This is a genomic window from Actinoplanes sp. NPDC021490 (assembly GCF_055562135.1).
In genome coordinates, this window is record NZ_JBVHFW010000012.1 from 241,616 (window position 1) to 354,622 (window position 113,007).

At 71.0% G+C, this 113,007-nt stretch carries 106 protein-coding genes and 1 riboswitch (2 of these 107 only partly in view); of the genes, 65 read left to right on the forward strand and 41 right to left on the reverse strand.

What is annotated here, in order from left to right:
* Positions 1-715, reverse strand: the 5' portion of a protein-coding gene (locus ACZ3I4_RS29470) for an SAM hydrolase/SAM-dependent halogenase family protein (RefSeq protein ID WP_465385273.1). 62 nt of this gene lie to the left of the window's left edge; the window shows 715 of its 777 coding nt (coding positions 1-715); its start codon is at positions 713-715; its stop codon lies off the left edge, out of view.
* Between the two features lie 85 nt (positions 716-800).
* Between ACZ3I4_RS29470 and ACZ3I4_RS29475 the strand changes: the two genes are divergently transcribed.
* On the forward strand, positions 801-1,721 hold the full coding sequence (locus ACZ3I4_RS29475; RefSeq protein ID WP_465385274.1) for an LLM class F420-dependent oxidoreductase: 921 nt from the start codon (positions 801-803) through the stop codon (positions 1,719-1,721).
* 36 nt (positions 1,722-1,757) lie between these two features.
* Here the strand turns inward: ACZ3I4_RS29475 and ACZ3I4_RS29480 are convergent, their stop codons facing one another.
* Positions 1,758-2,558: an NAD(P)H-binding protein gene (locus ACZ3I4_RS29480; RefSeq protein ID WP_465385275.1), complete on the reverse strand. Its 801-nt coding sequence runs from the start codon at positions 2,556-2,558 to the stop codon at positions 1,758-1,760.
* An 85-nt stretch (positions 2,559-2,643) separates the two neighbouring features.
* Between ACZ3I4_RS29480 and ACZ3I4_RS29485 the strand changes: the two genes are divergently transcribed.
* Positions 2,644-3,423: a helix-turn-helix domain-containing protein gene (locus ACZ3I4_RS29485; RefSeq protein WP_465385276.1), complete on the forward strand. Its 780-nt coding sequence runs from the start codon at positions 2,644-2,646 to the stop codon at positions 3,421-3,423.
* A gap of 328 nt (positions 3,424-3,751) precedes the next feature.
* On the opposite strand, the gene ACZ3I4_RS29490 is transcribed toward ACZ3I4_RS29485, so the two are convergent.
* Positions 3,752-8,293 carry an ATP-dependent helicase gene (locus tag ACZ3I4_RS29490; RefSeq protein ID WP_465385277.1) on the reverse strand — a complete coding sequence of 1,514 codons (4,542 nt, stop codon included), beginning with the start codon at positions 8,291-8,293 and terminating at the stop codon, positions 3,752-3,754.
* 161 nt (positions 8,294-8,454) lie between these two features.
* On the opposite strand from ACZ3I4_RS29490, the gene ACZ3I4_RS29495 reads away from it, so the two are divergent.
* From ACZ3I4_RS29495 to ACZ3I4_RS29520, 6 genes are all read left to right on the forward strand, one after another.
* Positions 8,455-9,303 (forward strand): DUF4397 domain-containing protein, encoded by an 849-nt coding sequence (locus ACZ3I4_RS29495; protein ID WP_465385278.1) that lies wholly within the window; start codon positions 8,455-8,457, stop codon positions 9,301-9,303.
* A gap of 9 nt (positions 9,304-9,312) precedes the next feature.
* The gene (locus tag ACZ3I4_RS29500; RefSeq protein ID WP_465385279.1) at positions 9,313-10,428 is read left to right on the forward strand and encodes a class F sortase; all 1,116 of its coding nucleotides are present in this window, start codon (positions 9,313-9,315) and stop codon (positions 10,426-10,428) included.
* A gap of 64 nt (positions 10,429-10,492) precedes the next feature.
* Complete coding sequence (locus ACZ3I4_RS29505) at positions 10,493-12,154, forward strand: serine/threonine-protein kinase (protein WP_465385280.1); 1,662 nt, start codon at positions 10,493-10,495, stop codon at positions 12,152-12,154.
* Between the two features lie 119 nt (positions 12,155-12,273).
* Positions 12,274-13,566 carry a hemolysin family protein gene (locus ACZ3I4_RS29510; RefSeq protein ID WP_465385281.1) on the forward strand — a complete coding sequence of 431 codons (1,293 nt, stop codon included), beginning with the start codon at positions 12,274-12,276 and terminating at the stop codon, positions 13,564-13,566.
* Positions 13,563-14,630, forward strand: coding sequence for a hemolysin family protein (locus ACZ3I4_RS29515; protein ID WP_465385282.1), 1,068 nt, complete (start codon positions 13,563-13,565; stop codon positions 14,628-14,630). Before ACZ3I4_RS29510 ends, ACZ3I4_RS29515 begins: the two co-directional genes overlap by 4 nt.
* Before the next feature lie 46 nt (positions 14,631-14,676).
* Complete coding sequence (locus tag ACZ3I4_RS29520; protein ID WP_465385283.1) at positions 14,677-15,693, forward strand: sporulation protein; 1,017 nt, start codon at positions 14,677-14,679, stop codon at positions 15,691-15,693.
* 364 nt (positions 15,694-16,057) lie between these two features.
* Here the strand turns inward: ACZ3I4_RS29520 and leuE are convergent, their stop codons facing one another.
* Together leuE and ACZ3I4_RS29530 are read right to left on the reverse strand one after the other, a co-directional pair.
* On the reverse strand, positions 16,058-16,711 hold the full coding sequence (gene leuE, locus ACZ3I4_RS29525; protein WP_465385284.1) for a leucine efflux protein LeuE: 654 nt from the start codon (positions 16,709-16,711) through the stop codon (positions 16,058-16,060).
* A gap of 9 nt (positions 16,712-16,720) precedes the next feature.
* Positions 16,721-17,983, reverse strand: coding sequence for a bifunctional pyridoxamine 5'-phosphate oxidase family protein/GNAT family N-acetyltransferase (locus ACZ3I4_RS29530; RefSeq protein WP_465385285.1), 1,263 nt, complete (start codon positions 17,981-17,983; stop codon positions 16,721-16,723).
* Positions 17,984-18,033: 50 nt separating this feature from the next.
* Between ACZ3I4_RS29530 and ACZ3I4_RS29535 the strand changes: the two genes are divergently transcribed.
* Both ACZ3I4_RS29535 and ACZ3I4_RS29540 read left to right on the forward strand, forming a co-directional pair.
* A complete protein-coding gene (locus ACZ3I4_RS29535) occupies positions 18,034-19,380 on the forward strand; it encodes an aminotransferase class I/II-fold pyridoxal phosphate-dependent enzyme (RefSeq protein ID WP_465385286.1) in 1,347 nt (448 codons plus the stop codon).
* 46 nt (positions 19,381-19,426) lie between these two features.
* Positions 19,427-20,089, forward strand: coding sequence for a UdgX family uracil-DNA binding protein (locus ACZ3I4_RS29540; RefSeq protein ID WP_465385287.1), 663 nt, complete (start codon positions 19,427-19,429; stop codon positions 20,087-20,089).
* On the opposite strand, the gene ACZ3I4_RS29545 is transcribed toward ACZ3I4_RS29540, so the two are convergent.
* Positions 20,061-20,822, reverse strand: coding sequence for a TetR/AcrR family transcriptional regulator (locus ACZ3I4_RS29545; RefSeq protein ID WP_465385288.1), 762 nt, complete (start codon positions 20,820-20,822; stop codon positions 20,061-20,063). The genes ACZ3I4_RS29540 and ACZ3I4_RS29545 overlap by 29 nt on opposite strands.
* 86 nt (positions 20,823-20,908) lie before the next feature.
* Between ACZ3I4_RS29545 and ACZ3I4_RS29550 the strand changes: the two genes are divergently transcribed.
* The 7 genes from ACZ3I4_RS29550 (at position 20,909) to rny (ending at position 28,424) form a co-directional block, all read left to right on the forward strand.
* Entirely contained in the window at positions 20,909-21,844 is a 936-nt protein-coding gene (locus ACZ3I4_RS29550; RefSeq protein ID WP_465385379.1) for an ATP-binding cassette domain-containing protein, read from the forward strand.
* Entirely contained in the window at positions 21,841-22,620 is a 780-nt protein-coding gene (locus ACZ3I4_RS29555; protein ID WP_465385289.1) for an ABC transporter permease, read from the forward strand. Before ACZ3I4_RS29550 ends, ACZ3I4_RS29555 begins: the two co-directional genes overlap by 4 nt.
* A gap of 41 nt (positions 22,621-22,661) precedes the next feature.
* On the forward strand, positions 22,662-22,862 hold the full coding sequence (locus ACZ3I4_RS29560; RefSeq protein ID WP_465385290.1) for a DUF3046 domain-containing protein: 201 nt from the start codon (positions 22,662-22,664) through the stop codon (positions 22,860-22,862).
* Positions 22,863-23,058: 196 nt separating this feature from the next.
* Positions 23,059-24,105, forward strand: a complete 1,047-nt coding sequence (recA, locus tag ACZ3I4_RS29565) for a recombinase RecA (RefSeq protein ID WP_465385291.1) — start codon at positions 23,059-23,061, stop codon at positions 24,103-24,105.
* Between the two features lie 202 nt (positions 24,106-24,307).
* Positions 24,308-25,081: a regulatory protein RecX gene (locus ACZ3I4_RS29570; protein WP_465385380.1), complete on the forward strand. Its 774-nt coding sequence runs from the start codon at positions 24,308-24,310 to the stop codon at positions 25,079-25,081.
* A gap of 141 nt (positions 25,082-25,222) precedes the next feature.
* Positions 25,223-26,251 (forward strand): hypothetical protein, encoded by a 1,029-nt coding sequence (locus tag ACZ3I4_RS29575; protein ID WP_465385292.1) that lies wholly within the window; start codon positions 25,223-25,225, stop codon positions 26,249-26,251.
* Between the two features lie 385 nt (positions 26,252-26,636).
* A complete protein-coding gene (rny, locus tag ACZ3I4_RS29580) occupies positions 26,637-28,424 on the forward strand; it encodes a ribonuclease Y (protein WP_465385293.1) in 1,788 nt (595 codons plus the stop codon).
* Here the strand turns inward: rny and ACZ3I4_RS29585 are convergent.
* The 5 genes from ACZ3I4_RS29585 to ACZ3I4_RS29605 all read right to left on the reverse strand — a co-directional run bounded on the left by ACZ3I4_RS29585 (position 28,398) and on the right by ACZ3I4_RS29605 (position 32,344).
* Positions 28,398-28,898: a DinB family protein gene (locus tag ACZ3I4_RS29585; protein WP_465385294.1), complete on the reverse strand. Its 501-nt coding sequence runs from the start codon at positions 28,896-28,898 to the stop codon at positions 28,398-28,400. The two genes, rny and ACZ3I4_RS29585, sit on opposite strands and share 27 nt — an antisense overlap.
* A 67-nt stretch (positions 28,899-28,965) precedes the next feature.
* A complete protein-coding gene (locus tag ACZ3I4_RS29590) occupies positions 28,966-29,931 on the reverse strand; it encodes an amino acid ABC transporter permease (RefSeq protein ID WP_465385295.1) in 966 nt (321 codons plus the stop codon).
* The gene (locus ACZ3I4_RS29595; protein ID WP_465385296.1) at positions 29,928-30,638 is read right to left on the reverse strand and encodes an amino acid ABC transporter permease; all 711 of its coding nucleotides are present in this window, start codon (positions 30,636-30,638) and stop codon (positions 29,928-29,930) included. The genes ACZ3I4_RS29590 and ACZ3I4_RS29595 overlap by 4 nt, the downstream gene beginning before the upstream one ends.
* Before the next feature lie 45 nt (positions 30,639-30,683).
* Positions 30,684-31,565: a glutamate ABC transporter substrate-binding protein gene (locus tag ACZ3I4_RS29600; RefSeq protein ID WP_465385297.1), complete on the reverse strand. Its 882-nt coding sequence runs from the start codon at positions 31,563-31,565 to the stop codon at positions 30,684-30,686.
* Between the two features lie 35 nt (positions 31,566-31,600).
* Positions 31,601-32,344: an amino acid ABC transporter ATP-binding protein gene (locus ACZ3I4_RS29605; RefSeq protein ID WP_465385298.1), complete on the reverse strand. Its 744-nt coding sequence runs from the start codon at positions 32,342-32,344 to the stop codon at positions 31,601-31,603.
* 141 nt (positions 32,345-32,485) lie between these two features.
* On the opposite strand from ACZ3I4_RS29605, the gene ACZ3I4_RS29610 reads away from it, so the two are divergent.
* Positions 32,486-32,920 (forward strand): hypothetical protein, encoded by a 435-nt coding sequence (locus tag ACZ3I4_RS29610; protein WP_465385299.1) that lies wholly within the window; start codon positions 32,486-32,488, stop codon positions 32,918-32,920.
* 30 nt (positions 32,921-32,950) lie between these two features.
* Complete coding sequence (gene miaB, locus ACZ3I4_RS29615) at positions 32,951-34,435, forward strand: tRNA (N6-isopentenyl adenosine(37)-C2)-methylthiotransferase MiaB (protein WP_465385300.1); 1,485 nt, start codon at positions 32,951-32,953, stop codon at positions 34,433-34,435.
* Here the strand turns inward: miaB and ACZ3I4_RS29620 are convergent.
* Positions 34,359-35,282 carry a LysR family transcriptional regulator gene (locus ACZ3I4_RS29620; protein WP_465385301.1) on the reverse strand — a complete coding sequence of 308 codons (924 nt, stop codon included), beginning with the start codon at positions 35,280-35,282 and terminating at the stop codon, positions 34,359-34,361. The two genes, miaB and ACZ3I4_RS29620, sit on opposite strands and share 77 nt — an antisense overlap.
* An 83-nt stretch (positions 35,283-35,365) precedes the next feature.
* Here ACZ3I4_RS29620 and ACZ3I4_RS29625 point away from each other — a divergent pair, with 83 nt between their 5' ends.
* A complete protein-coding gene (locus ACZ3I4_RS29625; protein WP_465385302.1) occupies positions 35,366-36,325 on the forward strand; it encodes a threonine ammonia-lyase in 960 nt (319 codons plus the stop codon).
* On the opposite strand, the gene ACZ3I4_RS29630 is transcribed toward ACZ3I4_RS29625, so the two are convergent.
* Together ACZ3I4_RS29630 and ACZ3I4_RS29635 are read right to left on the reverse strand one after the other, a co-directional pair.
* The gene (locus ACZ3I4_RS29630; RefSeq protein WP_465385303.1) at positions 36,290-36,829 is read right to left on the reverse strand and encodes a hypothetical protein; all 540 of its coding nucleotides are present in this window, start codon (positions 36,827-36,829) and stop codon (positions 36,290-36,292) included. The two genes, ACZ3I4_RS29625 and ACZ3I4_RS29630, sit on opposite strands and share 36 nt — an antisense overlap.
* A gap of 151 nt (positions 36,830-36,980) precedes the next feature.
* Positions 36,981-38,189, reverse strand: a complete 1,209-nt coding sequence (locus ACZ3I4_RS29635; RefSeq protein WP_465385304.1) for a DUF349 domain-containing protein — start codon at positions 38,187-38,189, stop codon at positions 36,981-36,983.
* Between the two features lie 160 nt (positions 38,190-38,349).
* Between ACZ3I4_RS29635 and miaA the strand changes: the two genes are divergently transcribed.
* The 3 genes from miaA to ACZ3I4_RS29650 are packed head-to-tail and all read left to right on the forward strand — an operon-like array spanning position 38,350 to position 40,834.
* Positions 38,350-39,279, forward strand: coding sequence for a tRNA (adenosine(37)-N6)-dimethylallyltransferase MiaA (miaA, locus tag ACZ3I4_RS29640; RefSeq protein WP_465385305.1), 930 nt, complete (start codon positions 38,350-38,352; stop codon positions 39,277-39,279).
* Positions 39,280-39,287: 8 nt separating this feature from the next.
* Positions 39,288-40,118, forward strand: a complete 831-nt coding sequence (dapF, locus tag ACZ3I4_RS29645) for a diaminopimelate epimerase (RefSeq protein WP_465385306.1) — start codon at positions 39,288-39,290, stop codon at positions 40,116-40,118.
* Complete coding sequence (locus tag ACZ3I4_RS29650) at positions 40,118-40,834, forward strand: glycerophosphodiester phosphodiesterase (protein ID WP_465385307.1); 717 nt, start codon at positions 40,118-40,120, stop codon at positions 40,832-40,834. Before dapF ends, ACZ3I4_RS29650 begins: the two co-directional genes overlap by 1 nt.
* A 21-nt stretch (positions 40,835-40,855) precedes the next feature.
* Here the strand turns inward: ACZ3I4_RS29650 and ACZ3I4_RS29655 are convergent, their stop codons facing one another.
* On the reverse strand, positions 40,856-42,319 hold the full coding sequence (locus ACZ3I4_RS29655; RefSeq protein WP_465385308.1) for an NAD-dependent malic enzyme: 1,464 nt from the start codon (positions 42,317-42,319) through the stop codon (positions 40,856-40,858).
* 219 nt (positions 42,320-42,538) lie between these two features.
* Between ACZ3I4_RS29655 and hflX the strand changes: the two genes are divergently transcribed.
* A complete protein-coding gene (gene hflX, locus ACZ3I4_RS29660; RefSeq protein WP_465385309.1) occupies positions 42,539-43,954 on the forward strand; it encodes a GTPase HflX in 1,416 nt (471 codons plus the stop codon).
* Positions 43,955-44,046: 92 nt separating this feature from the next.
* The gene (locus ACZ3I4_RS29665) at positions 44,047-45,936 is read left to right on the forward strand and encodes a hypothetical protein (protein ID WP_465385310.1); all 1,890 of its coding nucleotides are present in this window, start codon (positions 44,047-44,049) and stop codon (positions 45,934-45,936) included.
* Between the two features lie 25 nt (positions 45,937-45,961).
* Here ACZ3I4_RS29665 and lexA read toward each other — a convergent pair whose 3' ends face one another.
* Positions 45,962-46,747, reverse strand: coding sequence for a transcriptional repressor LexA (gene lexA / locus ACZ3I4_RS29670; RefSeq protein ID WP_465385311.1), 786 nt, complete (start codon positions 46,745-46,747; stop codon positions 45,962-45,964).
* 276 nt (positions 46,748-47,023) lie between these two features.
* Here lexA and ACZ3I4_RS29675 point away from each other — a divergent pair, with 276 nt between their 5' ends.
* The 4 genes from ACZ3I4_RS29675 (at position 47,024) to ACZ3I4_RS29690 (ending at position 52,190) form a co-directional block, all read left to right on the forward strand.
* On the forward strand, positions 47,024-47,347 hold the full coding sequence (locus ACZ3I4_RS29675) for a LysM peptidoglycan-binding domain-containing protein (RefSeq protein WP_465385312.1): 324 nt from the start codon (positions 47,024-47,026) through the stop codon (positions 47,345-47,347).
* Positions 47,348-47,619: 272 nt separating this feature from the next.
* On the forward strand, positions 47,620-48,132 hold the full coding sequence (gene nrdR, locus ACZ3I4_RS29680) for a transcriptional regulator NrdR (protein ID WP_465385313.1): 513 nt from the start codon (positions 47,620-47,622) through the stop codon (positions 48,130-48,132).
* 36 nt (positions 48,133-48,168) lie between these two features.
* Complete coding sequence (locus ACZ3I4_RS29685; protein ID WP_465385314.1) at positions 48,169-51,069, forward strand: vitamin B12-dependent ribonucleotide reductase; 2,901 nt, start codon at positions 48,169-48,171, stop codon at positions 51,067-51,069.
* 278 nt (positions 51,070-51,347) lie between these two features.
* Positions 51,348-52,190 (forward strand): barstar family protein, encoded by an 843-nt coding sequence (locus ACZ3I4_RS29690; protein ID WP_465385315.1) that lies wholly within the window; start codon positions 51,348-51,350, stop codon positions 52,188-52,190.
* 5 nt (positions 52,191-52,195) lie between these two features.
* Here the strand turns inward: ACZ3I4_RS29690 and ACZ3I4_RS29695 are convergent, their stop codons facing one another.
* Positions 52,196-52,840, reverse strand: coding sequence for a response regulator (locus ACZ3I4_RS29695; RefSeq protein WP_465385316.1), 645 nt, complete (start codon positions 52,838-52,840; stop codon positions 52,196-52,198).
* Positions 52,831-54,531 carry a sensor histidine kinase gene (locus tag ACZ3I4_RS29700; protein WP_465385317.1) on the reverse strand — a complete coding sequence of 567 codons (1,701 nt, stop codon included), beginning with the start codon at positions 54,529-54,531 and terminating at the stop codon, positions 52,831-52,833. The genes ACZ3I4_RS29695 and ACZ3I4_RS29700 overlap by 10 nt, the downstream gene beginning before the upstream one ends.
* Before the next feature lie 151 nt (positions 54,532-54,682).
* Between ACZ3I4_RS29700 and ACZ3I4_RS29705 the strand changes: the two genes are divergently transcribed.
* From ACZ3I4_RS29705 to ACZ3I4_RS29720, 4 genes are read left to right on the forward strand one after another with little or no spacing between them, the layout of a single operon-like run.
* The gene (locus ACZ3I4_RS29705; protein ID WP_465385318.1) at positions 54,683-55,798 is read left to right on the forward strand and encodes a serine hydrolase domain-containing protein; all 1,116 of its coding nucleotides are present in this window, start codon (positions 54,683-54,685) and stop codon (positions 55,796-55,798) included.
* Between the two features lie 5 nt (positions 55,799-55,803).
* The gene (locus tag ACZ3I4_RS29710; RefSeq protein ID WP_465385319.1) at positions 55,804-56,487 is read left to right on the forward strand and encodes a DUF4097 family beta strand repeat-containing protein; all 684 of its coding nucleotides are present in this window, start codon (positions 55,804-55,806) and stop codon (positions 56,485-56,487) included.
* The gene (locus tag ACZ3I4_RS29715; RefSeq protein WP_465385320.1) at positions 56,484-58,151 is read left to right on the forward strand and encodes an alpha/beta hydrolase; all 1,668 of its coding nucleotides are present in this window, start codon (positions 56,484-56,486) and stop codon (positions 58,149-58,151) included. Before ACZ3I4_RS29710 ends, ACZ3I4_RS29715 begins: the two co-directional genes overlap by 4 nt.
* Positions 58,152-58,166: 15 nt before the next feature.
* Complete coding sequence (locus tag ACZ3I4_RS29720; protein ID WP_465385321.1) at positions 58,167-59,498, forward strand: diacylglycerol/lipid kinase family protein; 1,332 nt, start codon at positions 58,167-58,169, stop codon at positions 59,496-59,498.
* Positions 59,499-59,504: 6 nt separating this feature from the next.
* On the opposite strand, the gene ACZ3I4_RS29725 is transcribed toward ACZ3I4_RS29720, so the two are convergent.
* Together ACZ3I4_RS29725 and ACZ3I4_RS29730 are read right to left on the reverse strand one after the other, a co-directional pair.
* Entirely contained in the window at positions 59,505-60,299 is a 795-nt protein-coding gene (locus ACZ3I4_RS29725; protein ID WP_465385322.1) for a metallophosphoesterase family protein, read from the reverse strand.
* 23 nt (positions 60,300-60,322) lie between these two features.
* Positions 60,323-61,018 carry a DUF4389 domain-containing protein gene (locus tag ACZ3I4_RS29730; RefSeq protein ID WP_465385323.1) on the reverse strand — a complete coding sequence of 232 codons (696 nt, stop codon included), beginning with the start codon at positions 61,016-61,018 and terminating at the stop codon, positions 60,323-60,325.
* A gap of 316 nt (positions 61,019-61,334) precedes the next feature.
* On the opposite strand from ACZ3I4_RS29730, the gene ACZ3I4_RS29735 reads away from it, so the two are divergent.
* Both ACZ3I4_RS29735 and ACZ3I4_RS29740 read left to right on the forward strand, forming a co-directional pair.
* Positions 61,335-61,883: a DUF6653 family protein gene (locus tag ACZ3I4_RS29735; RefSeq protein WP_465385324.1), complete on the forward strand. Its 549-nt coding sequence runs from the start codon at positions 61,335-61,337 to the stop codon at positions 61,881-61,883.
* The gene (locus ACZ3I4_RS29740) at positions 61,871-62,041 is read left to right on the forward strand and encodes a hypothetical protein (RefSeq protein ID WP_465385325.1); all 171 of its coding nucleotides are present in this window, start codon (positions 61,871-61,873) and stop codon (positions 62,039-62,041) included. The genes ACZ3I4_RS29735 and ACZ3I4_RS29740 overlap by 13 nt, the downstream gene beginning before the upstream one ends.
* On the opposite strand, the gene ACZ3I4_RS29745 is transcribed toward ACZ3I4_RS29740, so the two are convergent.
* The gene (locus ACZ3I4_RS29745) at positions 62,029-63,207 is read right to left on the reverse strand and encodes a phosphotransferase (protein WP_465385326.1); all 1,179 of its coding nucleotides are present in this window, start codon (positions 63,205-63,207) and stop codon (positions 62,029-62,031) included. The two genes, ACZ3I4_RS29740 and ACZ3I4_RS29745, sit on opposite strands and share 13 nt — an antisense overlap.
* A 184-nt stretch (positions 63,208-63,391) precedes the next feature.
* Here ACZ3I4_RS29745 and ACZ3I4_RS29750 point away from each other — a divergent pair, with 184 nt between their 5' ends.
* Together ACZ3I4_RS29750 and ACZ3I4_RS29755 are read left to right on the forward strand one after the other, a co-directional pair.
* Positions 63,392-64,591 carry an MFS transporter gene (locus tag ACZ3I4_RS29750; protein ID WP_465385327.1) on the forward strand — a complete coding sequence of 400 codons (1,200 nt, stop codon included), beginning with the start codon at positions 63,392-63,394 and terminating at the stop codon, positions 64,589-64,591.
* A gap of 103 nt (positions 64,592-64,694) precedes the next feature.
* The gene (locus tag ACZ3I4_RS29755) at positions 64,695-65,123 is read left to right on the forward strand and encodes an SRPBCC family protein (RefSeq protein WP_465385328.1); all 429 of its coding nucleotides are present in this window, start codon (positions 64,695-64,697) and stop codon (positions 65,121-65,123) included.
* Here the strand turns inward: ACZ3I4_RS29755 and ACZ3I4_RS29760 are convergent.
* Both ACZ3I4_RS29760 and ACZ3I4_RS29765 read right to left on the reverse strand, forming a co-directional pair.
* Entirely contained in the window at positions 65,098-65,997 is a 900-nt protein-coding gene (locus tag ACZ3I4_RS29760) for an alpha/beta fold hydrolase (RefSeq protein WP_465385329.1), read from the reverse strand. The two genes, ACZ3I4_RS29755 and ACZ3I4_RS29760, sit on opposite strands and share 26 nt — an antisense overlap.
* A complete protein-coding gene (locus ACZ3I4_RS29765; protein WP_465385330.1) occupies positions 65,987-66,517 on the reverse strand; it encodes a hypothetical protein in 531 nt (176 codons plus the stop codon). The genes ACZ3I4_RS29760 and ACZ3I4_RS29765 overlap by 11 nt, the downstream gene beginning before the upstream one ends.
* 150 nt (positions 66,518-66,667) lie before the next feature.
* Here ACZ3I4_RS29765 and ACZ3I4_RS29770 point away from each other — a divergent pair, with 150 nt between their 5' ends.
* Complete coding sequence (locus ACZ3I4_RS29770) at positions 66,668-67,216, forward strand: hypothetical protein (protein WP_465385331.1); 549 nt, start codon at positions 66,668-66,670, stop codon at positions 67,214-67,216.
* A gap of 56 nt (positions 67,217-67,272) precedes the next feature.
* On the opposite strand, the gene ACZ3I4_RS29775 is transcribed toward ACZ3I4_RS29770, so the two are convergent.
* Positions 67,273-67,974: a metal-dependent transcriptional regulator gene (locus ACZ3I4_RS29775; RefSeq protein ID WP_465385332.1), complete on the reverse strand. Its 702-nt coding sequence runs from the start codon at positions 67,972-67,974 to the stop codon at positions 67,273-67,275.
* Between the two features lie 222 nt (positions 67,975-68,196).
* Between ACZ3I4_RS29775 and ACZ3I4_RS29780 the strand changes: the two genes are divergently transcribed.
* On the forward strand, positions 68,197-69,381 hold the full coding sequence (locus tag ACZ3I4_RS29780) for an acetoin utilization protein AcuC (protein WP_465385333.1): 1,185 nt from the start codon (positions 68,197-68,199) through the stop codon (positions 69,379-69,381).
* A 146-nt stretch (positions 69,382-69,527) separates the two neighbouring features.
* Entirely contained in the window at positions 69,528-72,074 is a 2,547-nt protein-coding gene (locus tag ACZ3I4_RS29785) for a bifunctional acetate--CoA ligase family protein/GNAT family N-acetyltransferase (RefSeq protein WP_465385334.1), read from the forward strand.
* Between the two features lie 57 nt (positions 72,075-72,131).
* On the opposite strand, the gene sigB is transcribed toward ACZ3I4_RS29785, so the two are convergent.
* Positions 72,132-73,085, reverse strand: coding sequence for an RNA polymerase sigma factor SigB (sigB, locus tag ACZ3I4_RS29790; protein ID WP_465385381.1), 954 nt, complete (start codon positions 73,083-73,085; stop codon positions 72,132-72,134).
* A gap of 290 nt (positions 73,086-73,375) precedes the next feature.
* Here sigB and ACZ3I4_RS29795 point away from each other — a divergent pair, with 290 nt between their 5' ends.
* Positions 73,376-74,164, forward strand: a complete 789-nt coding sequence (locus ACZ3I4_RS29795; protein WP_465385382.1) for a sporulation protein — start codon at positions 73,376-73,378, stop codon at positions 74,162-74,164.
* Positions 74,165-74,186: 22 nt separating this feature from the next.
* Here ACZ3I4_RS29795 and dtd read toward each other — a convergent pair whose 3' ends face one another.
* The 5 genes from dtd to ACZ3I4_RS29820 all read right to left on the reverse strand — a co-directional run bounded on the left by dtd (position 74,187) and on the right by ACZ3I4_RS29820 (position 79,266).
* Positions 74,187-74,609, reverse strand: a complete 423-nt coding sequence (gene dtd / locus ACZ3I4_RS29800; protein WP_465385335.1) for a D-aminoacyl-tRNA deacylase — start codon at positions 74,607-74,609, stop codon at positions 74,187-74,189.
* A complete protein-coding gene (locus tag ACZ3I4_RS29805) occupies positions 74,610-75,278 on the reverse strand; it encodes a phosphotransferase (protein WP_465385336.1) in 669 nt (222 codons plus the stop codon).
* 358 nt (positions 75,279-75,636) lie between these two features.
* Complete coding sequence (locus tag ACZ3I4_RS29810; RefSeq protein ID WP_465385337.1) at positions 75,637-75,987, reverse strand: hypothetical protein; 351 nt, start codon at positions 75,985-75,987, stop codon at positions 75,637-75,639.
* 82 nt (positions 75,988-76,069) lie between these two features.
* Positions 76,070-78,538 (reverse strand): ABC transporter permease, encoded by a 2,469-nt coding sequence (locus ACZ3I4_RS29815; RefSeq protein WP_465385338.1) that lies wholly within the window; start codon positions 78,536-78,538, stop codon positions 76,070-76,072.
* Entirely contained in the window at positions 78,532-79,266 is a 735-nt protein-coding gene (locus tag ACZ3I4_RS29820) for an ABC transporter ATP-binding protein (protein WP_465385383.1), read from the reverse strand. Before ACZ3I4_RS29820 ends, ACZ3I4_RS29815 begins: the two co-directional genes overlap by 7 nt.
* A gap of 121 nt (positions 79,267-79,387) precedes the next feature.
* Here ACZ3I4_RS29820 and ACZ3I4_RS29825 point away from each other — a divergent pair, with 121 nt between their 5' ends.
* The 4 genes from ACZ3I4_RS29825 (at position 79,388) to ACZ3I4_RS29840 (ending at position 82,833) form a co-directional block, all read left to right on the forward strand.
* The gene (locus ACZ3I4_RS29825; RefSeq protein WP_465385339.1) at positions 79,388-80,956 is read left to right on the forward strand and encodes a histidine kinase; all 1,569 of its coding nucleotides are present in this window, start codon (positions 79,388-79,390) and stop codon (positions 80,954-80,956) included.
* Positions 80,953-81,600, forward strand: coding sequence for a response regulator (locus tag ACZ3I4_RS29830; RefSeq protein WP_465385340.1), 648 nt, complete (start codon positions 80,953-80,955; stop codon positions 81,598-81,600). Before ACZ3I4_RS29825 ends, ACZ3I4_RS29830 begins: the two co-directional genes overlap by 4 nt.
* A gap of 69 nt (positions 81,601-81,669) precedes the next feature.
* Positions 81,670-82,236, forward strand: a complete 567-nt coding sequence (locus ACZ3I4_RS29835; RefSeq protein WP_465385341.1) for an HhH-GPD-type base excision DNA repair protein — start codon at positions 81,670-81,672, stop codon at positions 82,234-82,236.
* A 192-nt stretch (positions 82,237-82,428) separates the two neighbouring features.
* The gene (locus tag ACZ3I4_RS29840; RefSeq protein WP_465385342.1) at positions 82,429-82,833 is read left to right on the forward strand and encodes a DUF3099 domain-containing protein; all 405 of its coding nucleotides are present in this window, start codon (positions 82,429-82,431) and stop codon (positions 82,831-82,833) included.
* Between the two features lie 75 nt (positions 82,834-82,908).
* Here the strand turns inward: ACZ3I4_RS29840 and ACZ3I4_RS29845 are convergent, their stop codons facing one another.
* A complete protein-coding gene (locus ACZ3I4_RS29845; RefSeq protein WP_465385384.1) occupies positions 82,909-83,793 on the reverse strand; it encodes a carbohydrate kinase family protein in 885 nt (294 codons plus the stop codon).
* Complete coding sequence (locus ACZ3I4_RS29850) at positions 83,793-84,821, reverse strand: pseudouridine-5'-phosphate glycosidase (protein ID WP_465385343.1); 1,029 nt, start codon at positions 84,819-84,821, stop codon at positions 83,793-83,795. The genes ACZ3I4_RS29845 and ACZ3I4_RS29850 overlap by 1 nt, the downstream gene beginning before the upstream one ends.
* Positions 84,822-84,933: 112 nt before the next feature.
* Here ACZ3I4_RS29850 and ACZ3I4_RS29855 point away from each other — a divergent pair, with 112 nt between their 5' ends.
* From ACZ3I4_RS29855 to ACZ3I4_RS29875, 5 genes are all read left to right on the forward strand, one after another.
* Positions 84,934-85,152, forward strand: coding sequence for a DUF3039 domain-containing protein (locus tag ACZ3I4_RS29855; protein ID WP_203377770.1), 219 nt, complete (start codon positions 84,934-84,936; stop codon positions 85,150-85,152).
* Positions 85,149-85,763, forward strand: a complete 615-nt coding sequence (locus ACZ3I4_RS29860; RefSeq protein WP_465385385.1) for a trimeric intracellular cation channel family protein — start codon at positions 85,149-85,151, stop codon at positions 85,761-85,763. The genes ACZ3I4_RS29855 and ACZ3I4_RS29860 overlap by 4 nt, the downstream gene beginning before the upstream one ends.
* A gap of 88 nt (positions 85,764-85,851) precedes the next feature.
* Positions 85,852-87,579 carry a DEAD/DEAH box helicase gene (locus ACZ3I4_RS29865; protein ID WP_465385344.1) on the forward strand — a complete coding sequence of 576 codons (1,728 nt, stop codon included), beginning with the start codon at positions 85,852-85,854 and terminating at the stop codon, positions 87,577-87,579.
* A 99-nt stretch (positions 87,580-87,678) separates the two neighbouring features.
* Positions 87,679-88,173: a hypothetical protein gene (locus ACZ3I4_RS29870; protein WP_465385345.1), complete on the forward strand. Its 495-nt coding sequence runs from the start codon at positions 87,679-87,681 to the stop codon at positions 88,171-88,173.
* A complete protein-coding gene (locus tag ACZ3I4_RS29875) occupies positions 88,173-88,433 on the forward strand; it encodes a helix-turn-helix transcriptional regulator (RefSeq protein WP_465385346.1) in 261 nt (86 codons plus the stop codon). Before ACZ3I4_RS29870 ends, ACZ3I4_RS29875 begins: the two co-directional genes overlap by 1 nt.
* Positions 88,434-89,029: 596 nt before the next feature.
* On the opposite strand, the gene ACZ3I4_RS29880 is transcribed toward ACZ3I4_RS29875, so the two are convergent.
* Complete coding sequence (locus tag ACZ3I4_RS29880) at positions 89,030-89,269, reverse strand: DUF7455 domain-containing protein (RefSeq protein WP_202990110.1); 240 nt, start codon at positions 89,267-89,269, stop codon at positions 89,030-89,032.
* A 242-nt stretch (positions 89,270-89,511) separates the two neighbouring features.
* Positions 89,512-91,107, reverse strand: coding sequence for an RNA polymerase sigma factor (locus ACZ3I4_RS29885; RefSeq protein WP_465385347.1), 1,596 nt, complete (start codon positions 91,105-91,107; stop codon positions 89,512-89,514).
* 329 nt (positions 91,108-91,436) lie between these two features.
* Here ACZ3I4_RS29885 and ACZ3I4_RS29890 point away from each other — a divergent pair, with 329 nt between their 5' ends.
* The gene (locus ACZ3I4_RS29890; protein ID WP_465385386.1) at positions 91,437-92,222 is read left to right on the forward strand and encodes an inositol monophosphatase family protein; all 786 of its coding nucleotides are present in this window, start codon (positions 91,437-91,439) and stop codon (positions 92,220-92,222) included.
* Between the two features lie 20 nt (positions 92,223-92,242).
* On the opposite strand, the gene ACZ3I4_RS29895 is transcribed toward ACZ3I4_RS29890, so the two are convergent.
* Complete coding sequence (locus ACZ3I4_RS29895; protein ID WP_465385348.1) at positions 92,243-92,788, reverse strand: LytR C-terminal domain-containing protein; 546 nt, start codon at positions 92,786-92,788, stop codon at positions 92,243-92,245.
* 369 nt (positions 92,789-93,157) lie between these two features.
* On the opposite strand from ACZ3I4_RS29895, the gene ACZ3I4_RS29900 reads away from it, so the two are divergent.
* Positions 93,158-93,454 carry a DUF4193 domain-containing protein gene (locus ACZ3I4_RS29900; RefSeq protein WP_465385349.1) on the forward strand — a complete coding sequence of 99 codons (297 nt, stop codon included), beginning with the start codon at positions 93,158-93,160 and terminating at the stop codon, positions 93,452-93,454.
* A gap of 139 nt (positions 93,455-93,593) precedes the next feature.
* A complete protein-coding gene (locus ACZ3I4_RS29905) occupies positions 93,594-94,409 on the forward strand; it encodes a hypothetical protein (RefSeq protein WP_465385350.1) in 816 nt (271 codons plus the stop codon).
* On the opposite strand, the gene ACZ3I4_RS29910 is transcribed toward ACZ3I4_RS29905, so the two are convergent.
* Positions 94,406-94,885 (reverse strand): DUF3093 domain-containing protein, encoded by a 480-nt coding sequence (locus tag ACZ3I4_RS29910; RefSeq protein WP_465385351.1) that lies wholly within the window; start codon positions 94,883-94,885, stop codon positions 94,406-94,408. The two genes, ACZ3I4_RS29905 and ACZ3I4_RS29910, sit on opposite strands and share 4 nt — an antisense overlap.
* Before the next feature lie 118 nt (positions 94,886-95,003).
* Between ACZ3I4_RS29910 and dut the strand changes: the two genes are divergently transcribed.
* From dut to ACZ3I4_RS29930, 4 genes are all read left to right on the forward strand, one after another.
* A complete protein-coding gene (gene dut / locus ACZ3I4_RS29915; RefSeq protein ID WP_465385387.1) occupies positions 95,004-95,474 on the forward strand; it encodes a dUTP diphosphatase in 471 nt (156 codons plus the stop codon).
* A 17-nt stretch (positions 95,475-95,491) separates the two neighbouring features.
* Complete coding sequence (locus ACZ3I4_RS29920; protein WP_465385352.1) at positions 95,492-96,166, forward strand: DUF3710 domain-containing protein; 675 nt, start codon at positions 95,492-95,494, stop codon at positions 96,164-96,166.
* 95 nt (positions 96,167-96,261) lie between these two features.
* The gene (locus ACZ3I4_RS29925; protein ID WP_465385353.1) at positions 96,262-96,639 is read left to right on the forward strand and encodes an OB-fold nucleic acid binding domain-containing protein; all 378 of its coding nucleotides are present in this window, start codon (positions 96,262-96,264) and stop codon (positions 96,637-96,639) included.
* On the forward strand, positions 96,636-97,430 hold the full coding sequence (locus ACZ3I4_RS29930; protein WP_465385354.1) for a DUF3159 domain-containing protein: 795 nt from the start codon (positions 96,636-96,638) through the stop codon (positions 97,428-97,430). Before ACZ3I4_RS29925 ends, ACZ3I4_RS29930 begins: the two co-directional genes overlap by 4 nt.
* Here ACZ3I4_RS29930 and ACZ3I4_RS29935 read toward each other — a convergent pair.
* Together ACZ3I4_RS29935 and ACZ3I4_RS29940 are read right to left on the reverse strand one after the other, a co-directional pair.
* Positions 97,427-98,110 (reverse strand): potassium channel family protein, encoded by a 684-nt coding sequence (locus ACZ3I4_RS29935; protein WP_465385355.1) that lies wholly within the window; start codon positions 98,108-98,110, stop codon positions 97,427-97,429. The two genes, ACZ3I4_RS29930 and ACZ3I4_RS29935, sit on opposite strands and share 4 nt — an antisense overlap.
* Positions 98,107-98,772 carry a potassium channel family protein gene (locus ACZ3I4_RS29940; RefSeq protein ID WP_465385356.1) on the reverse strand — a complete coding sequence of 222 codons (666 nt, stop codon included), beginning with the start codon at positions 98,770-98,772 and terminating at the stop codon, positions 98,107-98,109. Before ACZ3I4_RS29940 ends, ACZ3I4_RS29935 begins: the two co-directional genes overlap by 4 nt.
* A 113-nt stretch (positions 98,773-98,885) precedes the next feature.
* Between ACZ3I4_RS29940 and ACZ3I4_RS29945 the strand changes: the two genes are divergently transcribed.
* Together ACZ3I4_RS29945 and ACZ3I4_RS29950 are read left to right on the forward strand one after the other, a co-directional pair.
* Positions 98,886-100,928, forward strand: coding sequence for an APC family permease (locus tag ACZ3I4_RS29945; RefSeq protein ID WP_465385357.1), 2,043 nt, complete (start codon positions 98,886-98,888; stop codon positions 100,926-100,928).
* Positions 100,925-102,169, forward strand: a complete 1,245-nt coding sequence (locus tag ACZ3I4_RS29950; protein WP_465385358.1) for a class I SAM-dependent RNA methyltransferase — start codon at positions 100,925-100,927, stop codon at positions 102,167-102,169. Before ACZ3I4_RS29945 ends, ACZ3I4_RS29950 begins: the two co-directional genes overlap by 4 nt.
* Before the next feature lie 77 nt (positions 102,170-102,246).
* Here ACZ3I4_RS29950 and ACZ3I4_RS29955 read toward each other — a convergent pair whose 3' ends face one another.
* Positions 102,247-103,134 (reverse strand): bifunctional 5,10-methylenetetrahydrofolate dehydrogenase/5,10-methenyltetrahydrofolate cyclohydrolase, encoded by an 888-nt coding sequence (locus ACZ3I4_RS29955; protein WP_465385359.1) that lies wholly within the window; start codon positions 103,132-103,134, stop codon positions 102,247-102,249.
* Positions 103,135-103,147: 13 nt separating this feature from the next.
* Positions 103,148-103,231: riboswitch (ZMP/ZTP riboswitch) on the reverse strand.
* Between the two features lie 159 nt (positions 103,232-103,390).
* On the opposite strand from ACZ3I4_RS29955, the gene dxs reads away from it, so the two are divergent.
* The 6 genes from dxs to ACZ3I4_RS29985 all read left to right on the forward strand — a co-directional run bounded on the left by dxs (position 103,391) and on the right by ACZ3I4_RS29985 (position 111,365).
* Positions 103,391-105,307, forward strand: a complete 1,917-nt coding sequence (gene dxs, locus ACZ3I4_RS29960) for a 1-deoxy-D-xylulose-5-phosphate synthase (RefSeq protein WP_465385360.1) — start codon at positions 103,391-103,393, stop codon at positions 105,305-105,307.
* Between the two features lie 83 nt (positions 105,308-105,390).
* The gene (locus tag ACZ3I4_RS29965; RefSeq protein ID WP_465385361.1) at positions 105,391-106,698 is read left to right on the forward strand and encodes an outer membrane protein assembly factor BamB family protein; all 1,308 of its coding nucleotides are present in this window, start codon (positions 105,391-105,393) and stop codon (positions 106,696-106,698) included.
* 3 nt (positions 106,699-106,701) lie between these two features.
* Complete coding sequence (locus ACZ3I4_RS29970; RefSeq protein WP_465385362.1) at positions 106,702-108,063, forward strand: PQQ-binding-like beta-propeller repeat protein; 1,362 nt, start codon at positions 106,702-106,704, stop codon at positions 108,061-108,063.
* A 46-nt stretch (positions 108,064-108,109) separates the two neighbouring features.
* Complete coding sequence (locus ACZ3I4_RS29975; RefSeq protein WP_465385363.1) at positions 108,110-109,393, forward strand: outer membrane protein assembly factor BamB family protein; 1,284 nt, start codon at positions 108,110-108,112, stop codon at positions 109,391-109,393.
* Positions 109,394-109,461: 68 nt separating this feature from the next.
* Positions 109,462-110,136: a response regulator transcription factor gene (locus tag ACZ3I4_RS29980; protein WP_133874990.1), complete on the forward strand. Its 675-nt coding sequence runs from the start codon at positions 109,462-109,464 to the stop codon at positions 110,134-110,136.
* On the forward strand, positions 110,133-111,365 hold the full coding sequence (locus ACZ3I4_RS29985) for a sensor histidine kinase (RefSeq protein ID WP_465385364.1): 1,233 nt from the start codon (positions 110,133-110,135) through the stop codon (positions 111,363-111,365). The genes ACZ3I4_RS29980 and ACZ3I4_RS29985 overlap by 4 nt, the downstream gene beginning before the upstream one ends.
* A gap of 4 nt (positions 111,366-111,369) precedes the next feature.
* On the opposite strand, the gene ACZ3I4_RS29990 is transcribed toward ACZ3I4_RS29985, so the two are convergent.
* Positions 111,370-112,221, reverse strand: a complete 852-nt coding sequence (locus tag ACZ3I4_RS29990) for a DUF2637 domain-containing protein (RefSeq protein WP_465385365.1) — start codon at positions 112,219-112,221, stop codon at positions 111,370-111,372.
* A 144-nt stretch (positions 112,222-112,365) separates the two neighbouring features.
* Positions 112,366-113,007: the 3' portion of a flagellar basal body-associated FliL family protein gene (locus ACZ3I4_RS29995; RefSeq protein WP_465385366.1), read on the reverse strand. 324 nt of this gene lie beyond the right edge of the window; 642 of the gene's 966 nt are visible here — the last part of the coding sequence; its start codon lies off the right edge, out of view; its stop codon occupies positions 112,366-112,368.

Below are 113,007 nucleotides of genomic sequence, written 5' to 3' on the forward strand. Positions count from 1 at the left end.
CGTTGTTCACGGCGATCGCGACATGACCGGCCGAATCCTCGAAGACCAGCAGATCACCCTGGTCGACGTCGCCGAACGTGTTGCCCAGGCGGGCGCTGACGGTGCCGTTGAGCATCAGCTCGGAACCCAGGCCGCGCAGCATCTCGCCGCCCGCCGCCAGCTGGATGTTGCCGAACCGGTCGACCGTCAGCACCTCGGCCTCGAGCCAGCCGTCGCCGACCGTGACGACCGGGTCGGGAAGGCGTACGAGGGAATGCTTGTCGATCTCGGGACCGGCCTCGTCGGGCTTGCCACCGAGGGCGAGACGCGCCGCGGCCGGGGCGAAGACGTCACGCCCGTGGAACGTGCTGGAGATGGTGCCCTCGGTGCGGATGCCGTGCGCCGACTCGATGCCGCCCAGCGCCTCGGCCGCCCAGATCAGCACGCCGTTGTCGGGACCGACCAGCAGGCCGTTGGGCGTGGTGAGAACGACGCCGCGGCGGGACGTGCCCACGCCGGGGTCGACCACGGCGACGTGCACGCTCGGCGGCAGATGCGGCGCCGTCTGCGCCAGCACGGCCGCGCCGCGGGCCACATCGGCCGGAGGCACGTGATGCGTGACGTCGATGACGCGCACCTCCGGCGCGACACGGGCGATCGATCCGTGACACGCCGCGACGAAGCCGTCGAACGTGCCGTAGTCGGTGGTGAGGCTGATCCATGAATACCCGGCCATGGTGAGAAACGTTACTGCCTTGCTACGGATCGTGTGTGGCCGGTTCCACAAGGCGCGCCGCGAGCGATCTGGCAGGGTTGGGGTCATGCGTCTCGTGATCTTCACCGAGCCCCAGCAGGGGGCAAGCCACGACGACCTGCGCCGCGTTGCGCAGGCGGCCGAGGCCGGCGGCTACGACGGGTTCTTCCGGTCCGACCACTTCGCCACGATGGGCGGCGACGGCCTGCCCGGGCCCAGCGACGCGTGGCTGACCCTGGCCGCGCTGGCCGTGCAGACCTCCCGCATCCGGCTCGGCACGCTGGTCACGTCGGCCACGTTCCGGCTGCCCGGGCCGCTGGCCATCGCGGTCGCCCAGGCCGACCAGATGAGCGGCGGGCGCATCGAGTTCGGTCTCGGCGGCGGCTGGTTCGAGGCCGAGCACACCGCGTACGGCATTCCGTTCCCGTCGCTGCGGGAGCGCTTCGACCGGCTCGAGGAACAGCTCGAGATCATCACCGGTCTGTGGGCGGCCGACGGATCGTTCGACTTCCACGGCAAGTACTACCAGCTGAACGACTCGCCCGCCCTGCCCAAGCCGGCCCAGTCGCCGCGCCCGCCGGTGATCGTCGGCGGGCACGGCAAGAAGCGGACCCCGGCGCTGGCCGCCCGCTTCGCCGACGAGTTCAACGTCCCGTTCGCCAAGCTCGACGACGTGGCGCCGACGTTCGAGCGGGTGCGGGAGGCCTCGGCGGCCATCGGCCGCACGTCGCTGCCCGCCTTCTCGGCCGCGGCGGTGCTCTGCGTGGGCCGCGACGACGCCGAGGTGCGCCGGCGGGCCGCGGCCATCGGTCGCGAGGTCGGCGAGATGCGCGAGAACGGCGGCGTGGTCGGCACCCCCGACCAGGCCGTCGAGATCATCAAGGCGTACGCGGCGGCCGGCGCCACGCGGATGTTCCTGCAGGTGCTGGACTTGAGCGACCTCGACCACATCGACCTGGTCGCCTCGGCGGTCGCGCCGCAGCTCTAGATCTGGCTCCGGGGTTCCGGCCGGAACGCCGCAGCTCTAGATCTGGCTCCGGGGTTCCGGCCGGAACCTCGTGCGGTGAGCCTCGGCCCAGGCCCGGAAGGTTGCGGGTCTGCGGCCGAGGATCCGCTCGACGTCGTCGGTGACGATCGCGTTGCGTCCCTCGCGGACGAACCGGGCGCCCTCCGCGAAGACGCCGACTCCCTCCGGGGGCGTGTCCACCGCGATGGCCGCTACCCCGGCGATGTCGCCGAGCACCGCCACCTGCTCGGGCACGGTGATCAGCTCGGGGCCGGTGAGCGTATAGGTCTGTCCATGGTGGTCGTCGCCGCTCAACGCCTCGGCGGCCACCGCGGCGACATCGGCCGGATCGATCACCCCCTGCTTCCCGTCGCCCCAGAAATTCGGGACCGGCCACCCCTGACGCAGGTCGTCGGCCCAGGCCAGCGAGTTCGACGCGAACGTGGTCGGGCGCAGAATCGTCCACCGCAGACCGCTCGCCCGGACCGCCTCCTCGCCGGGCTGATGCCAACCGCCCAGATCATTTTCCCGTACGGGCGTGTCCGGCGTTCCGATCGCCGACAGCTTGACCACCCGGCCGATCCCCGCGTCGACGGCGGCCCGCAGATGACGACGGTCATGATCGGGAATCTCCGGGCCGGGCGGCGCGACCAGATAGATGGCGTCGGCGGGCACGATCTCCCGGCTGACGGTCAGGCCCGGCCGGGGCGGCACACCCGCCGGGTTCCGGGTGACCGCGGTGACCTCGAGATCGCGGCCGAGCAGCGCGTCGACCAGGGCGGAGCCGGTGGTGCCGGTGGCACCGAGTACCAGAATCATGTCCCCAACCGTGGCGTCCGCCCGCGCGCCCGTATTGGAAGTTTCGGCACTCCCCGGCGGCCCGTACTCGGACTAGCGTGAACCCGTGCTTGCCGATCCCGAGGTGATCTCGAACCTGACCGACGGCACGACTGCGGTCCAGATCCCCGACCCCGCCACGGCGCTGGCCTTCCGGACCACCGCAACCGGCCGGAGCGACCTGTACGTGGTCGGCCCCCGCACCCGCGGCCGCTACCACCCGGTCAGGGGCGTCCCCGTTTGCGTACGCCTGCGTCTGCGCCCCGGCGTGGCCCGAGCCGTCCTCGGCGTCCCGATCCAGACCCTGGTCGACCGCACTTTCCGCCTGACCGACCTCTGGGGACCGGCCGGCGCCCAACTGACGGAGGCCCTCACCGGCGCCGGCCGCGACCCGGCCCAGGTTCTCGCCCTGCTGCAGAACGCCGTGGCCGCCCGCCTGTCCGGAAGCCAGGAATCCCCGCCCGCCCGCGATGTCTCCGGCTGGTCGTCCGCCGGAAGCGATGTGCTGGCGGCGGCCGTCCGTTCACTGTCGACCGTGCCCCGCCTGGCCGAGGCGGCGGCCGAACTGGGCGTGAGCGAACGCCACCTGCGCAACCTGTTCGCCCGCGAGGTCGGCCTCTCACCCAAGCACTTCGCCCGCATCACCCGCCTGCGACGCGTCCTGGATCAGGCCGGCACCCGCCAGTGGGCGGCCGTGGCCGACGACGCCGGATTCTTCGACCAGGCCCACATGATCAGCGACTTCCGTTCCTTCATGGGCGTGACCCCGGCCGCCTACACCGCCGGCCGCCTCCCACCGCCTACCCCCTGCGCCGACCTGACCCGGCTGCCCACGTCCCTCGGCTGACGCTTACTTTCGCCGCGCGCGTCTCCTGTCCTCGGCGAAGAACGGGGAGGCAAGTCTGTGGCTTCGCGGCTTCACGTCGCGCTCCCGGGCCGGTGGACTGGTGACCGCCGGCTCGGCGTACTGCCGGCGCTGACTCCGGCTCAGGCGGCGTGAACCTGGCCGATTCGATCAGCGAGACCTGGCCACGCCTGGGCGAACTCATCGACGTCGCCTCGGCCGAGCCGATGCCGGCCGAGGCGCTGTGGGAGATCGCCGGCGGGCTGGCCCGCCGTCAGCAGCTGGCCGGCGTCCGGGCCGGCCTGAGCCGTCCCGAGGCGGGCTGCCTTGGTCATCCGCGCAGGCGCAACCCCCTCGGGGTGGTTCGGAAACCGGCCGCCGTCAAGGCGTCGCGCAGCGGGGAGGAGTGGACCGACTCGCCGTCGGCGCGTTCGACCGACATCGGGCCCAGCGCGCCGGAACGGACCGAAGCGGCCAGCGACTGGCCGGCGGCGATCAGGGCCTCGGGGTCGTCGGTGAAGGACAGCAGGGTGCGGCCGCCGCGTTCGACGTAGAGGATCAGGTCGCCGGAGACCAGCAGGACCAGGGCGCCCGCCTTGCGGCCCGCGCGATGGCCGGCCTTGGCGACCGGCTCGCCGTCGCCGCTGTCGATGATGCGTTCGGGCCACGGCAGCGCGGCGCCGTACGGGTTGGCCGGGTCGGTCGCGGCCAGCACCACCGCCGTGGCGCCCGTGCGTTTGGCCAGCTCGGCCGGCTCGGCCAGGGCGCGCAGCCGATCGACCGCGCCGGGCACGGCGAACTGCGCCGCCCCCAGACCCTCGACGAAGTAACCCCGCCGGGCCGCGCCCCTCTCCTCGAGTGCGCCCAGCACCGGATAGACCCCGGCGAACCCGCCGACCGGGCCCTCGGACATGACCGCGCCGCGGGTGACCACGCCGTGGCGTTCGAGCAGCAGGTCGGCCAGGGCGGCCGCGCGACGGGTCGGGTCGAGGTCACGGTCGGGCAGCCGGGACCAGCGACCGGCCATGTTGAGCGGCCCGCCGCGAGCCGGCATGACCGGGCGGCCGGGGCGGCGATACCGCGTACGGGCGGGGGCGGCTTTGGACTTGTGCGCGCCGCTGCCGCCGAGCAGAGCCCGCAGCGGGGCGAGCGTGTCGTTCGTGAGGTGGCCGGCCCAGACGAGATCCCACACCACGGCGGCCAGCTTGGCGTCGTCGGTGGAGGCGACCCGGTCGGCGAGCGAGCGGAAGAACAGCGCCTGCCCGTCGCCGAGCGCGTCCAGCACGGACTGATGCAGCGGCGTGGCCGCGAACTCGTCGTCGGGCGGCGGCAGCAGCAGGGGAGCGGAATCCGCATAGGCCAGGGTGATCCACCCGTCGTTGTTGCCGATCGACCCCGAGCCGGCCCAGAGCACATCGCCGCCGCTGCTCATCTCGTCGAGCATCGGCGGCGCGTAGTCGGCGACGCGGGCCGGCAGCACCAGCCGCTCCCACGCCGAGGCGGGCACGGCGATGCCTTGCAGCTGCTCGATCGTGGCGGCCAGCGCGTCGATCCCGCGGGCGTTGCCGCCGATCTGGTGCCAGCGCGGCAGGAACGCGGCCAGGATCCGCGGCGGCACCGGCTCGATCTCGCGGCGGAGCGCGGCCAGCGACCGCCGCCGCAGCATGCGCAGCACCTCGGCGTCACACCATTCGCTGCCCGCGCCGCCGGGGGTGAACTCGCCCTGCGCCACCCGGCCCGTCGCCGAGAGCCGCTTGAGCGCCTGCTCCACGACGAAGACACCGAGCCCGAACCGGGCCGCGCAGGTGGCCGCCGCGAACGGACCGTGCGTGCGGGCGTAACGCCCCACCAGGTCGCCCAGCGGGTCGGCGACCGACGACAGGTAGGCCTCGGGGAGACCCACCGGCAGCGCCACGCCGAACGCGTCGCGATAGCGGCCCGCGTCGTCGATGCCGATCCAGCGTTCCTCGCCGGCCACCCGGATGCGGATCGCCCGGCGGTTGCTCTCCAACGTGGACAGCCAGGACTCCTCGACCCCGCGCACGGCGAGCTCGGTCGGGGAGAGGTCGCCCAGCAGCCGGAGCAGCTCGGCCGCGTCCTCGGCGTCGCGCGGCTGGCGCTGGGTGGTCAGCCACTGCAGCTGGGCCTCGGTCTCGCCGACCACCTCGGGATCGAGCAGCTCGCGCAGATCGACCCGGCCCAGCAGCTCGCCGAGCAGCGTCGAATCGAGGGCCAGGGCGGCCGCGCGCCGCTCGGCCAGCGGAGCGTCGCCCTCGTAGAGGAAGGCCCCGACATAGCCGAACAGCAGCGACCGGGCGAACGGCGAGGGCCGCGGGGTCTCGACCTCGACCAGGCGCACCTTGCGGCCGGCGATCTCGCGCATCAGGCCGGTGAGGCCGGGCAGGTCGAACACGTCCTGCAGGCACTCGCGGGCGGCCTCGAGCGTGACCGGGAAGTCGGCGAACTCGCGGGCCACGTCGAGCAGCTGGGCCGAGCGCTGCCGCTGCTGCCACAGCGGCTGGCGCCGGCGGGGGTCGCGGCGGGGCAGCAGCAGCGAACGGGCCGCGCACTCGCGGAAGCGGGACGCGAACAGCGCCGACGTGCCGACCGACTCCTCGACCAGCTGGGCGATCTCTTCGGCGTCGAAGGCGACCAGGTCGGCTCCGGGCGGGTCCTCGGCGGTGTCGGGCAGGCGCACCACGATGCCGTCGTCGGACGGCATGACCTGGCCGTCCACCCCGTACCGCTCGGACAGGCGCCGGGCGATGGCCAGCGCCCAGGGCGCGTTGACCTTGGCCCCGAGCACACAGTGGACGGTCATGCGCCAGTCGCCCAGCTCGTCGCGGAAACGCTCGACCACGATCGTACGGTCGTCGGGCAGGTTGCGCGTCGCCTCGCGCTGCTCGCGCAGATAGGCCAGCAGGTTGCCCGCGGCCCACTCGTCGAGCCCGGAGTCGCGCAGCGTCCTGGTCGCCTTCTCGTCGTCGGCGCGGGTCAGCGTGCGCAGCTGGGCGCCGATCGCCCGGCCCAGCTCGATCGGCCGGCCGGGGGAGTCGCCCTTCCAGAACGGCATCTTGGCCGGGGCTCCGGGCGCGGGGGAGACCAGCACCCGGTCGGGCGTGATGTCCTCGATGCGCCACGACGTCGAGCCGAGCAGGAACACGTCGCCGACGCGGGACTCGTAGACCATCTCCTCGTCGAGCTCGCCGACCCGGGACGCGCGCTCGGACCCGGCCAGGAACACGCCGAACATGCCGCGGTCGGGGATCGTGCCGCCGCTGGTGACGGCCAGGCGCTGGGCGCCCGGACGACCGGTCAGCTCGTCGGTGCCGCGATCCCACACCAGGCGGGGGCGCAGCTCGGCGAACGCCGTCGACGGATAGCGCCCGGACAGCATGTCGAGCACCGCGTGCAGCGCCGACTCGGGCAGCTCGGCGAAGGGCGCGGCCCGGCGGACCAGGGCCGCCAGCTCGTCGACCATCCAGGCGTCGAGCGACACCATGGCGACGATCTGCTGGGCCAGCACGTCGAGCGGGTTGCGCGGATAACGCAGCTCCTCGATCGCGCCGGCGCTCATCCGGTCGGCCACCACGGCGCAGGAGACGAGGTCGCCCCGATGCTTCGGGAACACCACGCCGCGCGAGACCGCGCCCACCTGGTGACCGGCGCGGCCGATGCGCTGGAGCCCGGCCGCGACCGAGGGCGGCGCCTCGATCTGCACCACCAGGTCGACCGCGCCCATGTCGATGCCCAGCTCGAGGCTGGAGGTGGCGACCACGGCGGGCAGGACGCCGGATTTCAGGGCCTCCTCGATCTGTTTGCGCTCCTCGCGCGAGACGCTGCCGTGGTGGGCCCGGGCGACCACCGGTGGCGCGCCGCCGGCCTGACCGGCCTGGGCCATCATCTGGGCCGGCGGCCGGCTCGGCTCGACCGGCTCGACGCCCTTGCGCTCGGCCGACAACTCGTTGATGCGCGCGCAGAGCCGCTCGGCGCCGCGCCGCGAATTGGTGAAGACGATCGTCGACCGGTGCGCCTCGATGAGGTCGAGCACCCGTTCCTCGACCGCGGGCCAGATCGACGGCGAGTGGCGTCCGGCGCCCGGGTCGTCGGGGTCGACCTCGGGCACCTCGTCGAGGCGGGTCATGTCTTCGACCGGCACCTCGACGGCGACCTCGATGGTCTTGGAGCTGGGCGGCTGGACGATCTCGACGTCGTGCGCGCCGCCCAGGAACCGGGCCGTCTCGTCGATCGGGCGCACGGTGGCGGACAGGCCGATCCGCTGGGCCGGGCGGGCGAGCAGCGCGTCGAGCCGCTCGAGCGAGAGGGCCAGATGCGCCCCGCGCTTGGTGGCGGCGACCGCGTGCACCTCATCGATGATCACCGTTTCGACGCCCCGCAGCGACTCGCGGGCGGCCGACGTGAGCAGCAGGAAAAGCGACTCGGGGGTGGTGATCAGGATGTCCGGCGGGGTGCGGGCGAAGAGTCGCCTCTCGTCGGCCGGCGTGTCACCCGTACGCATGGAAACCGTGATGTCGGGCGGCGTGAGCGAGAGCCGCCCGGCCGCTTGGCGGATGCCCGTGAGCGGGGCCCGCAGGTTGCGCTCGACATCGACCGCCAGCGCCTTGAGCGGGCTCACATAGAGCACCCGGCAGCGGCGTTTCGGATCCTCCGGCATGGGCTCGCGGGCCAGCCGGTCGAGCGACCACAGGAACGCGGCCAGCGTCTTGCCGGAGCCGGTCGGCGCGACGACCAGGGCATTACGCCCCGCGCCGACCGCCCGCCAGGCACCCGCCTGCGCCGCGGTGGGCGCGGCGAAGGCCGCCGTGAACCACTCGCGGGTGGCCGGGCCGAACTGCTCCAGGACTTCTTGCATGAATCCATGCTCCCTCGCGGGTACGACAAAAACTGAACCGGCGCGAAATGGTCATCCGGGCACGGGACGGACGTCCAGGCAGCGAAATTCCCTGACCGCGCGCACCATGGTGCGATCGAGTAGCGATGCCATATATATGAAGACCACTGAAAGGAGGCTCCATGAGACTCCCGGTCCCCACCCTGCGGCGCCTCGCGGCCGGCGCCGCGGTGCTGACGATCGTGTTGCTCGGCGCGCCTCCGGCCCAGGCCGCCGCGGGCAGTGGTTATGTGCGTCTCGCGCACCTCTCGCCCGACACGCCCGCCGTCGACGTCTATCTGAAGTCGGATTCCGGCGCGGTCGAGCCCCAGACGTTCCGGGCCGTCGCCTATGGCGACATGTCCCGTTACCTGCGCCTGCCGACCGGCGCCTATCAGGTCGCCATGCGCAAGGCCGGTGCTCCCGCGAGCGAGCCGCCGGTGATCACCACCGAGGTCGGCGTGCGGGACGACGGCGCCTACACGGTCGCGGGCGTGGGCCGCTTCGCCGACCTGGGTCTGCGTGTGATCGAGGACGACCTGCGCCTGCCCGATCCCGGCAAGTCGAAGGTCCGCATCATCCAGGCCTCGGTCAAGGCGCCGCTGCTCGACGTGGCCGGCAAGAACGGCGCGAAGATCGCGGACGGCGTCCAGTTCGCCACCACGACGGCCTATCGCGAGGTCCGGCCGGGCAAGTGGAGCGTGCAGGTCCAGCCGGCCGGCGGTGGCAGCTCCAGCGAGTTGCCCTGCACGCTGGGCGCGGGCAGTGTTTATTCGCTGATCGTGCTGGACGACGACGCCGGCGGCCTCAAGCCCGAACTGCACGTCGACGCCGAGCGCCAGGGCACCGTCCCGCTGGGCAGCGTCGCCACCGGCATCGGCGGCTCGGCCCCGAGCTCCCAGCTTCCGGGCGCCCTGCTCGCGGGCGCGGCGGGCGCCCTGGTCACCGGGGCCCTGGTCGTCCTGCTCCGCCGACGGCTGCGAATGGCCTGAGGTTGTCCGGTGAAAGGCGACGACTCCGACACCCCGCTGATCGTCCGGCTGTCCAGCCGGCCGGCCGGTCCCGAGACGCCGGGCCGGCCGGAGACGCCGGAACCGGTGCCGATCGTCCGGCCACTGGGTGAGGGCGAGATCAGCTGGATAGCCCGGGGCCGGGCCAAAGTGGTCAAACCCGGACCGGTCAGAGCCCGCGCCCTCGTGCCCGGCGCGCTCTCCCTCCCGCGCCCGCAGCCGAGCCGTTCCCTGCGCCTGGGCCAGGCCGCCACACCCTTCCCGCGTCGTGTCTTTCCCCAAGCCCCGGACGAGCAGGCCCCGGCCTCGGTCGAACCTCCGCCCATCCGCACGGCGACCCCCGATCACCCTTCCCCCGTACGGGAAACCGCTCCTGAGATTGTGCCGTCGGCGCTCGCGCCCGCCCAGCTACCGAAAGACCACCTCGACCCCGTACCAAAGAAGGGGTTGTGGCGTCGTGCCGCGTTGCCGACCGCCGCCGCCACGCTGGCCGCCCTCGCCGCCGCCGGCGGATACCTCGCCGTCACCGACCGCACCCCCGCCGACCTGGGCCGATGGGCCGGCATCGTGGCAGCCACCGACACTGCGCCGCAGGCCGCCGCAACCACCGCACCCGCCGAGGCCGAACGCCCGGCCGGCGACCCCTTCGGCAGCATCGCCGCCGTCCCGGCCGGCGCCCCGACCAGGCTCCGCATCGGCGCGGTCAAGATCGACACTCCACTCGAGACGCTGAAGATCGGCCCGGACGGCGCCCTGCAGCCTCCGGAGAAGTTCGCCGACGCCGGCTGGTACGCCGGTGGCACCGCCCCCGGCGACACCGGCCCGGCCGTCATCGCCGGCCACGTCGACTCCAAATCCGGCCCCGCCGTCTTCTACCGCCTGCGCGAACTGGCCGCCGGCGATCGCGTCGACGTCGTGCGCGGCGGCCGCACAGTCAGCTTCACGGTCACGGCAATCCGCTGGTATCCGAAGACCGAATTCCCCACCGAGGAGGTGTACGGCCCGACTCCGGACCGGCAGCTGCGGCTGATCACTTGCGGCGGCGTCTTCGACCGATCACTGCGTTCCTACCGCGACAACCTCGTGGTCTACGCGGTGGCCGGGTGATCGTCATTCCGCTGCCCGGGAGGCCGTGATTATGGTGAGACCCGAGTCGACGGGTGGGGGCGGGATGGCGGTCGCACGCATGCTCGTCGCCGGTCGGTATCGTCTCGGCGAGCCGGTCGGCTCCGGCGGCATGGGCCGGGTCTGGCGGGCCCGCGACGAAATGCTCGATCGCGACGTGGCGGTCAAGGAGTTCGTCCCGCCCGAGTGGATGACCGACGAGGAACGCGCCCGGCTGCGCGATCGCACCCTGCGCGAGGCCCGCAGCGCCGCGCGGCTCACCCACCCGCACGTGGTACGCATCTATGACGTCGTGCACGCCGACGGTCTGCCGTGGATAGTCATGGAGTACGTGCCGTCGCGCTCGCTCTACCAGGTCATCCACGAGGACGGCCCGTTCTCGCCGGCCACCGCCGCGCGGATCGGCATGGCCCTGCTCGACGCGCTGCGCGCCGCCCACGACGCCGGGGTGCTGCACCGCGACGTGAAGCCGCACAACGTGCTCATCGGCCACGACGGCCGTGTCGTGCTGACCGATTTCGGCCTGGCCACCTTTGTCGACGACGGCGCCGTCACCGGTCCCGGTCTGGTCGTCGGCTCCCCGCAGTACGTGTCGCCCGAACGCGCCCGCGACGGCACATCGACGCCCGAGTCCGACCTGTGGTCGCTGGGCGCCACGCTCTACGCCGCCGTCGAGGGCCGCTCGCCCTACGCCCGCGACAACGCCATGGCCACCCTGATGGCGCTGGCCACCGAAGATCCTGATCCGCCGTCCCGGGCCGGGATGCTCGGCCCCGTGCTGACCGGACTACTGCGCCGTCAGCCGCGGGAGAGGCTCACCGCCGCCGAGGTCGAGCGCCGCCTCCGGATGATCGTCGCGTCCACCCCGGTGCCGCCCAAGGTGCCCTCGCCGCGTCGGGTCCGCGCGGTCATCGGGGCCGAGGTCGATCAGTCGGCCGAGGTGCGTGCGCACGCCTCGGCGGTGTCGGCTCCCGTCGAGGTCCCCTCGGTGGAGAAGCGCCATCTGCCCCGCCCGAGCCTGGTCGCGGCCGGCCTGGCCCTGGTCGCCGTGCTGGGCGTCGGCGGCATCCTGGCCGGCTATCTCGTGCGGGAGGCCCCGGTGGCCGCGCCGTCGCCGGCCGCGCCGTCGCCGGCCCCGCCGACCGGGAACACGACGCCGGTCGCCGCCGGCTTCTCGGCCCTGGCCTGCCATCGGCCGGTGCCGGCAACCCTCCCCAAGGTGCCGCTGCGGGACGCGGCGCGGGGAGTCAGCGGCTGGTCGCTGTTCCCCGGCTGGTCCTACTTCACCGACGGCTCCGGTATCCACATGCCCGTGCCCGACGGCTGGACCTGGCAGCGGATCGGCACCACCTACTGCTTCCGTGACCCGGTCGGCGACACCGTGCTCAGCCTCGACGTCGGGCGCAATCCGAGCGGCGACCCGGTGAAGGCGTGCCGCGCCGAAGCCACGCGTCTGGTGAAGGCGGGTGCCCTGCCCGGCTACGAGGAGTTGTCCCTCGCCCGCACGCCGCTGCTCAACAAGACCGCCGACTGGGAATATCGGTACAATCGGGACAGCGTACGCATGCACGCCCAGACCCGCTGGTTCGTCAAGGCGGGCCGCGGCTTCGCGATCAGCTGGGCCACTCGCGACTTCGACTGGACCGGTGACCTGGCAAAGATCAACATGGTTCTGACCACGTTCTATGCTCAGCGTCCGACCGCCTGACTCACAGCTTTCCCTCAGTCGGGATTGGTAAGCTTTCCCGCCATGAGTGGCAGTAGACAGCCGGGCTCGGCCCGGCTTCCCGTCAGATCAATCTTCGTCAAACAGAGCTCCAGCCGGCCGTGTTGATCCTTACCGGCCTTCTCCTGGTGCTCGTGGTGACGGCAGTCACCGGCTATTTCGTCGCGCAGGAATTCGGCTATGTCGCGGCCGATCGAGGCAAGTTGCGCCGCGACGCCGAACAGGGCGACCAGGCCGCCGTCCGCGCTCTCAAGGTCACCGAGCGCCTCTCGTTCGTGTTGTCCGGCGCTCAGCTCGGCATCACCGTCACCGCGCTGCTCGTGGGTTACGTCGCCGAGCCGTTCATCGGCGAGGGCCTGTCCGCGCTGCTCGACGGGGCCGGCGTGCCGACCGCGGTCAGCCTGCCCGTCTCGGTCGCCGCGGCCCTGCTGATCGCCACCGTCGTGCAGATGGTCTTCGGCGAGCTGGCCCCGAAGAACCTCGCGATCGCCCGCGCCGAAGCCCTGGCCAAGGCCCTCAGCCGATCCACGCTGATGTATCTGACCGTTTTCGGCCCGATCATCCGGCTCTTCGACCGTACGGCGGCCGGCCTGCTGCGGCGCATCGGCATCGAGCCGATCGAGGAGCTGCCCGAGGGCGCGACCGAGGAGGATCTCGAGCAGATCATCCGCGAGTCGCGGGCCAACGGCGGTCTCGACGCCGACCTTTCCTTGCTGCTCGACCGTGGTCTGGACTTCCGTGGTCGCACGGCGGCCGAGGCGATGATCCCGCGCGTCGACGTCCACTCCCTGCCGGCCAGCGCGACCGCGGCCGACGTGGTCGCGCTGCTGGACACCCACCGATCCCGTTTTCCCGTACGCGGTGACGAGGTCGACGAGATCGCCGGTGTCGTCAGCATCGCCGACATCCTGACCATCCCGCCCGCCGAGCGCGCCTCCACCCCGGTCTCGTCGGTGATGTCGGAGCCGGTGCTGGTGCCGTCGTCGCTGCGCCTGCCGGCCGTGCTCGAACGCCTGCGCTCGGCGCACCGCCAGCTCGCCTGCGTGGTCGACGAGTTCGGCGGTTTCGCCGGCATCATCACGCTCGAGGACATCGCCGAGGAACTGGTCGGTCAGATCCGCGACGAGGACGACGAGGCCGAGCCCGCCCCGGAACGCCAGCCCGACGGCTCGTGGCTCGTCCCGGCCCGCTGGCGGATCGACGAGATCACCGATGCCACCGGCGTCGCCCTGCCGGTCGGCGACGACTACGAGACCGTGTCCGGCCTGGTGCTGGCCCGCCTCGGGCGGGTGGCCAAGGCCGGCGACTCGGTCACCCTAGACGGCGGTTCCCTTTCCGTACGGGTGGAAAGCGTCGACCGGCACGTCCCTCACATGGTTCGGATCTCACGATGAACGCCCTCTGGGTCACGTTGCTGCTGATCGGCAACGCCTTCTTCGTCGCCGCCGAGTTTGCTTTGGTGGCGAGCAAGCGGCACCGCCTCGAACAATCGGCCGCCGCGGGCAGCCGGGCGGCCCGGGCCGCGCTCGACGGCACCCGCGAACTGTCGGTCATGCTGGCCGGCGCCCAGCTCGGCATCACGCTGTGCTCGCTGGGTCTGGGCGCGCTGGCCGAGCCGTCGCTGGAGCACCTGTTCGGCCCGGCCCTGCACGCCCTGGGCCTGCCCGACGTGGCCAGTCACGTGATCGCGTTCCTGCTGGCGCTGATCATCGTCACGTTCCTGCACCTGGTGATCGGCGAGATGATGCCGAAGTCGTGGGCGATCACCGACCCCGAGCGCTCGGCGATCCTGCTGGCCCGGCCGTTCCGCATGTACGCGCGGATCGTCGGCCCGGCCCTGCGCGTGCTGAACGCGCTGGCCAACCTGGCTCTGAAACCGTTCGGCGTGCGCCCGCAGGACCAGCTGGCCCAGGCGCACGGCCCGGCCGAGATGCGCATCCTGCTCGACCGTTCGCGGGCCGAAGGCCTGATCGAGGCCGAGCAGAGCGAGCTGCTGACCAGCGTCCTGGCCCTGGCTTCCCTTCCCGTACGCGACGTCATGCTGCCCACGGCGCAGCTGGTGTCGCTGCCCGAAGCGGCCTCGGTTGCCGACATCGAGCTGGCCTCGCTGACCAGCGGCCGCGCCCGGATCGCCGTCACCGGCGCCGAGGGCCAGGTCGTCGTCGGCATCGTGCACGTCCGTGAGGCCGTGCGGGCCAGCGCGACGGGCCGGGCCGCGACCGCCGGCGAACTGATGGAGCCGGCCTTCCTGCTCGACGCCCGGGTCAACGTGGTCGAGGCGGTCGAGGCCCTGCGCGCCGGCCGCACCCAGCTCGCGATCGTCACCGGCGACGACTCGGCCCAGGTCGGGTTCGTCGCCCTGGAGGACCTGCTCGAACAGGTCATCGGCCGCTTCGACGACGAGACCGACTCGCTGCCGGCCGCGGTTCTGCCGCCCGTCACCGCTTCCCGGTCGTAAGTGATTTCCGAGCCACCCCAGCGTTGATTCAAGGAGGAATGACCCGGTGGTTTTCAAGAAGATGATGCGCGCCTTCGGCGTCGGCGGGCCGACCGTCGACACCGTGCTGGCCAACCCGAACACGCGGCCCGGTCTGGCCCTGGAGGGTCAGGTGCGGATCGCCGGCGGCGACCACGACGTCACCATCGAGGGAATCGTGCTCGGCCTGGTGACCCGGGTCGAGTCCGAGCACGGCGAAAATCTCATCGAGTTCCACCGGCTGCCGGTCTCCGGCCCCTTCCAACTGCGGAAGGGCGAGCAGCGTGACTTGCCGTTCTCGTTCCCGATGCCGTGGGAGACGCCGATCACCGACGTCTACGGGCAGCGGCTGCACGGCATGACGATGGGGCTGCGCACCGAACTCGCGGTGGCCAAGGCCGTCGACAAGGGCGACCTCGACCACGTGGCCGTGCACCCGCTGCCGGCGCAGGAGCGGATCCTGGACGCCTTCGCCCGGCTGGGCTTCCGCTTCAAGAACGCCGACCTGGAGCACGGCGCGATCTACGGCGTACGCATGACGCTGCCCTTCTACCAGGAGATCGAGTTCTACCCCCCGCCGCAGTACGCGGGCGCCATCAACGAGGTCGAGGTCACCTTCATCGCCGACCCGCAGGGCGTCGAGGTGGTGCTCGAGTTCGACAAGCGGGGCGGCTTCCTGCAGGCCGGCCACGACGCCTACGGCCGTTTCCGCGTCTCCCACGCCGACGCCGACACCACCGACTGGACCGCGGTAGTCGAGCAGTGGATCTCCGAGGCCTCCGGCCGCTACCAGGGCCTGCGCTCCGCCGGCGGCTTCGGAGCCCCCGGCCACGGAGCCCTCGGCCACGGAGCACCCGGTTACGGCGCCCCCGGCTACGGAGCTCCGGGCTACGGCGGACACGGCCACTACCGCCACGGCCGAGGCATGGGCGCAGGCGCGATGGCCGCAGGAGTGGCCGGCGGTGTAGTCGGCGGCATGATCCTCGGCGAGGCCATGGAAGAGGCCTTCGAGGGCGACGACGAGGGCGGCTTCGAAGAGGAGTGACCCCTCGGCTGTGCGCCCTGCGGGGCGAGATGCAGCCACCCGCGGGCGGCCCGGTTCCGGCCGGACCGCCCGCGGCACCCTCCAACACCCGCATTCCCGTCCCGAAGCCGGTGCTCGGCCTCCCCGCGTCCGCGCCAGCCCTCCGCCTGCACTTCCGTCGGCTCTGTACCCGCGCCCGTGCCGGCCCTCCGCTTGCACTTCCGCCGGCTCTGTACCCGCGCCCGTGCCGGCCCTCCGCTTGCACTTCCGCCGGCTCTGTACCCGCGCCCGTGCCGGCCCTCCGCCTGCACTTCCGTCGGCTCTGTGCCCGCGCCCGTGCGGATCAGGCGGCGCGTTAGGGCGCCGGAAGGGCCGCGTCGGTGGGTCAGCCGACGCTGGCTGTGGCCAGCTTGATGCTGAAGCCGACGAACAGCGCGCCCACCCCGGCAGCCGCGCCCGCGGCCAGGCGGCGTCTGCGCTGGAACTGGCCGGCCAGGAACTTGCCGCCGAAGATCAGGGCCGACAGGTAGAGCGCGCTGAACAACTGGACCACCGCGCCGAGGATCAGGAACGACAGGGCCGGATGGGCGTAGCCCGGCTCGACGAACTGGATGAAGAACGACACGAAGAACAGGATCGCCTTCGGGTTGAGCAGGCTGATCACGGCGGCCCGGCGGAACGGGCTGCGTGCCTCGGGTGGTTCATCGATTGCCGCAACCGTCGTCGAATCGGCCCGGCTGCGCCATTTTCGCCAGCCGCCGCGCACGATGCCGAACCCGACCCACAGCAGGTAGGCCGCCCCGGCGTACTTGATGACCAGGAACAACGGCGGATAGGTGCGGAGCAGCGAGGCCGCCCCGGCTGCCGACAGGACCATCAGCACCGCGTCGCCCAGGAACACGCCCGCGGCGGCCTGATAGCCCGCCCGAACGCCCAGCTTGGCGCCGACCGACAGCACGAAGATGGAATTCGGCCCGGGCAGCAGGATGATCGCCAGCGTGCCGATCACGTACGTCCAGAAGTCGGTGATCCCCAGCATCGCGCCCTCCTAGGCGGCCGCGAAGGCGGTGGAACCACCCGCGGCCAGCAGCTCCCGCAACCGGCGGCCGGCGGCGGGCCACTCGTCGACGGTCATGCCGAACATTACGGTGTCGCGCCACGACCCGTCCGCCCGCTGTTTGTGCCGCCGCAGCACCCCCTCGCGAACCGCCCCGAGCCGGCCGATCGCCTGCTGGGAGCGCTCGTTGCGAATGTCGGTGTGCCAGAACACCCGCTCGGCCCCGAGGGTGTCGAAGGCGTGCTCGAGCAGCAGCAGCTTGGCTTCCGTGTTGACGCCCGTGCGCCACCACGGCCGGCCGACGACGGTGTGCCCGATCGCCAGCGCCCGGCGCTCGGGATCGACGTCGTGATAGCTGGTCATGCCGATGACGCGGCCGTCGGCCGGATCGATCTGGGCCCAGCAGATCTGACTGCCCGACCAGCGGTGGCGCAGAAGCTTGGCCAGATAATCGCGCATGGCCTCGACCGTCTGCGGCCGGCGGGTGGGCAGGTGCTCCCACACCTCGTCGTCGCCGAGCGCCTCGACCAGTCCGGCGGCATGGCCGAGCGTCAGGGGCTCGAGGCGCACATGCGTGCCGGACAGCGGCACCGGCGCGGCCCACGGCAGCTCGGCGCCGGGCAGATAGGCCGGGAGGCCGGCCTCGACACCGGCGTCGGTCTCGGGCGGGCCGAAGACCCGGCGGACGGGAAGGACACCGGCCCAGTGCGGCAGCGGAAGGTCGTCGGGATCGTCGATGACGCCGCCCCGCCGGGCCCGCGCCGAGACCTCGACCAGCGGAAGAGCGAGCACGCTGGTCTGCGCCGCCTCCTTGGTGTCGGCCGGCCGGCTGTCGGTGGACCGGCCGTCGCCCACCTTGTCGACCAGCGCCGCCATCGCCGCCAGCTTCTCCTCGGGATCGGTGACCAGGCGGGCCCGGCCGTGCACGATCACCGAGCGGTAGTTGGCGCTGTGGTGCAGGTGTGAGCGGGCGTAGACCAGGCCGTCGAGCAGGGTGACGCTGACCGCGACCGGCACCTCGCCGCCGCGCGCCGACAGACCCATCCGGCCGCCGGACGACCCGTGCAGATAGAGCGTCTCGCCGACACGGACGTGCAGGGTGGGCAGCACTCGTGGCTCACCGTCGTCGACGAAGCCCACCGTGCAGTCGAACGCCTCGTCGAGGATCTCGTGGGCGAGAGCGCGGTCGTAATGCATGCGCTCGCGATAACGGGTGGCGGTCGTGCGGCTCGTCCGCGTATAGGTGTCGGACATCGGGCCTCCCTGCCTTGCTTTCTATTCTGTACTAGTACAGAATCCTTCGTGTGTCAGCACAGTATCAGGTCGAGGGTGACAGTGCCGCTGCGATTTCCGCCAGCATCGAGGAGGGCGTCCGCCGGGGCGATTGGGTCTTCGGCGCGGCCCTCCCGCCGGTCCGTGTGCTCGCCGAAAACCTGCACGTCAGTCCGGCCACCGTGTCGAAGGCCTATCAGGAGCTGCGGCAGCGTGGCGTGGTCGAGACCGAGGGCCGCCGCGGCACCCGCATCCGATCGCGCCCACCCGTGGCCGGCCCGCGTTCGGCCCTGCGGCTGGCCGTGCCCGACAACGTGCTCGACCTCTCCTCCGGCGAGCCCGACGTTCGGCTGTTGCCGCCGCTCGATCGGGCTCTGCGGGCCGTCGCCGAGACCAACGGGCCCCCGCAGGGATATGCGTCGGCCGCGGCCATGCCCGAGCTGATCGAGGCGGCCCGTCCGCGGCTGGTGGCCGGCGGCATCCCGGCCGGCGACGCCGAGATCACCGTCACCTCGGGCACCCTCGATGCCATCGAGCGGCTGCTCACGGCCCATCTGCGTCCCGGTGACGCTGTCGCCGTCGAGGATCCCGGCTGGGCCAATCTGTTCGACCTGGTGGCCGCGCTCGGCCTGCGCCCGCTGCCGGTCGCCGTCGATCAGGAGGGCCCCGACCCGGCCACGATGGCCCTCGCCCTGCAGGCCGGGGCGCGCGCCGCGGTCATCACCGTGCGCGCGCAGAATCCGACCGGCGCCGCCGTCAGCGAGGCCCGCGCCGCCTCGTTGCGCCGGCTGTTCGCGGGTCGTCCCGGCGTGCTGGTGATCGAGGATGATCACGCCGCCGAGCTGGCCGAGCAGTCGCCGCACTGCGTGGGCCCGGTCACCGGTTCGTGGGCCGTCACGCGCTCGGCGTCCAAGCCGTTCGGCCCCGACCTGCGCATCGCCGTGCTGGCCGGCGACGAGGCCACGATCGCCCGGGTCGTCGGGCGCATGCGCATCGGCTCGGGCTGGGTGTCCACCGTGTTGCAGCGCATGCTCCTGCGCCTCTGGGAGGACGACGAGGTCACGGCCGTGGTGTCCGAGGCAGCCCAGGCGTACGGTCGTCGCCGTCGCGCCCTGATCGAGGCGCTCGCGTCGAGGGGAATCGCGGCCGAGGGCGCCACCGGCATCAACGTGTGGGTTCCCGTGCCCGACGAGACCCGCGTGGTGGGCATGCTGCGCGAGGGGGGTTATGCCGTGGCGCCGGGTTCCCTGTTCCGGGTGTCGGCGCCCCCGGGCGTACGAATATCGATCGGTCCTCTGCTCGTGAGCGAGATGCCCGCGCTGGCCGACGCGGTGGCCGCGGCCGTCCGCCCGCCGTCCCTCTACGCGCCGACTCGTTAGGGGGCGCGGATGCTTCTTCGCCCCCGTTTCGGGTAGAACCTTCTCCATGCCTAGGACCGAAGCGCCGGTCGGCGCACAGCAGTGGGTGCCGCCCGAGCCGCGGAGCATCGAGGAGCTGAAGTCGGCCGCCGCCGGATGCGAGGGCTGTGAGCTTTACGCGGATGCCACGCAGACGGTGTTCGGTCGGGGCGCGGCCGACGCGCGCGTGGTGCTGGTCGGCGAGCAACCCGGGGACGTCGAGGATCAGAAGGGCCTGCCGTTCGTCGGTCCGGCCGGGCGTCTGCTGCGCGAGGCGGTCGACGATGCCGGCCTCGACCCGGCCGACGTCTACATCACGAATGCGGTGAAGCACTTCCGGTTCGAGCGGCGCGGCAACCGGCGCATCCACCAGAATCCGGGTCCGGCGCACATCACTGCCTGCCGCCCGTGGCTGGTGTCCGAGTTCTCGCTGCTCAAGCCCGAGCTCGTGGTCATCCTGGGCGCGACCGCCGGCCGTGCCCTGCTGGGTCCGTCCTTCCGGGTCACCCAGCAGCGCGGCCGCCTGATGCCGTGGCCGGCCTCGGCGCAGCACCCCGAAGACTTCCCGGTCGCCGAGATCCAGGCGCTGGCCACGATCCACCCGTCGGCGGTTCTGCGCGCCGACGACCGCGAGACCGCGTACGCGGGAATGGTTGATGATCTTAAAGTGGCGGCCTCGGCCGTGAGCTGAGCAGCTGCTCGAGGCCGTCGAGAATGCGGTCCAGACCGAACCGGAAGGACCGCTCCGAATCGCGGACGGCGTTGTACTCCTGGCCGGCCGCGGTGCCGACCCGGCCCGAGACCGGGTAGGCGTCGGGCGGCATCAGGCGTTCCAGCACCGGGGCGTTGACCGCCCACCACTCGGCGTCCGAGATGCCGGACTGCTCGGTCGTGCGCCGGGCGTCGACGTCGGCCCGGGCCGACGCCGCGGTGAAGTCGCTGATCAGCGTGATGACCTGATCCATCTCGAGGTCGGTGAACCCGGCCCCCTCGATGGCGGTCAGCTGCCACTCGTAGCGGTCGGAGCCGTTCGGCCCGATCCACGGCCGGCTCTGCTCGACCTGGAGCAGCCACGGATGCCGATGGAACTCGTCCCACATCTGCCGGGCCACCACGACCAGCCGTTCCCGCCAGTCGCCTTCGTGCGGCGGCAGCGCGGGCTCGCCCATCGCCTCGTCGACCATCAGGCCGATGAGTTCGTCGCGGCTGGGAACGTACGTGTAAATCGACATCAGCTTGAGGCCGAGCCGGTCGGCCACCTTGCGCATCGAGAACGCCGATAGCCCCTCCTCGTCGGCCACCGCTATCCCGGCCCGGATCACCTCGTCGACGGTGAACCGCTGCTTCGGCCCGCGCGAACCCTGCGGTGTGCCGAGCACCCGCCGCCACAGCAGGGTCAAGGTGCGGTCGACGTCCTGATCCATGTGCACAGATTACCCCGTGGGGTGTACGGTGTTCCGCGCACCCAAATACCGTAAGGCATACGGAGTTAGGAGCAGCGGTGAATCTGATGGCGGAAGGACTGCGGAAGAGATACGGGGACGTGCAGGCGTTGGACGGCTTCGACCTGGCCGTGGCGCCCGGCGTGATCCACGGCCTGCTCGGCCCCAACGGCGCGGGCAAGACCACGGCGGTCAAGGCGCTGGCCACCCTCATCGACGTCGACGGGGGCACGGCTCGAGTTGCCGGTTTCGACGTACGCACCCAGGCCGCGCGGGTGCGCCGGCGGATCGGCCTGATCGGGCAGAACGCGGCGGTCGACGAAATCCTCGGCGGCCGGCAGAACCTGGTGATGTTCGGGCGGCTCTACGGTCTGACCACGGTGGACGCCCGGGCCGCGGCCGACCGCCTGCTCGAGATGTTCGGGCTCACCGAGGCGGCGGAGAGGGCGGTCTCGACGTACAGCGGTGGCATGCGGCGGCGTCTCGACATCGCCGCCGGCTTCCTGCTCACCCCGGCCGTGCTCTTTCTCGACGAGCCCACCACCGGGCTCGACCCGCGAGGGCGCAACGAGGTCTGGGCCGCGGTCCGCGAGGTCGCCGCGGCGGGCACCACGGTGCTGCTGACCACGCAGTATCTCGACGAGGCGGATCAGCTGGCCGCACGCATCTCGGTGATGAACCACGGCCGGATCGTCGCCGACGACACTCCCGATGCCCTCAAGCGCGAGATCGGCGGTGACCGGGTGACGCTGACGATCGAGCCCGGCACGCCTCTGGACGACCTGGCCGGGCGGCTCGGTGCGGCCGCCGGGATCCCGGCCGTTCCCGACGCCGACACGCACAGCCTCACCTTCGAGGTGGGCTCCGGGGTCACCGGCCTCTCCCGCGTCGTCCGGGCCCTCGACGAGTGCGGCGTCACACCGGAGGATCTGGTGCTGCGCCGTCCCACCCTCGACGAGGTCTTCCTCACCCTGACCGACGCTCCACGGGAGGCCGCACGATGACCGCCGTACGCGCGGGGTGGATCCTCACCCAGCGGAACCTCGCCCACTGGGTCCGCCAGCCGTGGACGCCGATCTTCGGCCTGATGTTCTCGATCATGCTGTTGCTGGTCTTCGGCTTCCTCTTCGGCGGCGCGATCAGCGTGCCCGGCGGGGGCGACTACATCACCTTTCTGTTGCCCGGCATGCTGGCGCTGAGCATGATGTTCGGCGTCGAGAGCACGGCCACCGCGATGGCCGGCGACGCTCGTAAGGGCATCACCGACCGGTTCCGATCACTGCCCATCGGCAGCGCCTCGGTGGCGCTGGGCCGGGTCGGGGCAGACCTGGCCAACTCGGCCGTCGAGCTGCTGGTGCTGCTGGCCGGCGGCCTGCTGATCGGGTGGCGGGTCACCTCGGACCCGGGCTCGGCCGTCCTGGCCGTCCTGCTGCTGTTGCTCTTCCGGTTCGCCATGCTCTGGATCGGCATCTTCATCGGACTGAGCTTCCGTGGTGAGGGGGCGACCATGGCCGTGCAGGTCCTGGTGTGGCCGATCGGGTTCCTGTCGACCGCCATCGTCTCGGCCGAGACGATGCCCGGCTGGCTGGGCGCGATCGCCGCCTGGAATCCGCTCTCCGCGACGGCGTCCGCGGTGCGCGAGCTCTTCGGCAATCCGACCGGCATCACCGCGGGCCCGCTGGCCGACGCGGCGGTGTGGCTGGCCCTGGGCTGGCCGTTGCTGATCACGGCAATCTTCCTGCCGTTGTCGGCCCGCGCGTATCGGCGGCTGCGGGGCTGAGGCCGGATCGGGGCCGGCGGGAGAATGGGTACGCTCGTGATGTGCGGTTGACGGATTTCTGGACACGGCTGGAGAAGGCCTTCGGGCCCGCTTACGCGCGCAGCATCGCAGCCGACCATTCTTTTGCCGGCCTCGGCGACCGGACGATCGACAAAGCAATTGCGGACGGTATCGATACGGCTACTATCTGGCGTGCCGTTGTGGCCGCGTACCCCGATCGGGTGCCTTCCCGCCTGCGGTGACCCGATTCGTACACCCGTTCTGGCGTGTCACTCGTTCGTCGTACAAGTGTTCGGCTATTGTCCACAGCGGCTTAGTTATCCACAGGCCACGGCAGGCCGGTCGATTTTTGTCATACCCAGCGCCTACCTTGTTGCCGTGGTGAACAGAAGCGCAACGGCGAAGACGCCCGCGAAATCGAGTACAGGGGTGGCGGACATGGTGGCAGGACCCGACCGGGACAAGGCGCTCGATCTGGCGTTGGCTCAGATCGACAAGCAGTTCGGTAAGGGCTCGGTAATGCGGCTGGGGGAGCGGCCGGTCGTCGAGACCGCCGTCATCCCGACCGGTTCCATCGCCCTCGACGTGGCGCTCGGCGTCGGCGGTCTGCCGCGCGGCCGGGTCATCGAGATCTACGGCCCGGAGTCCAGCGGTAAGACGACGGTCGCGCTGCACGCGGTGGCCAACGCTCAGCGCAACGGCGGCATCGCGGCGTTCATCGACGCCGAGCACGCGCTCGACCCGGATTACGCGAAGGCTCTGGGCGTCGACACCGATGCGCTGCTCGTCTCCCAGCCCGACACGGGTGAGCAGGCGCTCGAGATCGCCGACATGCTGATCCGCTCGGGCGCGCTCGACGTCATCGTCATCGACTCGGTGGCCGCGCTGGTGCCGCGGGCCGAGATCGAGGGCGAGATGGGCGACAGCCACGTCGGTCTCCAGGCCCGTCTCATGAGCCAGGCACTGCGGAAGATCACCGGTATTCTGAACAACTCCGGCACGACCGCGATCTTCATCAACCAGCTGCGCGAGAAGATCGGCGTCATGTTCGGCTCGCCCGAGACGACGACCGGTGGCCGCGCGCTGAAGTTCTACTCCTCGGTCCGTCTCGACGTGCGCCGCATCGAGAGCCTCAAGGACGGCACCGACGTGATCGGCAACCGCACCCGCGTCAAGGTGGTGAAGAACAAGGTGGCCGCGCCGTTCAAGCAGGCCGAGTTCGACATCATGTACGGCAAGGGCATCTCGCGGGAGGGCTCGCTCATCGACGTCGGCGTCGAGCAGAACATCATCCGCAAGTCCGGCGCCTGGTACACGTACGACGGTGACCAGCTCGGCCAGGGCAAGGAAAAGGCGCGCGAGTTCCTCAAGGAGAATCCCGACGTGGCCGCCGAGATCGAGAAGAAGATCCTCGAGAAGCTTGGCGTCGGTCAGACCACCGGCGACGCCGCGGGTGGCCCCGAGCTCCCGCCGGTCGACTTCTGATCGGTAGGCGTCCCTCATGCCGGGCCGACGAGGCGCGCGTTCCGGGCGCGGGTGGGATCCTCTCCCGCCCCGCCCAGCCCGCGCCTACGATGAGCACCCGCCCGGCGAGCCTTCTGGCAGCGATGACTCGGAACGCGGCAACGTTCCGGCCCGTCGCCGGCGGGCTTCGCCGGGCGGAATCCCCTATCGCGACGACCTGACCATCGGTGGCGGCTCCTTCGGGGGTGACGCGCCGGACGACGGCGCTTCCACCCGCCGCGGGCGCGGAGGCCGTGGACGGTCCAACCGCGACAGTGCCGAGAGCCTTGACACTGCGGAGAGCGGCGACGGTGCCGAGAGCGGTGACGGGGCCAAGGGTCGCGGCGCTCGGGGTGGGCGTTGGGGCGAACGGCCGGGCGGCAGCGGGCGTGGGGCCGGTGAGGGCCGGAACAAGCAGCCTGAGCAGAGTGAGGGTGAACGGGCGCGCGAGATCTGTCTGCGGCAGCTCGCCGTGCGGCCTCGCACCCGGGCCGAGCTGGCCAAGGTGCTGGTCCGCAAGGAGATCTCCGAAGAGGTGATCGCCGAGGTTCTCGATCGTTACGACGAGGTCGGGATCATCGACGATGCCGCGTTCGCGCGGGCCTGGGTGTCCAGCCGGCATCACGGTCGCGGGCTGGCGCGACGGGCGCTGGCCAACGAGCTGCGCCAGCGCGGGGTCGACGCCGAGGTGGCGAGCGAAGCCCTGGAGTCCGTCGACGACGAGGACGAGGCCGCCACGGCTCGTGCCCTGGTCGACCGCAAGCTGCGTACGGCCACGGGGGCGCCCGACGCCGTTTTCCGCCGCTTGGTCGGCATGCTGGCCCGCAAGGGTTACTCGGCCGGGGTGGCCATCCGCGCGGTCAAGGAGGCGCTGGCCGAACGCGACGCCGAGGCCGCCGAGTTCGCCGACCAGTTGGACGCGGACGCGCTGGCCTCCGACGCCGACCCGACCGGCTGACACCGGACCGAGAGTCGTATAAGAGCACTGCGACCGATGAAAAGACTCCAGGCGACGACGCGGGCAACATGATCGAGTTCCCAGGTCGGGGGCCTGCGGGCGGACATCGGCGTTCGCCACTGCTTGGTAATATGCGGCGTTGTGACCGAGTCTTCGCAGGGCGGCATGCGGGGCTATGGTCCCTTCCCGGAGGGTGCCGAGCCGACCGCTCCGATCGGCATGCAGCAGCCGTCCGCAGCCGTTCCGCCGCAGGTGGTTCGGGGGCCCGATGCGCTACCGCCCGGTGGTCAGACGCAGCCCGCGAGCCCGACGAGCGGCGGTCCGGCAAGCGGCGGTCCGGCGAGCGGCGGCCCGGCGAGCGGCGGCCCCACGAGCGGCGGCCCTATAAGCGGCGGCCCTACGAGCGGATCCGGTGGCGATCCGGGGTACGGCCCGTTCCGGGGCGGCGACCCCTTCGGGGAGCAGCAGCAAGGCTGGACCGAAACCCCGTACGGCTTCTCGGCCCCTCCCGGCCGCCGCATCGAGCCCTCACCCCCGCCCGAGCGCAGCCGCCTGGTCGTCGGCATCCTCGCCGGCCTGGTCACGGGCCTCCTCCTGTTCGGCACGGGCGGCTACTTCGCCGGCCGCGCCACCGCCCCCGAGACCACCCCGCCGACGCCGGCGGAGACCACCCCGGCCGGCGAGCTGGGCCTCTTCGAGCAGAGCCAGGCGACGATCAACCAGGGCCACTTCGCCGGCACCGGCTTGACCGCGATCTCCGAGGGCTTCCTTCCGTACCTCTCGGCGTGCACCCGGCCCAAGGTCAACACGGGTGAGAAGGTCCGGGTCCGCTGCACGCTCCACGGCATGAGCGCGATCTTCGTCGAATACAACTCGGTCGCCGATCGGGACAAGGCTCGGGTCAAGGCGCTGGGTCAGGCTGTCGACGCCCGCACCCTCACGCCGGGCGTAGCTCCGGCGGCCGAACAGGCCACCCCTTCGGGACGGGTCAGCGGCAACTACGTGGAGTACGCATACCGTCTCACGGAGAGTGGCACGACGAGGACGGTAAGCGGGATCTGGTGGGACGACACACAGAGCCCGGTCGCCGGCTACCTGCTGGCGTACTGGGAGGACGGTTTGGACGAGAAGTGGGAGCCGATGCGCGATCTCTGGTCCCGGTACGCCTGAATTGCCCGCCGGTATCGTGAGCTGGGCGTAAGCGAGTCTGTGCCCTAAGTCCCATCCGCTGCCGAATCATGGATCCTTGACCGAAGTGCCATCCGCGACCTAGCCTCGCGTTACACAAGGTTTGTTCGACCATCGCATGCAACACGCACAACATAGATCGCATCACATTACGGCATCACTTGTAGCCTGCAAGCAGCCAGCAGTTTTGGCCCGGCGCCCGGACCGCACGCGCCGTGAGGCCCGATATATGGGCGGTTGGCACCGTTGCGCCCGTTTCGAGGGTGACGGGCCGATGACGCCTGCGGTCGTCTTGCCTTGGTCGGGCATCCCGTCAGAAGGCCCGCGCGCCCACAAAGCGCCGGGGAACGAGGGGAGACGCGGCGAGATGACGACCGCCCTGGACTGGGTGCTGGTGGTGGCGATCGTCGTGCTTGCCGCCATCGTGGTGGTGGGCATGGTGCTCGGTGGCCGTGCGCTGCGCCAACTGCACAAGGTCCGGACGGTCGACGACGGGCAGGGTCAGGCCGCCGCCGACGCGCTGGCCAAGGTCAAAGACGCCAACGCCAAGGTCGAGGACGCCAACGCCAAGGTCGAGGATGCGAACGCCAAGGTCGACGACGCCAACGCCAAGGCCGCTTCCGTACGCGCGGAGGCCGCCGCGGCCAAGGCCGAAGCCGCCGCCGCCCGCGCCGAGGCCCGCCGGGTTCTCGAGGCCGCGCACAGCGAGGCCGACACGATCCTCGAGCACGCGCACCGCCAGGCCGAGGCCGACGCCGAGCAGGTCCGCACGGCCGCCCGCCGCCAGGGTGAGCGCGAGGTCGCGCTGCTCAACACCACCGCCAAGGAGCAGGCGGCCGAGGTCGAGCGCCGCACCGCACGCATCGACGAGCGGGAGCGCCTGCACGCCGACGAGGTCGAGCGGCTGGTCGAGCGGGAGCGCCGGCTCGCGACCATGGACGCCGACCTGGCCGCCCGCGAGGCCGCCCTGGCGACCCGCGAGGCCGAGCTGGCCGGGGCCGAGGAGTTGAAGCGGCGCGAGCTGGAGCGGGTCGCCGGCCTGACCGCCGAGGTCGCCCGCACCGAGCTGGTCGAGGGCATCGAGGCGCAGGCCAAGCGCGAGGCCGCGATCCTGGTGCGGGACATCGAGAGCGAGGCCAAGACCACCGCCGACACCCGGGCCCGGCACATCGTGGTCGACGCCATCCAGCGGATCGCCAGCGAGCAGACCTCGGAGAGCGTGGTCAGCGTGCTGCATCTGCCGAGCGACGAGATGAAGGGCCGGATCATCGGGCGCGAGGGCCGCAACATCCGCGCGTTCGAGTCGGTCACCGGCGTCAATCTGATCATCGACGACACCCCCGAGGCGGTGCTGCTCTCCTGCTTCGATCCCGTACGCCGGGAGGTCGGCCGCCTGACCCTCGAAAAGCTGGTGCTGGACGGTCGCATCCACCCGCACCGCATCGAGGAGGTGTTCGACAGCGCCAAGAACGAGGTCGACGTCCTCTGCGACCGGGCGGCCGAGGAGGCGCTGGTCGACGTGGGCATCACCGACCTGCACCCGGAGCTGGCCAAGCTGCTCGGCCGGCTGCGCTATCGCACCAGTTACGGCCAAAACGTGCTCAAGCACCTGGTCGAGACCGCGCACATCGCCGGCATCATGGCCGCCGAGCTGGGCCTGGACATCCCGACCATGAAGCGGGCCGCGTTCCTGCACGACATCGGCAAGGCGCTCACCCACGAGGTCGAGGGCAGCCACGCGCTGATCGGCGCCGACCTGGCCCGCAAGTACGGCGAGTCCGAGGATGTGGTGCACGCGATCGAGGCGCACCACAACGAGGTGCAGCCGCAGACCATCGAGGCGGTTCTGACCCAGGCCGCCGATGCCTGTTCGGGTGGCCGGCCGGGCGCCCGGCGGGAGAGCCTCGAGGCGTACGTGAAACGGCTCGAGCGCATCGAGGAGATCGCGGCCAGCAAGGTCGGTGTCGAGAAGGTGTTCGCGATGCAGGCCGGGCGCGAGATCAGGGTGATGGTGCGCCCGGACGACATCGACGACATCGGTGCGGCCGTGCTGGCCCGCGACGTGGCCAAGCAGATCGAGGAGGAGCTGACCTATCCGGGGCAGATCCGGGTCACGGTCGTACGGGAATCACGAGTCACCGAGCTCGCTCGTTAGCCCCAGCTGTTCGCGCAGAATGTCGGCGTGGCCGCAGTGCTGCGCCAGCTCGCGCAGCATGTGCAGGTAGACCCAGCGCAACGGGACGGGCCCGCGCCGGTTGCCGGGCAGTTCGTCGTCCAGGGAGAGCGCGGAGACCGCGCGCCGCGACGACTCGCAGGCGGCCAGGAAGCCGGCCCGGACCAAGGCGATCGTGTCGGAGTCGTCCAGGATGAACGATTCGTCGGGGTCGGCCGGGATGCCGATGTCGGCCCGGGACCGCCCGGTGACAGCCTCGTCGAACCACACCTTTTCGACGAAGGTCGCGTGCTTCACCAGACCCAGCAGGGTGGTGCGGGACGGCACGAGCGACCGCCGCACCTGATCCTCGGTCAGATCGTCGAGGCAGTCGTGCAGAGCCCGGCGGTGTTCGTCGAGGAAAACCTCGAACTGGGCTCGTAACGGCTGGTGGAGGACGTCGTCCGCGGAGATCATGAGCGAAGCATGTCAAGCGCGACGGCCGCGCGGCAACCCGGGCCGAGGGGCATCCGGGCGATGCCCGTCAGCCGGCGCCGCCGGCGCCCTCGGCCTGAGACGCCAGCACGGTCGGGGGCAGGTGAGGCGTCGTGCCGACGGACTTGCGGCCGCGGGCGATCCGGCGCTGGAGGTACTGCGCCAGCTTCGAGAGCGAGTAGTTGACCACGATGAAGAGCACCGCGATCACCGCGTAGACCTGGATCGGGTTGCCCAGCACGCCGATGACCTGCTTGCCGATGTTCAGCAGTTCCTCGTAGCTGATGATGAAGCCGAGCGACGTGTCCTTGAGGACCACGACGAGCTGGCTGATCAGCGCCGGGAGCATGATGCGGAACGCCTGCGGCAGCAGGATCGTCACCGTTGTCTGCAGCGGGGACAGGCCGATGGCGTACGCCGCCTCGCGCTGGCCGGGCGGCAGGCCTTCCATGCCCGAGCGCAGGATCTCGGCGATCACCACGCCGTTGTAGATCGTGAGGCCGATCACCAGGTACCACAGCGTGTCCATGGTGATGCCGAACTCGGGGAAGCCGCGCGCCACGAAGAAGATCGTGATGACGACGGGCAGGCCGCGGAACACTTCGACGCAGACCCGGGTGATCGCCGACAGGACCAGGCTGAGCCCGCGCAGCAGGATCGACAGGGGGGCCGCCAGGCCGGTGAACCGTCGGCGGTTGAGTTCCTTGAGCTGCAGCCGCAGCACGCCGAGGAGCGTGCCGATGAGCAGCGAGCTGATGATGGCGAACACCGCGGCGGTCAGCGTGTTCTTGATGCCGACGCCGATGCGATCCCACACCTGCGAGAAGTTCTCGTTGCCGGGGTCGATGAGCGGGCCCCACAGGTCCATCGACAGCTGGCCCTGCTCGTCGAGCGGCCGGTAGATCAGGAAGTAGGCCCCGGCCACCACCAGCAAGGTGGCGACGATGCTGAGGATGAGCGTCCACCGGCGCTGCTTCGGCCCGGGGATGTCGTAAAGAACGGCCTGCTCGCTCATCGGGCCGCCACCGCCTGCCGGCGCTCGATGCGGTCGAGAAGGGCGCCGAGCGGCACGGTCATAATCAGGTATCCGATCGAGACGCCCAGGGCGACGGGGATGAAGGCGTATCCCTCGGCGCCGGTGAGCTGGTCGGCGGTGGAGGAGAGATCGCCGACGACGCCGAAGAAGCCGATCAGCGCGGAGTTCTTGATCATCGCGATGATCACCGAGCCCAGCGGCACGATGGAGGCCTTCCACGACTGGGGCAGCACCACGTAGCGCAGGTTCTGGCCGAAGGTGAGCCCGAGCGATCGCGCCGCCTCGGCCTGGCCGGCGGGAACGGCGTTGACGCCGGAGCGCAGGGCCTCACAGACGAAAGCCGCGGTGTAGAGCGTGAGCGCGATGAGGGCGAAGCGGAAGTACGGCAGATCGGTGGCCAGCCGCGTGAAGATCGAGTCGAGGACCGGGATGCGCAGGAAGTCGGCGTTCGAGCCGAGGGCCGGCAGGGCGAAGGCCGAGAAGAACATGACCACCGTCAGCGGCATGTTGCGGAAGACGGTCACGTACGCGGTGCCGAGCGCTCGCAGCGGCGGCACCGGAGAGATCCGGAATACCGCCACGACGGCGCCCAGGACGAGGGCGCCGATCGCGGCGAGTATGCAGATCTGAAAGGTGAGCCAGAAGCCGCCCGCGAAGACGTCGAACTTGTCGATGAGAACATTCACGGGTTCGGCTTCTCCCCAGTTCCTCGGATCAGTTGATCAGGTGTGTCAGTAACGGTTGATGGTCGGCGCGGCACCGAGCTCGGCGCCGAACTTGCCCGCGGTGTCGTCCCAGGCCTTCTTCCAGGAGCCGTCCTTGAAGGCCTTGTCGAGCGTGTCGTTGATGAAGTTGCGGAACGCCGTGTCGTCCTTCTTCACGCCGATGCCGTACGGCTCCTTGGTGAAGTTGTCGCCGGCCAGCTTGAACGCGTTCTCGTCCTTGGCGATGTAGCCCAGGAGGATGACGTTGTCGGTGGTGACGGCGTTGACCTGGCCGCCGTTGAGGGCATCGCGGCACTTGTCGTAGGTGTCGAACAGCACCAGCTGGGTCGCGACGTCCTTGACGTGCTTCTTGATCTCTTCGGCCGGCGTCGAGCCGGTGACCGAGCAGACCTTCTTGGTGCCGTCCTTGAACGAGTCGGGCCCGGTGATGGACGTGTCGTCCTTCTTCACCATGATGTTCTGGCCGGCCTCGTAGTACGGACCCGCGAACGCGATGCGCTCCTTGCGCTTGTCGTTGATCGTGTAGGTCGCCACCACGAAGTCGACGTTGTTGTTGACGATGGCGTCCTCGCGGACCTTCGACGGCGTCTCGACGTACTCGATCTTGTCCTCGGGGATGCCGAGTTCCTTGACGATCAGCTTGGCGACATTGACGTCGAAGCCCTCGGGCTTGCCCGACAGGCCCTTGAGGCCGAAACCGGGCTGGTCGAACTTCGTGCCGACCTTGATCGACTGGGCCTTGTTGAGCCGCTCCATGGTGCTGCCGGCCTCGAAGGTCTTGCTGCCGGAGCCGGCGTCGTCACTGCCGGCGTCGTCGCCGCCGCAAGCGGTGATGCCGAAGGTCAGAACCGTCGCCGTGGCCAGCGCGGCTGCCCGTGTCAATCGCATGATTTCTCCTTGTTAATCGGGACGCCGTGTGGTGCTCAGTGCGTGAGGATTTTGGAGAGGAAGTCCTTGGCGCGATCGCTCTTCGGACTGGCGAAGAACTCGGCGGGGGGAGCGGACTCGACGAGCTGACCGTCGGCCATGAAGACCACCCGGTTGGCGGCGTGCCGGGCGAAGCCCATCTCGTGCGTGACGACGACCATCGTCATGCCCTCCTTGGCCAGCGAGGTCATGACCTCGAGGACCTCGCCGACCATCTCGGGGTCGAGGGCGCTGGTCGGCTCGTCGAAGAGCATCGCCTTGGGCTGCATGGCCAGGGCGCGGGCGATGGCCACACGCTGCTGCTGACCGCCGGAGAGCTGGGCGGGGTATTTGTCCGCCTGGTTGCCGATGCCCACCCGGTCGAGCAGGGCCATCGCGCGGTCGCGGACGGCCGCCGGCTTCTCCTTGCGGACCTTGACCGGTCCGAGCATCACGTTCTGCAGGATCGTCTTGTGCGCGAACAGGTTGAACGACTGGAAGACCATGCCGACCTCGCTGCGCAGCCGCGCGAGCGGGCGTCCCTCGGCCGGCAGGACCTTGCCGTCGAAGGTGATCGTGCCGTCGTTGATCGGTTCGAGCCGGTTGATCGCGCGACAGAGGGTGGACTTGCCCGAGCCGGACGGTCCGATCACGACAACCACCTCGCCCTTGGCGACGGAGAGACTCACGTCGTCGAGAACGTGCAGCGGACCGAACCACTTGTTCACCTTGTCGAGGACGATGAGAGCCTCGTCGGACACTGCTGGACCACCGTCCTTGTTCTAACGGATCACCCGGATGGGCACACTCTATGTGGGCCCTTGTATCGGTTCACTCCGAGTATGGTCACGGAGCGGTAACACAGGGAGTGCGAGGCGCGAGCATTGTCCACCATGTTCGGTATGGCTGACATGGATCCGACAAGCGGCCTTTGGAACTGGGCGGCCGCATCATCCCTCTCTGGGGAACGGGTCCACGGCGCGCTCGCGGGCGCGCTCGAGCGGACGGTCGTGCCGCTCGGCCCCGAAGCGGACGGTGACGCCGTGTTGTGCGACGTCTATCACGTCGGCGGCGACTTCCCGACGCTGATCGACGTCTACCTGGCCCCGGAGACCATCGCCGAGGCCACCGCGGCCAGTGCGGTCGCCGTCCGGCTCGAGGTCGAGATCATCCTTCCGGACGACACCCTCGACCCGACACGGTTCGTGCTGGCGAGGCCGGACGGCAGTCTCGGGCTGGTGCACGCCGACGAGGTCGAGACCGACGACGGTCCCGAACGGCGGAACGTGCGTCCGTGCACGGGCGGTGTGACCGGCTGCGAGCGGCCTGCCGCCTGAGTGGGACACGGCGTACCCTGGTCCATTGCCATGACTACCGAACTTCAGAGCAGCGCCCGCACGTACGACGTGCGCACGTACGGCTGCCAGATGAACGTGCACGACAGCGAGCGCATCTCCGGTCTGATGGAGGATGCGGGCTACGTGCGCGCCGGCGATCCCGACTCGGCCGACGTCGTGGTCTTCAACACCTGTGCCGTACGGGAGAACGCCGACAACCGCCTCTACGGCAACCTGGGCCACCTTCGCCCCACGAAGATGAAGAAGCCGGACATGCAGATCGCGGTCGGCGGCTGCCTGGCCCAGAAGGACCGCGGCGACATCGTCAAGAAGGCGCCCTGGGTCGACGTCGTCTTCGGCACGCACAACATCGGCTCGCTGCCGGCGCTGCTCGAACGCGCCCGGCACAACTCCGAGGCCGAGGTCGAGATCCTCGAGTCGCTCGAGGTGTTCCCGTCGACGCTGCCCACCAAGCGCGAGTCGACGTACGCGGGCTGGGTCTCGATCTCCGTGGGGTGCAACAACACCTGCACGTTCTGCATCGTGCCGTCGCTGCGCGGCAAGGAGAAGGACCGTCGTCCCGGCGAGATCCTGGCCGAGGTCGAGGCCCTGGTCGCCGAGGGGGTCCTCGAGGTCACGCTGCTCGGGCAGAACGTCAACTCCTACGGTGTCGAGTTCGGCGACCGGCTCGCGTTCGGCAAGCTGCTGCGCTCGACCGGCCAGATCGAGGGTCTGGAGCGGGTGCGCTTCACCAGCCCCCACCCCAAGGACTTCACCGACGACGTGATCGCCGCGATGGCCGAGACGCCCAACGTCTGTCACTCGCTGCACATGCCGCTGCAGTCCGGCTCCGACCGCGTGCTCAAGGCCATGCGCCGCAGCTACCGCCAGGAGAAGTACCTCGGCATCATCGACAAGGTGCGGGCCGCGATGCCCGACGCGGCGATCACCACCGACATCATCGTCGGCTTCCCCGGCGAGACCGAGGAGGATTTCGAGCAGACCCTCGAGGTGGTCCGGCGGGCCCGCTTCTCGAGCGCGTTCACGTTCCAATACTCCAAGCGCCCCGGCACCCCGGCCGCGATCATGGACGAGCAACTGCCCAAGGCCGTCGTGCAGGAGCGCTACGAGCGGCTGATCGCGCTGCTCGAAGAGACCACCTGGGACGAGAACAAGAAGCTCGTCGGCGAGAAGGTCGAGGTGCTCGTCGCGGTCGGCGAGGGGCGCAAGGACGAGCGTACGGGCCGGATGAGCGGCCGGGCCCGGGACGGCCGGCTGGTGCACTTCGCGACCGGCGGCATCACCCCGCGACCCGGCGACATCGTCGAGACCGTGGTGACGTACGCGGCGCCGCACCACCTCAACGCCGACGGCGACCCGCTCAGCCACCGTCGCACCCGGGCCGGCGACGCCTTCGAGGCCGGTCGCACACCCAAGCTCAAGGGCGTCTCGCTCGGCCTTCCGTCGCTCGGGGTTCCGGCCCCGCTGCCGGCGGCCGAGGGCTGCTCGCTCTGATCCGTTCCAGCAGGGCCGTCGTCGCGGGCGGGTCGGGCGCCGCCCCGGCCACCGCGACGAGCACCCGCCGGGAGCGCCCGGGCAGCGGCACCACCCGCACCCGCTCGTTGCGGTGCGCCGCCAGCGCCAGGGCGGGCAGCGTCGTGACCCCCAGGTTGCGCGCGACCAGTTGCTGCGCCGCCACGTAGTCGTCGGTGGTGAACCGGATGTCCGGCGTGAACCCCTCGGTCGCGCACGCGCGCAGCAGCTCGTCCCGGCAGCGCTCGCACCCGCCGATCCAGCGCCGCTCGCGGTGGTCGGCCAGCCGGTCGCCGGTCCAGTCGGGCGGCAGCACCAGATAGGTCTCGTCCTCGAACAGCTCCTCGGTGCGCAGACCGGCCACGTCGGGCCCGCCGTCGTACGTGAAGATCAGCGCCACATCGACCTCGCCCCGGCGCAGCAGGTCGACCGCCTCGGGCGGCTCGGCCTCCCGGAAGCGCAGGTCGATGCCGGGATGGTCGGCGTCGAAGGCGGCCGCCGCCGCGGGCACGAAGGTCCCGAGGGCGGAGGGGAAAGCCGCCAGCCGTACGCGTCCCGCCCGCAGCCCGGAATGCGCGGCCAGCTCCTCCTCGGCCGCGTCGAGGCGACCCAGGATCTCCTCGGCCCGATCGGCGAGCAGGCGCCCCGCCTCGGTCAGCCGGATGCCGCGGCCCACCCGCTGCACCAACCGGCTGCCGGTCTCGGCCTCGAGCCGCGCGAGATGGTGGCTCACCGACGGCTGGGCGTAGTGCAGGGCCTCGGCCGCGGCGGTGACCGACCCGCTTTGCGCGACCGCGACCAGGACGCGCAGCCGGGTGACGTCGAGCATGGCTCCAATATATCGACGTCGCCTATGGGTTTCTTCGAGATCAGGCATTAGACCTATGGGTTCGGGTCCATGACGATCAGGACATGGTTCTCTCGTACGCCGACATCCGCGCCGCCGCCACGACGGTCGCCCGTCATCTGCCCCCGACCCCGATGTGGTCCTATCCGGTGCTGAACACGGCCGTGGGCGCGACCGTGCACGTCAAGCACGAGAACATCCAGCCGGTCGGCGCGTTCAAGGCCCGCGGCGCCCTCAACCTGCTCGCCTCGTCGCCCGGCCGCGGCACGGTCACCTACTCCACCGGTAATCACGCTCAGTCGATGGCGTGGGCCAGTCACCTGTTCGACGCCCCGTGCACGGTCGTCATGCCGGCCGCGGCCAACCCGTCCAAGGTCGCCGCCGTCCGGGCCTGGGGCGCCACGGTGATCCTGACCGGCGCCGCCCTGGCCGACGCCGAGAAGCACGCCGTCGAGCTGGCCGCCGAGACCGGTCAGCGACTGGTCAGCCCGGGCGACACCCCGGAGCTGCTGGCCGGTGTGGGCATTCTCTACGACGAGATCCTGACCGCGCGCCCCTCGCTGTCGGCCGTCATCGTGCCGGTCGGAAGCGGAACCGGCGCCGCCGCCGCGTGTGTGGTGGCGGCCGAACTGGCCCCGGCCTGCGAAGTGATCGCCGTGCAGTCCTCGGCCTCACCCGCGGCCCACGACTCCTGGCGCGCGGGCACTCCGCTCACCCGCCCCAACCAGACCCGCGTGGAGGGTCTGGCCACCGGCCGCGGCTACGACCTGCCGCAGCAGATCCTGCGTAAGCACCTGACCGACTTCGTGCTGGTCCCGGACGACCGCATCACCGAGGCCCAGCGCCTGCTGGCCGAAAAGGCCCACACCCTGGCCGAGGGCGCCGGCGCCGGCGCCCTGGCCGTCCTCCTCGAGTTCCCGGACCGCTTCGCGGGTCGCGAGGTCGCCATCGTCTGCTCGGGCGGCAACGCCTCGCCCACCGAGCTGGCTCTACTTGCGCAGGGTGGCGAGCAGATCGCGAAGTGAGGTGGCGAGCAGGTCGGCTCGGCCGTCGAGCTCTTCCTGGGTGGAGACCGCCGGTTCGAGCATGACCATGGCCGTGACCTGGGCGTTGCCCGACCAGTGGGTGGCCTCCAGCGAACCGTCGGTGCCGATGACGGCCAGCGCCGCGCCGTCGAAGCCGTCCAGCTCGAGGTAGGGGGCGCCGGCGTTGCGGGTGGTCTCGAGGCGCTCGGCGGCCAGCTCGTCGGTGGCCGTGCGGGCCGAGTCCGTTTTGGTCAGGGTCACGTTGCCGAGGGCGTACGGCATCGCCGCGGTCGAGCCGTACGTGCAGGTGAGGGTGACCATGGTGGGGATGCCGGTGCGCTTGCCGTCCGGCTTCAGCGCGGCGAGCGGTGGGGCGGTGAAGGCCGGGCAGTCGGCGGCCACATCCGCCCAGTCGTTGTTGCCCGAGGGAGTGTCCTCGCCGCTGCAGCCGCCGACCAGCGCCAGCGCGGCGATCGCCGCGGCCCACCGTACGTTCGCGCCCATCGATCTCCTCCGCTTGATCAGCCGAGAGGATCGCACATCGGGGAACGCGCTCGCTGCCCCGATGCGAGCGAGGCACCACGGACAGGGAGAAGCGGGGCCCCTCGGGGAATCGAGGGGCCGCCGGAACGCGTACGGGATGGGGGTCTGGGTTTTAAGAAGCCTGCTCGGCCAGGGCCAGGAACTGCTTCTTCGAGTTGAGCGCCTGCTCGGCTTCCTTGACGCGCTTGGCGTCGCCGGCCGCCTTGGCCCGCTCGAGACGCTGCTCGGCCTCGGCCACCTGCTCACGCATCTGCTGCAGCAGCGGGTTGTCCTGCGGGGCGGTCTTGCGCCACGCCGAGTCCATCGCCACGCGGATGCGCTCCTCGGCGGCCCGCCAGCGACGATCGAGCGACGCGGCCGACTCGCGCGGCACCCGGCCGGCGTCGTGCCACGCGGCCTGCAGGTCACGCAGCTTGTTCTGCGCGCCGCGCGGGTCGGCGTCGACATCGACGGCCTCCAGCTCGGCCAGGACCGCCTGCTTCTTGTCCAGGTTGCCCTTGTATTCGGCGTCGCGGGCCGAGAAGACCTCGCTGCGGCGGGTGAAGAAGGCGTCCTGAGCGGCCCGGAAGCGTTCCCAGAGGCGCTGCTCGGCCTCCTTGGCGGCCCGCGGCGCGGCCTTCCACTCGGTCATGAGGTCCTTGAGCCGGTTCGCCGTCGACGACCACTCGGTCGAGTCGGACAGGCTCTCGGCCTCGGCCACCAGCTCTTCCTTGGCCGTCTGGGCCTGCTTGCGCTGGCCGTCGAGGGTGGCGAAGTGAGCGCCGCGGCGGCGGGTGAAGCCGTCGCGTGCCGTGGCGAACCGCTTCCACAGCTCGCCGTCGGTCTTCTTGTCGACGCCGCGGATCGTTTTCCACTCGTCGAGGATCTCCTTGAGCCGGTCGCCGGCCGACTTCCAGCCGGTGGACTCGGCGGCGATCTTCTCCGCCTCCTCGACCAGGGCCGTCTTGCGGGCGACGGCCTCGGCCCGCGCGGTCTCGCGGGCCGCACGCGCCTCGCCGGCCTTCTCGTCGGCCAGCGTGGCCAGGCGGTCGAGCCGGGCCGAGAGCCCGTCGATGTCGCCCACCACGTGCGCCTCGTCGAGCTGCTGGCGCAGGCGCTTGACGCTGGTCAGCGAGTGCGACGCGTCGGCCGCGCCGGACTTGAGGCGGGCCTCGACGAGCTCGACCTCGGTCACGAGGTCGGCGAAGCGCCGCGCGAAGTGGGCCAGCCCTTCCTCGGGGGTGCCCGCCTGCCAGGAGCCGACCACCCGGTCGCCCTCAGCGGTCTTCACGTACACGGTGCCGTCGGCATCCACGCGCCCGAAGGCCGTCCAGTCGTTCATGACCCATCCTCGTCTTCCCGGCATCACCGATCTCACCTGACCGGTGACCACCGCCACAGCGCAGTCGAACGCCTAGCTTCTCTACGGCATTCTTTCTCGCGCATTGTCACAGGTCCAACCCGGTTACGGGGAAGCGCCCGCCGATGACCGTGGCCAAACCTTGTCCTACCGTTGCTCCGTGCCGTTCGCAGGAGCTCCGCGCGTGATCACCGTCGTCGGGCCGACGGCGGCGGGCAAGTCCGCTCTGAGCATCGCTCTAGCGCGGGAACTGGACGGCGAAGTGGTCAACGCCGACTCGATGCAGCTTTACCGCGGCATGGACATCGGCACGGCGAAACTGACGCCCGGCGAGCGGGACGGCGTTCCGCACCATCTGCTCGACATCTGGGATGTGACCTTCCCGGCCGCCGTCGCCGAATATCAGCGGCTGGCCCGGGCGGCGATCGACGACATCTTCGCGCGCGGCCGGGTGCCGCTGCTGGTGGGCGGTTCCGGTCTCTATGTGCGGGCGGTTCTGGAGGAGTTCGAGTTCCCGGGCACCGACGCCGCGATCCGGGCCCGTCTCGAAGAGGAGCTGGCGGTCGTCGGCGCCGGGTCTCTGCACGAGCGGCTGCGGGCCCGGGACCCGCTGGCCGCCGAGAAGATCCTTCCCTCGAACGGGCGACGGATCGTTCGCGCCCTCGAGGTGATCGAGCTGACCGGGCAGCCGTTCACCGCGGCGCTGCCGTCACCGGTGCCTTACTACCCGTCGGTGCAGATCGGGGTCGACCGGTCCACCGAGGCGCTCGATGAGCGGATCGCGCTCCGGGTCGACCTGATGTGGGCGGCGGGCCTGCTCGACGAGGTGCGCGCCCTCATCCCGCGAGGGCTTCGCGAGGGGCGTACGGCCTCGCGAGCGCTGGGATATCAGCAGGCGCTGGCCGAGATCGACGGTTCCCTGACCGAGGAAGAGGCCAAGGCCGACACCGTACGGGGGACTCGCCGGTTCGTGCGTCGCCAGCGCTCGTGGTTCCGGCGCGACCCGTCGATCACCTGGCTCGACGGCGCCTCGCCGACGCTGTTGGCGGACGCCCGGGCACTTACGGAATGATGGTCCGCGTGGAATTCACCAAGGGCCACGGGACGGGCAACGACTTCGTGATCATCGAGGACGTCGATGGCGCGATCGATCTGACCGCGGCGCAGGTCGCCGACCTCTGCCACCGGCGGTTCGGCATCGGCGCCGACGGCGTGCTGCGGGTGGTCCGCAGCGCCAAGGAGCCGGCCGGCGCGGGCCTGGCCGCCGAGGCCGAGTGGTTCATGGACTACCGCAACAGCGACGGCTCGATCGCCGAGATGTGCGGCAACGGGGTCCGCGTCTTCACGCGCTACCTGGTGGCCAAGGGTCTGGCCGCCCCGGAGGTCTCCGGCATCTCCATCGCCACGCGGGCGGGCGTCGTGCTCGCCGTCGTCGAGGGCGATCAGATCCGGGTGCACATGAGAAGCCCCCGGGTGTACGCGGCGAGCACCGCGACCACCGGCCCGCTGACGTTCCCCGGCGTCGCCGTCGACTGCGGCAACCCGCACCTGGTCTGCGGCCTGCACGACGGCCTGGCCCTCGGGTCGCTCGACCTGCACGTGGCCCCCGGCTTCGACAAGGCGCTGTTCTCCTCCGGCGTGAACGTCGAGTTCGTCGTCCCGGCCGAGCCCCTCGACGAGGCCGACCTGCACGTCTCCATGCGCGTGTACGAGCGAGGCTCGGGCGAGACGCTCTCGTGCGGCTCGGGCGCGCTGGCCGTCGGGGCGGTGGCCCTGCGCGACGCCGGCCTGGCCATCGGCACGGTGGCGGTCGACCTGCCCGGCGGCCGGTTGACGGTCACGCACGACGAGGAGGACCGCTGGTGGCTGGCCGGCCCGGCGGTGCTGGTGGCGTCGGGCGAGCTGCTCTGATGCACAACGTGGCGCACCGGGGTTACTCGGCGGTCGCCCCCGAAAACACCCTGCCGGCCTTTGCCGCGGCCATGCTCGGCGGGGCGACGCTGATCGAGTTCGACGTGCGCACCACCGCCGACGACGTCCCGGTGGTGATCCACGACCGGACGCTCGACCGCACGACCTCGGGATCCGGGCACGTCTGGGATTTCCCGTACGCCGAGGTGGCCGCGCTCGACGCCGGCGCGTGGTTCTCTCCCGCGTACGCCGGAGTCCGGGTCCCCACGCTCGCCTCGGTGCTGGAGCTGACGGCCGGCGCGGAACTGCTCCTCGAGATCAAGCCGCCCGCCACGTTGTCCCAGGTCAAGACGATCATGGAGCTGGTCGGGGCCGTGGGCCGGCGCGACCGCACGATCGTGCAGAGCTTCGACCCCGAGATCCTCCGGCTGGTGCGTGAGGTCGACCCGGCCGTTCGCCGGGGCCTGCTGCGGTTGCGTTTCGAGGCCGACACCCTCGACCTGGCCGACGAGCTGGAGGTGGTCTGCCTCAACCCGTCGAGGGCCGATGTGCTCGGCGATCCCGACACGGTGGTCGCGCTGACCGGCCGCGGCATCGACGTGATGGCGTGGACGGCCAACGACATGACCGAGTGGGGCCCGCTGATCGACGCGGGCGCCGCCGGGCTGATCACCGACCGCGTGGCCGAGCTGACCGGCTGGTTTGCCGCACGCTGACTCTCCAGCCGGTCTGGGCTTTCAGAAGGTCTCGGACGGCGCCTCGTCGAGCTCGGCCTCCGGCAGCGCGGCGGTGTTGTGAGTCGCGGCGCTGGGCCCCCGGACGGCGGCGCGAATGGCCGCGGCGACCGCCGGAGTGACCTTGGGGTCGAAGACGCTCGGGACGATGACGGTCGGGTTGAGCTTGTCGTCGCCCACCACGTCGGCGATCGCCCGGGCCGCGGCCAGCGCCATCTCCTCGGTGAACTCCTCGGCGCTCACGTCGAGCATGCCGCGGAAGACGCCGGGGAAGGCCAGCACGTTGTTGATCTGGTTGGGCTGGTCGGACCGGCCGGTGGCGACGACCGCGGCGTGCTGGCGGGCGGCGCGCGGGTCGACCTCGGGGTCGGGATTGGCCAGCGCGAAGACGATCGACTTGTCGGCCATCCGGGCGATGTCGTCGCCGGTGAGCAGGTTGGGCGCGCTCACGCCGATGAACACGTCGGCGCCGGCGATCGCCCCGGGCAGGTCACCCGAGTAGTTGTCCTTGTTGGTGTTCTGGGCCAGCCACTGCCAGGTCTCCGACATGTCCGGCATCCCGCGGTGCAGGGCGCCCTTCCGGTCGTACGCGATGATGTCGCCCACGCCCTGGCGCAGCAGTAGCTTCATGATCGCCGTGCCGGCCGCGCCCGCGCCCGACACCACGACGCGGACGTCCTCGAGCCGCTTGCCGACGACCCGCAGCGCGTTGGTCAGCGCGGCCAGCACACAAATCGCCGTTCCGTGCTGATCGTCGTGAAAGACCGGAATGTCCAATTGTTCGCGGAGTCGTGCTTCGATCTCGAAGCAGCGCGGCGCGGCGATGTCCTCGAGGTTGATGCCGCCGTACGCCGGGGCGATCGCCTTCACGATGCGCACGATCTCGTCGGTGTCCTGCGTGTCGAGCACGACCGGCCACGCGTCCACGCCGCCGAACCGCTTGAACAGCGCGGCCTTGCCCTCCATGACCGGCATGGCCGCGGCCGGGCCGATGTTGCCCAGCCCGAGCACGGCCGAGCCGTCGCTGACCACGGCCACGGTGTTGCGCTTGATGGTCAGGCGACGGGCGTCGGCCGGGTTCTCGGCGATCGCCATGCAGACGCGGGCCACACCCGGCGTGTACGCCCGGGACAGCTCGTCACGGTTGCGCAGCGCGACCTTCGACTGGACCTCGATCTTGCCGCCCAGGTGCAGCAGGAACGTGCGGTCGGAGACCTTGCGGACGTCGACGCCGTCCTGCGCCTCGAGCTGCTTGACGACCTGGTCGGCGTGACTGGAGTCGGCCGTGTCGCAGGTGAGGTCGACGAGGACACGCGTGGGATCGGAATCGACCACGTCGAGGGCCGTGACAATCGCGCCGGCCTCGCCGACACAGGTGGTGAGACGACCGATGGACGAGGCGTCCGCGGTCACTGCTATCCGGATCGTGATCGAAAATCCTGCGCTCGGCAGGCGGGTCGTCACCACGGTGTTCCCTCCGACATTGGTGGGTGCGTCACCGTAATCTTGCTCCCGTGGAATATGGGATTCCATCCGGGTCGTTGTAATAGAGCCAGTCACATCCACCACCTCGTCCGCTACCCGAGAGCGGACTCCTGACAACACTCCTTCGAGAACGTCCGGCCACGTTATGTGGATGCGCCGACCACGGTGACGTGCCACGATCGGGGCCGAGGAGGTCACCTTTTGCGAAACACTTACCAGGCACCCGTACTAGAACTCGACGAGCCGGACGTGACGTCCGGCGACCTCGAGCTCGAGGAGCGGCATTCGCTGCGGCGGGTCGCCGGTCTCTCCACCGAGCTCACCGACATCACCGAGGTCGAATATCGCCAGCTGCGGCTCGAGCGGGTCGTTCTGGTCGGCGTCTGGACCGAGGGCAGTGTCGAGGACGCCGACAACTCGCTGACCGAGCTGGCCGCGCTGGCCGAGACCGCCGGTTCCCAGGTGCTCGAGGGCCTGATCCAGCGTCGTTCCCGTCCCGACACGGCCACCTTCATCGGCCGGGGCAAGGTCGAGGAGCTGCGTCTGGCGGTCGAGGCCACCGGCGCCGACACGGTCATCTGCGACGGCGAGCTCTCACCGAGCCAGCTGCGCAACCTTGAGCAGCAGACCAAGGTCAAGGTCGTCGACCGGACGGCGCTGATCCTCGACATCTTCGCCCAGCACGCGAAGAGCAAAGAGGGCAAGGCGCAGGTCGAGCTGGCCCAGCTGCAATACCTTCTGCCGCGTCTGCGTGGCTGGGGTGAGTCGCTGTCCCGTCAGGGTGGTGGCGCCGGCGGTTCGGGCGGTGGTGGCGTCGGGACACGTGGTCCCGGTGAGACCAAGCTCGAGACCGACCGCCGACGCATCAACCAGCGCATCTCCAAGCTCCGCCGCGAGATCAAGGGCATGCGCACCGTACGGCAGACCAAGCGCTCCCGGCGGGCGAGCAGCGGCACACCGGCCGTGGCCATCGCCGGCTACACCAACGCCGGCAAGTCGAGCGTGCTCAACCGTCTGACCCAGGCCGGTGTGCTGGTGGAGGACGCGCTGTTCGCCACCCTCGACCCGACCACCCGGCGCACCTCGGCCGAGGACGGGCGCGTCTACACGCTGTCCGACACGGTGGGTTTCGTGCGTCACCTGCCGCACCAGATCGTGGAGGCGTTCCGCTCCACGCTCGAGGAGGTCTCGTTCGCCGACCTCGTCGTGCACGTGGTCGACGGCGCCCATCCCGACCCCGAGGGTCAGGTCAGCGCCGTCCGCGAGGTGCTGGCCGAGGTCAGCGCCGACGCCATCCCCGAGCTCCTGGTGATCAACAAGGTGGATGCCGCGGACGAGGAGACTCTGCTGCGGTTGAAGCGCACCTGGCCGGACGCCGTCTTCGTGTCGGCGCGCTCCGGACAGGGCATCGCCGAACTGCAGGAGGCGATCGCGGCCAAGCTGCCGCGGCCGCCGATCGACATGCGCCTTCTGCTGCCTTATGACCGTGCTGATCTGGTCGCCCGGATTCATCGGTCCGGTCAGGTACTCCAGACGCGCCATTTGGAGGAGGGGACCGAGTTCCGGGTCCTCGTCGACGAGCGGCTGGCGAGCGATCTGGAGTCGTTCCGCAACTGAGCGTCCCTCACGACACAACGAGGTCGGCCCGGGTGAGCTGGGTTGATTAACGCGTAACACCGGCACGCGACGCCGCATGCGACACTGATCGGATGCGGCGTCTCGTGTTCCCGGTGATCGTGGCCTCCGGGCTGGTGATGATCGGCTCGTCCGCGGCGTTTGCCGAGGATCCGGCCCCCACGATCAGCGCGCCCTCGGTGGCGGGCAAGAAGATGTGCCAGATCAAGGACGAGCGGATCACCGAGGCGTCCGGGCTGGTGGCCACCAGGACGGGCTACGTCGTCATCAACGACAGCACCGACAAGGGCGCCAACAAGCGCATCTTCTTCCTCAACACCAAGTGCGAGGTCACCAAGGCCGCCAAATACAGCGGCGACGGCCCCTTGGACCCGGAAGACCTGATCCTCTCGCCCGACGGCGCCAAGCTCTGGATCGCCGACATCGGCGACAACCGGTTCGACCAGGACCAGCGCCGCCCCAACATCGGCCTCTGGTCGATGCCGGCCGACGGCTCCGACCCGCCCGTGCTTCACCGGCTCAGCTATCCCCAGGGCGACACGCACGACGCCGAGGCGCTGCTGCTGAACGGTGACGGCACCCCGCTGATCGTCACCAAGGAGATCGGCAAGCCGGCGTATGTGTATCAGCCGGCCGGCCCGCTGAAGGCGAACAACAAAGAGGGCGTCGCGATGCGGCGGGTCGCCGAGATCCAACCCTCGGCCACGCAGACCGCCGGCGGGCCGTACGCGCGGATCGGCAACAAGACGATCAGCGGCGGCGCGGTGGCGCCCGGCGGCGGCAAGGTCGCCCTGCGCACCTACACCGACGCGCTCGAGTGGGACGTGCAGAACGGCGACGTGCTCGCCGCGCTCAAGAACAAGCCCCGCACGACCGGCCTGCCCAACGAGACGCTGGGTGAGGCGATCACCTACAGCGCCGACGGCAAGTCCTTCTACACGACGTCGGACATGAGCGGCGAGACCGATCCGCCCAACTACATCCTTCGCTACGCGCCCGCCACCACGGTCGCGACCGCGGCCAAGGGCGCCGGGGAAGAAGAGGGCGGCGCCTGGTACGCCAATCTCGAGCTCAGCGACATCACGTACGCGGTGGGTGGCGTCGGTGTGCTGGGTCTGATTCTCGTCGGCGTGGGCGCGCTGGGCATCGTCCGGCACCGCAAGCGGGTGGCCGCCGAGCCGTCCGGGTCCGGCGACGACGACGGTGACGACTTCAAGAACCCGCTCGAGGGCGAGCCCGAGACCGAGCTGATCGGGGTCGGCGGGGCGCCGCAGCGTAACGGGGCCTACGGCGGCGCACGGCCGGGCCCGGTCAACGGCGCCCCGGGCGGTCCCAAGGCGGGTGTGTACGGCGGAGCCGGCGCCAAGCCCGCCGGCAGCAAGCCGCACGGGCGGTCGGGCAACGCGCAGCAGCAGCCGGCCCGGGCCGGGGTCTACGGCGGTCCGCAGAGTCAGCCGCCGCGTGGTCCGCAAGGCCAGCCCCCGCGTGCCCCGCAGGGTCAGCCCGCGCGTGGTCCCCAGGCTCAGCCGCCTCGCGGTCCGCAGGGTCAGCCCGCGCGTGGTCCCCAGGCTCAGCCGCCTCGTGGTCCGCAGGGCCAGCCCGCGCGCGCTCCCCAGGGTCAGCCCCCGCGGGGCCCGCAGGGGCAGCCGCCGCGTGGTCCGCAGGGTCAGCCCCCGCGGGGTCCCCAAGCTCAGCCGCCGCGTGCTCCGCAAGGTCAGCCCCCGCGTGGTCCGCAGGCCCAGCCGCCTCGTGGTCCGCAAGGTCAGCCGCCGCGCGGGCCCCAGGGGCAGCCGCCGCGTGGTCCGCAGGGTCAGCCGCCTCGGGGTGGTCAGCAGCCGCGCGGTGGTGGCGGTGTCTATGGCGGTGGCCAGGGTGGTCCGCCGCCGTCTTCGGCCCGCGGTGGCTACAACGACTTCCGGCAGCGTCCCGAGGGCCGTTTCGACGGTTACGGCCCCCGGCGCTGATCGTCAGTTCTTTTTCTGCGCCCGGTCAGACCCGGCGCAGCACGGCCACGACGCGGCCCATGATGGTCGCGTCGTCGCCGGGGATCGGGTCGAACGCGGGGTTGGCCGGCATCAGCCAGACGTGCCCGTCGCGCTGGCGGTAGCTCTTCACCGTGGCCTCACCGTCGATCATCGCGGCCACGATGTCGCCCGCGTTGGCCGTCGGCTGCTGCCGCACGACCACCCAGTCGCCGTTGCAGATGGCCGCGTCGATCATCGAGTCGCCCTTGACCTCGAGCATGAAGACCTCGCCCTCGCCGACCAGCTCGCGCGGCAGCGGGAAGAACTCCTCGACGGCCTGCTCGGCCAGGATCGGCCCGCCGGCGGCGATGCGGCCGACCAGCGGCACGTACGCCGGTTGCGGGCGAGCCGAGCGCATCGCCTCGTCGTCGACCAGCTCGCTGGGGGAGCGGACGTCTACGGCGCGCGGCCGGTTGGGGTCGCGGCGCAGGAAGCCCTTGGTCTCGAGCGCCTTCAGCTGATAGGCCACGCTGGACGGTGACACCAGGCCGACCGCCTCGCCAATCTCGCGCACGCTCGGCGGATAGCCGTAGCGCTCCACCCAGTCGCGGATGAACTCGAGAATCCGCTTCTGCCGGGCGGTCAGATCGGCCGTGACCGGCTCGGGGAACTGGCTGACCACCGGAGTGACCGATCGCAGCTGCGGCGCGTCGGCGGCACGTCCGCGGCTCGGCGCGCGGCGGCGCAGAGCCGCTCCGCTGTCTGGCTTGGTCTGATGTTGCCGGCTGCTCGTCCGGTCGTCGGTCGACACGTCCGCCCTCCCTGTCGGCCAGTGCCCATGAGGCACGTGGTGCGTCTTGCGTTCGCGGAGCCGGAGCTAGCGCCGTGGGGATGGCGCTCGCCCGGCTGACCCTCTTGAGGGAAGACCGTAATGGCGCGGTACGACATATTCAAACATCTGTACGACATTCTTCCGGCGTGTCGCCCGGAAGTGCTCGACTTCCGTACGCCTGTTCTGATAGACCGTCGTACGGGCGTTCGATCGAACGCCCGTACTAAGACCGCTTTCCCGGGTGGAGGAAACGTGATGGTGGCGAACGGGGTCAGGCACGTCGAGCCTTCGCTGCGGCTCACCCGGCGCGGGCGCGTCGTCGTCCTCGGTCTGCTGGTCGTGCTGGCCTCCCTGGCCAGCGCCGTGTTGTTCACCACCGCGTCCCGGGCCGAGCAGTCGCCGTCCGGGCCGCCGCCCACGATCGTGGTCCAGTCGGGTGACACGCTGTGGGACATCGCGACCCGCACGATGCCGCGCCGCGACGGACAGGCCGCCGTCGACGAATTGCGCCGGCTCAACGGCCTGTCGAGCTACGGCGTGGCCGCCGGCGATGTTTTGATCTTGCCGCGGGCGGCGTGATTCAGCAGTCCGTGACCGGCCGATCCACCGCTCGTGTTGAGTCGCAAAATACGGCGCGCCGACGCGCCGGTGAACTTGCGTCCATGTCCGCCGCGGCATAGCGTCTACCCCAACATCTAGTAGTTACAAGGGTGTAAGTCATCCACTGGTTGGGGTTCACTTCCCCCGTTCATCTACAGGCCGTGACGGCGTCAGCTGGTGAGAAACCGGCGAATCGCCGTGCTTTTGCGTGCCCGCAGACGACCGGGGTGAGGTGCCGGAGGGGGTTCGAGGTGCGCTGCCCGTACTGTCGCCACGCCGATTCTCGCGTGGTCGACTCGCGCGAGGCCGACGATGGTCAGCTGATCCGTCGCCGTCGATCGTGCCCCGAGTGCGGCAAGCGGTTCACCACCGTCGAAGAAGCGGTCCTGGCCGTTGTGAAGCGCAGCGGGGTCACCGAGCCCTTCAGCCGCGCAAAGATCATGAGCGGGGTCCGCAAGGCCTGCCAGGGCCGGCCCGTCGACGAGGACTCGATCGCGCTGCTCGCGCAGAAGGTCGAGGAGACCGTCCGGGCCAAGGGCGCGGCCGAGGTGCCCAGCCACGAGGTGGGGCTGGCGATCCTCGCCCCGCTGCGGGAGCTCGACCAGGTGGCTTATCTGAGGTTCGCGAGCGTCTACAAATCCTTCGACTCGCTCGACGAGTTCGAAAAGGAGATCACGGCGCTGCGTGAGGCGACGATCGCCCGCGAGACCGGGGTGCGGCACCCCGTGGCTCCGCGGCCCGGCGGTCGCGCTCCACGGGTCTGACGACGTAGTAGCGGCATTTTTCCGAGGGGGAGCAGTATGGCCGGGGACGGCATCACAGCAGGTCGGCAGCGCAGCCGGGCAAACGGCGCGAGCGCGGTCGGCGGGGGGCTGCGGGTCGAGCGGGTCTGGACGACCGAGGGAGTCCACCCGTACGACGAGGTCGAGTGGGAACGTCGCGACGTCGTCATGACGAACTGGCGCGACGGCTCGATCAACTTCGAGCAGAAGGGCGTCGAGTTCCCGACCGCGTGGAGTGTCAACGCGGCGAACATCGTCACCACCAAGTACTTCCGGGGCGCGGTCGGCACCCCGGAGCGGGAGTGGTCGCTCAAGCAGCTGATCGACCGCGTGGTCAAGACGTACCGCAAGGCGGGCGAGGCGAACGGCTACTTCGCCACCACGGCGGACGCCGAGATCTTCGACCACGAGCTCACCTGGATGCTGCTGCACCAGGTCTTCAGCTTCAACTCGCCGGTCTGGTTCAACGTCGGCACCAAGTCGCCGCAGCAGGTCAGCGCGTGCTTCATCCTCTCGGTCGACGACTCGATGGACTCGATTCTCGACTGGTACAAGGAAGAGGGCCTGATCTTCAAGGGCGGTTCGGGCTCCGGCGTGAACCTGTCCCGCATCCGCTCGTCCAAGGAGCTGCTGTCGTCCGGGGGGACCGCCAGTGGCCCGGTGAGCTTCATGCGCGGCGCCGACGCCAGCGCCGGCACCATCAAGTCGGGCGGCGCCACCCGCCGGGCCGCCAAGATGGTCATCCTCGACGTCGACCACCCCGACATCGAAGAGTTCGTCCGCACCAAGGCCCGTGAGGAAGACAAGATCCGCGCCCTGCGGGACGCCGGCTTCGACATGGACCTCGGCGGCGACGACATCGTCTCCGTGCAGTACCAGAACGCCAACAACTCGGTCCGCGTCAGCGACGAGTTCATGCGGGCGTACGAGGAGGGCACCGAGTTCGGCCTGCGCGGCCGGCTCGACGGCGAGGTCATCGAGACCGTCGACGCCAAGAAGCTCTTCCGCGACATCGCCCAGGCCGCGTGGGAGTGCGCCGACCCCGGTCTGCAGTACGACGACACGATCAACGACTGGCACACCAACCCCGAGACCGGCCGGATCACCGCGTCCAACCCGTGCTCGGAGTACATGTCGCTGGACGACTCGTCCTGCAACCTGGCCTCGCTCAACCTGATGAAGTTCCTCAAGGCCGACGGTGGCTTCGAGACCCAGAAGTTCGTCAAGAGCGTCGAGTTCATCATCACCGCGATGGAGATCTCGATCTCGTTCGCCGACTTCCCGACCGAGCGGATCGGCGCCACCACCCGCGCCTACCGCCAGCTCGGCATCGGCTACGCCAACATCGGCGCGCTGCTGATGGCGTCCGGCCTTCCGTACGACTCGGAGCAGGGCCGCAGCGTCGCCGCCGCGATCACCTCGGTGATGACCGGCACGGCGTACCGCCGCTCGGCCGAGCTCGCCGGCGTCGTCGGCCCGTACGAGGGCTACGCCCGCAACGCCGAGGCCCACAAGCGGGTCATGCGCAAGCACGCTGCGGCCAGCGACGACATCCGCCCGAGCAACCCGGTCGCCGCCGAGCTCGCCCGCGAGGCCACCAAGCAGTGGCAGGACGGCCTCAAGATCGGCGAGAAGCACGGCTGGCGCAACGCCCAGGCGTCGGTGCTCGCCCCGACCGGCACCATCGGCCTGATGATGGACTGCGACACCACCGGCATCGAGCCCGACCTGGCCCTGGTCAAGTTCAAGAAGCTCGTCGGCGGCGGATCGATGCAGATCGTCAACCAGACGGTCCCGCGCGCGCTGCGCAGCCTCGGCTACCCCGAGGAGCAGGTCGAGGCGATCGTCGAGCACATCGCCGACCACGGCAACGTCGTCGACGCCCCGGGCCTCAAGCCCGAGCACTACGCGGTCTTCGACTGCGCCATGGGTGAGCGCGTGATCGCCCCGCTCGGCCACGTCCGCATGATGGCCGCGGTGCAGCCGTTCATCTCGGGCGCCATCTCCAAGACGGTCAACATGCCCGAGACGGCGACCGTCGAGGAGATCGAGGAGATCCACTACCAGGGCTGGAAGCTCGGCCTCAAGGCCCTCGCGATCTACCGCGACAACTGCAAGGTCGGCCAGCCGCTGTCGGTCGCCGCGAAGAAGTCGGCGGCCGTCGAGGCGCCGGCCGCGTCGACCGAGGTCGAGAAGGTCGTCGAGAAGGTCATCGAGTACCGCCCGGTCCGCAAGCGTCTGCCCAAGAAGCGCCCGTCGGAGACGGTGTCGTTCTCGGTCGGCGGCGCCGAGGGTTACCTCACCGCGTCGTCCTACCCCGACGACGGCCTCGGCGAGGTCTTCCTCAAGATGTCGAAGCAGGGTTCGACGCTGGCCGGCGTCATGGACGCCTTCTCGGTCGCGATCTCGATAGGCCTGCAGTACGGCGTCCCGCTCGAGACGTACGTCAGCAAGTTCACCAACATGCGCTTCGAGCCCGCCGGCATGACCGACGACCCGGACGTGCGCATGGCGGCTTCGGTGATGGACTACATCTTCCGTCGCCTGGCGCTCGACTTCCTGCCGTACGACACCCGGGCCGACCTGGGCATCTTCACGGCAAAGGAGCGTGCCGCCCAGGTGCAGGCCGAGGCCGCGGCCGAGGCCGCCGGCGTCGGTGTCGACCTGGCCGGCATGGCCGCCTCCGCCCCGGTGTCCGCCCCGGTCGGCGGCGCGACCGCCCCGGCCGAGGCCACGATCCCGGCCGCCGAGCCGGAGAAGGCCGCACCGTCCGCGGTCGGCTCCTCCACCGAGCTGCTCGAAATCGTGACCGGCCACGCCGCCGACGCGCCGCTCTGCTTCACATGCGGCACCAAGATGCGCCGCGCCGGCAGCTGCTACGTGTGCGAGGGCTGCGGCTCCACGTCCGGCTGCAGCTAAAAATCTGGGAAGTTGTGCATGTCTCCCGTGAGGACTTCCTAAGAGGAATCGCGGATTGACATCGCTCCTGGTGAAGCAATACAAACGGATGCCTCCGACCCGAAGCCGGGTCGGAGGCATCCGTTTTGGGCGTACGAGGGGAGCGGTGAACGTGTCGGTGAGTGTCGTCCCTCCACGTCCCCTCGATCACGGCCCGCTCGGGCAGATGCTCGGCCGGCCGCCGCTGCGGGTCGAGCCTGTGGACGGCTCGGCCTCACTCATGCCGACGAGGGACCCACGTGCCCGGTGAAGAGACGAGTCCGCAGGACAAGCGATGGCACTGGGACGAAGACGTGCCGCTTCGCTGGCTGTTGGTCGATGAATTCACCATGGGAAAACCAGACGCCGTGATCGCGGCGTGCGCCGATATTGAAGGGCTATTCGTCGATTCGCCGTCCACGGTGCGCGGGACGACGCTTCTCGGGTGCATGCCCCACCTGCCGCTGCGCCGTGCCCTGGACGCGCTGGCCAAGGGGGCGGGCAATCCAGGTGGCGCTCTGCATCGTCGGTCGATCGACGCGACCCTCTACAGCGTGGACCGGAACGGTGTAGTCGACCGCGTGATCGGCACTTATCTCCGAGCATCACTGACCAAAGTTCGTCCCTCGATCCTGGGTGCCGACCTCGTCGATGTCGACCTGGACGGTGCGATCTCTGAGCCGATGCCGAGTTCGGCGCGACCCATCTGGAACCTGTGGCACGCCGGTGGCCCGACCGAACCGAACCTTTGGGCGGGCTACGGCCGGGAGCTTCGGCATCTCTGGTCTGGAGCGGCCTTGGCTCACCATCGGGCCGACGCGCCTGACAAGCCGGCCGGCAGCACCTACCAGCTCGACGGGCGCCATGTCACCGACATCGAAGGCTTCTACTGCGCCATCGGCGAGGCCATCAACGGCCCGGGCGGCTACTTCGGCTGGAACGGTGACGCGCTCCACGACTGTGTGACCGGCGGGTGGGGCGCCGAGTGGCCGTTCCGCCTGGTATGGCACCACGCCGAGGTCGCCCATAGCCATCTGACCGCCAAGTTCGACCAGATCCTCCAATGGCTTGCCGAGGATCAGATCGAGGTCGAGCTGCGGTGATCGGTCTAGTTGCGTAGGAACAGCAGGACGGCCAGGACGCGGCGGCTTTCGCTGCCGGTGGCGGGCAGGCCCAGTTTGCCGAAGATGCTGGAGACGTACTTCTCCACCGCCCGCAGGGTGATCACCAGGCGGTCGGCGATGCCCTGGTTGGAGGTGCCCGCGGCCATCAGCTCGAGCACCTCACGCTCGCGCGGGGTGAGACGGGCCAGCGGGTCGTCGTGGCGGCGCCGGGCGAGCAGCGTCGAGACGATGGTGGGGTCGATGGCCGAGCCGCCGGCCGCGACGCGGCGTACCGCGCCGATGAACTCGGGCACGTCGCTGATCCGGTCCTTGAGCAGGTAGCCGACGCGGTCGGCCGAGTCGGCCAGCAGTTGCATGGCCAGCCCGACCTCGACGTACTGGGACAGCACCAGAACGGCCAGCCCGGGGTGCTTCGCCCGCAACTCGATCGCCGCCCGCAAGCCTTCGTCGGTGTGCGTGGGTGGCAGGCGAATGTCCACGATCACCACCTCGGGGACGGACACGCGCAGCTCGGAGCGCAGCTGCACGGCGTCGCCGCAGCGGGCCACCACGTCGAACCCGGCGTCGGTGAGCAGGCGCGCGATCCCCTCGCGGAGCAGGACGCTGTCCTCGGCGATGGCTACCCGCACGGCAACTCCGCCCGCAGTTCGGTGCCGCCGCCGGCCGGTGTCCACACCCGCAGGCACCCGCCGAGGGCCTCGACCCGGTCGGCCAGCCCGCGCAGGCCGGTTCCCCGCTCGGTGTCCGCGCCGCCGCACCCGTCGTCGACCACCTCGATGGCCATCGTGCCGTTCCGCTGGGACACCGCCACCGTGGCCGCCGAGGCCCGCGCGTGCTTGCCCACGTTGGTCAGGCTCTCGCACACCACGTAGTAGGCCGCGACCTCGACCGCCTCGTCGAGCCGCCGGGGCAGGTCGACGGAGAGCCGGACCGGCACCGGCGCCCGCGCGGCCAGCGATTCCAGCGCCACCGCGAGCCCGTGCGCGCTGACCACGGCCGGGTGCAGGCCCCGGGCGAGGTCGCGCAGCTCGTTCAGTGAGACCGCGATCTCGCCGCGGGCCTCGACCAGCAACGCCGCCGCCTCGGGATCGTCGCCGAGCCGGGTCTGCAGCATGCCCAGGTTGAGCGAGAGCGCGACGAGCCGCTGCTGGGCGCCGTCGTGCAGGTCGCGTTCGAGTCGCTGCCTCTCCCGCAGGCCGGCTTCCAGCACCCGGGCCCGTGAGCCGCGCAGCTCCTCGACGCTGGCCCGCAGCTGCGCCTGCAGCCGGCCGCTGCGCAGCGCAATGCACGCCGCCGCGCGGACGGCGTCGAGCAGGGCGGCCTCGTCCCGCAGCGCCGGATCGTGGATCAGGGCGGCCATCGGCTCGCCGTCGTCGTTGATCAGGCTGACCCGGTCGGGGTCGTCGGGCAGCGTCACCGGACGCCCGTCCGGGCCGGCCCAGATGCCGAACCGCGGCAGCCAGTACAGCAGCACGACCGACGGGTCCCGCAGGGCGTGGGCCAGCGGGGTCCGTACGTCCGCGGGCTCGCCGCGCAGCGCCACCACCAGATCGCCGACGGAGCTGCGGGCCAGCCGGGCCTGGAGCAGGCCGGCCAGGAAGGCGACCGGCGCGACACCCAGCAGGATCAGGCTGATCCGCTGGACGACCGGGAACGCGGGACCGCCGAACGCGCCGACGATCAGCAGCACGGCGATCATCACGAGGCCCAGCGCGAACGAGTCGATCAGCAGGGTCAGCGACCGGCGCAGGTGCCGTCCGTGGGTGCGGCGCCGCGTGAACAGCAGGGCGACGCCACCCAGCGCGACGGCGCTCACGGTGGTCAGCAGCACGTTGTGCAGGACGACGGCCACGCCGGGCGCCTCCACGACGGTGATGCCGTGCGGGGTGAGACCGCCGAGCATCATGACGACGAGCTGGCCGGGGAGGGCCGCCAGGTAACCCACGCCGATCAGGAGTTTCTCGGCCCGGCCGTGCAGGCGGCCGGTCGGGAAGGTCACGAACACGTGCACGATCAGCACCAGCGGTACCACGTCGGCGGCCTCGCCGATGGTCTGCAGGACGGTCTGCTCGGCCCGCCCGACAGCGCTGATCATGCCGCCCACCCCGGTGAGCAACAGCAACAGGCCGAACCGGTTGGCCGGCCGGCACCACCACGCGACGAGTCCGCTGACCGAGTACGTCACGGTCAGCCAGCACAGGATGAACGCGTTCACCGTCGACAGGCCGTTGGCCAGGCTCAGTGACACGGCGCCGGCCAGACCGAGCAGGAGCGCTGTCCCGATCGTGAAGAGCAGAATTGGAGACGGACGGGCCGGCATCGGCACTCCCTGCAGTCGCCGCTCACGCTACGCTGCCCGGCCCACAGGTACCAGAGCCGCGGCACCTTACCCTCCACACCAGAAAACCGCCCCCTGGAACGGCCAGTTCACCGCCTTACCGCGCCGGTCGCCGGCTGCGAGCGTGAACCACATGAGAGCAACCGCAGTACGAATCCTGGCCGTCGCCACCGCCCTGGTCGTGGCCGTGCCCACCGCGGCGAACGCCGCACCGCAACGTCCGCACCGGTTGCAGGCGGCGCTCGACGGGCTGGTGGCCGCGGGCGCTCCGGGCGCCATTCTGCTGGACCGGCACGGTTCGCGGACCGCCCGGCTGAGCAGTGGCTACGCCGACATCGTGGAGCAGCGGCCGATGCGCGCCACGGACCGGTTCCGGGCGGCCAGCCAGATGAAGAGCTTCACCGCGACGGTCGTCCTGCAGCTGGCCGAGGAGGGACGGTTCCGGCTCGACGATCCGGTCGACCGGCTGCTGCCCGGCGTGATCCCGCACGGCTACGGCCGGGGTGTCACCGTCCGGCACCTGCTGCAGATGAACAGCGGGCTGTTCGACTTCAACTCCGACCCGCGGGTGATCGCGCCCTACCTGGCCGGGGACCTCGGTCACGTGTGGACGCACCAGCAACTGCTGGACATCGCGTTCGAGCACCAGCCCCTGTTCCCGCCGGGATCCGCCTTCAACTACTCGGACACCAACTACTTCCTGGCCGCGTACGTGGTGGAGGCCGTCACCGGGCACACGTTCGACCATGAGCTGCGGGCCCGGATCCTGCGGCCGCTCGGCCTGCGCCACACGGACCTGCCGGTGACCACCGCCATCTGGGGCTCGCACGCGCACGGCTACTTCGCCATGGGGGATCCGCCGGTCGAGGTGGACCTGGCGTACATGTATCCGTGGGCGTGGACGGCCGGCGGGCTGAACACCACCGCCGACGACTCGGCCACCTTCTACCGGGCGCTGCTCACCGGGCGCCTTCTCGGTCCGCGAATGATGAACGAGATGCGCCGGACCATCGAGGTCACCGACAGCGAGCTGCCCAGCCGGTCCGGTCTCGGGGTGCAGCGGTGGACGCCGTGCGGGGTGGCCTGGGGCCACAGCGGCAACGTCGGCGGATACGTGGTCTTCACGTGGATCAGCCCGGACGCCCGGCACGAGACCGTGCTGATGATGAACGAGGACCCGAAGACCGTGGGCAACGCCGCGAACGCGGCCTACTACGCCCTCCTCGACCGGTCCTTCTGCGAAAGGTGAGCGCCATGTCCCGACGTCTTGCGGCGACCACGGCTGCCGTCGCCCTCCTCCTGCCGCTGGCCGCCTGCACCGGCCGCTCGACCACCGACGAGGTCGCCTACCGGATCGACGAGTCCGTCACCGCCCTGGTGATCGGCGCGCGCGCCGCCAACGTCGACATCGTGACCGGCGAGGGCCCGGTGACGGTCACCGAGGAACACCACTACTCGCGGGGCAAGCCCGCGACCGCACACCGGGTCGACGGCACAACGTTGCGGCTCGACAACTCGGGATGCGACGACGACGATGCCCGCTGCGACGTCCGGTACCGGATCCGCATGCCCGCGGCCATGTCGGTGGAGATCACCGCTCAGGCCGGCGCGGTGAAGCTGGACGGCGTCGGCGGCAAGATCTCCGTCACGACCGAGGCCGGCGCCGTCGAGGGGCGCGCGCTGACCAGCGATGCGGTCACCGTCAAGACCGAGCTCGGGGCGACCTCCCTGGAGTTCGCCGAGGCGCCCTCCTCGATCACCACGACCACCAGCATGGGTGCCGTCGAGCTCCGGGTCCCGGGCAGTGCCGCCTACGCCGTCGACGTCCGCACGCCGGTCGGCGCGGAGAGTGTCCGGGTCGACCAGGATCCGCAGTCCGCGCATCGCATCCAGGTGCGGACCGATGCCGGAGCCGTCCAGATCGATCCGCTGCCGTGACTCCGGTCGCGGACCGGCGCCACCCGCACCCGCCGTACCGGCGGCTGCGGGTGGTCCGCGCGCGGCTGAGCCTGGCCGGCTGCGCCTTCGCCGTCGTGTTCTTCTGCCTGTCGCTGACCCCGTCGCTGCTGCCCCGCCCGGTGCTGCTGCAGGGTGTGGTCAGCGGGCTCACCGCGACGATGGGGTACGCGGCCGGCGCGGCTCTCGGCGCTGTCGTACGCCGGTTCCGCCGGCACGGCAATCCGCGGGCCGCCCGGGTGGCCTGGGGCGTCGTGTTCGTCGCCGGGCCGGGGCTGGGCCTGTTGTTCCTGGCGCTCGGCACCCGATGGCAACAGGAGCTGCGGGCCCGGATCGGGCTCGAGCGGATGGCCTCGTACGACATCCTGCGCATCGTCGGGGTCAGCGTGCTGACCTTCGTGCTGCTCGTGCTGCTCGGCCGATCGCTGCGGCTGGCCACTCGGCGGATCGCCCGGCTGCTCGGCCGTTTCCTGCCCAAGCCGGTCGCGTACGGCACCGGTTTCCTGGTCGTCACGGTTCTCGCCGTCGGCTTCGTCGACGGGTTCGCGCAGGAGCGGCTGCTCGACGTGGCCGACCGCACCGCCTCGCTGACCGACGGCGGCACCGACGCCGCCGCCCGGCAACCCGTGACCTGGCTGCGCTCGGGTGGTCCCGGGTCGGCGGCGGGCTGGCACACGCTCGGCCGGCAGGGCCGCGGCTTCGTCGGCACCGGACCCACCGTCGAGGACATCCGCGCGTTCACCGGCGCCTCCGCGACCGCACCGATTCGGCTCTACGCCGGGTTGCGCTCGGCGGGTTCGGCCAAGGAGCGGGCCCACCTGATGCTGCGCGAGATGGACCGTACGGGCGCCTGGAGCCGCGCCGCGATCGGCGTGATCGTCCCGACCGGAACCGGCTGGGTGGACAGCGCCGTGACCGACTCGCTGGAGTACATGTACGCCGGTGACACCGCGCTGGTGTCCATGCAGTACTCGTACCTGCCGAGCTGGATCTCGTTCCTGACCGACCGGTCCAAGGTGCGCGAGACCGCGACCGAGCTGATCGGGGCGGTCCACGAGCGCTGGGCGGCGATGCCCGCGCCGACCCGGCCCAAGCTGCTGCTGTCCGGTGAGAGCCTCGGCTCGTACGGTGCCGAAAGCGCTTTTGCCGGGCTGCCCGATCTGACCGGCACCGCCGACGGCGTGCTGCTGATCGGACCGCCGTTCGCCAACCCGATCCACCGCCACCTCACCGACACCCGGGCCACCGGAAGCCCGATCTGGAACCCGATTCCCGCCGACCGGCCGGTGCAGTTCGCCCGGGATCCGGCCGATCTGCGCACCGCCCGGGTGTCCCGGCCGCGCGTCGTCTACCTGCAGAACTCGTCCGACCCGATCGTCTGGTGGACCCCCGAACTGCTGCTCAGCCGGCCGGCGTGGCTCGACGACCCGCGCGGGCCCGATGTGTCGCCCGACATGCGCTGGTATCCGGGCGTCACGTTCTGGCAGACGCTGGTCGACCAGTTCGCGGCCAACGGCGTGCCGGCCGGTCACGGCCACGTCTACGGTTCCGGCCCGGTGGACGGCTGGGCCGCGGTGGCCGCCCCGCCCGACTGGACCACCGCCGATACCATCCGACTGCGCGCCCACCTGGACGACAGACGCTAGGGCCGAGGGAGCACCATGACCGCTCAGCGCATGCCGGATGTCCCGCGGACGAGTCGTCGCCTGGCCGCCCTGGTGGCGCTGGTCGCCCCGGTCCTCGCGGTCGCGGCCGCCCTGGAGTCGACGATCCAGCACTCCGGCAACGTCATCGTCCTGGTCCTCGCGGTCGCGGTCGTGACGGTGGCGGTCTGGTACGCGCTGACCAGGCGGGGCGTCCTGCGGTTCACCGCGGTCCTGCTGGCTGCACTGGCCGTCCTGGTCGTCGTCCTGACCGGACTGTCGGTGTTCCTGCTGCAAATGGTGCTGCTGCTGGTGTTCGCGACGGCCGGTCGCCACGCGCTGGGCCCGGACGCCGCGGGGCTGTCCGGGACGATCGGGGCGGCGCCCGCGGTCGGCGCGGCCCACCACGGGGTGCTGCTGATCAACCCCAGGTCCGGCAACGCCGCGGCGGTCCGGCTCGACCTGGCCGGAGAGGCGGCCGGGCGCGGGATCGGCGTGCTCGTGCTGGGCCCCGGCGACGACCTGGCCCAGCTGGCCGAGCGGGCCGTGGCGGACGGCGCCGACGTGCTCGGAATGGCCGGCGGCGACGGATCCCAAGCGATCGTCGCGGCCACGGCGGCCCGTCACGGCATCGCGTACGCCTGCGTGCCGGCCGGCACCCGCAACCACTTCGCGCTCGACCTGGGCCTGGACCGGGGTGACGTGGTCCGCGCGCTGGACGCGTTCACCGACGCCGTCGAACGCACAGTGGACCTCGGTGAGGTCAACGGCCGGGTGTTCGTCAACAACGCCTCGCTCGGTGTCTACGCCGAGGTCGTCCAGTCGCGGGCCTACCGCGGGGCCAAACTGCGGACGTGGGGCCGGCTCCTGCCGGATCTCATCGGACCGGCGGCGAGTCCCCCCGACCTGGCGTTCGACGGACCCGACGGACGCCCGCGCACCGGCATGTCGCTGGTTCTCGTCTCGAACAACCCCTACCAGTTGACCCGTCTGGGCCGCGCGGGCGGACGGCCCACAATGGACGCGGGTCGGCTTGGCATCCTCGCCGCCCGGGTGCGGGGCGCCGCCGATGACCGGCGGGCGATGTCGCTGCGCCGGTTCGCCGACGTGCTGGAGTGGTCGCGGCCCGACTTCGAGGTCCGCTCCGCCGCGCCGGTGCCGGTCGGCCTGGACGGCGAGGCGATGGTTCTGACCGCGCCGTTGCGGTTCACCTCCCGTCCCGGTGCGCTGCGCGTACGCCTGCCCCGGCACCGCACCGCCCGGCAGGTCCGGCGGAACGCGGCGGTGACCCGGCGTGATCTGACCGCCCTGGTCCGGATCGTGCGGGGGAAGCCCGCCCGGCCCTACTGACAACGGTCAGCGGCGCCAGCCGTCCGCGGTTCGCGTCCAGGTCGTCTCCGGCTGAGCGGCGAAACGGCCGTCCTGCCAGTGCCGGACCCGCAACCGCAGGCGCTCGCCGGACAGCTCGATGATCGTGTAGGACTGGCTCTCCCCGGCGCGGACCCGCCGCGAGCAGGCCGTCCCGCTCATCAGGCCGATCATGTGCCGGCCGAGTTCCGGGCGGGCCACCGACAGGTCGGCCTGGGCCGGCACGTGATCGTGTCCGCAGAGGACCATGTCCACCCCGGCGTGGGCGGCCGCGTGGAGGGCCGGGCCGGCGCCGTGGACCATCGTCTCGTGCGGGCGCTGCGCCGACCGGAACACCGGATGGTGGACCATCAGCACCCGCAACCGGGCCGGTCCGGCGAACGCGGCCCCGATCCGGGCCACCTGCCCGGCGTCGATCCGGCCGCCCTTCCACCGGCTCCGCCGCGGGGTGCTCAAACCCAGCACCTGAAGCCCACCGGCACGAAGCAGCGGCTGCGGTTCCGCGCTGATGTGCCGGGCGTACGCGTCGAGCGGCCGGACCGCACGTGACAGCACCCGGTCCAGCGGCACGTCGTGGTTGCCCGGCACGCTCAGCCATGGACGGCCGACCGAATCCAGCAGGGCCCGGGCCGCTCGGAACTGCCCGGCCCGGGCCCGCATGGTCAGATCGCCGCTCACCAGCACCCGATCCACGTCCTGCGCGACCAGATCGGCCCGCAGCCCGGCCACGACGTCCGGGTCCTCGGCGCCGAAGTGCAGGTCGGTGACATGGGCCAGCCGCATGGACTCAGCCTAAGAGGACCCCGTCACCGATGGGTGTCGACCGGGGTGACGGTGGCGGGGTCGTCGCCGCCGGCGTCGAGCCGGAAAGGCGGGTAGGCGTCGGTCATCAGCGCGACGTACGCGGCCACCCTGAGCACCCACCGGTTGAGGCCGAGGATGAAGTCGTACAGGCCGCGCGGATAGCTGCCGGTGACGGCCAGGACGATCGCGGCGATCAGCACCAGGAGCCCGATCAGGCCGCCGCCGGTCCAGCTGTAGTTGTCGGTGTCGGAGTTGACCGCGAACCAGGCGCCGCCGCCGACCAGAACGCCGACGATGAGCAGGTGCGGCAGGGCCAGCAGCCACCACTTGACCAGAACGAGGCCGCGGGACAGCGGCCCGGGATAGGGCACGTGCAGTTGCGCCGGATAGTCCGGAACCTCGGCCAGGGTGAACGGCGGATAGCGGTCGGTGCCGAGGGCGCTGTAGGCGTAGTAGCTGACCCGCCAGCCCCAGCGCATCACGCCCAGGTTGAAGTCGAACAGCGGCCGGGGATAGCGGCCGGTGAACAGGATCGCGAAGAACGCGATGACGGAGACCGCCACGAAGGCGATCCACAGGAACGCCAGCACGAGATAGTGCGGGATGGCCAGGACCCACTTCACCAGCCAGAGCCAGCGGGACAGGGACGGGTCCATGCGCGCGTCGACGCGCACCGGATACACGGATGCTGCAGTCATGATCGTTTGCTCCCCTTGATGGGACGCGCTGCGGACCGGGCATGCGGGCGTGCTTGCGCCCGACGGGCCTGTGCCGTCGCCCGGTTGGTCAACTCAACGATGTCGATCGGGCTGCCGACGTCTCGGGCAGCGCGCCACAGGGGGCGCCGGTCGTCGCGATGGACGGCCTCGGTGCCGCTGACATTACGCGCGTGACCACGCCGGAAGCACACCAGTAAACCGCCCCCTCACCGGCCAGTTCCCCGGCTGGCCGACGGGGGTCGCCGGCTGTGAGGGTCAACGGCATCCGCAGGACCGACCGAACCGAGGAGCTGTCATGAACAAGCCGGCAACGTCGCCGCCACCGACCACCAGGGTCACCAGTGAGCAGCGGGTGGCCAAGATGTTCGGGCTGGAGGGTGAGAGCTGGGCGCGGCATGCCAATCCGGTCAGTGTCTGGACGCGTTTCGCCGTGCTGCCGCTGCTCGCCGTGTCGATCTGGAGCCGGGACTGGATCGGCTGGTGGAGCCTCGTACCGATCGTGCTGTCGCTGGTGTTCATGGTGGTCAATCCGATGCTCTTCCCGAAGCCCCGGTCCACCCGGAACTGGGCCTCGAAGGGCGTCTTCGGCGAGCGGGTCTGGGCCGAACGCACCAAGGTCCCGGTCCCGGCCCAGTTCACCGCGGTCGCGCTGGCCCCCACCTACGCCATCCAGCTCCTCGGAGCGGCCCTGTTCGCGTACGGGCTGGTCCGTCTCGATCTGGTGGACACCGTCGCGGGTCTGGTGATCCTGCAGGCCGCCAAGGCCTGGTACATCGACCGTCAGGTCCTGCTCTTCGAGGACATGAAGCACCGCCATCCCGAGTACGCCCGATGGGAGTACTGAGCCTCCGGCGGCCCGCGGCGCTGATCCTCGCGGCGGCCGGGACCCTGGCGGCGTGGCAGGCGGTCGCGAGCGCCGCCGCCGCCGCCGTCACCGAGGCCGTCCGGGACGTCTGCGCGGCCGCCCGCTCCGGCGGCGCTGTCGGCGCCTACCGCCGATGACGGCCCGCCTCGAATGCGAGCTGCTCGAAGGCGGCCCGGGTGGGCAGGTGAGTCAGCAGGTGGCGGACGTTGCGGTCGGCATATCGGGCGTCCTCGTCGTCAGCCGCGTCGAGCGCGAGATCGACCTGCCCGGCGACGTAGTTGAGCAGAGCGATCGCCGTCCCGCGGAAGTCGGCGAGGCTCAGCGACCGGACCGCGCCGGCCCGGGACCGATAGCCCTCGAGGAGAGCACGCGCCCCGGCGACATTCACCCCGCCGTTCGGATCGAGGGCCCAGTTCGACAGGGCCGCTGCCAGTTCCCATTCCGGCGGCAGCCCGCCCGCGTGCTCCCACCCGCTCACCACGAGACGATCAAGGGCTTCCACCCGTACGTTCCCCGGGTTGAAATTGTTGTGACAGAGCACCGGATCCGAGGTGGTCGCCGCCATGTCCCCGATGGACTCCAGCTCGGCCAGGGCCGGCCGGGCCGCGGACAGCACCGGCGCCCAGGCCGCCCCCTCGGCCGTGGCCCGGGCAGCCCGCTCGGCCCAGGTGCGCGACGTCAGCCTCCGGTCGTTCCACGGGCAGATGCCCTCCACCGGGAACCGCAGCCCGTGCACGATCGCCAGCAGCGCCCCGACCTCACGGGTGATGCTCACGCTGACCGGCGCGGCCAGCGGCGGCCCCGACCGGACCCATTCGTAGACCCGCCAGCGACTGCCGCCGGCCTCTTCGACCGCATGTCCCGCGAGGCTGCGAACGGGCCGGGGCAGCGTCACGCCCGCCCGCGCCGCGGCTTCCTGGAAGAGCGTGTTCTGTTCGCCGTCGGTGACGGGGTAGACGTCGTCGACGGTGCGGACCGCCCACCGCCCGCGGTCGGTTTCAAGCAGCCATCGCCGGCCCATCTCGTCCGGCCGGGCCAGCGACCGCATCCCGGCCACCTCGCCCAGTCCGAACCGGGTCGCGATCTGCCCGGCGAGGGCGGGGCCGGCCACCAGGGCGCCGCCGCGGCCCCGGTCGGCCTCGGCCTTGAGGTCGGTCCAGGTGCGGAAGCCGTACTGCTGGGCCAGCGCGGCCTGGGCGTCGGCCAGGGTCGCCCCGGGCCGCGAGTCGCGCAGGCCGGCCAGCAGATCCTTGGCCTGCCGGCGCAGGTGGTCGAGATGGGGGTTGTCGGGGAGCGTCTTCATGTGGAGCACCTCGCTCAGCGCCCGGACCCGCACGGGCGGTCAGAGCGTCGGCGTGCGTCGCTCAGCCGTCAACACGTGGGGTGGCTTCAAGCCTTCCGGCGGATCTCGACGCGCTCCCGGCGCGCACCCACACCCTAACCCGCTCCCGACGAGCCCCGCCAGGTTTAACGTGTAAGTTCGAGAAGTGACCGCAACTGATCTCGATCGTCCGCGCCTCGAACGAGCCAAGATCGCAGTCGGATTCACCTTCGCGACCAATGGGCTCGCCTTCGCCGGCTGGCTCGCCCGCGCACCCGCCGTCCGAGACGGACTCGACCTCTCGGCGGCCGGGTTCGGCCTGCTTCTGCTGTGTCTGTCGGCGGCCGCCGTCGCGGCGATCCCGTTGGCCGGGCCGCTGGTGCAGCGGGTCGGACCGGCCAAGGCCGTGCTGATCGGCAGCTCGTCGATGGTCCTGGGCCTCACCGGCCTGGCCACCGGCACGCTGGCCGGGTCGGTGCCGCTGGCCGGGGCCGGCCTGGTGCTGATCGGCATGGGCAACAGCACCTGGGACGTCGCCATGAACGTCGAGGGCGCCGACGTCGAGCGCCGCCTCGGTCGCACGATCATGCCGCGCTTCCATGCCGGCTTCAGCCTGGGCACGGTGCTCGGCGCGGGCTTCAGCGCCCTCGCCGCGACGGCCGGCCTGCCGATCTGGGCGCAGCTCTACCTCACGGCGGCGCTGGCGCTGGCGGTCACGGCCCCGACCGTACGGAAATTCCTGCCTTATCGCCCGCTGCCCCGTGGCGAGAAACCGGCGATGAGCGTGGGCCGCGCCTGGCGTGAGCCCCGAACCGTGCTGATCGGGCTGGTCATGCTCGGCTTCGGGTTCACCGAGGGCACCGCGAACGACTGGCTGGCCATCGGCCTGGTCGACGGCTACCGGGCGGGCGAGACGATCGGCGCGATCGCGTTCGGCAGTTTCGTCACCGCGATGACGCTGGGCCGGCTCTTCGGCGTCTACGCGATCGAGCGCTGGGGCCGGGTGCTCACCCTGCGCGTCACCGCGGTGTCGGCCGCCCTGGGCCTGCTGCTCGTCGTCTCCGGGATCGCCGTCCCGTTCGCGATCGCCGGCGCGCTGCTCTGGGGCGCGGGCGCCTCCCTCGGCTTCCCGATCGGCATGAGCTCGGCCGCCGACGACCCCGCCCGCGCGGCCATCCGCGTCTCGGTGGCGGGCTCGGTCGGCTACGGCGCCTTCCTGGCCGGTCCACCCCTGATCGGCCTGCTGGCCGAACACGTGGGCGTCCTCCGGGCCATGCTCTGCGTCTTCGGCGCCCTGGCCATCGGCCTCCTGGCTTCCGGCGCCACCCGGCCCGTGCCGCCCTCGGAGGACAGCGCCAAGGAGTGACAGCCTTCCGCTCTCGGAGGCGCGGGCAGCGAAGTAGCCAAAGCCTGTCCCGCCGTACGCCGATGGGGTCGCGCGCGAGGCGAAGGAGTGACAGCCTCGGTCAATGGCTGACGACAGTTCGGCGAGAATCGAGTCGCGAGTGGACGCCCCGCCGGAGCGGGTGTGGTTCGCCCTGACCGACGCGGGAGCGCTCGCCCAGTGGTACTGGCCGGCCTCGATGAACCCGCGCGCGCATTCCGAGCCGGTGACCGGCGGCCGCTTCGGCATCGACGCGGGCGACATGGGTTTTGCGGGGGAGTATCGCGAGCTCGACCCGCCCCGACGCATGGTCCAGTCGTGGCGGTGGGCCGGCGACGACCGCGACAGCCGGGTGACGATCGAGCTCACCCCGTCCGGCGACGGCACCGACCTGCTGATCGTCCACGACCACGTCGACGAGGAGACCGCGGCGATGTACCGCGCCGGCTGGGAGAGCTGCCTGTCCCGCCTGCCCGGCTATCTGGCCGTCACTTCGCGCCCAGGAAGTCGCTGATCAGGCCGGCCAGCACGGTCGGCTGCTCGATCACCATGGCGTGCGACGCGTCGGCGAGCTGAATGAACTGCGGATGCCCGGCCGCCCGGACCTGCTCGAGCAGATAGCGGCGGTGCGCCTCGTAGAGCTCGGCGTACGGCTCCTGCTGCGGAAGGTTGCGCGTGGCCAGCACGACCAGCTCCGGGCAGGACGTCGCCGCGTACACCGGGCCAAGGTCAAGACCGTTCATCAGCGTACGCAATTGGCTGGTCACCGCGGCCGAAGGGCGGATCGAGGTCTCGCCGTTCTCGTGCGCGAGGTTCCGGCGGAAGCCCTCGATCCACACCTTCTCGTTGGCGCCCATGTCGCGGGCCGCGGCCCGCTGACCTTCGACCAGGTCGGCCAGCTGATCCGCTTCGATCACCCGGCCCGCCCCGGCCTCCATCCGGTCGAACGCCTCGTGCAGCCGCGCCAGCTCGGCCGCCGCCTTCTCCGGATCCATCCCCGGCAGGTGCGCCGGCGTCGTCGGCGGCGGATTGCCGTCCAGGCTCACCACCCCCGGCGCCTCCGGATGCCGCTGACCCCACAGCGCCGCCAGCATTCCGCCCAGGGAATGCCCCACCACCGCGGGCCGTTGGATCTCCATCTGGACGCACACCGCCGCGAGATCGCCCAGTGCCGTGTCCCAGGTCCAGGCGCCCTCGCCCGAGCGCCCGTGCCCCCGCAGGTCGACCGTGATCACCCGGTGGTTCGGCCGCAGAGCCCGTGCCAGCGTGGTCATCATGGCCAGATTGCCGCCCGCGCCGTGCAGCAGGAGCAGCGGCGGCTGGTCCCCGCCGAAGTCGCGAACCGCGAGCGGGACGTCGCCCGCGTCGATCAGCCGATCATTGATCATCAGTGTCTCCAGGCGAGTCGGTGTTGTCGGAAGTGTTCGAGGGGGCGGCCGGCGCCGCGTCGCGCGCCGTCGGGGTGTCCCGCAGGCGATCCCGTACGGCCACCGATGGCACCCCGCCCTCCGGATGGCGGGGGAGACGGCCGCGTTTCACCAGGTCGTGCACGCCCTGCCGGGTGATCCCGAGCATCGCGCCCGCGGTGGCGTACGAGATCGCCTCGAACCAGGGATGCCCCACCCGCCGCGCCACCACCTGCCCGAGCGGCGACCCCCACCACGAGGCCGGCGGGTCGAACGGCCCGTCACCCGGATAGAGCGTCGCGATCAGCCGGGCCGCCGCCATCGTCGCGGCCGTGTCGTCGCCGTCGCGGAGGGTCGCGGCCCATCCGCGCGCCCGCAGCCGCACCAGCCGCCGCAGCGCGTCGACCGCGTCGTCGCCCTCGAGCAGCACCTCGAGCGGGTCGAGCAGCCGCACGTCCAGGAGCCGCACGATCTGCTCGACAAGGGCGTCGTCCCCGCTCATGCCGCCATCCTCCCGGGGCTTGACGAAAGGTGTCAAGTTCGTCCGGGCGCGGCGTCACTGTCCGCACATCGACGGTCGCGAATTGCGGCCTTTCGCTGACCCATCGTAGGCAAGTACGGTGTGCCCGAAATCTCTCGGGAGGATCCACTGTTGCGTGCGCTCGTCCTCGGAGCCGCTCTGCTGCTCATCCTGACCGGCTGCGACGACCGCGAGGACGAGGCGGCCGCGACCCTGCCGCCGGCCACCGTCGTCAAGCAGCCCGCCGCATCGGCCGGTGGCGCCTGCATCCTGTGGGATTACGCCTTCATCCAGGACAAGATCGGCGTGGCCTTCGACGTGGCCGCCTCCGACCAGGTCGGCACCACTTCGACGTGCGTCGTGCAGACCGCGGCCGGCAACTACCCCGACCTGATGCTGTCGGTGGTGGAGAGCACGAAGGCCGGCCCGGCGCAGTTTCTCAGCGACCTCAAACCGGCCAATTCGGGCAGGCTCAAGGGGCTCGGCCAGGCGGCGTACCGGCTCTATACCCCGCCCGCCGCGGGCCGCGGGCCGATCATCGAGATCGGCTGGCTCAGCCGGGCCAAGCAGCTGCAGACCCTGCGCTTCACCTTCGCCGCGAACGCGACAGCCGCCGCCGTGACCGCGATGAACCCGAAGCTCATCACTCTCGCCAAAGCGATGGAAACGACGAACGGCTGAGACGTCCGAAAGTGCGCCGGTTCTCAAACGCCGGCTCTGCTGCGCCGGCTCTAGTTCTAGTGGGCCGCGACGAACACCCGCGATGCCACCTCGCGAGGCAGCCGGATCTTGTCGCCCGAGCGGTCTATGGTCACCCCGTCGCGCTCCTGGGCCACCGTCACCGTCGTGCCCGGGTCGATGCCCGCCGCGTGCAGCTGGCGCAGCACGTCGGCGTTGGTCTGCACGCTCTCGCAGATGCGCTGCACCACGACGCTGCCGGTGAGCCCGGGGAACGCGAGATTGCGCTCGCCGGTCAGCTGGGCGTGCTCGGCCTCGTCGGCCGCGCCGAACGCGTCGAGACCGGGAATCGGATTCCCGTACGGCGACCGGGTCGGCTTGTTGAGCAGCTCGTAGACCTTCTTCTCGACCGAGTCGCTCATCACGTGCTCCCAGCGGCAGGCCTCTTCGTGGGCCTCCTCGTAGGGCATGCCGATGACGTTGACCAGCAGCAACTCGGCCAGACGGTGCTTACGCATGACGGCGACGGCGGTCGAGCGGCCGTCGTCGGTCAGCACCAGATGGCGATCGTTCTCGATGGTCAGCAGCCCGTCACGCTCCATGCGCGCGACCGTCTGGCTGACCGTGGGACCGCTCTGGTGGAGCCGCTCGGCGATGCGCGCCCGCAGCGGCGGCACACCCTCTTCCTCGAGTTCGAGGATGGTGCGCAAATACATCTCGGTCGTGTCGATCAGGTCATGGTTGTGCAATGACGCCTTCATGCTCCGACCTCCCAGCGGCCTCGGCGGACCGCCGGCCCCGCCCCGAAACGGGACGTAGCCGGGCTGATGACGAATTCCTTCACAGTGCGGCCCTCCCAGCAGCGATAATACCTCGTCGCCAGGGGTTGACAGCCGCCCCGAGCAGGTGCAGAGAGCGTACCTGACCATCCGGGCAACTGCCGCGAACGGAAACCGTCAGTGGGGCGTGGCAGCATGACGGTCATGGTGGATCGAACGACCACGGTGGTGTGGGATCGAGCGCTGCTCGGCTACGACATGGGTGATCACCCGCTCAACCCGGTCCGGGTCGAGCTGACCATGGCGCTCGCCCGCGAGCTGGGCGTCCTCGACCGCCCCGGGGTCCGCATGATCACTCCCGAGCCGGCCACCGACGCCGACCTGACCAGGGTCCACAGCGCCGACTATCTCGAAGCCGTCCGCCACGCCCCGCTCGATCCGTTCTTCCGCGGCTGGGGGCTCAACACCGAAGACAATCCGGTCTTCGAGGGCATGCATGAGGCGTCCGCGCGCATCTGCGGGGCGACCATCGCGGCCGCCGAGGCGGTCTGGCACGGCACGACCACGCGCGCGGTCAACGTGGCCGGTGGTCTGCATCACGCTCTCGCGGCCCGGGCGTCCGGCTTCTGCGTCTACAACGACCCCGCGGTGGCCATCGCTCGGCTGCTCGACCAGGGCGCCCAGCGGGTGGCCTATGTGGATGTCGACGTGCATCACGGTGACGGCGTCCAGGCCGCCTTCTACAACGACCCCCGGGTGCTGACGATCAGCCTCCACGAGACCCCGCTCACCCTGTTCCCGGGCACGGGCTTCGTGGAAGAGACGGGCGGCCCCGGCGCCGAGGGCATGGCGGTCAACGTGCCCCTTCCGCCCGGCACGGCCGACGCGGCCTGGCTGCGGGCCTTCCACGCGATCGTGCCCTCGGTGCTCCGCGCGTTCGCCCCCGAGATCATCTTCAGCCAGTGCGGCGCCGACGCCCACCGGCTCGACCCCCTGGCCGACCTCCGGCTCTCGGTCGACGGCCAGCGCGCGGCCTACCTGGCGATGCGCGACCTCGCCGACGAGCTGTGCGACGGCCGCTGGGTGACGATGGGCGGCGGGGGCTACGCGCTGGCCGAGGTGGTGCCCCGCGCCTGGACCCATCTGCTGGCCGCGGTGACCGGCGAGGCGATCGATCCGGCCACCCGGATTCCCGCGCCCTGGCGCAAGTTCGCCGCCGAGCGTTGCCCGCAGGCCGACATCCCCGAGACGATGACCGACGGCACCGAACCACTGGTCGAGCGCTGGCAACCCGGCACCACCCCCGACCCGGTCGACCGCGCGATCCTGGCCAGCCGCGTAGCGGTCTTCCCGCTGCACGGCCTCGACCCCCACGACCCCCGAGACTGACCGCCACCGCCACCGCCACCGCCACCCGCCACCGCCACCGCCACCGCCGCCGCCACCGCCCGCCACGCGCTCCGCCGCCCGGCCCGTTCGATCGCCCGCCCCGACCACGCCGACCGCTCCCACCGCCAGCCGAGAGGAGGAGGGGCATGGACATCAGCGCCGACGTCCTGCTCTCCGACGGCAGTGCCGTCCACCTGAGACAGATCAGCCCGAGCGACGCCCCCGCCATCGTCGAGTTCCACTCCCGGATGAGCGAGCGCACCCGCTATCTGCGCTATTTCTCCCCCTATCCGCGCATTCCCGAGCGCGATCTCGAGCGTTTCGTCAACGTCGACCACCGCGACCGTGAGGCGTTCGTCATCGTCACCGGCCCGCGCATCATGGCGGTCGGCCGTTACGAGCGTCTGGGCCCCGATTCGCCCGACGCCGAGGTCGCCTTCGTCGTCGAGGACGCGCATCAGGGCCGCGGCATCGGCTCGGTCCTGCTCGAGTACCTGGCCGAGGCTGCCCGGGCCAACGGAATCACCCGCTTCGTGGCCGAGGTGCTTCCCCAGAACGCCGGCATGCTCCGTGTCTTCAGCGACTTCGGCTATCAGGTGCAGCGCAAGTACGCCGACGGCGTGGTCCACCTGAGCTTCCCGATCGCGCCCACCGAGAAATCCCGTGAGGTGCAGGAGTCGCGCGAGAAGCTCACCGAGGCCCGGTCGATCGCGCGGCTGCTGTCCCCGCGCGGCGTGGCGGTCTACGGCGCCAGCGCCAGCGGCCAGGGCATCGGCGCGGCCATGCTCGGCCACCTGCGCGATGGCCGGTTCGAGGGTCCGATCGTGCCGGTGCACCCCAGCGCCGAGCGGGTGGCGGGCCTCCGGGCGTACCGGTCGGCCACCGAGGCCGGCGTCGACGTCGACCTGGCCCTGATCGCCGTGCCGCCCGAGGGTGTCGCCGACGCGGTGGCCGACGCGGCCGCCAGCGGTGCGGGTGGCCTGGTGGTGGTCTCCGCGGGGTTCGCCGAGACCGGCACCGCGGGTGCCTCCGCGCAACGGGCCCTGATCGAGGGGGCGCACGCCGCCGGGATGCGCGTGGTCGGCCCCAACAGCATGGGTGTGGCCAACACAGATCCCGCCGTACGCCTCAACGCCACGCTCGCCCCACGCCTGCCGGCCGCCGGCCGGGTCGGGTTCTTCAGCCAGAGCGGTGCCCTCGGTGTCGCGCTGCTGGCCGAGGCCGACCGTCGCGGTCTGGGCCTGTCCAGCTTCGTCTCGGCGGGCAACCGTGCCGACGTCTCCGGCAACGACCTCTTGCAGTACTGGCAGGACGACCCCGGCACCGATGTCGTCATGCTCTACCTCGAGACGTTCGGCAACCCGCGCAAGTTCGCCCGGCTGGCCCGTCGCATGAGCCGGGTCAAACCGGTGGTCGCAGTCTCCTCGGCCACCCGCCCGCCCGGCCTGGCCGGTGATCTGCCCGGCCCCGACGTGCACGCGGTCACCGCCCTGTTCGCCCGCTCGGGCGTGATCCGGGTCGACACCGTGCAGGAGATGTTCGACGTCGGCCTGCTGCTCGCCCATCAGCCCCTGCCCACCGGCCGCCGGGTGGCCGTGGTCGGCAACTCGTCCGCGCTGTCCCAGCTGGCCGTGGCCGCCTGCCGGGCCAACGGCCTGACCGTCGCCGACGGCTATCCGCTCGACATCAGCCCGCAGGCCGGCGCCCACGACTTCGCCGACGCCCTGGCCGACGCGGCCGTCGACGAGCGCGCCGACGCCCTGGTCGTGGTGTTCGCGCCGCCCCTGCCCGGCCAGCTCGCCGACGAGGACGCCGACTTCGCCGCGGCCCTGGCCAGCGTCGCCCTGGCCGGTGAGAAACCGACAGTTGCCACCTTCCTGCTGGGCAGCCTGCCCGCGCGGGTCCCGTCGTACCCGTCGGTCGAGGAGGCGGTGCGTGCCCTGGCCCGCGTCGCGACGTATTCCGACTGGCTGCGCCGCCCGCCCGGCCAGGTTCCGGTGCTCGACGACGTGAACCCGTCGGCCGCGTCGGTCGACGGCCCGCCGTCCGAGCTGCTCGCGGCGTACGGGATCGACGTTGTCCCGTCCCGGCTCGCGGCCGGCGCCGACGAGGCGGTCGCGGCCGCTGAGGCTCTGGGCTACCCGGTCGCGCTCAAGTCGGCCGGCGGCGCGCTGCGGCACCGCATCGACCTGGGCGCCGTACGGCTGGCGCTGGCCGACGAGGGCGACGTGCGCTCGGCGTACGCGGAACTGGCCGGCGCCTTCGGTCCCGAGGTGCTGGTCCAGACGATGGTCCGCGCCGGGGTGGCCTGCCGCATCGAGGTGATGGAAGATCCCGCGTTCGGCCCGGTCGTCGGTTTCGGGCTGGGCGGGGTGGCGAGTGAGCTGCTCGGCGACCTGGCCTGGCGGGCCGCCCCGCTGACCGATCGCGCGGCCGAAGCCCTGGTCGTCGAGCCCCGCGCCGCGCCGCTGCTGCACGGCTATCGCGGCTCGGCCCCGGTGGATCGCGAGGCCCTGATCGACCTGCTGCTGCGCGTGGGCCGCATCGCCGACGACCATCCCCGCCTGCGTGGCCTGTCGCTCAACCCGGTTCTGGCCCGCCCCGACGGCTTCTCGGTGCTGCACGTGACCGCCGAGGTCGGTGATCCCGCGCGCCGTCCCGACACCGGTCCCCGCCGTCTGCGTACGGGATGAAACGCGACCGCCCGGGCGAGCGTGAACTCGACCGGGCGGATGCTGGATTCGGTTGATTCAGCCGGCGTAGGCCTCGAGGCGCGACGAGCGCTCCGGGTCCCGCAGCTTGAGCATGGTGACCTTCTCGATCTGGCGGATGCGCTCACGGCTCAGGCCGAACTCGCGGCCGACCTCGTCGAGGGTGCGCTGGCGGCCGTCGTCGAGGCCGAAGCGCAGCCGGATGACCGCCGACTCGCGCTCGCTCAGGGTCGCCAGCACGATCTCGACCTCACTGCGCAGTTCGCCCTGGCCGGCACCGGCGCCGGGCTGGTTCTGGTCGACCGCGGCCACGAAGTCGCCGAGCGCGCTCTCCCCGTCCTCACCGACGGCCTGGTCGAGGCTGACCGGCTCCCGGTCGTACGAGATCAGCTCGATGACCTGGAACTCGGGCACCCCCATGGCCTGCGCGATCTCGGCGATGCTGGGCTCGCGGCCGAGCGTCGCAGCCAGGTCGCGACGGCTGCGGACCATGCGGTTGACCTGCTCGACCATGTGCACCGGGATGCGGATGGTGCGGGCCTGGTCGGCCATGGCACGGGTGATGGCCTGCCGGATCCACCAGGTGGCGTACGTGGAGAACTTGTAGCCCTTGGTGTAGTCGAACTTCTCGACCGCGCGGATGAGGCCGAGGTTGCCTTCCTGGATCAGGTCGAGGAAGGCCATGCCGCGGCCGGTGTAGCGCTTGGCGATGCTCACGACGAGCCGCAGGTTGGCCTCGAGCAGGTGGTTCTTGGCGGCCTTGCCCTCCGCGATGATGATCTGCAGGAGGGGTGCCAGGTCTTCGCCGGCCGCCGGAAGCTTCTCGTCCGCGTACAGGCCGGCTTCAATGCGCTTGGACAGCTCGACCTCTTCGACCGCGGTCAGCAGCCGGGTCCGGCCGATCCCGTTCAGGTACGCACGAACCAGGTCGGCGGAAACGCCACGCTCGTCCGTAGCGTCCAGGTCGGTAAGGAGCTCGACACCATCGGTCATGCTGTTCTCGACGGCAACCGCCGCCTTGGACTCCGACGCCTTCATCTGCAGGACCATCTTTCAGTCCCCTCCCCGCTGGATAACCGTCTCGTGCGTTCCCAGCCCTTGCGTGCCGGTGATCGATAGCTTGGCCCGGAGCGCGTTAAGCCGAGGTGAGGCAAGCGTCCAGGTGGCATGAATCAGGGAGAACCCTGACGTCGCCAAGCCGACAAGTGACCGGATTGCCGGTACTCGTCGCGTGTTGCGCGCCGATACTGTTCCCCAAACGCCCTCGAGGAGGAGATGGTTCAGTGGTCTTCAAAAAACTGATGCAGGCAATGGGCGTCGGCGGCCCGTCGGTCGAAACGGTGCTGGCCAACCCCAATTGCCGGCCTGGCGGATTTCTTGAGGGCCAGGTTCACGTGGTGGGTGGGGACCACGCCGTGGACGTCGAATATGTGGCAATTGGCCTGATGACGCGGGTCGAGGTCGAAAGCGGCGACAGCGAATACAACACCAACCAGGAATTCCACCGGCAACGTTTGACCGGTTCGTTCCGACTTGACCCCGGTGCGCGTTATGACGTGCCGTTCCGGTTCGACGTGCCCTGGGAAACACCGATCACCGAGGTGTACGGGCAACGCCTGCACGGCATGACGATGGGCTTGGCCACCGAGCTCGAGGTGGCGCGGGCCGTCGACAAGTCCGATCTGGACGCGGTCATGGTGCACCCGCTGCCCGCCCAGGAGCGCATTCTCGACGCGCTGCTGCGACTCGGATTCCGTTTCAGCCGGGCCGACGTCGAGCGCGGCCGGGTCTACGGCGTACAGCAGCATCTGCCGTTCTACCAGGAGATCGAGTTCTACCCGCCGTCGGCGTACGCGAGCGGCATCAACCAGCTCGAGCTCACTTTCATCGCCACCCCGCAGAACCTCCAGGTCATTCTGGAGATCGACAAGCGGGGCGGCCTGCTCACCGAGGGCCGCGACGCGTTCGGCCGCTTCGACGTCGACTACGCGACCGTCGACCGGGTGGACTGGGCCGGCCAGCTCGACAACTGGCTGCGGCAGTCGGCACAGCGGCGCGGCCTGTTCTTCTGACCTGCGCCCGTGGGTGGGGCTCCTACAACTCGAGCAGAATTGTCCGGGGCCCCACGTTCACGCTTTCGACCAGCATGTGCGCGCGGAAGCGACCGGTCTCGACCGTCGCGCCACGAGACTTCAAAGCTTCCACGTACGCCGTGACAAGCGGCTCAGCCACCTCAGCCGGCGCGGCGGCGTTCCAGGTGGGCCGGCGGCCCTTGCGCGCGTCGCCGTAGAGCGTGAACTGGCTGACCACCAGCAGCGGCGCGCGGCGGTCGGCCGCGGACGCCTCGTCGTCCAGAATGCGCAGCTCGTAGGTCTTACGGGCAAGTTCGGCGGCCTTGGCCGGGGTGTCGTCGTGGGTCACCCCGACCAGCACGAGCAGCCCGTCCTCAATCTTGCCGGTGACTTCGTCGTCCACGGTCACCGTGGCCCGGCTGACCGTCTGCACTAGTGCTCGCATTCACTTGACCCCTCGTACGCGCGCCGCCGCCAGCGGCAGCATGGCAACCTCACCTACGGAGAGCGTGTCCTGCCGGGACCGCATCTCCACCGCCTCGTCCAACGCCCGGAGCGGTTCCCCGGGAGCGAGCTCGAGAAAAACATCGAGCATGTCCCCGGCCCGCCCCTGAATCGGATGCGCGATCGCTCCGGTAGCCACCTGCGCCAGGATCAACGCCGTGAACGCGGTATCCAGATCGGCCACACCGTCCCGAGCGTTCCGCCAGTCGATGACCACCGGCCCGTCCGCCGTGATGATGACGTTCTCCGGGTGCAGATCAAGGTGAAGAACCGACAACTCGTCCCCCGCAGTCGACGGCACAGCATGAAGCCGTCGCAGCAGGTCGGCCAGGATCGCCGCCCCGTCCTCGATCGACATGCTCCCGTCCAGCAAAACGGTCGCCATGGTCGGCCCGTCAAGCCGCTCGAGAATCAGGTCCGTCCCGCCCGCCGCAAAGACAGCCGGAACAGGAAACCCGTGACTGCTCACATGCCGCATAACTAGCGCTTCGGGCCCGCTGTCCCCGCCGTCCCGATATCGCCGCAGCACAGTGCCGTCAGCCAGCGCGTAGACGTCAGCTTCCCGCCCAGACGCAAACGGCTCACCCAACACACCCGGCCCATCCGTCACGCCGGTGACGCTAGCCCACCACCAACCACCGCGGGACCCCACGCAACCGCCCCAGCCGCAGTGCCGCCGGCTGTGCAGTGCCGCCAGCCGCACAGTGCCGCTAACCGTGAAGTGCCGCCGGCCGTGCAGCGTCGCCAACCGTGCAGTGCCGCCGGCCGTGCAGCGTCGCCAACCGTGCAGTGCCGCCGGCCGTGCGGTGCCGCTGGCGGCCCGCGGCGTTTCTCGCCGGGTGCCGCTGGCTCGCGGTGTCGCAGGCCCGTGGGCGCCGCTGGTCCGCAGTGTCGCCCGGGTCCTCGAGACGAACCCCGGCTGCCGCCGCCCGCGTCACAGCTGACGAGCGGCGGCTTGTCGCCGTGGGTCAGTCGACCGCGTTGCTGCTGGAGTCGCTGGTGTAGCTGTCCACCGGCGTCTCCATCGCGCCCGTGGTGGCGTCGCCGGTCGTCGTGTTGGCGACGCCCGGGCCCGACCTCGGCCTCGTCTTGAAGCTGTTGGGCCCCGCGTTCCCGCCGGTCGTGGTCATCACGCCGTGCTCGGGGTGCGGCCCGCCGTCCCGAAGCTGATCGGTGTCCGTGCCCGCGGCGAGCGTGCTGGACAGGCCGGGGTCGTCGTCACCCTTCTCCGGCCGGTAGGTCCCGGGCTCGTCAAGGATCCCCGGGCCGTAGTCGCCACCCGTAATCTCTCGCTCGATGTTCTCCTGCGAGTCGCTCATTGCTCTGCCCTCCCGACAGTTCGGCGGCACCCAACGTGCCCCCACCAGCACGGCGTAAACCGCAGTGACGCTTCGCAGGTCATCATGCTCGCTTCCGGGTGACGCCGGCACCTGCCAACTGCGCCCGGGCCGGGAGCACGCTGCCGACCAGCGCAAGGACCAGGCACGTACCCACCGCGGCCACCCCGATCGACCACGGCACGGCCAGGGTGACAGACGTGCCGGTCTGCTCCCGGAAGCCCGCCGCGCTGCCCCACAGCGCGAGCAAGGCGGCCGCCCCGCCGAGCACAGAACCGATCACAACAACCAGAGCAGACTCGCCAGCCACAGCAGTCAACACCTGACGCGGCGTGGCTCCCGCGAGACGCAACAGCCGATAGTCGTTCGCCCGGCGCCCGGTCGCCATGAAGAGCGTGTTCGCCACCGCAAGCGGCCCATAACCCACGGACACTCCGATCAACAGCAGCGTGAAGATCCACACCAGCCGGTCCTCCTCCGTCCCGAACTCCCGCGCATAGGTCGCCACGTCAACGAACCGAGCCCCGGCCGGCGCCGGCGCCACGATGCCGGAGGTGACAGGCAGCACCGATGCCAGCGCCGAAGGATCGTGACGCCGCACGGTTTCCCGAGCCAGGACGACTTCGGCGACAGCCTGGTCATCCGGTACCACGGCAGACACCCGCAGCCGCACCTCCTGCCCGTCGGCAAAGGCGAGAGCAACCGAGCCACCGACTTGGCTGCCGAACTGCGTGGCCCGGGACTTGCTCAAGACGACATCCCCCGGACCGGGCGCTCTTTCGGGCCCGCCGACCGCGTCTGCTTCGACGCTCGGCCCGCCGACCGGCCGGCCGTTTGGTGCCGGACTGTGCGTGTCTTTGTGGTCGGGTTTGCCATTGGGGCGATTCTCCCCAGGCGGGACACCCGCTGCGGCTACGACGGTGTCGCCCGAATAAACGGCCGTGACCAGGTTGGCCGAGGGCGCCGCCGCGTCGGTCAGCCCGGGCGTTCCATCGGGAACCAGCACCGTGCCGGCTCGCGCCGCGTCGGCCCGCCGATCGGCATAAGCCCTCTCCGCGGTCTGCGCATTGCCCGCGATGAAGACCGCGAACGCCACCGTGAGCAGAACCGGCGCCGCGGTCGAGGCGGTGCGTCGCGATCCGGTCAGTGCACTTTCCCGAACAACCATGCCGAGCGCACCACCGACCGGCCGCAGCAGGACACCCACGATCAGCGGCACGACAGCAGGAGACAGCACCGTCGCGGCGACCACAAGCGCCATGGCGGCCAGCAGCGCGTACGTGCCGAGGCCGGCCAGGTCGTCGGTCACCACCGTGGCGAGCCCGGCGGCGACACCGATCACTGCGAACAGCAGTCCCGCCGCCCAGCGCACCCACGTCATCGGTTTCGTCTCGACCTCGGCGGTGCGCAAAGCGTCCAGCGGCCGCACCCGAGCGGCCCGCCGTGCCGCCGTCAAGCCACCGGCGATCGCGACCAGCGGTCCGATCAGGACGCCGGCCAACATCGGTCCCAACTGCACACGGGCGTGGAACGACTCGGGCTCGAACCCCGCGTCGACAAGCACACCGCCGATCCCTGGCGCCAGCACCAGACCGAGCACCGCGCCGACCAACCCCGCGGTCAGGCCGACCAGCGCCGCCTCACGCAGGACGCCGAACCGTACCTGCCGAGGCGTAGCGCCAACGGCTCGCAACAGCCCGATCTCACGACGCCGCTGGTTGACCGACAGCGCGAGCGTAGATGCGATCACAAAGACGCAGGAGAACACCGAAAGCGCCGCCATCGCGCTCAGCACCTGCATGCCGATCCAACGCGTACGGGCGTCTTCCCGCGGCTCGAGATCGCCCAGCGATGCGCCATGCAGCATCGTCGCGTCGCCCGCGACTGCCCGGACCACTTCCAGGTCGGGATCTCCGGTCAACCCGATCACTCGTACGCCCGGTGCGAGCCGGGCGGCCTCGGCATCATCGACGTAGAGGCGAGGCGCGTCGATCAACCCGGTGACCCTCCACGGCGCCGGCCCGGTAGCGGTCAGAATGGTCACCAGGCCGCCCGCCGGAACTCCGAGATCCTTTCCGAGCACCACTTCGCGGGCCGCGCCGGCGGGACGACCAGAGATCAGGGTGTCGCCGGCGAGTTTCGCGCTCGCCCATCCGTACCCCTCTTGGATCTCGACGGCCGGACTGCCGGACAGGACCGGCTGCGCATAGAACCGGCGATCCGCGACGGCCGCCTCAACGCCCGGAACCGAGGACAGCCGTTTGGTCAGGGCATGGGCCTCGCCGGACGACCACGGTCTCGGCTCGGGGAAAGGGTCGGCCGGTGTGGTGACGTCCGGACTCCGTACGGCTGCTCCCACCGCAGCGAACCGATCGGGCCGCTCCGGCTCGGCGGAGGCGAGCAGCGTGAGGGTCAGCGTGACCACCGCCGTGCCGAAAAGGACCGCGACGAAGGCACCCAGTCGATCCTTGGTCAGCATGTCGCTCCGCGCGAACCACTTCAGCGCGCGGTTCCAGCTGCCCGGCCTCACCATGTCTCCTCCGCCCGGGCCATGCGAGCCGCGATCGCCTCGGCCGAGGCGCCGTCGAGACGGTCGACCAGCCGCCCATCGGTCAGCAGCAGCACCGAATCGGCGACGGCGGCGGCCATCGGATCGTGCGTCACCATGACGATCGTCTGGCCTCGGGCGCTTACCAGTTGACGCAGCAACTCGAGGACGCGGCGGGACGTCTGGTTGTCGAGCGCGCCGGTCGGCTCGTCGGCGAAGATCACGGCGGGCTTGGTCACCATGGCGCGGGCGATCGCGACCCGTTGTTGCTGCCCTCCGGAAAGCTCGACCGGTCGGTGCCGGGCGCGATCGGCCAGGCCCACCTCGTCGAGCGCCGCAGTCACGTCGCCGGCGCTGATGCGGCGCCCGGCGAGCCGGATGGGCAGTGCCACGTTCTGTGCGGCGGTCAGTGAGGAGATCAGGTTGAAAGCCTGGAACACGAAGCCGATCCGCTCGCGCCGCAACAGCGTCAGGCCGGTCTCGTCGAGCCCACCCAAGCTGACCCCGTCGACCGTCACTTCCCCGGATGTCGGACGATCGAGCCCGGCGACGCAATGCAGCAAAGTGGACTTCCCCGACCCGGACGGCCCCATCACCGCTGTGAAGGTGCCCGGGCCCAGGTCTACGGTTACTCCGTCGAGCGCGGTGACCCGGCTCGGTCCGGCGTCGTACTCCCTCCGGAGATTCGAGATCGAAACCATCGGTGTCGTCATGGCGGAAAGCCTCGCGATTTGCGGGCCCGATGTCGTCAACCCGTGGTTCGGAGGAATCGCCTCGAAAAATCGAACCACGGGTTGACGCGCCGGGTCGGCGTCGCTCGTTAACGTCGCTCGCATGACTGCCGCATCGCCTTCTTTCCTCATCCGGAGGCTCAGCCGTGGTCAGCTGCTCGCGATCGACGTGCTGCTGGCCGTGGCCACCGCCGGTTTCGGCTGGTTTGCCGCGGCCGAGACTCCCCCCGCGACTTATCAGGGCTGGTTGGAGCCGGGATGGGTTTCGGCGTTCCTCGGGTTCGGTATCGGACTGCCGGTCGCTGTCCGTCGTCTGTGGCCGATCGCCGCGACCGCCGCCGTCGTGGTCGTCGCGTCGTTCGCTGTCGTCAGCGGCGCGATCCCCAGCTATGCCGGTCCGGCGCCGATCACGGCGCTCGGCCTGGTCCTCTATACCGTCGGAGTCGAGGTGCCCCGCCGGCGCTCGATTCCGGTCGTTGTGGTCAGCATGCTGGCCTTCGTGGCGGCGTTCGCCTCGACCAGCGACTCGCTCGAGCTGCTGTTCGTGGCGTGGGCAGTGGCCGCCTGCTGGGCAGCCGGCCGCACCATGAGAGAGCGCCGGGCTCACGCGGCCTCACGGGCCGAGCAGGCGACAGCGCTCGCGGTCGAGCAGGAGAGGCTTCGTCTGGCTCGCGAGCTCCACGACATCGTCGCGCACAGCTTGAGCATGATCGCGATCAAGGCCGCCGTCGCCGACCACGTCGGAGGCGAGCATCCGGAGGAGATGCGGGCCGCCCTGCGCGTGATCGGAACGACGAGCCGGCAGTCGCTGGCCGAGATCAGGCGGGCGCTCGCACTGGTGCGGACGGAGGCGTCCATGAAACCGGCGCCGACTCTGGCCGACCTGCCCGAACTGGTGGGCAACGCCCGATCGACGGGACTGACGGTGGATCTCGACATGCGTGTGGAGGACGAACTGCCCAGCGACGTGGAGCTCTCTGCCTATCGCGTGGTCCAGGAGGCGCTGACCAACGTGGTCAAACACTCCGGCGCCGCGGGCTGCCACATCGAGGTCGTGGCGCGATCGGGACAGGTTGGCATCCGCGTCGTCGATGACGGCGCCGGTTCACATGCCACCAGGACGAAGGCCGGCCTGCTCGCGGCACGCAACCGCACGGCCGGGCCGGTCGGACAGGCTGCTCAACGCGGGCCGACCGAGCAGAGCGGGCACGACGGACAGGCTGCTTACGGCGAGCCGGCCGAGCAGAGTGGGCGCCGCGTTGAGGCTTCTCACGGCGGGGCGGCCGAGCAGAGTTGGCGCGGCGGGGATGCTGTTCTGAGCGGGCCGGCCAAGCGGAGTGGGCGCGGCGGCAAGGCTGCTCATGGCGGGTCCGCCGAGCACGGCGGGGACGCTGCTCCTGGCGAGTCGGGCGAGCAGGCCAGCTACGGCGGGCGGGCCGGGCAGGACAGGCTGGCAAGCTGGGGTGAACTCAACGAGGGGGAGGCCCCGTCGCCCCTGAGCACCACGTCAGAGTCGTCGCTGTCCTCTTCGGGGGCCGGTTCGATGCGATCATCCGGGCACGGGCTCATCGGTATGCGGGAGCGGGTTGCGCTGTTCGGTGGTGAGCTCAGTGCCGGGCCTGGTTCGCGAGGCGGCTGGGTGGTCGCGGCAACGTTGAGGTTCGCGCCTTGAGTGACGTACGGGTGGCGCTCGCGGACGACCAAGCGCTGGTGCGGGGCAGTTTCCGGCTTCTGATCGATCACACGCCCGGGTTCATCTGTGTGGGGGAGGCGAGCACGGGGCGGCAAGCGATCGAGGTCGCTCGCCAAGAGCGGCCCGATGTGCTGCTCATGGACGTGCGGATGCCGGAGATGGACGGTGTCGAGGCCACCCGGGCGATCTGTCAGGGGGCGCACGCGCTGGAGACAAAGGTCATCATGTTGACCACGTTCGATCTGGATGAGTACGTGATGGGCGGTTTCCGGGCCGGGGCGAGCGGATTCCTGGTCAAGGACGTGATGCCGCACGATTTGATCGACGGCATCCGGGCCGTCGTGGCGGGTGACCGGCTGATCGCTCCGGGGCCGTTGAGCCGGTTGATCGACGCCCACATCGCGATGCCCGAGCGGCCCGTCACGCCGCTGCCGCAGATCACCGGGCGTGAACGCGAGGTGCTCGTGCTCGTGGCCCGGGGCCTCTCGAACGATCAGATCGCGGTGCGGCTCGGGGTCAGCATGTCGACGGTCAAGACCCACATCAACCGGCTGCTGAACAAGCTCGACGGCCGCGATCGCACCCACTTGGTGATCGCCGCCTACGAGAGTGGCCTGCGATGACCGATCAGGCACGGGTCGTACGGTCGCGAGGTTGGTGTGCGGACGTCCGGACCTGCGAAGATGAACGTCATGACGCTTTCCCTGCCGATCGACGCCGAGGCCAACAAGCTGCTGTCCACCGACCCGTTGGCGCTGCTGATCGGCATGGTGCTCGACCAGCAGATTCCGCTCGAGAAGGCGTTCAGCTCGCCTTATGTGCTGGCTCAGCGGCTCGGGCACACGCCGACGGCGGCCGAGCTGGCGGAATACGACCCCGAGGCGCTCATCGCGATCTTCGCCAAGCCGCCGGCGCTGCATCGGTTCCCCAAGGCGATGGCATTGCGGGTGCAGGAGGTCTGCCGGGCGCTGGTCGAGCGGTACGACGGGCAGGCGGACAACCTGTGGACCGGCGTCGAGAACGGCCGCGAGCTGCTGGGACGGGTGGCGTCGTTGCCCGGGTTCGGCAAGCAGAAGTCGCAGATCTTCGCGGCGCTGCTCGGCAAGCAGTACGAGGTGGAGCCGTCGGGCTGGCGCGAGGCTGCCGGTGGGTACGGCGAGGACGGCTCGTTCAAGTCGGTGGCCGACATCGTCGACGATCAGTCACTGGGCAAGGTGCGCGCCTATAAGAAAGAGATGAAGGCCGCCGCCAAGGCTTGAGCCGGACGGCCACCGGGACGGACGCGCACACGTCGGCGGCCGGGAGTCGGTGGCGATCTGGCAGGGCCCTCTGTGGAAGCGCTGAGCTGCGGATATGCCGGTTCGCGGGTATTCGTTGGGCGGTTGCTCGCGATCGCAGTGGGCGTAGCGGCATCAACGGTGCAAGTATGAGGGGTCGATCGGAGACCCAACGTGAAGAAGCAGCCGGTTCTGATCACGGACGCCGCTCGCAGCCCGGACGATCAGTTCCGCAGCCGCCAGATCCGCTACGTGACGATGATGGGCATTCGTGCCGCCTGCGTGGTCCTCGGCGCCGTTCTGGTCAGCGTTCGACCACCCCTTCTGCCCCTGTGGCTCAGCCTGTGCGCCCTCGGCATGGTGTTTCTGCCCTGGGCGGCCGTCTTGATCGCCAATGACCGGCCGGCCAAGACCAAGGCCGAGCGCGCGGCCACGGCCGCCGCCCGTGAGGCGAAGCCGCAGTCGACACTGCCGCAGCACTCCGCCGAGGCGACCGAATACCTGACCATCGACCTCGAGCCCACCGAAACCGGAGAGCAGTGGGTCTCCACCGATCCTCGTGACCGCGACAAGGGCTGACCGAAGCCGGCAGGCGACAAGCTAGGCCCAGATCGCGAGCTAGGCCCGGACCGCGAACTAAGCCCAGGTCGCGAGCTAAGCCGAGGGTGGGCGGGCGCCTATCCGGGAGACAGCCGCGGCTCCCAGTTCGGCGCCCGACTTGAGGGCTGCTTCGGGTGAGCTGCCGACCAGCCAAGCTGCCAGAAGGCCCGCCGCGAAAGCGTCGCCCGCGCCGGTCGGATCCACCGTGGGGACGCGATCGGAGGCGGCCGCGTGCACGCCGCCGTCGCGGACGGCCCACGTTGCGCCCGCGCTGCCCTGTTTGACGATTGCGTTGCGTACGTGGGCAGTAAGCCGTTTCGCCTGTTCGGCGGGGCTGCCCGGACCGGCGAGCACGTCAGCCTCGTCCGCGTTGCACAGCAGCAGGTCGCATCCCCGTACGAAGGTCAGGAAGGCCTCGGCCCCCACCGAGCGCAACGGGGCCGCCGAGGCCGCATCGACGCTGGTGGTCAGGCCCCGCTCGGAGGCGGCCGCCAGCGCCGCCACACCCGCCGCCCGGGAACCGTCGTGCAGCAGCGGATAGCCGGAAAGGTGCAGGTGGGCCGCCTGGGGAGTGTCGAGGACGGCCGCCCGCACGTCGGCCGGGTCGAGCAGCAGGGACGCGCCACGGTCGGTGATCATGGTGCGTTCGTCGGGACCGGCCAGCACGACGATGCTGCCGGTGACCGTCCCGGGATGGGCCCGCACCGCGCACCGCACGCCCGCGGCGGCCAGCTCGGCCACCCGCTCGCGGCCCGCCGGATCGTCACCCACGGCGGCGATCAGCGTGACCGGACGACCGGAGTGCGCGAGCCAGGCGGCCGTGTTCGCGGCCTGGCCACCGCCGCCCACAGTGATCGCGGCGGCGGTGTCCGAGCCCAGCTCGATCGGGCCGCCGTGCGCCACCAGGACATCGGTGACCAGGTCACCCACAACAATGATCACGCAGGGACGCTGAAGCCGAGCGGGGCCGTCGACGACTTGGCCGTGGCCACCGCGATCTTGGCGGCGAGCTCGGCGTTGCGCAGGATGATCCGCACGTTCACCTCGAGGCTGCGGCCCTCGGTGCTCTCGTGGAAGTGGCTGAGCAGGAACGGCGTGACGGCCTTGCCGGTGATCCCGCCCCGCGCGAGCAGAGACAGGCCCTCGGAGAGCGTGTGGTCGTGCAGGTCGGGGTCGAGTTGCTCGTCGACGGGCAGCGGGTTGGCGAGGATTAGCGCGCCGGCGCCCACGTTCTGGTCGGCCCGCGCGCGGATCACGTCGGCGACCTGCTCGGGCGAGTCGAGCTCCCAGTCGACGTCGAAACCGCCGTCGGTGATGAAGAAGCCGGGGAAGCGCTTGGTGCGATAGCCGGCCACGGCGACGCCGAGGGTCTCCAGCCGCTCCAGGGTGGCGCCGACGTCGAGGATCGATTTCACGCCGGCGCAGACCACGACGATCGGCGTGTCGGCCAGCGTGGTGAGGTCGGCCGATTCGTCGAAAGTGACGTTGGCCTCGCGGTGTACGCCGCCCAGGCCGCCGGTCGCGAACACGCCGATGCCCGCGGCGGCCGCGACGGCACTGGTCGCGGCGACAGTGGTGGCGCCGTCCGCGCGCCGGGCGGCGGCCACGGCGAGATCGCGGACCGAGAGCTTCGCCACCCCTTCGGCCAGGGCCAGGTGCTCGATCTGGGCCTCGTCCAGGCCCACGACGAGCTCGCCGCCGATCATGCCGATCGTGGCGGGCACGGCGCCCTGCTCCCGTACGGTCTGCTCGATCTCGCGTGCCACCCGAAGGTTGTCCGGGTGCGGCAGCCCGTGCGAGATGATGGTGCTCTCCAGCGCGACCACCGGCCGGCCGTCCCGGCGTGCACGGGTCACGTGCTCGCCGTATTGAATCGCGAAGTCAGTCACGACAGCTACCGTACGGTGCCGCTGAGCCCGCCAACGAAAAACCGGAGTCGCTCGGCCCAAGACTGAAGACCAGGTCATTGGACCGGTCCGGTCCGAGGTGTCACACTTGCGGGTTGGAGCTTTCGTTAGGCCGCCGAGGGCCGGGGGGACCGGCGGTTCGACCCGAGAACGTGGATGAAGGGCAGATGTCGTGAGCACGGAGATTCTGGAGCGTCCGGAAACCAAGGATGCCGACACCGGGCCGGAAATGTTCCACTACGTGCGCAAGGAGAAGATCGCGGAGAGTGCGGTCATGGGGACGTACGTCGTCGCCTTGTGCGGCGAGAAGTTCCCGGTGACCAAGTCGCCCAAGCCCGGTTCTCCCGTGTGCCCGCAGTGCAAGGAGATCTACGAATCGATGCAGCGCTGACGAGTGGTGACGGGCTTCTCGCCGCCGACCTGATCGGCGTCGCGGTCTTTGCAGCCTCGGGCGCCTCGGCCGGCGTCGCGAAGCGGCTGGATCTGTTCGGCATCGCGTTCGTTGGGTTCGTGGCGGCGCTCGGCGGCGGCATTCTGCGCGATCTGGTGATCGGAGCAGTGCCGCCGCTGGCCTTTGCCGACTGGCGTTACTCGATGACCGCGGTAGCCGCGTCTCTCGCGGTGTTCTGGCTGCACCCCCGGCTGGCCCGTTGGCGCCGGCCCGTCCTGCTGCTCGACGCGGCCGGACTCGGTCTCTTCACCGTCACCGGCACGATCAAGGCGCTCGACGCGGGCGTGCCGGCGGTCGGCGCCTGCCTGATCGGCATGCTGACCGCGATCGGCGGCGGGCTCGCCCGCGACCTGATGACCGGCGAGATCCCGGTGGTCCTGCAGCGTGACATCTATGCCGTTGCGGCCCTGGGCGGCGCGATTCTTGTCACGATCCTGCGCAGCATGGACGTCGCCGACGCGCTGACGATGGCGGTGTCGGCCCTGCTCATCACCGGTGTCCGGCTGGTGGCGCTCTATCGCCGCTGGTCCGCTCCGGTGGCTGCGCCGTGACCCGCGTCCCGCCGCCGTCGCGGCTATGCTGGTTGCCGCCTTCGGTCCAGTGCCGGAGGTGCTTTCTTGAGGGAAGGATCGTCGCAGCTTGAGCCCGCCACTGCCGGATCTGGAAACCTTCCCGCCACTTCGTGACTGGCAGCGCAAGGCTCTCGTGGGCTATCTGCGCCGTCGCGGTGACGACTACATGGCGGTGGCGACCCCCGGCGCCGGCAAGACCACCTTCGCGCTGCGGATCGCCGCCGAGCTGCTGGCCGACGGCACCGTCGAGGCGGTCACCGTGGTCTGCCCGACCGAGCACCTCAAGGTGCAGTGGGCCGCCGCCGCGGGCCGGGTCGGCATCCAGCTCGACCACGCCTTCCGCAACTCCGACATCCACTCGTCGCGTGACTTCCACGGCGCCGTGCTCACCTACGCGCAGGTCGGCATGGCCCCGGCCGTGCACCGCCGCCGCACAATGACCCGCCCGACGCTGGTGATCCTCGACGAGATCCACCACGCCGGCGATTCGCGCAGCTGGGGTGACGGAGTCAAGAACGCTTTCGAGCCCGCCGTACGCCGTCTGATGCTCACCGGTACGCCGTTCCGCTCGGACGAGAACCCGATCCCGTTCGTCTCCTACGAGCGGGGCGACGACGGCCTGCAGCGTTCCCGGGCCGACTCCGTCTACGGCTATTCCGACGCGCTGCGCGACGGCGTCGTGCGGCCGGTGCTCTTCATGGCCTACTCGGGCGAGACGCGGTGGCGGACGAACGCCGGCGACGAACTGGCTGCCCGCCTCGGCGAGCCGATGACCAAGGATCTGATCGCGCAGGCCTGGCGGACCGCGCTCGATCACCGCGGCGACTGGATGCCCCAGGTCTTGCGGGCGGCCAACGCCCGGCTGAGCAAGCTGCGCGAGCACGGCATGACTGACGCGGCCGGGCTGATCATCGCCAGCGATCAGCAGACGGCCCGGGCGTACGCGAAACTCATCGGTGAGATCAGCGGCGAGCCGGCCACGGTCGTGCTCTCCGACGACGAGGGCGCCTCGAAGCGGATCGCCACCTTTGCCACCTCGCAGGACCGCTGGATGGTCGCGGTGCGGATGGTCTCGGAAGGCGTCGACATCCCGCGGCTGGCGGTCGGCGTCTATGCCACCAGCGCCTCCACCCCGCTCTATTTCGCCCAGGCGATCGGCCGTTTCGTGCGGGCCCGACGCAAGGGCGAGACCGCGACCGTCTTCCTCCCCAGCGTGCCGCATCTGCTCGGGCTGGCCAGCGAGATGGAGGCGCAGCGCGACCACGTGCTGGGCCTGCCGAAGCAGAAGGACGGCCTGGACGACGACCTGCTCGAGCGCGCTCAGCGCGAGGAGAACGCGGAGGGCGAGCTCGAGAAGCAGTTCGAGGCCCTGTCGGCGACGGCCGAGCTCGACCAGGTGATCTATGACGGCACGTCCTTCGGCATGGGGGCGATGACCGGCACGGCCGAGGAGGAGGAATATCTCGGACTGCCCGGCCTGCTCACCGCCGACCAGGTGTCGGTGCTGTTGAACAAGCGCCAGGCGGAGCAGCTGGCGGCTCAGAAGAGGCGGAAGGCGGCCGAGCCCGCGCCGGCCCCGGCTCAGCGTGAAGCCCCGGTGCCGATGACCGCGGGGGAGCGGCGCAACAGCCTGCGCCGGCAGCTGAACACGCTGGTCGCGGCGCATCACCACCGCACTAATCTGCCGCACGGCAAGATCCACGCGGAGCTGCGCCGACTGTGTGGAGGGCCGCCGAGCGCGCAAGCCACCATCGAACAGCTCGAGGAGCGCATCGCGACGATCCAGACCCTCTGACGCCCGTACGCGAGGACGCCGGCATAGGTGAAGTCATGTGAAGCAGTCTTGACGTCAAGAGCACTTGACGTCAAGTGGACTTCACACGATGATGGACGCATGACGACGACAATTCTCGATCGGGTCGTGCGCTGGAATCTTGATCTCGACGGTGACATCTACGGCGACGAGCGCGAGCGCCTCCGGTGGTATGAGGGCATTGCCGCTGCCGCCTCCATGCAGTGGCTCGCGGTCCCGTGGGCTGCGGCGATCATGGTGTGGCCGCTGGGGCGCTCTTCGGTGCTTCCGCTCTCCGTCGTGCTGGTCGCCATGTTCATCCCGACGGTCATCTGCGGGTGGTATGTGCGGAGTCGCCGCGTCGACACCCTGCCTCGCCGCTGGGGCGCCAAGCGCATCTTTCTGGGCCTGTTGGGCGGCCTGCCCTACGCGGTGTTCTTCGTCGGTGCCCTCCGCGCCTACGACTCCGAGGGCTCGACCTGGATCGGCGCGGCGGTCGGCGGCGTAATCGGCGGGGCGGGTGGGCTGATCATTCAGATGGCCCAGAGCCGGCGCCTGCGCCGTCAAGAGGCCCTCGCCTCCGAGGACGAAGACTGATGGCGCCACCATCGGGGCCGGTTCGCGCACCAGAGGCGGACGGGACGGCGGGGGTACGCATCCGTGCGGCGCGCAAGGAGGCCGGATTGACCCAGCAGAGCCTGTCCAGCGAGGTGCAGGTGAGCCGCCAGACCATCATCGCGATGGAGACGGGAGATTACGCGCCCTCGGTCTACTTGGCCCTGAAGGTCGCCAAGGCCCTCAGCACGACCGTGGAGCGCCTGTGGGACGCCGAGGCCGACCAGGGTGGCCTGCCCTGACCTGAGCGGCCAGCCAGCGCCTGAGGCCGCCGGACGCAGTAGCCAAAGACCGCGGGGCTTCGCGGGGCGCTGTTGTGGCCGAGAACGGCAGGACGGTTGCAGTGCGCCGCACTGCGGCTGAGTGCAGGACGGGTGCAGGGGTCACAGTTGCGGCTGAGCGCAGATCGGTTGCGGGGACCGCGGTTCCAACGCAGGCGGCGGACGCTTCGGCGGGCCGGAACGCAGGGCGGTTGCCGGCGCGGCGCGCAGGGCTGCAGGGCTGCAGGGGCTGCAGGGCCAGGCTGGCGGTGGTGACCAGTTTGCCGGGGGATGCGCAGGGCCATTGCTGCGGAGCGCCGGGCGCACGGTGGTTTCCGCGCGCGGGGGTCCGCTGAGCGCAGCGCCTCGTCGTGGATGTTGCACGGGCGCAGGGCGCGGGCGCGGCGACGGGCATGGAGCACGGCGACGCGCGGGTGTGGCGACGGGCGCGGGCATGCCAATGGGGCGCGGCGGCCGGGCGGGCGCGGGGTGCGGCTAGGGGTGCTGAGCGCATGGAAAGGGGCGCCCCACACCGTGGGCGCCCCTTTTTGAGTCTTGCTTGGGGGGTTGAGGACTCTTCAGTTGGAGTTAGACATCATGTCCGCGCCGCGCCAGGTGAACTCGGGGTCCGCCGTGAACTGCACTGCGATCTTCACCAGGTCCTCGGCGTACCGGTTGGCGTGGTGTCCGCAGAACACCAGCTCACTTCCACCAGCCAGGGTCAAACGGAGCTTTCCGGCTGCATTGCAGCGGTCGCACCGTTCATCGGCTGCGGTGCCGGCCAAACTACCCGCCGGCGGCGTGAGAGTCGGGGTCATCGCCTTCCTCCTCTGTTCGAACCGATGAACACGTTCCTCGGCTACTGCTCACATCGTGCAACACCCTGCACCGTTGCAGCCTTCCCACGGTGCCCCGGGGGGACCGAGGTCACACGTGCTGGGCTTAGTGTGCCGTGATCCAAGGGTGCCACGTCAACGATCACTTCTGCACAACGGTCTGATCACCACCCGATGTTGTACGGGTGGTGACCATTCGGGCACGCTTTGTTGACCAAACGTCCCTAGTCCAGGTAGTCGCGGAGAACCTGGGAGCGGGACGGGTGTCGCAACTTCGACATCGTCTTCGACTCGATCTGCCGGATGCGCTCACGGGTGACCCCGTAAACCTGGCCGATCTCGTCCAGGGTGCGCGGCTGGCCGTCGGTGAGGCCGAACCGCAGCCGCACCACGCCCGCCTCGCGCTCGGAGAGCGTCTGGAGAACCTGCTGCAGCTGGTCCTGGAGGAGCGAGAACGACACCGCGTCGACCGCGACGACCGCCTCGGAGTCCTCGATGAAGTCGCCGAGCTGGCTGTCGCCCTCGTCGCCGATCGTCTGGTCGAGCGAGATCGGCTCCCGGGCGTACTGCTGGATCTCGAGGACCTTTTCCGGGGTGATGTCCATTTCCTTGGCCAGCTCCTCCGGCGTGGGCTCGCGGCCCAGGTCCTGGAGCAGCTCGCGCTGGATGCGGCCGAGCTTGTTGATGACCTCGACCATGTGCACCGGGATGCGGATGGTGCGGGCCTGGTCGGCCATGGCGCGGGTGATGGCCTGCCGGATCCACCAGGTGGCGTACGTGGAGAACTTGTAGCCCTTGGTGTAGTCGAACTTCTCGACCGCGCGGATGAGGCCGAGGTTGCCTTCCTGGATCAGGTCGAGGAAGGCCATGCCCCGGCCGGTGTACCGCTTGGCAAGCGACACCACCAGACGAAGGTTGGCCTCGAGCAGGTGATTCTTGGCCCGCTCGCCGTCCCGGCCGATCCAGCGCAGGTCGCGCTCCATGTTGCGCTCGAGCTTCTCTTCGCCCTCGTCGCAGGCGCGCAGACGCTCGGCGGCGTAGAGGCCGGCCTCGATCCGCTTGGCCAGTTCGACCTCCTGCTCGGCGTTGAGCAGCGGGACCTTACCGATCTGCTTGAGGTAGGCCCGGACGGAGTCGGCCGAAGCGGTGAGCTCGGCGTCACGACGCGCCTGCTTGAGCGCCTCGGACTCCTCGTCGTCCCACTCGAAGTCGCCGTCGGTGGCGGAGCTGGCGGCGTCGGTCGCGGCCGCCGCGACCATGGCCGGCGGCTCCTCGACGACGACGTCCTCGATCGCGGCGGCGAGTTCCTCGGGATCGATCTCTTCGCCGTCGGCGGGGACCTCTTCGCCGGGCTTGCCCGCCTTGACCGGGCCGGCTGCCTTTTTGCCCGGGACGGCCTTGGTGGCGGCCTTCTTGGCCGGAGCCTTCTTGGCGGCGCCGGCTGCTTCGTCGCCGGCCTCGGCTGCGGCCTGCTTGGGAGCGGGCGCTGCCTTGCGGGCTGGTGCGGCGGCCTTGGCGGTGGTGGCCTTGGAGGCCGGGGTTGCGGCCCGGGCGGCGGAGACCTTGCGTCGGGTGCTGGAGGTTCCATCGACGGCTACGGTGACGCCCGCGTCCATGAGGCCGCGGAGGATCTTCTTGGCCTGAGCCGGATTCACCTGGGCGGACTCCAGCGTGCGCGCGACCTCGGCCGACGTGAGCTGCCCACCAGCGCCCTGGGCATGGGTGATGAGGGCCTCGGTGAGAGAGCGAACGTCGGCACCGTTCTGGTGGGCTTCTGTCACGAAAGACCTTCCGGAGGCGATGAGGTTGTGCACGGCCATGAGCCCAGCGCAGCGCACGGCGAGGAGGCTGGCCGGTGTTGGTGTGAGGACCCCCGGGACACGGACGATCGGTGCTCGGTGTCCGTGAAGCGGTGGGCAGGGGTGAATTGTAGCGCCGTCGAGCGAGATCCTCCCGTCGCAGCACGCCGCAGGGGGCCGCCGACCTCGCCGGAGACGCCCGGCACGAGAATGGTATCGGCGGAAAGGGCAAAGACGTGAGCGAGTTTTCGGCCGATGCGGCCTCCGGTGACCCCGGCGCAGCCCCTGGCCAGGCGGCCACCGGCGGCGGGAAAAATCCGGGTAACGATTTCGACGCGGCCCGAGGCGAACTGCTGGAACTGGCCGTCCGGGTGGCCCGGGACGCCGCGGCGACCGCGCGGCGCATGCGGGCCGAGGCGATCGGCGACGTCGAGACCAAGAGCACCGCGACCGACGTGGTGACCGCGGCCGACAAGGCCGTCGAGCGTCAGGTGATCGAGGCCCTGCGCGCGGCCCGCCTGGGCGACGGCGTGCTCGGCGAGGAGTACGGGAGCACCGAGGCGACCGAGCCCGGGGCCGTCCGCTGGATCCTCGACCCGATCGACGGCACGGTGAACTACCTGTACGGGCTTCCGCAGTACGCGGTGTCGCTGGCCGCCGAGCTCGACGGCGCGGTGGTCGCCGGAGTGGTCGTGAACGCGGCCACCGGCACCGAGTGGACGGCCACGCTCGGGGGCGGGGCCTGGCGCGACGGCCGGCGGCTGCGGTGCTCGGCGGCGACCGGGCTCGATCAGGCGCTGGTCGGCACCGGGTTCAGCTACGACGCCCGGCGGCGCGCTCATCAGGGCCGCGTGGTGGCCGGGCTGATCACCCAGGTGCGTGACATCCGGAGGTTCGGCGCGGCGGCTCTCGATCTCTGCGCGGTCGCCGAGGGCATGCTCGACGGCTACTACGAGAAGGGCCTCAACCCGTGGGACTGGGCCGCCGGTGGCCTGATCGCCACCGAGGCCGGCGCTGTCGTGTCCGGCCTGCGGGGCGCCGCGCCCGGCCTCGACCTGCTCGTGACCGCTCCGCCGGCCCTGTTCGGCGCGCTGCACGACGTGCTGGCCGATCTGGACGCCTCGGGCGGCCCGTGAGCAGCCCGGCCCCGTACGGGTCAGGAGTCCTTGTCCTTTTCGACGGGTTTGAGGCAGGTGCCCGGCGGCAGCGTGGGCTCGCCCACCTCGACCAGCGACTGGTTGACCTCGGTGGTGGTGGCCAGCTGACGGAACTCGTTGCCGATCACGATGTCGATGACCTGGCCCTTGCGCTTGGCGCTGTAGGACATCTTGGACTGGGCCAGGAAGTACGCCCGCAGCAGCTGGGCCTTGCCGACCGAGTCCGGCCCGTAGCGGATCTCGGCGACGCCCTTGTACTTCGTCTTGCTCTCGGCCGGCTTCTGGGTGGTGAAGCGCCGGTTCTTGAACTCGTTCGTGACGCTGTCGGCCAGGCCCGCCTTGTCCGTGCCGTTGTAGATCTTGACGGAGACCTCGGCCGGGTCGTCGGGCAGCCGGAGGTCGGCCCTCGGCGCGCCGGCCGGGCAGTCCGCGCCCGCGGTGCTGCCGCCCTGGGTGTCGCGTACCAGTGCCACGACCACGAACACCACTGCGGCTACGGCGAGCACACCGACAACGACCAGCGCTCGTACGCGCGCAAAGCTCATGGGGTTGGCTCCAGGGCGGTTCTGAATGCGGGACAGACGGGGTATGGCGCCTGCCGGGGAACGGGCGGACCTGTCGAGAGGTTAGCGTCTGTGCGCCGGGCATGCGGAAACAGGGAATCCTTCCGGCGCGTTGACGATGATCCAGAGGCGGATACCCCTACTTTGATGTCGCCTCGGTCACATCGGGAACAATGGGCCGCCCGGGCGCGTACAACAGTGCCGCGACAGCGGTAACGTTCCGCGCTCCACCGGGGGAGTTTCACGTGTTAGGGGCAGTGTCGGAAATCGTCCGGCGGAACCGGGAACCGAAACAGCGTCGCGGGCGTTACTAACGCCAAGTGACACATCGATACAGGAGAGTGAAGACCGATGGCCACCGACTACGACGCTCCGCGTCGCGATGAGGTCGACCTCGGCGAGGACAGCCTCGAGGAGCTCAAGGCCCGCCGCGCCGACTCGCAGTCGGGTTCAGTGGACGTCGACGAGGTCGAGGTGGCGGAGAGCTTCGAGCTGCCCGGCGCCGACCTGGCCGACGAGGAACTCACCGTCAAGGTGCTGCCGATGCAGACCGACGAGTTCCGCTGTTCCCGTTGTTTCCTCGTTCACCACCGCAGCCAGCTGGCCGCGGAGCGGAACGGGGATCTGATCTGCCGCGAGTGCGCCTGAGCGGGCACTCGCAGCAGCGCACCACAACCCGACCGCTGTTCGCGGTCGGGAGTCAGGCCGTTGCCGGGTTTGACCCGGGGTCGACACCGGGAATCACCATGAAGAGATGAGCCCGGGGGCCCACAACGGGAGGACGACGATGAGCGGAACGGACCACACCGCCGAGCCGACGGGCGTGCCGCCTGCCCTGGAGCAGACACCTGTCAAAAGCCAGGAGCTGGCTGCGGTCGATACCGAGCTCGGACAGACGGTTGCGGCGCTCACCGCCGATGATTTGGAACCGGCCGGCCGCCGGCAACTCCTCGGCCGGCTCGTCGGGGACATCCGCCGCCGTGGACTGGGTCAGATGTTCAAGCCCAAGGCCGCGGTGCGCTGGATGGCCGACGTGGTGGCCGACGTGGCGCCGCACGTGCCCGTCCGCGACCTCGAGACCCTGCACCGGCACTTCCCCGGCCTGTCCGACGACGATCTGGCCGAACGTCTGATCCGCAACGCCGCGCGATCGACGGCCGGCGTGGGCGCCGCCGGGGGCGGGGTGGCCTCCGTGCAGTGGGTCGCGCCGCCGACCCTGCTGTCCGCGCCCATCCTGCTGGGGGCCGAGACGGTGGGCGTGGTGGCGATCGAGCTCAAGCTCATCGGCGAGCTGCACGAGATCTACGGGCAGCCGGTCGGGGGCAGCCTCGGTCAGCGGGCTGCCGGACTGGTGCAGGCCTGGTCGCAGCAGCGCGGGGTCAACCCGATGGTGCCCGGCGTGGGCGTGGCCACGGTGCTCGGCACGGCCGCCCGGCGCGAGCTGCAGACGAGGTTGCTCAAGCGCTTCGGGCGCAATCTGACGACCCTGGGGCCGCTGCTGACCGGCGCAGCCGTCGCGGGCTACCTGAACCGCCGGGCCACCCGCAGCCTCGGCGAGCACGTGCAGAAGGACCTGCGCAAGCGGCGTGTGATCGAGGGCTAGCGGCCGCGGGCCCGCAGCAGGGCCGTCGCCAGCTCGACCGGGTGACGGGTGCTGACGATCCAGTACGGCGTGGGGTCGTCCGGGTCGTCGAGCAGCACCTGGACGGCCGGGCCGATCCACGGGCGCTGGATCACGAACGCGAGAGGGTGGGCGCCCACGCCGAGCGCCTCCCGTTTGCCCTCGGCGTCGAGCGCGACGACGTCCTTGACGAACTCGACCGGCAGCCGCGCGTCGTCGACCTGGAACTCGCCGCCGGTGACCGCGATCCGCAGGCGGCCGATCCAGAGCATGCCGGCCGCCGTGAGCGGGATTCCGACGGCGAACGGCGCCCAGGTGGGCAGGCCGTGGAAGCCGAGCAGGATCTCGAAGGCCAGGATCGACACGACGATCAGCAAGACCGGCCAGATCCACCAGGTCAGGCTCAGCCGCTCGGAATAGGCGGGGGCCGTGGTGCGCGCGGGGGACTCCGGTGTCACCCTGGAAGGGTACGGCGCGCCTCCGCGACCGGGCACGGCAGGATGGCAGGGTGAGTGCCGCCCGCAGCCGCGCCAGTGAGGACCGACCTTGACCGACCCGACCGTGACCGACCCGATCGTGACCGACGTAGTGATCCCTGTCCGCCTGCTCGACCCCGACCTGCCGCTCCCGGCGTACGCCCACCCCGGTGACGCGGGCGCCGACCTGGTCGCGGCCGAGGATGCCGAGCTGGCTCCCGGGCAGCGGGTCAAGGTGCGTACGGGCATCGCGGTGGCCATCCCGCAGGGGTACGTCGGTCTCGTGCACCCGCGATCCGGCCTGGCCGCGCGCCTGGGTGTGACGGTGCTCAACGCGCCCGGTACGGTCGACGCCGGTTATCGCGGCGAGATTCTGGTGATTCTCGTGAACCACGATCCGGTGAACAGCGTCAAGATCTCCCGTGGCGACCGCATCGCCCAGCTGGTCGTCCAGCGGGTCGAGCGGGCCGCGTTCCACGTGGTCGACGAACTCGACGACACCGCTCGGGGCGCCGGTGGGCACGGATCCACCGGCGGGCACAGCGCGCTGCCCACGCAGCAGCAGGTTTAGGACGGAAGGTGCCAACGATGTTCTCCCGTAAGCGCGGCGGCCCGAAGCACGTACGTGCGACCGACGCGCCACCCACCGAGGCGCTCAAGCAGAGCATGGCCGCGGGCGACGAACCGCCGCTGCCCGACCATGGACCGTGGGATTCCTCCTACGCCCCCGACGACGTGCAACGGCTGGACCTGGGCAGCCTGCTGATCCCGGCGGTCGACGGCGTCGAGGTGCGGGTGCAGGCCAACCCCGAGGGGGTGGTCGAGCAGATCGTGCTGGTCGACGGCGAGAGCGCGCTCCAGCTGGGCGTGTTCGCGGCGCCGCGTTCCGAGGGCATCTGGGACGAGGTCCGCGAGGAGATCGCCCAGGCCATGAAGTCGGACGGCGTGGCGCCGCGCGAGATCGACGGCGCGTACGGCGTCGAGCTGGCGGCCCGGGTCAACACCCCGGAGGGTCCGGCCGACGTGCGTTTCGTGGGCGTCGACGGGCCGCGCTGGATGGTCCGCGCGCTGTTCCAGGGGGCCGCGGCGGCCGATCCGTCCCGCGAGGGCCGGCTCGGCGAGGTGCTGAGCGGCCTGGTGGTCGTCCGTGACGCCGAGGCCCGGCCGGTACGCGAGGCGCTGCCGCTGCAGCTGCCCAAGGAAATGACCGAGCAGGCCGAGGAACAGCAGGACAACGGCACGAACGGCAGCCGGCCGGTCTAGCGGCTCGTGACTGAGGTCACCAGGGGCGTACCGTGTAGGAGCGGCACGGCACACGAGGGCTGTGCCGCTCACCATGGGTGGTCTGAGGAGACGTCATGAGCACCGACGAGCGCACCGGCCTGCGCCGGTTCTTCGACCGGTTGACCGCCACGGATTCCGAACTCGACGCGCGGCACCTGCAGCGCGAGAGCGCCAAGTGCGGCGCGATGCCGGCCGGGCAGTGCACCCGGGGGCAGGTCGTCTCGGTGTCGGGGCGGCTGCGCACGGTGGCATACACTCCTCGCACCAATCTGCCGACGCTCGAGGCCGACCTGTGGGACGGCAGCGACGTCGTGACCCTGGTTTTCCTGGGCCGCCGGTCGATCGCGGGCATCGAACCGGGGCGGCAGCTGACCGTGCGTGGCCGCATCGCCCTCCGGGACGACCGTAAGGTGATCTACAACCCGTACTACGAGCTGGAGGCGCCCCGGTGACACCCGGCAGCGAGCCGCGTCACGCCGCGCACGAATCCGTGGAGGAACGGCTCGCCGAGGAGGTCGTCGAAGAACTCGACCTTCACCCGGTCGAGGACGCGCCCGGCAAGGACGAGGAAGAACCCTTCCCGTCCATGAGCGAGCAGATCTCCGAGCAGCTCGGCGGGGTGCGGGGGCTGATCGAGTCCAGCATCCCGGTGCTCGCGTTCGTGGCGCTCAACGTGATCCTCGGCGACACCGTGGCCGGCCTCGAGAAGCGCACGGCGCTCTACTGGGCGATCGGCGGCGCGGTTTTCTCGGCCCTGGCCATCGGCGCCTTCCGCCTGGCCCGCAAGCAGCCCGTACGCCATGCGGTGAACGGTCTGTTCGGCATCGCGGTGGGCGCCTTCCTGGCCTGGCGTACGGGCAACGCCGAGGATTTCTACCTGCCCGGCATCCTGCTCACGTTCGCCCAGGCGGCGGCCCTGTTGATCTCCGTGTTTGTCCGCAAGCCGATCATCGGCTACGTGTGGGGCATCATGGCCAACAAGGGTCAGCAGGACTGGTTCGGCAACGCCCGGCTCTTCCGGACGTTCCAGTGGCTGACCCTGGTCTGGGTGGCCTCGCTGTGCATCCGCGCGGGCATCCAGTACTACCTGTGGGCGGCGGGCGAGGCGAACGCGCTCGGCATCGTCCGCATCCTGATCAGCTGGCCGATCTACGCCGCCACGTTCGCCTTCACCGCCTGGGCGATCCACCGCGTCACGAGCGAGCAGCAGCCCGCAACCGAGCCCAGCAAACTCGGCTCTTAACCGAGCTCGCGGCCCTCGCTGCCGAGCACGACCGCGCGGATCTGGTCCTCCACCTCGGCGGTGCAGACGAAGATCAGCTCGTCGCCGGCCTCGAGCGGGTCGTCGGCCGTCGGCACCATCACGCGCTTGCCGCGCAGGATGGCGACCAGCGCGGAGTCGCGGGGGAGCGGCACGTCGCGCACGGGCTGACCCTCGTACGGGGCGTTCTTGGGCAGGGTGATCTCGACCAGGTTGGCCTCGCCCTGGCGGAACGTCATCAGGCGTACGAGATCGCCGACGGTCACCGCCTCTTCGACCAGCGCGGCCATCAGGCGCGGCTTGCTGACCGACACGTCGACGCCCCACTGCTCGGTGAACAGCCACTCGTTCTCGGCCCGGTTGACCCGGGCCACCACCCGCGGCACGGCGAACTCGGTCTTGGCCAGCAACGACACGACCAGGTTGGCCTTGTCGTCGCCGGTGGCGGCCACCACGACGTCGCAACCGGCCACGTCGGCCTCCTCGAGGCTGCTCAGCTCGCAGGCGTCGGCCAGCACCCACTCGGCCTCGGGCACCCGTTCGGGGCGCAGCTGCTTGGGCTGGCGCTCGATCAGCATGACCCGGTGCCCGTTGCCGATCAGCTCCTGCGCGATCGACCGCCCCACGTTGCCGGCCCCGGCGATGGCGATCCGCATGGTCACTGTCCTTCCTTGTCGGCCCCGGCGGCGACGTCGAGGACCGCTCCCACCGTCTCGTCGGTGACCAGCATGAAGACCTGGTCACCGTCCTGGATCACGGTGGACAGGGTGCCCAGCGTGCCCATGCCGAAGCGCATCAGATAGGCCACCCGGGCCCCCGTACGCTCCTCGAGCGCCTTGAGCGTGCGCCCCACCCAGTCGCGATGCAACGGGGCCTCGACGATCGAGACCACGCTGGTCGGGTCGCGGAACACCTCGACCGTGCCCTCGGGAACCAGGTGGCGCACCATGCGGTCGGCCGCCCAGCGGATGGTGGCGACCGTCGGGATGCCGAGCCGCTCGTAGACCTGGGCCCGCTTCTGGTCGTAGATGCGGGCCACGACCCGGGAGACGCCGAACGTCTCGCGGGCCAGCCGGGCCGAGATGATGTTGGAGTTGTCGCCGCTGGAGACGGCCGCGAACGCGTCGGCCCGCTCGATGCCGGCCGAGCGCAGCACGTCGCGGTCGAAACCGACACCGGTCACCGTGGTGCCGCCGAAATCCGATCCCAGCCTGCGGAAGGCGTCCGAATTCTGATCGATGACGGCCACCGAATGGCCGCGCTCCTCGAGGTTGTGGGCCAGCGTCGAACCGAGCCGCCCGCACCCCATGATCACCACGTGCACGTGTCGTGTCCTCCCGCATGGGCGCTACTGGGTGAGAGATTGCCATGCGTCCGCCACGAGCGGCGGCCGGGGCGGGGTAAGGGTCGGAAAAGGCGGCCGTACGCTTGGCACTCGTGGCCAGTCCGACGTCTCTCGCGAAACGGCTCCTGCTGGGCCGGCCGTTTCGATCCGACAAGCTTCAGCACACGCTGTTGCCCAAGCGGATCGCGCTGCCGGTCTTCGCGAGCGACGCCCTGTCGAGCGTGGCCTACGCCCCCGACGAGATCCTGCTGACCCTGTCGATCGCCGGTGCGGGCGCCTTCTGGATCTCGCCCTGGATCACGCTGGCCGTCGCGGTCGTGATGGTCACCGTGGTCGCCAGCTATCGCCAGAACGTGCACGCCTACCCCTCTGGCGGCGGGGACTACGAGGTCGCCACGGTCAACCTCGGCGCGCGGGCCGGCCTGGGCGTGGGCAGCGCCCTGCTGGTCGACTACATCCTCACCGTGGCCGTGTCGACCTCGGCCGGGGTGAACAACCTGGGCTCGGTGGTGCCGTTCGTCGCCGAGCACAAGGTGGCCTTCGCGATCGGCGCGATCACCCTGCTCGCCGCGCTCAACCTGCGCGGGCTGCGCGAGTCGGGCACCGCGTTCGCCGTGCCGACGTACGCGTTCATCGTCGTGATCGTCGGCATGATCCTCGTCGGGTTGTTCCGGGTCTTCGTGCTCGGCGACGACCTGCTGGCGCCCAGTGCCGGCCTGGTCATCACGGCCGAGGAGGACCACCTCACCAGCTTCGGATTCGCCTATCTGCTGCTCCGGACGTTCTCGTCGGGCTGTGCGGCGCTGACCGGCGTCGAGGCCATCTCGAACGGCGTGCCCGCCTTCAAGCCGCCGAAGAGCAAGAACGCCGCCACCACGCTGATGCTGCTGGGCGGCCTCTCGATCATCATGCTGGTCGGCATCGTGCTGCTGGCCCGGGCGACCAAGCTGCAGTACGTCGAGGACCCCACGCTGCAGATCGTCTCGGGGCCGACCAACTATGTGCAGAAGACGGTCACGACCCAGCTGGCCGAGACCATCTTCGGGCAGGGATCGGTCCTGCTCTACGTGGTCGGCGCGGTCACCGCCCTGATCCTGTTCCTGGCCGCGAACACCGCGTTCAACGGCTTCCCGGTGCTCGGCTCGATCCTCGCCCAGGACCGATACCTGCCCCGCCAGCTGCACACCCGCGGCGACCGGCTGGCCTTCAGCAACGGCATCATCTTCCTGGCCATCGCGGCGATGGTGCTGGTGGTGGCGTTCCAGGCCGAGACCACGCGGCTCATCCAGCTCTACATCGTGGGCGTGTTCGTCTCGTTCACGCTGTCGCAGGGCGGCATGATCCGGCACTGGAACCGGCTGCTGCGCATCCAGCGTGATCCCGAGCGGCGACGCCGGATGATCCGCTCGCGGGCGATCAACGCGTTCGGCATGGGGCTGACCGCCGCGGTGCTGATCATCGTGCTGATCACGAAGTTCCTGCTCGGCGCGTGGATCGCCATCGCCGCCATGATCGTCATCTACGGGCTCATGCTGGCCATCCGCAAGCACTACACCCGGGTCGCGCAGGAGCTGCAGCCCACCGAGGAACGGCCCGTGCTGCCCTCCCGCAACCACGCGATCGTGCTGGTCAGCAAGGTGCACATGCCGACCCTGCGGGCGGTGGCGTACGCCCAGGCGACCCGGCCCGACACGCTCACCGCGGTCACGGTCAACGTGGACGACAAGGACACCCGCCAGATCCAGGACGAGTGGGAACGCCGGCAGATCCCGGTGCCGCTGACAGTCGTCGACTCGCCCTACCGCGAGATCACCGGCCCGATCATCGACTTCGTCAAGAGCGTACGGCGGGGGTCGCCGCGCGACGTGGTCACCGTGTTCGTGCCCGAGTACGTGGTCGGCCGCTGGTGGGAGAACCTGCTGCACAACCAGAGCGCGCTGCGCATCAAGGGCCGGCTGCTGTTCGAGCCGGGCGTGATGGTGACCAGCGTGCCGTGGCAGCTGCGCTCCAGCCAGGACCGCGACCTCGACCGGTTCGACCAGAGCCTGACCCGGGTGCCCGCGCGCGGCCCCCGGGTGCGTCCCCCGGCCGAGCCGACGCCGGCGGCCGACGACAACAGTGAGGCCCACTCGTGAACGAACTGCAGGAGGGCGACCTCGTCGAGCTCATCGTGGGCGCCCCGGCGCACGGCGGGCACTGCGTGGCCCGGGTGGGCGGCGAGCACGGCCAGGTCGTCTTCGTCCGGCACACGCTGCCCGGCGAGCGGATCACCGCCGAGATCACCGAGCTGCACAAGGGGTTCGCGCGGGCCGACGCGGTGACCATCCACGAGGCCTCGCCCGACCGGGTCGAGCCGCCGTGCCCGTACGCGCGCCCGGGTCTCTGCGGCGGCTGCGATCTGCAGCACGCGTCGGGGGACGCCCAGCGACGGTGGAAGGCGTCCGTCGTCGAGGAGCAGCTCCGGCGGCTGGCCAAGCTGTCCTGCGACGTACGGGTGGAGGAACTGCCCGGTGGTCTGCTCGGGTGGCGCAGCCGGGTGCGGTACGCCGTCGACGCCGCCGGACGGCCCGGGCTGCTCAAGCACCGCTCGCACGAGGTGGTGGCGATCGACCGGTGCCGGATCGCCCACCCGGCCATCCAGGGACTCGACCTGCTGAAGCTCGAATGGCCGGACGCCGACGCGCTGGAGGCGGTGGCGACCACCGGCGGCGACGTGGCGGTGCTGGCCCGGCCCGCGGGCGGCGGCGGGATGCTGCCGCCGGACGACCCGGCCGAAGGCACCACGCTCGGCGCGGGCGGACGGGTGCGCCTCTCCGGTCCGGCCGAGGTCACCGAGCAGGCGGCCGGTCGCTCGTGGCGGGTGCCGCCCGAGGGCTTCTGGCAGGTGCACCCGGCCGCGGCCGACACGCTGACGGCCACCGTGGTCGAGATGCTGCGCCCGGCCGAGGGCGAGATCACCTGGGACCTGTACGGCGGCGCCGGGCTCTTCGCCGGCGCCATCGCCGAGCGCACCCACGGGCGGACCACCGTGGTCGAATCGTCCCCCGTCGGCGTGGCCGCGGCCCGCGCCAACCTGGCCGGGCGGGCCGAGATCGTCGAGGCCCGGGTCGACGTCGCGCTGTCCCGCCGCCGGATCACCGGCCCGGTCGACCTCGTGGTGCTCGACCCGCCGCGGTCCGGCGCCGGGGCCAAGGTGGTGCGCTCGGTGGTGGCGGCCGGACCCCGCGCGGTGGCCTATGTGGCCTGCGACCCGGCCGCGCTGGCCCGGGACATCGCCACGTTCCGGGAGCTGGGCTGGAAGCTGGTCACTCTGCGGGCCTTCGACTGCTTCCCGATGACCCAGCACGTGGAGTGCGTCGCCCTGCTGGAACCCTGAGCCGACCCTCGGCGAGAAGGTCGAGGCCGGCCACCTGGAGGTGGCCGGCGCGCGCTACGACCTGGACACCGGCCGGGTCACGCTGCTGTGGCGACCGCCCGTTCGGCGGCGGTGATCGCGTTGCGGAACAGCATCGCGACGGTCGTCGGGCCGACCCCGCCCACGCGCGGGGTGATCGCGCCGGCGACCGCGGCGCACTCCTCGGCCACGTCGGGCAGCAGGCGCTTGCCCTCGTAGCGGACACCGGCGCCGATCACCGTCGCGCCCGGGCGGACGTGCCCGGGCTGGATGATGCCGGGCACGCCGGCCGCGGCGATGAGGATCTCGGCCCGCCGGGTGTAGCGCTCCCAATCCGGCACGCCGGTGTGCACCACGGTGACGGCGGCGTTGGCGGTCGGCCGCTTCTGGGCCAGCAGCATGGCCAGCGGGCGGCCCAGCGTGGCGCCGCGGCCGAGGATGACGACCTCGCGGCCGGCGACCGGGATCTCGTAGTGGGCCAGCAGGGCCTCGATGCCGGCAGGGGTGCAGGGCAGCGGACCGGGCAGGCCGACGGCGAGACGGCCCATGTTGAGCGGGTGCATGCCGTCGACGTCCTTGTCGGGGTCGAGCGTCATCAGCGCGGCGTCGTAGTCGAGATGGGCCGGGATCGGATATTGGATCAGCACGCCGTGCACGCTGGTGTCCGCGTTCAGCTCGGCCACCACCTCGAGCAGCTGCTCCTGGGTGATGTCGCCGGGCAGGTGCCGGTGCGGGGAGTCGAAGCCCAGCTCGGCCGCCTGCCGCTGCTTGATGCGGATGTAACCGGCGCTGGCGTCGTCGTCGCCGACGAGCACGGTGGCGAGGCTGGGCGTCACGCCCTGGGCCTTGAGCTTGGCGGCGCGCTCGGAGACGTCGGCGAGGACGGCCTCGGCGACGGGCTTGCCGGGCAGCAGACGGGCAGCTCCAGCTGGCTCAGTAGTAGGCATGGGGCTCCTTCTACACGGGGGCCCAGGCGGTCGACAACCCCGTGACAGGCTTCCCGATGGTCGATCCATCCTCGTGCCGCCAGTCGCGTGCCTACCAGGATGCCTGACCGGCCCCGGGCCGCCCCGGCCGGGTTGTTACTGTGCGGTAGGTCACCGAGGGCGCAGGTCACGGACATGCGTCGGTTGTGTGTAGGACCTCGGGAGGGCCCATCGGCTGAGGATGCATCATGGCGGCACGCCGATAGACTTGCCCCCCATGAGCGAATCCCTCCCCGCCCCGGACGGCATCCTGGCGACAGTCACCGAACCGGGTGACCTGAAGCGCCTCAGCCCCGACCAGCTGACCCTTCTGGCGGCGGAGATTCGCGACTTCCTGGTGGCCAAGGTGTCGCGCACCGGTGGCCACCTCGGCCCCAACCTCGGTGTCGTCGAGACCACGCTGGCCCTGCACCGGGTCTTCGACTCGCCCCGCGACCGGATCCTGTTCGACACCGGTCACCAGTCGTACGTGCACAAGATCGTCACCGGCCGGCAGGACGGCTTCGACCTGCTCCGCCAGCGCGGCGGCCTCACCGGTTATCCGAGCCGGGCCGAGAGCGAGCACGACTTCATCGAGAACTCGCACGCCTCGACCGCGCTGTCGTACGCGGACGGCATGGCCAAGGCGTTCGCGCTGCGCGGGGAGGACCGGCACGTCGTCGCGGTGGTCGGCGACGGCGCGCTCACCGGCGGCATGTGCTGGGAGGCGCTCAACAACATCGCCTCGACCCGGAACCGCCTGGTCATCGTGGTCAACGACAACGGCCGGTCCTACGCGCCGACCATCGGCGGCCTGGCCGACCACCTCTCCACGCTGCGGCTCAACCCCGGCTACGAAAAGGTGCTCGACCTCGTCAAGGACGCGCTGGGCTCGACCCCGTTGGTCGGCAAGCCGGTCTACGAGGTGCTGCACGCGGTCAAGCGCGGCATCAAGGACGCGGTCAGCCCGCAGCCCATGTTCGAGGACCTCGGCATCAAATATCTCGGCCCGGTCGACGGCCACGACGTGCAGGCCATGGAGTCGGCGCTGCGCCGGGCCAAGGGCTTCAACGCGCCGGTCATCGTGCACGCGGTCACCCGCAAGGGCTACGGCTACCGGCCCGCCGAGCAGGACGAGGCCGACTGCCTGCACAGCCCGAGCAGCTTCGACGTCGAGACCGGCAAGTCGCTGGCCGCGTCCAAGCTCAAGTGGACCAACGTCTTCGCCGACGAGCTGGTCAAGATCGCCGACGAGCGCCCCGACGTGGTGGGGATCACCGCGGCCATGGCCGAGCCGACCGGGATCGCGGCGCTGGCCCAGAAATACCCCGATCGGGCGTACGACGTGGGCATCGCCGAGCAGCATGCGGTGACCAGCGCGGCCGGCCTGGCCATGGGCGGCCTGCACCCGGTGGTGGCCGTCTACGCCACCTTCCTCAACCGCGCGTTCGACCAGGTCCTGCTGGATGTGGCCATGCACGAGCTGCCGGTCACGTTCGTGCTCGACCGGGCCGGCATCACCGGTCCCGACGGGCCCAGCCACTACGGCATCTGGGACATGAGCGTCTTCGGCGTCGTGCCCGGCCTGCGGATCGCCGCGCCGCGCGACGAGGCGACCCTGCGCGAGGAACTGCGCGAGGCGCTGGCCGTCGACGACGGCCCGACGATCGTCCGCTTCCCGACCGGCGCCGTGCCGGCCGCGCTGCCCGCCGTGCGCCGCGTCGGCCAGATCGACGTGCTGCGCGAGGACGAGCGCAAGGACGTGCTGGTGGTCGCGGTCGGCTCGTTCGCCGGACTCGGCCTCGAGGTCGCCGACCGGCTGGCCGAGCAGGGCTTCGGGGTCACCGTGGCCGACCCGCGCTGGGTCCGCCCGGTGCCGATCGAGCTGACCGGCCTGGCCGGCCGGCACCGCCTGGTGGTCGCGCTGGAAGACGGCGTCCGGGCCGGCGGCGTGGGCGACGCGCTGGCCAGCGCCCTGCGCGACGCCGGGGTCGAGGTGCCGCTGCGTGACTTCGGCGTGCCGGCCGGCTTCCACCCGCACGGCACCCGGGCCGAGCTGCTGGCCGAGCTGGGTCTGACGGCTCAGGACGTGGCCCGCGAGGTCACCGAGTGGGTGGCCAAGCTCGACGAGCAGCCGGCCGTCCACCGGGTGTGACGCCAAACGCGAGAAAACGGCGATAAGCCCGCGAACCGGGCGGCGAAGGGGCAGTTCCGTTATCTGCTCGTTATTTTTGGAGCATGACGGTTCAGGGCAGCACGGTGGTCATCGAACTGGGCCTGGAACGGGGAGAACCCGATTCCTACGACTCGCCGCAGCGCTCGACGTTCCCGGGCTGGTTCCCGGCCGCGGTCCTCGCCGTCCTCGTGCTGCTCACCGCCGGGGCCTCGGCCGCGCCCTCGAAGCCGCCGTTCACCGAGGTGTTCAGCCTCAAGGTGGGCCCGGCCGACGCGTACGCGCTGACCGAGGACGGCCGGCTGCTGGCACAGAGCTACGGCCTGCTCAGCGCCTACGACCTGGGCGACGGCGAGACGCAGTGGGAGGCCGGCCAGACCGCGCCCGTCTTCCGGCTGCGGCTCGGCTCGGGCCTGGTCCTGATGCGGCCCTGGATCGTCGGCTCGCGCGACCCGGGCACCACCGCCGTCTCGATCGACGACGGCGGCTCCCGGTGGAGCCGGGCCGGGCAGGTCGTCACCATGGCCGGCTCGTCCACCCTGCTCTCGGTCGTGCCGGTGCGCGGCTTCGGCGGCATGAACCGGCGGGTCAACGGGCCGGTCGACGCCATCGACCCGGAGACCGGCCGCACCCTCTGGACGGTCAACGTGCCGTCGACCGCCACGCTCGTCGCGCTGCCCGGGGCCGCGGACTCCGGCACCCGAATGCTGCTCGTGCACGACGACCGGACCATGGCCGTGCACGACCTGGTGACCGGCGAGCGGCTGGTGACGACCAGCGTGCCGGGCGCGGACTACGACCAGGACAACCCGGTGGTGGTCAACGGGACGATCCTGCTGCGGCACCCGGGGCGGCCCGGCATGGAGTTCTCCGCGTACGACCCGCTGACCCTGCGCAACCTGTGGTCCCAGCCCGCCGACGGGGCGTACGGGATCGTGACCTGCGGCATCCTGGCCTGCCTGACCGGTCCCGACGGTCTGCGCGCGATCGACCCCGCCACCGGCGACACCGTCTGGACCAGGGCCGACTGGCGGGGCATCCAGCAGTTCGGCGAGCAGTTCGTCGCGTACGGCTCGGCCGAGAACACCAAGCCGCTCGGCCTGATCGACCCCGGCACCGGAAACCTCGAGGTCGACCTCTCCGGCTGGCGCCCGGTCACCGGAACGGTCAGCGAACACCACCTGCTGGTCACCCGGACCACGGAACCCGGAGGCCGTACGATGGTCGCCGTTGCCCAGCCGGGCGAGAGCCGACCGCGGCTGCTCGGGGCGTTGCCGCCCGGCACGGGCGACTGCCAGGCGGCGAACGAGCGCCTGGTCTGCCGCTCGATGTACGGCCGGCTCGTGATCTGGGCGTACGGCCAGAAGGGGTAACCGTTGGCGTTGATCGAGCTGGACCTGACCGCCCGGCCCGACCAGACGCCCACCCCGCCCCCGCCCGCACACCGCTACCGCATGCCCGGCCTGCTGCTGGCCGCCGTGCTGGTGCTGGCCGCCGGGGGCGCCGCTCCCGCCCTGCCGGTGCTCTGGCGCTACCTCGGCGCCGTGCCCGCGCCCGGCGGCCCGGAAGCGCCGTTCCAGCTCTCCGGCGGCCGCGTCTTCACGGTGGCCGCCGCGGCCAGGGAACGCGTCATCACGGCCTGGAGCCTTGACCGGGCGCCGCGCAAGCTGTGGACGGCGAACGTCCCGGTGCGGGTCTCCGGGCCCGACGAGGTCAGCTGGGGCGGGGTGAACGCCGAGCAGGCGGGCGACGTGGTGCTGTTCGGCGACGGGCCGGACACGACGATCGCCGACGCCGGAACCGGGGCGATCCGATGGAGATCGCCGGTGGCCGTCACGCCGTTGCCGGGCGGCCGGATCGGCGTCATACAGGAGCACGACTTCCGTCCGGACACCGTTTACGACCAGGCCTCCGGCGAACCGGGCATGCTGTACTTCTCGTCCACCGGCGAGCCGCACACCGAGCCGCCGCTGCGCACCCACCTGCGCGGCGTCGACCTGGCCGACGGACGGGTGCGGTGGACGCTGACCGTGCCCGGCTCGGTCAACGTGGCGGTGCCGCCCGGCGACGAGGCGGCCGCCCTGCTGCTCTCCTCCGACCGGCTGCGCCGCCTCGACGGCGCGACCGGTGAGGTCGTCGAGAGCCGGTCGCTGCCGAACGTCGGCGGCGTCGGCCCGGCCACCGGCGAGCTGATCGACGGTCTGATGATGGTCTACTACGGCCGTCGCGGGGTCGTCTCGCGGGAGGTCGCGTACGACCCCGGGACCCTGGAACGGCGCTGGCAGCGGGCCGTGCCGACGACGATGCTGGACCCGGCCAACTGCACCGGGATGCACTGCTCGGGCGGCCGCGCGGCCCTCGACGTGCTCGATCCGGGCACGGGCCGGGTCCGCTGGCGGGCGCCCGGCGACGTCGACCTGGCCAAGTACGGCGGTTACGTGATCGAGGTGGGCATCGAGTCGGGCCTGCCGGTGCGGCTCGTCGACCCGGCCACCGGCGTCACCCGCGTCGACCTGGCCGGCTGGCGGGCCGAGGTGGTCGGTCAGGCCGGGCAGCCCATCGTGCTGCGGCGCAGCCTCGACGCCGGGGCGAGCGCGTTCGGCGTGGTGCTGGCCGCCCGCGACGAGATCCAGCCGCTCGGGGTGACCGGCGGACCGGTCAGCGACTGCACCTCCGACGCGCGGCACGTGGTCTGCCGCACCGACGGCGGCCTGCGAATCTGGGCCTATCGGGCCTGACCTGTTCCGAAGGTGACCGGCGGCGCACAATGAGTGGGGGTGCGCCGTGGCCAACGGACTCATCGAACTCGGCGAGATGCCCCGCGAGGCACCCGCCGCCGGCGAGATGGACCGGCTGGTGCCGCGCCGGGCTCTGCTGGCCCTGCTGTCGCTCGTCGTGATCGCGGTGACCGCGGCCGCCGCCCCGTTCCCGGTCGTCCAACGGCCCGTCCTCGTACCGGCCCGCCTCGGCGACACCATGTTCCTCGACGAGCACCGGATGATGCTGGTCAGCGGTTCGGCCACGCTGGTCGCGCAGGTGAGCCACCGGACCGTGCGCACGTACGCCCTGCCCGGCGCGCAACTGCTCAGCACGACCACGGTCACCGTCTCGGGCGGCATCAACCAGGTGCTGCTGGCCGGCGAGACGGTGGTGGTGTCGTATCAGGTCGACGCGAGCGGCACCTGGGCCACGGTGGCGGTGGCCGAGGGCACCGAGCAGACCCGCTGGCGGCGTACGGCCCGGCTGATCGCGGTCTCCGAGGCCGACGGGCAGGTGCTGCTGGGCACGGACGAGGCGGTGTACGCCCTCGACCTGCGCACCGGGAGAACCCGCTGGACGCTGCCGCGGCCCCCGGACGGCTACATCGCCGAGACCGGCTGGGACGGCGACTATCCGCGCTGGCTGGTGCTGCTCACCGACTCGGGACGGCTGGAGAGCCGCGACCCGCACACCGGCGCGCTGCTCGCCACCCGGACGATCCCGCCCCGGCCCGGCCGCGTCAACGGGCTGATCTGGCCGGTCGACGACCTGGTGATGGCCGACGACGGCTCGCCCGGGTTCGCCGCGTACCGGCTGCCCGGCCTGGCCCCGCTCTGGCACACCGGCGCCGACCTGTCCGGAAGCTGGATGCAGGCCGCCTGCGGGCACCTGATCTGCACGTTCCGCCAGCAGCGCGGGCTCACGGCGATCGACCCGGACAACGGCCGGCAGCTGTGGGAGAACGCCGATTGGGCGTACGCCGAGCCGGTGGGCCGGTTCCTGCTGGCCACCCGGGCCGAGCGCGGCGTGGACGACCCCGGCCTGTGGGTGATCGACCCGGAGACGGGCCGGGCGCTGGGCAACTTCGGCCGGTGGGAACTGCTCGCCCGGGCCGACCACGGACGCTTCTACGCCAAGCTCGACGTGCAGGGCGAATACCTGGTGCACTACGGCCTGCTCGACCCGGCCACGCTCTCGGTGCGCCTGCTCGGCACGGCCGCCGACGTGTCCAACAGCTGCCAGGCCACGGCCGGTCTGCTGATCTGCCGGCTCATCGACGCCTCGGTCGCCATGTGGCCCCTTCGGTAGCCTTCTGCTTACAGCCTCTTCACACCTGGTCGGCGAGGCTGGGCCCGGCGGTTCGACGGAGGTCTGCGGTGCGTGTGCTGGTAGTGGAAGACGAGCGGAACCTCTGCGACGCGATCGCCCGGGGCCTGCGGCGCAAGGGCATGGCGGTCGACGTCGCCTACGACGGCCTGCAGGGCCACGAGATGGCCTACGTGACCCGCTACGACGTGGTTGTGCTCGACCGCGACCTGCCCGGCATGCACGGCGACGAGATCTGCGCGGCCCTGGTCGAGTCGGGCGCGCTGACCCGCGTGCTCATGCTCACGGCCAGCGGCACGGTCGCCGACCGGGTCGAGGGCCTCCAGCTGGGCGCCGACGACTACCTGGCCAAGCCGTTCGCCTTCGAGGAACTGGTCGCCCGGGTGCAGGCGCTGGGCCGGCGGGCCACCCCGGCCGCCCCGCCCGTGCTCACGGTGGGCAACCTGGTGCTCGACCAGACCCGCCGGGTCGTCACCCGCGGCGGCACCCCGATCGAGCTCACCAACAAGGAGTTCGGCGTGCTGGAAGAGCTGCTCAAGGCGCGCGGCGGGGTGGTGTCGAGCGAGGAGCTGCTGGAACGGGTGTGGGACGCCAACACCGATCCGTTCACCACGACCGTACGGGTGACGGTCATGACGCTGCGTAAGAAAGTGGGCGATCCGCCGCTGATCGAGACCGTGGTCGGCGCGGGCTATCGGGTGCCCGAACCGGTCGTTCTCTCATGACGGTCTATCTCGGCCGCAACAAGCGCGGGCCCGGCTTCACCCTGCGGCCCACGCTGCGCCTGCGGCTGACCCTGCTCAACGGCATCCTGCTGGTCGGCGCGGGGGTGATCCTCGTCCTGCTGGCCTGGCTGCTGGTCGGCGAGGTGATGCACCCGGGCGTGGGCCTGCAGCCGGGCTCGGTGGTCACGCTCACCGACGGGCGTACGGTCGAGGCGGTCCAGTGGCAGGAAGCGCTGATCGACCAGGCCGCGCGCGAGATGCTGATCAAGGGCCTGGTGGCGCTGTTCCTGATCGGCCTCATCGGCATTGCCGGGGCGTACGCGGTGGCCGGCCGGGCCCTGCGCCCGCTGCACACCGTCACCCAGACCGCCCGGCGCCTCGGTGAGGAGACGCTCGACCAGCGCATCCGCTACTCCGGCGCCGACGACGAGGTGGCCGAGCTGGCCCGCACGTTCGACGCGATGCTCGACCGGCTGGCCGGCGCGTTCGAGTCGCAGAAGCGGTTCGTCGCCAACGCCTCGCACGAGCTGCGCACCCCGCTGGCCGTGATGCGCACCGAGATCGACGTGACGCTGAGCGACGACGAGGCCGACGTGGCCGAGTACCGCCGCATGGCCAAGGTCGTGCGCAACGCGTCCGAGCGGGCCAACGGGCTGGTCGACGCGCTGCTCGTGCTGGCCCGGTCGGAGGCCCAGTCGGGCCGGCGGCTGGTGCGCAAGGTGCCGGCCGACATGTCGTTGAGCGTGACGAACGCGTTGTCGGCGGTGAAGGCCGAGGCCGAGCGGCTCAAGCTCGACGTGACGACCGACCTCCAGCCCGCGCCGGTGGTGGGGGATCCGTCGCTGCTCGACCGGCTGGCCGGCAACCTGATCGAGAACGCGATCCGCTACAACCACCTGCTGGGCCGGTTGTGGCTGCGCACCGAGACGGTCAACGGGCAGGCCAAGCTGGTCGTCGGCAACACCGGCTACGAGGTCGAGCCCGGCGATGTGCCGGGGTTGTTCGAGCCGTTCCGTCGCGGGGGCTGGGAGCGTACGGGGTCGCGGGGGTCCGGTCTGGGACTGTCGATCGTGCGGGCGGTCTGTGATGCGCACGGCGGGACGGTCTCGGCGGTGGCCCAGGCCGGCGGAGGGCTCGAGGTGACGGTGTCGCTGCCGACGGCCGACGCGACACCCGTGGTGGCCGCGTCGGCTGCGGTGCCGCGGGCCAAGGGACTGGGGATCGCCTAGCAGGTCAGGCGGCCTCGCGCCGGATCGAGCGCCACCGGGACGGGCTGATGCCCAGCTCGGCGGCGATCTCGGTCTCGGTGATGTCGGGGCGGGCGGCCTTGATCCGGGCGGCCAGGGCGACCGTCTCGGCGGGGGAGCGGCGGGGCTTTGCGGCCTGGTCGGCGGTGCTCGCCGTGACCACGGGGCCGGCCGGCGTCCGCTGGGCGGGGACGGCCCGGGCGGGCTGGGGCGTGCTGCTTCTTGGGCCCGGCTGGGGCAGGGCGGCTGCGACCTCGGCCAGGGCGGCGGCCGTGGCCGGGCCGAGCGGGCCCGAGGGCGTCCGGGCCGGGCCGTTGACGCGGGCCTGCGCGGCGGCCAGCGGGCTCGGGATCAGGCCGGGAACCGGCGCCGACGGAAACTCGACGGGCGCGGGCGCGGGGCCGGCAACCGGCGCCGGCTGCGCCACGGGGAACTCGGCCTTCTCCAGCGTGGAGATGCGACCGCCCAGCTCGACCAGGCAGATGCTGGCCACGACGATCAACCCGTCGACCGAGAGCGGCAGCAGATAGGGCGACGCCCCGGTCTCGCCGTAGCGGGCGGCCACCCCGACCATGTGCCAGTACGAGACCCAGGCCGCGATCCCCGCGATGATCGCCGTGGACACCAGGCGCAGGACGGCCAGGTAGCGCCGGTGCACCGGCACGCGAGAGATCAGCTCGACGGTGAGCAGCAGGGCCAGCGGCGGCCAGGCGGCGATGGCCTGGCTGATCGGGTTGTCCAGGGCGTGCAGGACGTTGGCGACCACCGATGCGGCCACGCCGAGCAGCAGCGTTGCTCGCACGGCCCACCGGACGCGACGCAGTTGCTCCAGCACCACCGAAATCTCCTCAGGACGGGTATCGGCCCACCATCCTGAACGCCGATGGTTACGCGAACGCCTCCGGGGCGGAACCGTGACCGGTCCGTTCCGGAGGCGATGCGACTATGTGATCGTGGCGACCGGCGTGTCGCCTTGACCGGGTCAGCTCTTCTTTTCGACCTGGGCCCGCAGCTTGGGGAACTCGGCCTTGGCGCTGCTCACCGACTTGTAGTACCAGATGAACATACCGACGCTGCCCTCGTCGGCCCACGTGCAGATGGCCATGTCGATGTTCGAGGTCTCGGAGCTGCCGCACTTCGCGGCCCCGCCGAGCGCCCCGACCGGCGCGTTCGTGATGTTATCGATCTTGAGCCCGCCGATGCCGGCGCCGTAGAAGGTCTGCTCGAGCTCGGTCTTGGGGTTGCTGATCGGCGCCTCGGCCGCGGCCACGATGACGATGTCCTGATCCGCGACGTCGCCGTAGAGCGCGCCCACCGAGTTCGTCGCGCCCGGCACCGAGGCCAGGCCGCTCTTGAGCTGGTTGGCGATCGCCACGAACTGGGCCGAGGTCAGCTTTTTGCGGCCGCCCAGCGTGGCCGGCTCGGCGATCGTGACGTTGGCCGTCGGCGGCTCGGTCGTCGGGTCCGCGGTGGGATCGGCCGGGGCCGTCGTCGGTGCGGTCGTGCTGACGTCGTTGATCGCGCTGTCGAGATCGTCGGCCTTGTCCTTGCCGATCATGTAGAGCGCGGTGACGCCGCCCACGCAGAGCACGAGGACGATCGCGACCGAGATCAGGACGATCGG

Excerpts from the sequence above, each read along its gene's own strand:
- ACZ3I4_RS29885 (WP_465385347.1), bottom strand. The coding sequence starts at position 91,107 with ATGGCCGTGCACAACCTCATCGCCTCCGGAAGGTCTTTCGTGACAGAA.
- ACZ3I4_RS29875 (WP_465385346.1), top strand. The coding sequence starts at position 88,173 with ATGGCGCCACCATCGGGGCCGGTTCGCGCACCAGAGGCGGACGGGACG.
- ACZ3I4_RS29475 (WP_465385274.1), top strand. The coding sequence starts at position 801 with ATGCGTCTCGTGATCTTCACCGAGCCCCAGCAGGGGGCAAGCCACGAC.
- ACZ3I4_RS29600 (WP_465385297.1), bottom strand. The coding sequence starts at position 31,565 with ATGCGATTGACACGGGCAGCCGCGCTGGCCACGGCGACGGTTCTGACC.
- ACZ3I4_RS29550 (WP_465385379.1), top strand. The coding sequence starts at position 20,909 with ATGGCGGAAGGACTGCGGAAGAGATACGGGGACGTGCAGGCGTTGGAC.
- ACZ3I4_RS29965 (WP_465385361.1), top strand. The coding sequence starts at position 105,391 with ATGACGGTTCAGGGCAGCACGGTGGTCATCGAACTGGGCCTGGAACGG.
- dxs (WP_465385360.1), top strand. The coding sequence starts at position 103,391 with ATGAGCGAATCCCTCCCCGCCCCGGACGGCATCCTGGCGACAGTCACC.
- sigB (WP_465385381.1), bottom strand. The coding sequence starts at position 73,085 with ATGACCGATGGTGTCGAGCTCCTTACCGACCTGGACGCTACGGACGAG.
- ACZ3I4_RS29735 (WP_465385324.1), top strand. The coding sequence starts at position 61,335 with ATGAACAAGCCGGCAACGTCGCCGCCACCGACCACCAGGGTCACCAGT.
- ACZ3I4_RS29955 (WP_465385359.1), bottom strand. The coding sequence starts at position 103,134 with ATGCCTACTACTGAGCCAGCTGGAGCTGCCCGTCTGCTGCCCGGCAAG.
- ACZ3I4_RS29775 (WP_465385332.1), bottom strand. The coding sequence starts at position 67,974 with ATGAAGGCGTCATTGCACAACCATGACCTGATCGACACGACCGAGATG.
- ACZ3I4_RS29780 (WP_465385333.1), top strand. The coding sequence starts at position 68,197 with ATGGTGGATCGAACGACCACGGTGGTGTGGGATCGAGCGCTGCTCGGC.
- ACZ3I4_RS29825 (WP_465385339.1), top strand. The coding sequence starts at position 79,388 with ATGACTGCCGCATCGCCTTCTTTCCTCATCCGGAGGCTCAGCCGTGGT.
- ACZ3I4_RS29610 (WP_465385299.1), top strand. The coding sequence starts at position 32,486 with ATGGCTGACATGGATCCGACAAGCGGCCTTTGGAACTGGGCGGCCGCA.
- ACZ3I4_RS29880 (WP_202990110.1), bottom strand. The coding sequence starts at position 89,269 with ATGACCCCGACTCTCACGCCGCCGGCGGGTAGTTTGGCCGGCACCGCA.
- ACZ3I4_RS29745 (WP_465385326.1), bottom strand. The coding sequence starts at position 63,207 with ATGAAGACGCTCCCCGACAACCCCCATCTCGACCACCTGCGCCGGCAG.
- ACZ3I4_RS29555 (WP_465385289.1), top strand. The coding sequence starts at position 21,841 with ATGACCGCCGTACGCGCGGGGTGGATCCTCACCCAGCGGAACCTCGCC.
- ACZ3I4_RS29905 (WP_465385350.1), top strand. The coding sequence starts at position 93,594 with ATGAGCGGAACGGACCACACCGCCGAGCCGACGGGCGTGCCGCCTGCC.
- ACZ3I4_RS29920 (WP_465385352.1), top strand. The coding sequence starts at position 95,492 with ATGTTCTCCCGTAAGCGCGGCGGCCCGAAGCACGTACGTGCGACCGAC.
- ACZ3I4_RS29705 (WP_465385318.1), top strand. The coding sequence starts at position 54,683 with ATGAGAGCAACCGCAGTACGAATCCTGGCCGTCGCCACCGCCCTGGTC.
- ACZ3I4_RS29765 (WP_465385330.1), bottom strand. The coding sequence starts at position 66,517 with ATGAGCGGGGACGACGCCCTTGTCGAGCAGATCGTGCGGCTCCTGGAC.
- ACZ3I4_RS29490 (WP_465385277.1), bottom strand. The coding sequence starts at position 8,293 with ATGCAAGAAGTCCTGGAGCAGTTCGGCCCGGCCACCCGCGAGTGGTTC.
- ACZ3I4_RS29625 (WP_465385302.1), top strand. The coding sequence starts at position 35,366 with ATGGTTCTCTCGTACGCCGACATCCGCGCCGCCGCCACGACGGTCGCC.
- ACZ3I4_RS29515 (WP_465385282.1), top strand. The coding sequence starts at position 13,563 with ATGAACGCCCTCTGGGTCACGTTGCTGCTGATCGGCAACGCCTTCTTC.
- ACZ3I4_RS29725 (WP_465385322.1), bottom strand. The coding sequence starts at position 60,299 with ATGCGGCTGGCCCATGTCACCGACCTGCACTTCGGCGCCGAGGACCCG.
- ACZ3I4_RS29755 (WP_465385328.1), top strand. The coding sequence starts at position 64,695 with ATGGCTGACGACAGTTCGGCGAGAATCGAGTCGCGAGTGGACGCCCCG.
- ACZ3I4_RS29675 (WP_465385312.1), top strand. The coding sequence starts at position 47,024 with ATGGTGGCGAACGGGGTCAGGCACGTCGAGCCTTCGCTGCGGCTCACC.
- ACZ3I4_RS29985 (WP_465385364.1), top strand. The coding sequence starts at position 110,133 with ATGACGGTCTATCTCGGCCGCAACAAGCGCGGGCCCGGCTTCACCCTG.
- ACZ3I4_RS29505 (WP_465385280.1), top strand. The coding sequence starts at position 10,493 with ATGGCGGTCGCACGCATGCTCGTCGCCGGTCGGTATCGTCTCGGCGAG.
- ACZ3I4_RS29900 (WP_465385349.1), top strand. The coding sequence starts at position 93,158 with ATGGCCACCGACTACGACGCTCCGCGTCGCGATGAGGTCGACCTCGGC.
- ACZ3I4_RS29620 (WP_465385301.1), bottom strand. The coding sequence starts at position 35,282 with ATGCTCGACGTCACCCGGCTGCGCGTCCTGGTCGCGGTCGCGCAAAGC.
- ACZ3I4_RS29785 (WP_465385334.1), top strand. The coding sequence starts at position 69,528 with ATGGACATCAGCGCCGACGTCCTGCTCTCCGACGGCAGTGCCGTCCAC.
- miaB (WP_465385300.1), top strand. The coding sequence starts at position 32,951 with ATGACTACCGAACTTCAGAGCAGCGCCCGCACGTACGACGTGCGCACG.
- ACZ3I4_RS29635 (WP_465385304.1), bottom strand. The coding sequence starts at position 38,189 with ATGAACGACTGGACGGCCTTCGGGCGCGTGGATGCCGACGGCACCGTG.
- ACZ3I4_RS29590 (WP_465385295.1), bottom strand. The coding sequence starts at position 29,931 with ATGAGCGAGCAGGCCGTTCTTTACGACATCCCCGGGCCGAAGCAGCGC.
- dtd (WP_465385335.1), bottom strand. The coding sequence starts at position 74,609 with ATGCGAGCACTAGTGCAGACGGTCAGCCGGGCCACGGTGACCGTGGAC.
- ACZ3I4_RS29835 (WP_465385341.1), top strand. The coding sequence starts at position 81,670 with ATGACGCTTTCCCTGCCGATCGACGCCGAGGCCAACAAGCTGCTGTCC.
- ACZ3I4_RS29665 (WP_465385310.1), top strand. The coding sequence starts at position 44,047 with ATGCGGCGTCTCGTGTTCCCGGTGATCGTGGCCTCCGGGCTGGTGATG.
- ACZ3I4_RS29925 (WP_465385353.1), top strand. The coding sequence starts at position 96,262 with ATGAGCACCGACGAGCGCACCGGCCTGCGCCGGTTCTTCGACCGGTTG.
- ACZ3I4_RS29710 (WP_465385319.1), top strand. The coding sequence starts at position 55,804 with ATGTCCCGACGTCTTGCGGCGACCACGGCTGCCGTCGCCCTCCTCCTG.
- ACZ3I4_RS29480 (WP_465385275.1), bottom strand. The coding sequence starts at position 2,558 with ATGATTCTGGTACTCGGTGCCACCGGCACCACCGGCTCCGCCCTGGTC.
- ACZ3I4_RS29850 (WP_465385343.1), bottom strand. The coding sequence starts at position 84,821 with ATGACCTGGTCTTCAGTCTTGGGCCGAGCGACTCCGGTTTTTCGTTGG.
- recA (WP_465385291.1), top strand. The coding sequence starts at position 23,059 with ATGGTGGCAGGACCCGACCGGGACAAGGCGCTCGATCTGGCGTTGGCT.
- ACZ3I4_RS29530 (WP_465385285.1), bottom strand. The coding sequence starts at position 17,983 with ATGTCCGACACCTATACGCGGACGAGCCGCACGACCGCCACCCGTTAT.
- ACZ3I4_RS29895 (WP_465385348.1), bottom strand. The coding sequence starts at position 92,788 with ATGAGCTTTGCGCGCGTACGAGCGCTGGTCGTTGTCGGTGTGCTCGCC.
- ACZ3I4_RS29815 (WP_465385338.1), bottom strand. The coding sequence starts at position 78,538 with ATGGTGAGGCCGGGCAGCTGGAACCGCGCGCTGAAGTGGTTCGCGCGG.
- ACZ3I4_RS29630 (WP_465385303.1), bottom strand. The coding sequence starts at position 36,829 with ATGGGCGCGAACGTACGGTGGGCCGCGGCGATCGCCGCGCTGGCGCTG.
- rny (WP_465385293.1), top strand. The coding sequence starts at position 26,637 with ATGACGACCGCCCTGGACTGGGTGCTGGTGGTGGCGATCGTCGTGCTT.
- leuE (WP_465385284.1), bottom strand. The coding sequence starts at position 16,711 with ATGCTGGGGATCACCGACTTCTGGACGTACGTGATCGGCACGCTGGCG.
- ACZ3I4_RS29700 (WP_465385317.1), bottom strand. The coding sequence starts at position 54,531 with ATGCCGGCCCGTCCGTCTCCAATTCTGCTCTTCACGATCGGGACAGCG.
- ACZ3I4_RS29870 (WP_465385345.1), top strand. The coding sequence starts at position 87,679 with ATGACGACGACAATTCTCGATCGGGTCGTGCGCTGGAATCTTGATCTC.
- ACZ3I4_RS29720 (WP_465385321.1), top strand. The coding sequence starts at position 58,167 with ATGACCGCTCAGCGCATGCCGGATGTCCCGCGGACGAGTCGTCGCCTG.
- ACZ3I4_RS29810 (WP_465385337.1), bottom strand. The coding sequence starts at position 75,987 with ATGAGCGACTCGCAGGAGAACATCGAGCGAGAGATTACGGGTGGCGAC.
- ACZ3I4_RS29685 (WP_465385314.1), top strand. The coding sequence starts at position 48,169 with ATGGCCGGGGACGGCATCACAGCAGGTCGGCAGCGCAGCCGGGCAAAC.
- ACZ3I4_RS29650 (WP_465385307.1), top strand. The coding sequence starts at position 40,118 with ATGCACAACGTGGCGCACCGGGGTTACTCGGCGGTCGCCCCCGAAAAC.
- ACZ3I4_RS29730 (WP_465385323.1), bottom strand. The coding sequence starts at position 61,018 with ATGACTGCAGCATCCGTGTATCCGGTGCGCGTCGACGCGCGCATGGAC.
- ACZ3I4_RS29545 (WP_465385288.1), bottom strand. The coding sequence starts at position 20,822 with ATGGATCAGGACGTCGACCGCACCTTGACCCTGCTGTGGCGGCGGGTG.
- ACZ3I4_RS29760 (WP_465385329.1), bottom strand. The coding sequence starts at position 65,997 with ATGATCAATGATCGGCTGATCGACGCGGGCGACGTCCCGCTCGCGGTT.
- ACZ3I4_RS29495 (WP_465385278.1), top strand. The coding sequence starts at position 8,455 with ATGAGACTCCCGGTCCCCACCCTGCGGCGCCTCGCGGCCGGCGCCGCG.
- ACZ3I4_RS29740 (WP_465385325.1), top strand. The coding sequence starts at position 61,871 with ATGGGAGTACTGAGCCTCCGGCGGCCCGCGGCGCTGATCCTCGCGGCG.
- ACZ3I4_RS29540 (WP_465385287.1), top strand. The coding sequence starts at position 19,427 with ATGCCTAGGACCGAAGCGCCGGTCGGCGCACAGCAGTGGGTGCCGCCC.
- ACZ3I4_RS29585 (WP_465385294.1), bottom strand. The coding sequence starts at position 28,898 with ATGATCTCCGCGGACGACGTCCTCCACCAGCCGTTACGAGCCCAGTTC.
- ACZ3I4_RS29820 (WP_465385383.1), bottom strand. The coding sequence starts at position 79,266 with ATGACGACACCGATGGTTTCGATCTCGAATCTCCGGAGGGAGTACGAC.